Genomic DNA, 115343 nt, shown 5'->3' with positions numbered 1-115343 from the left:
AATCCGTCAGACACGGCCGCATCGAAACGGATGAGGAAACGTTCTTCATGTTCAGACACAGAGACGTCTTCTCCTAACTTATCGAAGATGACCGGAAGAACGCGCTCATCGACCGACAAGACGATTTGCTCATCCAAGCCGTTGTACATATTGAAGGACTTTTGGTAATAGTCATCTGGAAGATGGTGTTTCGGACGAATGGTGCCGTCTTCTACAATCTCGGAGTTTACGATTCGGTCGACCCGATAGTTCCGAACCTCTCCGATCGATTCATCGATGCCAATCAAGTAATACTGTTCGTGATTCCAATGCAAGTCGATTGGATTGATGACGTACCGCTCTCCATCACGACGGAGCGGGAACGTTCGCTTCGTCACGTCGAATCCGATGACATCCGTATATTGGAACGAGATGGCTTTCCGTTCATGAATCGCTCGCTGAATGCGGTCGATATGGTACGGAATCTGTCCGTGTTTTTTCTTCGGTGTCTTAATGATCGATTGTAACGTCTGCGCCTCAGGATTGCTCGTCAGCATTTGAAGCTTTTCAACGATTTCTTCGGTCACGTCTTCTGAGATGAATTTGGCTGCGACGATGGCATCGACCATCATTCGAAGTTCGTGAATCTCGAACAAACGAGCAGAGTGCCAATATTTTTTGGCGAGACCATTCTTCTCCAATTCATCCTGCACTTCAAACCCCGAATTATTCAGTGCTTGGATATCGTCTTTCACCGATTTTTTTGCTAACTTAGAAGTATCTCCAATTGTTGACAAGTATTCGAGCAAATCTTCTAGTGTTTTAGGATTTGCTTCGTCCGTGTAACGTTCGAAGAAACGTCGAACTTCAAGTAACCGCTCTCGGTTATTCACGGTTCTATCCCCTTTCATTTCTATATCTATAATATGTATAAACAGACATTATCATTTTATTTCCACGAAATAAAGGTATTTTCCATTACAAACTGTTTAAGGAGGCGCCATCTGAAGTGAAATATTACGCACACGTCGACGGCTCAAAAATTGAATATATAGACCGTGGTCACGGTCCTGTGATCGTACTGATTCATGGGACCCAGTCATCGAGTTTAGAACCATACCATGTGGACCAGCTCGTTTTGTCCGGGTTTCGGGTCATAGTCCCATCTAGACCCGGATATGGAGAAACACCGTACTCTTTTTCAGCATCTCCTCAACTCTTTGCATCCCGACTCACTCACTTGATGCAAATGCTAGAAATTGATCAATATCATGTTTACGGCATCTCTGCCGGAGGACCGACCGCGATTGAACTCGCGTCCCAAAACCATCGTGTCCGAAGCTTGACACTAGCTGCCGCCGTGACGAGTGTTGTCGATTTTCCGTATCGGGACACAGTCAGCAGAAATATTGTCCAACCTGCATTCATCGCGCTTCAATACATCATGAAACAATTCATTGCTCGTGCCATTCAAAAACATCCTTTCGAAGCGACAGCACGCATGATTCAATCGACGAGTGTGTTGGCACTCGAGACGATTCGGGAAGAGGTGTCTCCTTATGACATCTTCCTCCTCAAACGTGTCGCCAATCAAATGGCGTTTGGCCTTGGCGCACAGTTCGATTTGAAACAGCGTGTATCGAGCGAAGTCTTACTTGGTGTGTCGTGCCCGACCTATATCATTCACTCGAAAAATGACAAAGCCGTACCCGTTCGCCACGCCTATTATGCGAAGCGTTTGATCCCCCATGCTCAGCTAACAATCCTGAACAGCCCGGGTCACTTGATTTGGGTCGGACGGCAAGCTAGAAAATCAGAGCGACAAATCGAACGATTCATTCGATTCAACTCGTAAGCACCTCATAAAGAGGTGCTTTTTTTAAGTATTTAACCCGAGGACATCAATCAATCGATTCGTCGTCTGTTCTGGTAACTTCCAAATAACGTCCGTTCGTTCGAGTTTCGTGATCACACTTGGACGGTTCGGTTGACCGAGCCAAAGTTGATAACATTCATACTCCCCACCCTTGTACTGTACTGTGAGGTCGAAATCAGGAGCCACTTCAATCTCAATGCCTTCGATTTCTTCCGAACTTCGTAGCATTTCCGCGAAGACCCGCACCTGGCTCAATTCATGAAACTCTAACGCCACTTCTGAATTGAATATTCCGCGCTCTGATGACTCCGCCACGATCACGTGTTCGATTTCTTCATTCTCAATCTCTCCAATCGGATCACCAAATGGTGCGGTAATCGTACGAATTGCATCAACCCACTTCATCATTTTATCCATCATTTCACCCCTCTCGCCTAATATACGTCGCATCATTTAAATCGGTTTCAATATTTGGGAAAATAAAAAAGCCGAGCAAACGCTCAGCTTTTACACTCATTCATACTTCCAACCAACTAGACTTGCCTCCGCTCCGACGAAGCGAATCCGTTTCTCGTCATCACTTGGGAAAACGCGGAGTGTTGCCACGGCGTCACCGTCGTTGACGAAACATTCGACGCTTGACGAATCGACAAACAGATGAAGGGACGTGACATCGATCACTTTTGTCCGGGTCGTCCCGAACTCGGTCGCGAACGGTTCACCCGCGTTTGTCCGATCGATGGTCAATTCGCGTGTATCTTTCTCGTACCGAATCACAAGCGACTCTTCTTCTGTCTTCAATAGTTCAAGCTCGAAGTCTTCTCCGAACGTCGACAATTTCAATTCATAACGTTTGGGCGAAATCATTTCGATATGCGTACCTGATTCGTCTGCGAACTGATTAGTTCGGAGTTGCTTCATTTCAAGGACTGGTCGTTGTTTTAATACGCCATCTTCAAGCGAGAGTTCTCGAGGAAGCGTCAACGCATGAGCCCAACCGTAGCGATCTGTCGGATATTCAATCTCTGGTAAGCCCATCCAGCCGACTAGAATACGACGACCATCATGCTCCGTCGTTTGCGGAGCGTAAAAGTCGAAACCGAAGTCGAGCTCTTCAAATGACTCGTGCGTGAAGACGAGCGTTTCTAAATCAAGAGTACCTGTGACGTATCCGGATTGATAGATGTTGTGGTAGCGATGACCCTCAGGCTCAATCCCTTGAGGAGAAAAAATGAGGACATGTCTTCCATTCAGTTCAAACTCGTCAGGACATTCCCACATGTAACCGAACCGCTCGAGCTCGGTCTTCACTTCACCTAAAAACGTCCATTCATTCAAGTCGGTCGAACGATATAAGACGACACATCCTGTCTCATCCGTTCGCTGTGCGCCGACAATCGCATAATACGCTCCATCTTCTTCCCATACTTTTGGATCACGGAAATGTTCCGTGTAGCCTGCTGGAATATCCGGGATCGCCACGTTACGACGCTCAATTACCCCGTCACGTAAGACACCGATAATTTGCGAGGCGTGACGCGTCCAATCGTCGGTACGATGATTCCCGGTGTACATCACGTGAAGGGTGTCATCAACGACGAATCCACTTCCAGAATAGGCACCATGAGAATCTTCCTTCGTTTCAGGGACTAACGCCACCCCGCGGTCCGTCCAATGGACGAGATCGGGTGAACTGACATGGTACCAATGTTTGAGACCGTGAACTGGCCCGAGCGGGAACCACTGATAGAATAGATGGTACTCTCCATCGTAATATGCGAAGCCGTTCGGGTCATTGAGGAGGCCCGTAGGCGGCTGGATATGGTATCCAAACCGCCACGGGGATGCGGCCGTCTTTGTACGGAGCACCTCCATCTCGAGGGCGCTCACGTCACGGAGTGAACGATAACGTTCGGCCTTCGTCCAATTCATAGTGTCACTTCCTTTTTCATTACGCGGCTTGTTTGACCGCTTCTTTTTTTGCTTGTCGCTTCGCGAGGATGAATGTCAATCCAAATGTCACGGCGAATGCGATAGCCATACCGATGATATATGAGATGATCGAACCAGGTGCGATTGAGATAATTCCCGGTAATCCAGCAGCACCGAGCGCTACTGCCAATACGTCGTTTCCAACGATGAATGCAGAGGCGATAGCTGAACCGACGATGGCTGCGATGAACGGATAACGAAGCTTTAAGTTAACCCCGAACATGGCAGGCTCTGTGATTCCAAGTAATGCTGAGATCCCTGATGCTGATGCGACACCTTTCATCTTCTTATCAGCAGTCAAGAAGAAGACAGCGAGTGTAGCCGCCCCTTGTGCGACGTTCGACATCGCAGCGATTGGGAAGATGAACGATCCGCCAGTTTCGGCGATATCAACAAGAAGTTGTGTTTCAATCGCGATGAAGCTATGGTGCATACCTGTAATAACGATTGGGGCGTAGAGAAGACCCATGATCAAACCACCGACGAATCCGAGTGAATCATACGTCCATACCAACCCATCAATGATCAAGTTCCCTGCTTCACGTGTGATTGGACCCACGAATGCGAACGTGATGAACGCTGTGAAGAGGAGTGAGAGTAACGGCGTAAGCAAGATATCAAGTGACGCCGGCATGAACTTCCGAATATTGATTTCAAGCTTCGATAAAATATACGTCGAGACGAGGACTGGTAAGACTTGTCCTTGATATCCTAACTTCTCAATCTCAAGACCGAAAATGTTCCAAACCGGAATTTCTTCAACACTAGCCTGTGCATATGCGTTAATCAAGTCCGGGTGAACCATGATCATACCGAGCGCTGCACCAAGATACGGGTTACCCCCGAATCGCTTGGCTGCGGAGAAACCTATGAGTACAGGTAGGAAAACGAAGGCGGCATTTGCGAACGTATTGATCATTGCTGCGAGGTCTGCCATGCCTGGATACTGGTCAATCAATGAACGTCCTTCGAAGAACAAATCCGGTGCCGTCAATAAGTTGTTGATCCCCATCAAGAGACCGCCGGCGACGATGGCCGGGATGATTGGAACAAAAATATCCGATAACATTTTGACGAACTGTTGGAGCGGGTTCATCTTTTTCGCCCCGGCCGATTTCACATCTGTCGTCGACATGTCTCCAAGTCCTGTTAATAACGAGAACTCTGTATATACCTTGTTGACCGTACCTTGTCCGATGATGATTTGGTATTGTCCTCCCGTTGAGAACGTTCCTTTGACAACATCGAGTTGTTCGAGAGCTTTCTCATCAACCTTCGACTCATCGTTCAATACGAGACGAAGACGCGTCGCACAGTGAGCAGCTGCCGCCACGTTTTCTTTCCCACCAATCGCTTCTAATATCGATGCTGCTTCTTTTTTGTAATCCATTTTCATTTCCCTCCTAACGTTTCATTCACAAGTTGTCGTGATGGAATTGCTGGAATAGCGCCATAAGCTGTACATGTTAATGCACCCGTTACGTTTGCATATTCGATGTCGGAACGTAAGCGCTCCGGGTCAAATCCGAGTGACGCCAAACGATACAGATAAGCACCGACGAACGCATCTCCCGCTCCAGTAGAATCGACACTATCGATCGAGATTGAAGGAACGATTTCATGATGTGTGCTTGTTGCAATCAACGTCCCACGAGACCCTAATGTGATGGCAATCTGTTTTGCACCTAATTGAAGTAGTGCTTGAACAGCGTCTTCAAGTTGCTCTTCGCCGGTCAGTAAGTGTGCTTCTTCTTCACTCAATTTAATGAAGTCTGATTCTGCGATGAAATGTTTCGAATCTTGTTTGAACTGCTCAAGGTCCGTGATCAATGCATCTCGATAGTTCGGGTCAAATGAGATGAACAAGCCATCCCGTTTTGCAAATTGCAATAATTTGAAGTACGCATCTTTTAGTTTTCCATCTAGTAATGCTGTCGCAGAACCGAAATGAATGAGATCACCTTTTTGAATCAATGACAAATCAATGGATTCAAACGCATAATCTCCATCACTTCCGCGACGGAATGTGAAGTCCCGCTCTCCGTCCTCTTGAATCGACACAAAAGCGAATGTCGTATCTCCCGATTCAACAAGGTTGTCTGTGCTGACTCCGTTGTCGGTCAACGTCTGTTTCAAGAAAAGACCGAACGGGTCATTTCCGACTTGTCCGAGAAAACTCGACTGTCCACCATGCTTACTGACGACTGCCGCCACATTCGCAGGTGCGCCACCTGCTTTTTTGACGAACGTCGTTCCGTTAACGAGGTCGCTCGAGGCATCCTCGCATACCCAGTCAATCAACAATTCGCCGATACAATGTACGGTGTTCATATCGTCCACCTCCAAAAATCTTATAAGTTCTACATACAATTGGTACCGGTTCCAATTTAGAATAAAAAATGTTGCGGAACCGGTTCCGCAACACGAATGTAAACGATTTAATTCAGCTTGTCAACGCTTTCGCGCACTTTTAATTCAAAAATTGTGAACGTTTTCATCGGGACGTCATTTCCTTGTAAAAGTTGAAGCATCATATCTGCCGACTTGGCCCCAGTTCGCCGATACGGAAGATGGATGGTCGTAATCGATGGATGTAAGACTTCCGTAAAATCATAGCCACCAAAGCCACTGACAGAGATGTCATTTGGAACAGAAATCCCCTGATTCGCCAGTCCCTTCAATACACCAAGGGCAATATTGTCCGTTGCACAAATAATGAGTGAGGTCGAGCCAATCTCCTTGGCCAACCGTTCTCCAATCGGAATGGCATCTTCGATTTTAAAGGTTGTCTGAACGACTGTGACGCGTGCATCTGCCTCATGAAGCGCCTTTAAAAATCCATCACGCCGATCTTGTCCGACTGCGATATCTGCCTCCGAAACACCGACGTAGACGACGTCCCGATGACCCCATTTCGTGAACTCTCTACCGAGAGCATATGCGGCTTCATAGTCCGGGTAGACGAGACTGTGCACGTTGTCATGCTGTTGACCAATCAGCAACACCGGAATTTGAATCACCTCTATTGCTTCGAGGTGACGGTCGGTGACAGTCGTTCCTAGCCAAATGATGCCGGCGACCTTTTGTTTGGCGAGGTTGTATAATTGTTCAATCTCTCGTTCCGTCTGTTGTGCCGTGTTGACGACGAGCATCTGATAGCCTCGTTCTGTCAATCGTTCATCGATTCCCATCATCGTACGCGAGGCGGCGTAAGAATCGAGTCGCGGAACGATGACCCCAATCATCTTCGTCTGCTTTGACTTAAGACTTTGGGCGAATTGATTCGGTTCATAATTGGTTTCCCGGATGACCCGATCGAGTTTTTCTCTTGTCGCCTTCCCTACCGACCCACCGTTCAAATAGCGGGAGACTGTACTCTTTGCGACTCCTGCGAGCTCGGCGATATCTTTAATGGTGACCTGCTTCATCCTTACCCCTCCATATGAAAAAAGCTGACGTGCGAGACGCCGTCAGCTTAATGGTTTACTACATATCGTTTCTTGAAATTTAAATAATATAGACCGTTTCGCTTTTCAAATCCGTTTTGAACGAGCACTTGATGCATCTCTTGTTGATGTGGGCTCGTCGGTGGAATCCCGGCGCGAACTGTTTGTCCATCCATCAACTTTGAGTCCAATAAGGCGAGACGCAAACCTTCCGTAGCATATCCCTTATTTTTGTATGCATCGAACACCATTAGGTCAAGTTGGTAAACTCGGGCAAGCTTGAGCAACAAGACTTTACCGACAAGTTTGTCATCGACCATCAAGTCGTAATAAAAGTCTTCTCCGTAACTATGCTCTTCTGCATGATAAAGTTGCTCCGTCCCCATTTCTTCGAGGATCCCTTTCAATTCATCAGCAGAAACGCCATATGAGTTTTCTCCATATTTCTGAAAGTGTTCATATTCGATCTCATCAATTTGGCGAATAGGTTGACGCACGATGTTCATCCCGTGCCCTCCTTAACTAGTAGTTCAATATCTGTCTGCGCTTATTATAAACGAATCCAATCATGAAGCGCAAAAGATAACCGAACGTCAAATCGGTTCAATATGAATATGTACCGAATCGACCGCATGCTGTTCATCCAGTTTCCGTTCGATTTCGTCACATAATTCATGGGCCGCGTCTACGGTCAAATCTCCATCAACTGCAATCGTCACATCGAGCATCACGTGATTTCCTAGATGACGCCCTTTAATCTCCCGAACTTCTTTCACACGTTCAAATTGTTCAATCGTTTCCTCATAAGACTCGACGAGGTGTGGAGGGAATCCGTCAGAAAGCTGATGGGTTGCATCTAAAAAGATTTGGATCGCTGTCCGGATGATCATGCCGGCAATAACAATTGCCAAGACCGTGTCCATCCAAGGCAGTTGGAAATAAGCGAATAGCACACCAAGCGTAGCTCCAACTGAAATCATCGCATCGGCCAAGTTGTCTTTCGCCGCAGCCTTAAGTGCCAATGATTTTGTTTTCTTTGCGAGGTTCAAGTTGAAGCGATACACCCCGAACATGACGAGCGCACTGGCGAACGCGACGACCGCTGCTAACGGGTTCGGTTCTGCATATTCTCCCCCGATTAAATTCGACAGACTATTAAAGAAGACGAAAATACCGACCGCAATCATGATCAATGAAGCGATGAGTGCAGAGATTGTCTCCATCTTCGCGTGACCATATTTATGCTCGGCATCCCGAGGCAACGCCGCAACCCGAATTCCGATATAGACGGCGACCGATGCGATAATATCCGTCGTGTTGTTGAATCCATCGGCTAAAACCGCCTCAGACTCATATAAGTATCCGAAGAACACTTTTAATATAGATAAAATCAAATATGCCGTGATCGACACAATCGCTCCCTTGAGCGCTTTTGGTGGATGATTTGTGGTCTCCATCCGCCCACCTCCTTATTAGCTCAGTTAGTATAGCAGGTGAACTTCGTGTGGGGATAGAGAAACAATGTTTCTTACAGTCAAAATAAATGGAATATATTCCCGGTAGTTTCGTTTAACAAATTTTATGGTAAAGTAAACAGGAAGAGACCTTAGGGTTAAACCGCAAAAGAGGTGAAACAGATGTTTACTGAACGAGATGGAATCAAATTACGATTGGAACAAATTGACAGATTGCTAGTGGATTTAAATCGTGAAGCGAAACAATTGATGGCGCGCCTTCGCGAATTAGATGCCTCTGGAGAAAATCCGCATGAAGTATCCTTAAAACCTGAAGAACGTGACACGTTGAAATCGTCAATCGACGAGACACTCGAAGCACTTCAAAGCCGTTCAAAACGTCCGGTGAACGTGAACGACGAGAAGAAGAAAGAACTCGCTTCTCACAAAGCACTGATCGATGAACTGTCAGATTTACTCAGTAAGAAAAAATGAGACGCGACTGCGTCTCATTTTTTATGAAGGAGCCCGTCCCATGTATATCGTAACCACTTGTTTACGTCCGACAGACGAAGTATTATATCGGGCGCAAACGCATGCCACATCATATAATATGAAATTTGTCGAGCGACGCAAACATTCCATTGAGGAATTGAAAAAGCGGCATCGCCAAGATGTGCTTGTCTTTGACAAGCGACGCGTCGAGTTCACACCATTACAAAGTAAAGAGCCATTCTTTTTTCACCCTTCTAGCTCGGTCTTTCGCGTGAAGCAACTCAGTCGTGGCGGAACAGATCCACTCATTGACGCATTACAAGCAGTACCTGGTGATCGTATTTTAGACTGTACGCTCGGACTCGGATCGGACAGTATCGTCATGAGCCATGCCGTCGGTTCAACCGGAAAAGTAATCGGTCTTGAGAGCCAATTCATAACGGCACAGCTCGTCCGAGAAGGCATGTCCGTATGGGTCGAAAAAGATGAGCAGGTCAATGAGGCAATGCGTCGCATTGAGGTCGTTCATACGAATTCTCTCGAATATTTGAAAACATGTGCGGAAAATTCGTTCGACTGTATTTACTTTGATCCGATGTTCGAAAAGACGATTTCAGAATCGGTTCATCTGAACCCACTTCGTTCAATCGCCGACACCTCCCCACTCTCGGAAGAGTTGATGGTTGAAGCGAAACGAGTAGCTAAGAAACGAATTGTCTTAAAGGCGCATTTCGAGAGCGATGCCTTCAAACGCTATGATTTTACTCACATAAAGCGAAAAACATCGAAGTTCCATTATGGATATATCGACCTGGAGTCTAAGACTATTTAGTTCATATTGACTAAATAGGTCTTTAGACTCTTTTTCTGGTTATTATTTTCTGAATATTGACATTAATCAGACACAAACGGTACATTTACAACAAGCTCACACATTTTCCCATTATTTTTTTACAGGAGGTTCATACAAATGAAAAATCGTTCCATCCGTCGAACGACACTCGCGGCTCTCATGACATCTGCCATGACAGTCAGTATCGTTCCGGCTGCTGGTGCTGCACCGCTATCGGTTGCACCATCTGTACCGACAACGAGCGAGCTCGCTCCGTTCGACCATAACATCATCGATGAAGATCGTCTCGCAAAAGCACTCGAGAAGCGTGGCGTCATCAAAAAAGGATTGTCAGCATCTGAGCGCATGAAAGCGGTCGACGCGTACATCGCGAAAAAACAAGGTGAAGCGAAAGATCCACATAAGCACGACGACGAATTGAATGAGAAGGCTTCAAAAGCAAAAGAGAAGATACATACTCAATTCGAAAAAGAAACTGAACGAATTCTCGACAAAGCGAAAAAGGGACAAGCGAACTACCGTAAAGGAAAACCGAACGGTCAAGTGAAGGTTTCTCCGGCACAACAATCATCTTATAACGGTGCAGTGCGTGAAGATAAGGTCCTCGTCCTTCTCGTCGAGTATAGCGACTTCAAACACAATAACGTCGAACAAGATCCAGGCTATATGTATAGCGATAACTTCAGCAAAGAGCATTATGAAAAATACATGTTCGGTGATGAATCATTCGAACTCTTTAACGGTGAGAAAGTACAAACGTTTAAACAATACTATGAAGAACAGTCAGGTGGAAGTTACACGGTCGACGGTGAAGTTTCGGAATGGTTAACCGTACCAGGAACTGCGAAAGACTATGGTGCAGACAAAGGCGATGGCGGTCATGATAACGTCGGTCCTGGTCCACGTCAACTCGTTAAAGATGCGTTGAACGCTGCTGTCGCATCAGGAATCGATCTTGCCGAGCACGATCAATACGATCTTTACGACTTGGATGGCGACGGTGACTTCAATGAGCCAGACGGCCTCGTCGACCACTTGATGATCATCCATGCTGGTACTGGTCAAGAAGCTGGTGGTGGCGCACTTGGTGACGATGCAGTATGGTCACACCGTTGGGTCCTTAACGGCGTTTATCCGGTAGCCAACACAGAAGCTGCAGTTCCTTACTGGGGCGGTAAAATGGCGGCGTATGATTACACGATTCAACCAGAAGACGGCGCAGTCGGCGTCTTCGCACACGAATTTGGACATGACCTCGGTCTTCCAGATGAGTACGATACGCAGTACACAGGTCAAGGTGAGCCAGTACAATCATGGTCAATCATGAGTGGTGGTAGCTGGGCTGGTAAAGTCGCTGGTACAGAGCCAACAAGCTTCTCACCACAAAACAAAGAGTACTTCCAAAAAATCATGGGTGGAAACTGGGCGAACATCACAGAAGTCGACCTTGAAGATATCAACTCACAAGGTTTTGTCTCACAACTCGACCAATCTGTGACGAAGTCAAACAACCCAGGAATTATCAAAGTCAACCTTCCTGATAAGAAGATTAAAGGAATCGAACCAGCTTATGGCGAGCGCTACTACTACTCGACAAAAGGTGACGACATCCATACGGAAATGGCTACACCTAGCGTAAAACTTGGTGCGGACGGTGTCCTCACATTCGATTCATTCTATGAAGTCGAATCAGATTACGACTACTTGTATGTGAAAGCCGTCAGCGGCGGTAAAGAAGTTGTCCTCGATGTGTTCGGTGATGACGTCAACGGTGCAAACGAAGCTGGATACCCTGCTGAGACGACGAACGGTGCATGGGTTAACAAGTCTTATGACCTCTCACAATTCGCTGGACAAGATGTACAGATCGTATTCGAATACGTGACAGATGGCGGCGTCGCAATGAAAGGCTTCGCGGTCGACAACTTGTCAATCCAATCAGAATCAGCAACACTCTTCGCAGATGATGCGGAAGGTGCTGAAGCCGTCACACTTGATGGATTTGTCAACTCAGACGGATACGATTCAAAACCGCATTACTACTACCTCGAATGGCGTAACCATGCCGGGTCGGATATGGGTCTTCTCAACGGCCGTGGCGTGAAATACAACACTGGTCTTGTCGTATGGTACGGTGATGACTCGTACACAGACAACTGGGTCGGTGTCCACCCTGGTGAAGGCTTCCTCGGTGTCGTCGACTCTCACCCAGAGGCGCTCATCGGAAACTTGAAAGGGAAAGAGACAGTTGCAGGTAGCACGCGTTACCAAATCGCTGATGCTGCATTCAGTCTTGATAAGACACTCGCTTGGTACATCGATTCACCAAGTCGTGGTGTGTATGATTACAAAGCACAAGCTGGCGTGAAGCAGTTCAATGATGCGAATTCGTACATCAACTCACTCATCCCAGATGCAGGACGTAAACTTCCGCAATACGGACTCGTCATTGACGTTGTCGGTGAGGCGAAAGACAACTCTGCAGGTGCTGTTTGGATCCGCACAAAATAAGCTTGAACCATTTGACCTCCAGTCTTCTAACAAAGAAGATTGGGGGTCTTATTATTCTGAAAAAGCTTGAAAAATGGAATGAACGTGTGTAACATAGTTGGTGTAACGCCTCTGTAGGTTAGTGGCAGACCTCAGCAATGGTAATGCTGCAGCACGAGTTCGATTCTCGTCGGAGGCATCAAAAATACCGCTCAACGAAGCGGTTCAGAGCACTTCCTGTTTATGACAGGAGGTGCTTTCTTTTTGTCATTGCACAGAAATTGCACAGTTTTCATTTTCTCATGTCGTGAGCATTACTTTGTCAAACCGAAACTTTATTTGACAGATATGGGTATATGTAGATTGAATGATACGATATATACAAAAAATTAAGGAGTGTTAATCATGGACATTATAGGGAGTATTGGTGGTCTATTGTTCGCGATTTCATTTTTAATCTATATGGCAGCTCGAAAAGAAATTGAGCAAGACTATCAGCTACGCCACGAGAGTCCGCCTCGGATGTTGAAAATGAAACGTATTTCGGGTCAAATTCTAAGTCTTGGTGTGTTGTTGATACTTGTGTCATTCGCTTTTGGTAACGAAGATGAAGAAGCGCAAAATCCCAATGAAAGTACATTGAAAAGCGAAGAAGTAGTCGCTTCAGAAGAAAAAGTAGTTGTTGATACCAAACTAGTCATCATTGAAACCGATGAATTACCAGCTGGTATTCCAGCGGAGTATACGGATCGTTACACTGAAGTAAATGAAACTATCATGAGAACTGATGCATTACTCTCACTCATTAAGAAGAATTTTAGTGATTGTGATGGTTCGTGCGAAGAGAGACCGCTCTCAGAAATAGAAGATCGTTTCGACTCGATGGAAGAAATTATCGAAGCGTCACGTAACGAATTGCAGAAAGCGTCTGAAATCGTGAATGAAATAGCCTCGGACGACCCGCCCGCGCTTCATACACAAAAATTATTCGAGCTTGAACAAGAGTTACTCGCTACACGCTATTCTTTAGAAACAATGGTGATTGCCGACTCTTGGGAGTCGTGGTCTGAACCGGTTGAATACGCCGAAAGAACGAGAGCGAAACGGTTATACAAAGTGCGACTCGGAGACACTGTCCTCTAACAAAGTTATTATGTTGAGGGCAGCACTAAGGAGAATGCTGAACCTATCACAAATGAAGAATCTCCCGAAGCCCTACAAAGTACCGAAAATGTCATTGTTGGCTTTATTGCAATCGAAGATGAAATTAATGCTCTAACCAACTCGGTTTACGAGTCATTGGAGGCCGATTTCTTAGCTGCTGACACAGCGCTTCTTTTCTTAGAGTCCACACGTGAACAAGAAGTCATTGCAACAAATAGCTTTAATGATGTTGAGGCTTCTAAAGAATTATCAGGAGCAATCGGTAAACTAGACGATTTAAAAGAAAAGTTAAATAATTTCGAATCAGTCCTCGAAACATCTGAATGGAACGCGGATACTTATGATGATGTACTGTTAATAGTTGACTCATTCTACGAGGATTTAGAGTTTGATCCAGTTGCGGTCAAGCAATTTTTAGAAATCTACGGCTACTGATTTCGTGCACAGCATTGTGCACACTTACCGCCCATGCACTGGCGAATGAACAGTTATATACACCGATAACTTACAATGACTATTTTGGCAATAGTTCAATCACACCATACCTTTCATGAATCAACTCCCACAAAATCCTAGATTGGAAATGATAATGCTTCAGCACGAGTTTGATTCTCGTCGGAGGCATCAACTATATCCTTCAATCAAGCAGTTAAAAGCACCTATCGAACTTTTTCTTCGGTCGTCGAAACCTCAGATAAAGACAAACGGCCGCCAGATGACGATTGTTTGCGTCGCTCGTCCGTCGACGCCCCGACTCCTGCAGGAGAGCAATCCAACGGAGACCCAGCAGCGACCCAGGGCGCGATGCGGCTCCGGGATTGCCTGCGGAAAGCGTGGGCGTCGGAAAGGCGAGCGATATTATTCATGTTAATCAATAAACTGTACCTCCTGAATATTTCAGAAGGTACTTTTGGATTGCTGGTACACATCAACTAGAACTTCTTCATCTCCCTTCACCTTGACATCATTTCCGTTCCTCTATAAACTTGAAAAGTTGAAATCATCGAATAGTTAGAGGAAGGAGCATGATGCATGCTAAACGAATGGTTATGGATTCCTTCTGCCATCCTTACACTCGGTCTTCTCGTCCTCAGTTACAAATTGTTTGGACGGGTCGGATTATATGCTTGGATTGCGATGGCTTCGGTTGTCGCAAATATTCAAGTCACACAACAGATTGTAATTGGCGGATACATTTTTACGCTAGGTAACATCGTCTACGGTTCGCTTTATTTAGCGACTGATATTTTGAACGAAAAACACGGACGAGCTGCGGCTCGAAAAGGGGTATGGCTCGGGTTCTTCATTTTGATTGTTTCGACGATACTCATGCAGTATGCCCTCATGTATGAACCGTTCGAAGAAGCGCTCTTCATGCACGAAAGTTTTGAGGCACTCTTCTCGATGCTTCCATTGATCACACTTGGTAGCCTTGCCGCCTATCTCGTCTCTCAATTGTTTGACGTCTTCGTCTACTCGAAGATTCGCGCCAAAACGGGCGAGAAAAAACTCTGGCTCAGAACGACAGGTTCGACTGTTCTCTCACAATTAATTGATACGTTCACTTTCTGTATCATCGCTTTCTGGGGAATGGATTGGGACATCTGGTGGAACATCTTCATTACGACGTACGTTGCGAAATTTGTGATTGCCTGGATGGCAACACCGTTCATGTACTATGCAAAACGCACGAATCCACAAGATGAAACCAAACAAGACGCTGCATAAAATAAGCCGTAACTTCACCTTCGAAGTTACGGCTTTTCTTATGGTCGTTCAATCTGGATACGCACAGCATACGGACGGGCTTCTTCAATCGACGCCGACTCTCGACAGACGGTGATCGCCTTAAATGCATCAATGGCGACCGCTTCGATCGTTTGATCGTTCGTTTCGACTTCAAGAATGGTATAGGCAGGTAAACGCTCGAGTTTAACCCACTCCCCGTTACGTTTTTTTTCATAGATGACTGGTGTTTGAATCGAGTAACGTCGGAGTAAATCATGTACATTCATCTGATCTCCTCCCTATTTAAATCGTACACCCATTATAGAAAGCGTTTTCACATTTGTAAAGCGAGCTTATCTAAAAATTATACACATTTCCACTTCATTTCGAATTGTAAATGTCCGATATAGGGAGTAGAGAAATGGGGTGAATTGATGCGTTATCGCAGACAAGAAACTTTTCGCTATATTCTACCGAATCCCCGCACTATCCCATATCGACTCGTTTGGGAAGAGAAGGAACTTTATGATGGAGAAGGACTTCTATTGAATGTGAGTTCACATGGACTGAAATTGCGATCCGATTATCTTTTCCCACTATCCGATGATTTGCAGGTCCACTTCGTCCTCGATCTCGTTCCGACTCTTCAACCTATTGAGTTGATTGGACATGTCAGACATCGCAGTCAATTAGGTTCATTATACGATTATGGTATTTTGCTTGATGCCAAAATGGAAGAAACGCAACAACTTGTCACGATGATTAAAATGTATGCACGTGAAAATAAATGAGAACATGCGCCATCGCATCTTCTCATTTTTTCGTGTTTCCAAAAGAGGGTATACTACTATTATGACTATCATTGGGTGAGGTGTTCGTATGACGAGAAAATTTTTATTGATTCCATGGGGTATGGCCATTGCTTTTGCTATTTTTGGTCCAAACGTACCGTTTGACGGGCGATTCTTACTTGATTTTGTGACGTATAATACAGATGCTTACGAAGGCTACTCTCTTTCCTTATTCAGTATTCTAGGTGTATTTCCATTAGCCATGTTCCCGCTGCTTTGGTCAGAAGTGAACCAATTGAAGCCAAATCCGCTGTTTGCGGCAATTAGTAGTTTCTTCGTAGGAGGCTTCTTACTCGCTCCCTATTTGGCTTTCGCGAGACAATCCCCTTATCCAACTCCCGTTAAACCGCTTCCGACACGTATCCTTGGTGTCGTATTGTTGCTGGTGACAATCGGATTGTTTATCGCCGCCGCAAATACAGGGAATGTAGCAGAATATTGGTCGTATGTGGAGAACAATCAGTTCGTCCGAACGATGACCGTCGATTTCTTTTTATTGGCATTTATTCAGATCACGTTAATGAATCGTGATGCGAAGCGTTATAAGATGAGCCTTTGGCCTCTTCCATACATTCCCCTATTTGGCTTGATATTCTGGCTCATGATCCGGCATCAAAAACCGTTTAACGAGGCACCACCAAAACGTGAGCGGGCCGAGATGAAACATTGATATCCCGTTTTGACTCATGAACCGTTATACTAGTTAGTAGTTTTGTAATTAAAGGAGATTATCGCATGCGCTATTTTCAAGTCACCTCTTATGTGACTGTTAAGAATGAAGAACTTGTCTTGAATGAATATGTAAAAGTGCCAAATCCAAAAGTAGATCAATTTTTAAAAGAAACGCTAGAGCTTGATCTGTATGATGATCAAGTGACGTTGCGTGAATGTGTTGTCGCAAAAGGAAAGTGGGAATGCCCTGTCGGTGACTTCGTCATCACAGAACATATGGATGAAAAGAAGATTAATCGTCTACAAAACAGCCGTTCCTCAAAAACGAAAAAGTAACCTCGACACGAAAAACCTCCTTGTCTAATCGACGAGGAGGTTTTGTCTTACAAGTTAATCCCTTTATTCATCCGATTCTTCATCGGGATCTGGATCAGGGTGTTGGGTCGGAGCCGGTTTTTGTGCCGGGTTTGATTCATCATCCGGAATTGGATCTGGATGTACCCCTGGTTGTGATTCGTCTCGTTTCATCGTATCCCTCCTTCATCGTTACTCCATTTGTTTATCCGTTTTGTTTATAGATGAAACGTATCAGTGTATATTTTGATTCCCAATCACTCGTCTTGAGATGGCTTTCTCAATCTCTACGATGATAAATACGACGGCTCCAAATGCCACTGGATAAATCCAATCTTCCCACGTAAGTGGAGCGGTCCCGAATAGCGTATGCATGAACGGAACATACGTGATGAACAATTGTAGGGCGATGAGCAGTCCAGATACGAGGAACGCGATTTTATTGTCGAAGAAACGACGATTGAACGCCGGAACCAACTCAGTGCGACAGTTATATAAGTGGAACAACTGTGCCATGACAATCGCATTTAAAGTAATGGTCTGTAATTTCTCGGTCGAGTAATCGAAATCTCCGAGCATGTAGTTGATCCATAAACTACCTCCCCCGATTAATATCGACACGAACGTGACACGGAAGATGTAATAGCGACTGAGAAGTGGTACGTTCGCCGGTCGTGGAGGACGCTTCATCGTACTCTCTTCAAGTGGTTCAAAGGCAATCGCCAATGAAAGCGTAATCGCGACGACCATGTTGACCCATAAGATTTGAACTGGGCTGAGTGGAGCTGCTGCCCCGAGTAAAATACTCATCGCAACGAGTAACGCCTGTCCACCGTTCGTAGGGAGTAGGAAGAGAATCGTTTTCTTCAAGTTGTCATAGACACGTCGACCTTCACGGACGGCGTTATAGATGGTTTTGAAGTTATCATCGACAAGAACCATTTGAGAGGCTTCTTTTGCGACTTCCGTCCCTTTGATCCCCATTGCGACCCCTATATCGGCACGTTTTAAGGCTGGTGCATCGTTCACACCGTCTCCGGTCATCGAGGTGATCAATCCATTCTCTTGTAACCCTTTCACGAGACGAAGTTTATCGTTCGGACTCGTTCGGGCGAATACGTCATTATGAACCGACGCTTCTTTGATTTCTTCATCAGACATGTCTGTCAGCTCTCGACCCTCTAGCGCACCTTCCACTTCCATACCGAGTTCTTTTGCGATGGCGACAGCCGTATCCTTATGGTCACCCGTGATCATTTTAATTCGGATCCCAGCATCGCGACACGCGGCGACTGCGTCAATCGCCTCTTGACGTGGCGGATCGACGATACCAAACAAACCGAGGAAAGTCAGACCATCTTCAACGTCCTCATAATCAATCGATTGTTTTGAACTGTCGACACGTTTTAATCCAGCACCGAGGACACGCTGACCGCGGTCGGCAATCTCTTTTCGTTTTTCATCCCAATATTCTTGTTTGAATCCGTCTGTTGCCGCCATATCAAATAAGCGATCCGGAGCCCCTTTCACGAAGATCATGCGCTCGTCTTTATATTCAACGAGCGTCGCCATGTATTTGTACTCTGAATCAAATGGGATTTTAGAGATGACTTTAAGACGCTCAATCGGGCGCTCTGCTTTCTCAGCGACAGTTAATAAACAAGCTTCAGTCGGATCTCCGTTGATGACCCATTCTCCATCTTCTTTGTTCAACTGTGCATCGTTACACGTCTTCCCAACAGTTAATAGGTCAATCATTGACTCATCGTCATCCAAGTCAAACGGTTGACCGTTCAATTCTAAGTCTCCGTTCGGTGCATACCCGCTCCCTGACACCTCAATGTCATGTTTCGCCGTCACGATTTGTTTGACGGTCATCTCGTTTTTCGTCAACGTTCCGGTCTTATCGGTACAGATGACCGAGACTGCACCTAACGTCTCAACAGATGGCAAACTTCGAACAATTGCTTTTTGTTCAGCCATATTTCGGACCCCGAGCGCCAAGATAATCGAAATGACAGCTGGTAATCCTTCCGGAATGGCCGCGACTGCTAGACCAATCGTCGTTAACATGAGTTCGACTGGTTCATAATCTCGTAAGAAATAACCGAATGCATAAATAATGACAGAGATAATTAGGATAGCGATGGAGACCGTCTGTCCAAACTTTGTCGTCTGACGAATCAGTGGCGTCTTCACGGTTTGTACTTCTGAAATCGACGCATTGATTTGACCAAGTTCCGTACCTTCTCCGATTGCCGTCACAATGGCTTTCGCACTTCCCGTCGCCACACTCGTTCCTGAATAGACCATGTTCTTGCGATCTGCGAGCACGGCCTCTTCTTTAACGATGTCTGGTTTTTTCTCGACCGTTGTGGCCTCACCGGTCAATGCGGATTCTTCCACTTTAAATTTTTCCGCTTGAATGACCCTTGCGTCGGCTGGTACTTTGTCGCCGGCAGCAAGCACGAGAATATCTCCGACGACGAGATCACTTGAATCAATCTCGGATTGTTTACCATCGCGAATGACGGTCGCTTTCGTCTCAAGCAACTTTTTGATTCCTTCTAGTGCTTCTTCCGCTTTATTCTCTTGAAGATAACCGACAACTCCGATGACCGTCACAACCAAGACGATGACAATCGTATCGATGTATTCGCCAAGGAAACCGGTGACAACTGCCGCTCCTAAAAGAACATAAACGAGAATATCATTGAACTGTCTTAAAAATTTTATGATTTCAGGCGTCTTCTCCTTTTCAGGTAGGACGTTTTTTCCGAACTCCTCCTGACGATTAGTGACCGTTTGCTTCGAGAGACCTGATTCCACATCAGTCTCCACGTGGGACTGAACCTCGTCTACCTCGAGCGCATGCCATTCCCTGTTTTCGTTCTGCATGTTCCTTCCTCCTCGACCAATACTTTATGAAACATCTATCCCCTATCTGTTCCCAATCTGATGCGGCTCGACACGTCCAAACTTGTATAATTGATGTCATTTTTCAAAGAAAACGCTCCCATGATTTTTTGTTTCTTCATGTAAACGGTATCATGAATCAATTTTGATTTTTCTGATGAAAATGGCTTTACAGAAGCCTTTCAATCATTGAATATAGAAGAAATTATGAATGAATACAGATAGTTAGAAAGAAGGAAGAGTTTATGGTCATTATTCAAGGAATTGCACTTTTACTGCTCATCCTCGCCTTGTTCACACTTTTCAGTTACAAGGCGCCATTCGGAATGAAAGCGATGGGCGCATTGGCAGGTGCGGCAATCGCAAGCTTCCTCGTCGAAGCATTCAACGCTTATGCCATCGGCGGATTACTGCCACTCCCTTTATATGAAGAAGTCGGGCAGGCAGCCGGTTCATTATCTGGTCCTGCTGCCGCGGCACTCGTCGCCATCGCACTCGGAATCAATCCCGTTTATAGTTTAATGATCGGGTTATCCGTATCTGGTTTCGGGATTCTTCCTGGATTTTTCGCAGGATATATCTTGGCTCTGGCTGGCACACGAATCAATCGCTATCTTCCGACAGGTGTCGATATGATTTTCTACGTCATCGTGATGGCACCGCTCGCACGTCTTGTCGCTACTGGCGTGGACCCACTGGTTTCAAATACACTTGCACAAATCGGTGCAGTCATCGAACTCGCCGCGACGCAAAACCCGGTCGTCATGGGACTCGTTCTCGGTGGAATCGTTACTGTCGTGTCGACGTCACCTCTCAGCTCAATGGCTTTGACAGCGATGCTCGGATTGACAGGTGTGCCGATGGCGATTGCCGCTCTCGCGTTGACTGCATCCATTTCGATGAACTACCTGTTGTTCCGTCAACTGAAAATCGGTACGAAAAAAGACCAGCTTTCTGTAGCCATTGAACCGTTGACACAGGCCGACCTCATCTCGGCGAATCCAATCCCCATCTATAGTGTGAACTTTGTAGGGGGTGCAATCGCAGGATTGATTGTGGCGATGACCGGTATGATTAATGATGCCCCCGGGTCGGCTGCGGGTATTCCTGGTCTACTCGTCATGTATGGTTTTAACGACTGGCAGACCGTCACACTGACAGCTGTTGTTTTATTCATCCTTGGAATCGGATTCGGATTGATTGGAAGTCGACTCTTTAAAAACTTCTCGATTGTCCGACATACGGAAAAAGTTGAATCAACAGAAGAAGATGCCGCATAAAAAAATCGATGCACGCTTGAACAATTCGTTCGGCGGCATCGATTTTTTATTTTGTTTTAGTAAGTGTAGTTTCAATTCTCACTGGTGTTCTATAGATAGGGAAGTAATCAGACAGTCCGTGCTGTTGTATATGAATGGTATTCAATTGTTGATAAATCTCCTCGTTAAAAATACATTGACCAATGTAGTAAGGAAGTGGTTCATCTCCAGAAAAACTCAATTTAAATTTAAAGAGTGCGTCCTGTCCCGTTGCACCTCCACCAAGATGCAAATGCGTTTTTCCTTTTTCCCTTGCTCGACGAATCATTTCACTAAATAAGAAATGATTCGGACGAAGAGGTAAGTATTCTTTCAGAGAACCTCCCAGATGATAGTTTGCTCCATCGTCTCCGTACAGTACTAAAACTCCTGCAATCACAGTATTTTCAAATACAGCAAATAGAAACTCGGATTCGAATGATTCACTTGTCATCAAATTATTGAAATAAGAATCGGGATAATAATAGTCGTCAATCGCACTCCTGCGATTCATGGTCGCCTCATATAGATGCATGAACGTATGAATATCCGAGGCGTCACCACGCACGACAGTCAACTGTTCACGAATTGCTCGTTTCACATTTCGCTTCGTCATTTTATGGAATCGTTCGGTCAATTTTTCAAACGGTTCATTCAGTTGAACGTGCACCGTCTGTCGAACGGGGACCGCCTTCCCAAACGCTTTCATAATGGCATGATCCATCCTAAGTGGATGATAGCGAATCGTTTCAGTTACCGTTCTATCATTCTCCTCAAGCGCAACAAAATGTTGGCGGGCAATCATTACTTCATCGTCCGTGAACTCTCCTACTCGGAACGGACCACCATACCCGTAAGCTGTCACAAGATCATCGTAATTTTGATTAATACGTCGTCGAATGTAAGGATAAACCAACATTCCTTTCGATGTGGCAGCGACAAACATTTCTTGCCTATCGTTATATTCACAGTTCGCATTGATATAATCAAAATGATCATATACATCACAAGATATCAAATCTAACCATTTCTCCCATTCCAAACGGTCTTTAATGATTTTGAATTCCATCATTTCATCCCCTTTTAAGTAAGTGATTTCCATAACCACTTTTCCCATTTGAGGATTATTACACCAATGAAAAAATTAACTTTTTGTTGTTAACAATCAATGACTGTTAAATATCATTCACTAAATAAACATCGATAGTTCTCTTTTAATTTTCAGTGAACTACTCGCCACTTATTTGCTTCGCAAATTGAAGTGGGGGCTTCTTGGGAAGACCGTGCTCTTATTAGCCACGGTTGTTTACCAAGCTCGTCGGGCAGTCCCTGCCCTGAAGGATTGTCAGTCGGCCAACATCAATAGGTTGATACTCGCGTTGATGTCTCGGTCATGATGCGCGCCACAGACACACGTCCATTCACGGACATCCATCGCCTTCTTCTCGCCCTTTACTCCGCAAGTGGAGCAGATTTGAGTGGATGCGTACCAGGGGTCTGCCTTGATGAGTGTCCGTCCGTAGAAGTTTGATTTGTATTCGAGTTGACGGACGAACTCGTACCAACTGACATCGCCAACCGATTTGGCTAAGCGTCGGTTCTTCATTATGTTGCTCGATTTCAATGTCTCCACGACGATGACTTGGTTCTCGTCAACGATCCGTCTCGACAGTTTGTGAAGGAAGTCCTTGCGTTGGTTGGCAATCTTTTCATGTTTCTTGGCCACAAGTAATTTGGCTTTTTCACGATTCTTGCTCCCGATCTTCTTTCGTGACAGCGCCCGTTGCGCCTTCTTGACCTTCGCCTCGGACTTACGAAGGAAACGTGGGTTTTCGATTTTCTCCGATACCATCGCGTCGTTCGTCATGACGGCGAAATGTTCCAGGCCGAGGTCGATCCCGATTTTGTGCTCGGCTGGGATCCATGGTGCATCGTCCTGTTTGACGAGGATGGAGACAAAGAACTTGCCCGTCCTCGTCATCGAGACCGTCGCCGACCGGATGACGCCCTCGAACGGGCGATGTTGGGTGAAGCGCACGAACCCGACCTTCGGCAGACGGACCTTGCCCGCCTCGATGCGGATCGTGCCATGTTGATTGTTCGTCGTGTAGGAGGCGCGCGACCGCCGTCTCGATTTGAACACCGGGAAGCCGCCCGTCCCGGCGAAGAACTTCGCGAACGCGGTGTCGAGGTTCAGCTTCGCGTTCGCGAGCGCGAGGCTGTCCGCCTCGGCGAGGAACGGGAACAGGGGCTTGTAGGATGCGGGTGTCGCCGGTTTCCGTCTCGTTCCGCTCCCCGCCTTCGCCTCCTCGCGGATGGCGATCCGGTCCTCGAGCAGCTTGTTGTAGATGAAGCGTGTGCAGCCGATCGTCCGGACCAGGAAATCGGCCTGTGCCGGCGTCGGGTGGAGCCTGTATGTGTAGCCTTTCAGCATGTCCGTCCCTCCTTCCTCCAGAAGATTGTGATGTGTCTGCCTCATCCGATACCCGCGGAGGGGGAGGGAGAATCTGACGGAATCACGAACTTTTGTTCGTTATATCTGTCACAGGGAGAGAAGAGTTTTGGACCGGGCGATTCATCTCCCGCCTACGCTGGGCTACGCCCCGAGACGCTTAGAGGAGGGAGAATTCTCGCCTGATTTAGTTAAAAAAGAACAAACTCGCACTCAGGCGAATTCGTTCTTATAGAAATCTTATGGAAATCAATCTACTGACATCACTTGCCCCGTCTCAGACGATTGTCGAGCGAGTTCGATCATTTGCGTCGTGAGTGTCGCATCCTTTAATGAAACGACAGGTTGTCGTGTCTGATAGCTTTCGGCTAACTGATGATAATACATCAAATAGTCACCTTTCTCGACTTGAATCGTTTCGACCTCATCCGTCGACAAGATCCCAGTCTCTAACACGTCACTCGTAAACTGTCCTTGCTTCAGTGCCTCTTCCTGAGGGTCGAGTCCGAACTTCACGAAGCTACCTTTCGTTCCATGGACTTCGAACCGCGGAGTTTCGCCAGCGATGAATGGATTCGAGCGAAGATACACTCGCTTCTCTCCATAATAGAATGTCACATAGAATCCGTCGTCAGACTGTCCACCCTCTCGTTGAATCATCACATCCGCTTGAACCTTGTCAGGTTTCCCGAACAGGGCGAGGGTCTGATCGATGAGATGACTTCCTAAGTCAAACAAAATCCCTGATCCCGGGCCTGCATTTTCACGCCAACGATCCCGTACATTCGGTCGGAAACGATCAAATCGGGATTCAATCACTTTCCACTCCCCTAACACATTTGAGTCGAGCAATGACCGAATCGTTAGGAAATCACCGTCATAACGACGGTTTTGATAGACATTGACGATGCCTTCCGACGTCGCTTCAAGTTCCATCAACTCAAATCCTTCCTCAATTGTCAGGAAGGCTGGTTTTTCAACCAACACATCTTTCCCAGCTTTGAGGCAGGCAACAATCATCTCTTTATGTAAATGCGATGGTGTCGTGATGACATACAAAGAAGCATCTGTTTGAAGCGCCTCGTCTAATGTCGCATACACCTTGGCATCTGGTAATTCAGCCTTTACTTCATCCGGACGGGATGACACGACCCCGCTCACTTCAAAAGTGTCAATTGCCTTTAAAAACGGCAAATGGAATGTGTTCGCTGAAAAGCCGAACCCTACCAAAATGGTTTTAATCATGAAAACTCCTCCTTTTCGCTTTTATCATTGTATCAAAAAAAGGGTCCAAAGACCCTTATGCACTCATGCTCTCATCTAATCTGTATTCGAACGTATTGTACCCGTTTCGTGAATCGACAAAAACGAAACCAAAACGTGGATAATAACTATTTAGAAATTCATTGTCAGCGACACAATCTAGACGGATTGGTTCATCTTCATCGGCTTCCTCTAGCACGTGCTCCATGAGCTGCTGACCGACGCCACGACCTTTCAGCTTTTCGCTGACGACGATTCGATGGATATATTGTCCACGCTCACTGTCATCCCATAAGTTGTCATCCCAGTCATCCGGGGGCAACAAAGCGATTGAAGCTAAAATTTGTTGGTCATCTTCAAAGACATATACACTTCCTTCTGCAATGTCAGTGCGCACACGCTCTACGAGGTCCTGTTCCAAATATTCGGTCCATTGGTCGCTTCCTTGTTCATTTAGCGCTACGGCTCGTTGTTCGATTAGGTTCGCGATGTTGTTGGCATCGCGCTTCGTCGCGAGTCGAATCATAACGTCCTCCTTTAGTTATACAGTATTTGAAATACAAATATAACGGAGAACACATTGCCTTTCAACCATCTTGCTCACTGTTGAAGTTCGAACGGTGTGACCTCGCCATCGTTTAATTGATAGCTGTAGGATAAAGTCGCGTTGAGACTATGTGAAACAGAACAATAGCGTTCAACAGATAGTTCAATCGCACGTCGCACTCGCTCTTCTGACATGTCGCCTTTCAGAATATACAAGATGTGAATGGCTGTAAAGCGTTTCGGATGATCGATTGCCCGAACCCCATCAATCTTCATTTCGAACGATTCTAACGGTTGACGCATCTTATGCAGAATGGAGACGATATCGATCCCCGTGCAAGACGCGGTGGCGTGAATCAACATCTCCGTCGGACGAGGTCCCGTGTCGAGACCGCCCACGTCCTCGGACGCATCAAGTGTCACCGTGTGCCCCGATGGCGTATGCGTTTCAAACGCCATGCCTTGCTTCCATACGACTTCCATGTTCATTGTCTTCTCCCCCCATTTCATTTGATAGCAACCTATTCCCGCATTTGATGTATGATTAAGCTACAAATCGATTTTTAAGGGGTGTATGTTGTTGGATTGGTCCATTATTTTCAGTTGGGGGCTATATATCGTCCTCGGGTTAAACTTATTGTTCGCACTTGCCGTCATTTTTGCCGAAAGACGTGACGTTGGCGCGACCTGGGCCTGGTTGCTTGTCCTATTTTTCTTGCCGGTGCTCGGTTTTATCATTTACCTGTTCCTCGGACGACAACTCAAAAAGGATAACTTCTACAATTTGAGTGTGGAAGAACGCTCTTTTCATTCGCTACAAGTGGAAGCACAGCTCGAACAGATTCACACACGTCAGACGCAACTTGCGCAGCCACTGTTCGAAAAGTATGACCAACTGCTTCAAATGAATTTGCGCTCTTCAAAATCTTTGATTAGTGTACATAACCGTTCCCTCATCTTACATGACGGCGAACAAAAGTTTAAAGCGTTGATGGATGATATTCGCTCCGCTGAAACCGAAATCAATATTCAGTACTATATCATCCAGCGTGATGCTCTCGGACAAGCTCTTTTAAAGGAATTGATTGAACGAGCGAAAGCGGGTGTCAAAGTACGGCTTCTTTACGACGCGGTCGGTTCTCGTAGTCTTCGGAACTCAGACTTCAAAGAATTAATTGCGAACGATGGGGAAGTACGTGTCTTCTTCCCACCAACACTTGGGATGATCAATTTTAAGTTGAACAACCGCAATCACCGAAAAGTCGTCATCATCGATGGGAAAATCGGATATGTCGGTGGATTTAATGTCGGGACCGAATACCTCGGACTTGTTGAGAAGTTCGGTTATTGGCGCGATACCCATTTACGTGTCGAAGGAGACGTCGTCTACAATCTCCAACACCGCTTCATCCTAGACTGGAATTACTCAGGTCACCGCAAGCATGACCCGGAGAATACGTTCTGCTTTGCGAGACATGAGATTAAAGACAATTCGCCGATGCAAATCGTCACGAGCGGTCCGAACTCGGATACCGAACATTTAAAAAATATGATGATTAAAATGATCATGTCGGCGAAAAGACGGGTCGTCATCCAAACCCCTTATTTCATACCCGACACGAGTTTTATGGATGCATGTAAAATGGCACTCAACTCCGGCGTTCAGATGGACATCATGATTCCAGGAAAACCGGACCACCCGTTCGTCATGTGGGCATCGCTCTCCTTCCTTGGAGAGTTGCTCGATTATGGGGCAAACGTCTATCTGTATGATGAAGGTTTCCTCCACGCGAAGACGCTTGTCGTCGATGATGAGATTGCGACGGTCGGAACCACGAATTTGGATGCCCGAAGCTTCCGTCTCAACTTTGAAGTGAACGCAGTCATTTACGACGAACGCGTCGCTCTCGAACTCGTTTCCCTGTTTGAGACAGACACGGCGGTCAGTCGGACGTATACGATGGAAGACTATGAAAAGCGGAAATGGACAGTACGTGCTCGGGAGGGTGTCTCACGACTCCTCAGCCCGATTTTATAACGAAAGAAGCAGAGCTCGGCGCTCTGCTTCTATTTCATTTTATAGTTTGAATCGTGAGACGAGGTCTTGTAGTTCTTCTGCCATCGTCGCGAGCGCCTTCGCTGATTGTGACACTTCTTCAATCGATTTCAACTGGTCGTCTGTCGTCGCTGCGACTTGTTTGGAGACACTTGAGTTCTCGTCGGCGATGTCAGCAATTTGGGATGCGGTCGCCGCTACTTCTTGGACGTTTGCCGCAATCTCCTCGACTGTTGCCGTCACATCTTCGATTCGCGGTGTCATCGCGACCGTTCGCTCTTTGATTTTCTCAAATCGATCTGCCGTCATTTCTGAAGAAATGAGACCGGCTTTCGTATGAGTGGATACTTCTTGCATCAGATGGACGGATTGTTCCGTCTCCTGTTTGATGCGGTCAATCAATGCCGCAATTTGTTTCGTCGACTGTTGGGACTGTTCCGCAAGCTTTCGGACCTCACTCGCCACGACGGCGAACCCTTTCCCGTTCTCACCGGCACGTGCCGCTTCAATCGCTGCGTTCAAAGCGAGCAGGTTCGTCTGTTCTGCAATCCCGTTGATGACCGAGACGATTTCTCCAATCTCACTTGAACGATGTGCCAACGATTGGATGACACCTTCAAACGTGACGACCGATGCATCGATCGCCTGCATCTGTTTAACGTTCTCTCGCACGGTCGTTGACCCATCTTCTGCTTCATTTGACGTCTCACGTGATAGTTCAGACACGTCCATCGAGCTCTCTGAGATGCGCATGATTCCGGACGTGATGGCCTGGAGTGACGTCGCGTTGTCATCGAGCTGACGTTTTGAACCATCGGCACTGACCGCCATCTGGTCGACCGCACGAGCAATCTGTTCTGACGAAGCGGAATTATGTGCGGAGTTCGCCATCAATTCCTGCGAAGATGCCGCGACTTGACTAATTGAATCGTCGAGACGAAGTAAAAGCATCCGTAGTGAGGCACTCATCTCATTGAAACTCTCTGAGACGCGACCGATTTCATCGTTCGATAAGACAGGGATCGGTTCAGTCAAATCGCCGGACTTAATCCGTTCTGCCCCCTCGGTTAATAGACGTAACGGACGCAAAATCGACCGGAGAACGAAATATAGAAGAATAGCCGCCACACCGAACATACCGATAATGACGAACACGGTCGTCCAAAGGATGCCGACAGTCTCGTCTTGAATTTCACCATCGTATAGGGTCCCTGTGATTTTCCACCTTGTGAGCGGGTTCGTCACGAACGCTTTTTCGACACCCTCTCCATTCTCTTCAGCGGACAGGATTCCCTCATCTGTTGCAAAAACAGATTCCATCGATGACTCTTCTGATTTCTCTCCGACAGCAATCGATGGATGAATGACGACTTGTCTGGCCTCATCGAAGATAGCCACATATCCTTCTTCACCGATTTGAATATTCTTTGCGACTTCTGCAATATCATTCACGTCCACATCAACCGCCACGACCCCGCGACCATCTGCCGTCTTTTTAGAGACCGTGATCATCATTTTTTGAGAAGCGGCGTCTACGTATGGATTCGTGATGGCGACGTCTTGATCACTCGCTTCTGCCGCCTCATACCAAGGACGAGTCCGTGGATCGTATCCTTCCGGCAATTCTTGCTCAGGATAGATCGTCATCGTACCTTCCGCTGAGGCAAAATAAATATTTGTCACTTTAGGGTGTGTGTCTAAGTATTCCGTGAACTTTTCTGCTAACGCTTGATTGTCTTCACCTTCTTCATAGATGGATGCATCAATCCGATTGGAGAAGAATGAAATGTCCGTCTGAATCGGAGCAATCAAATTCGTCACTTCATTATTCATCCGGTCTACCCCCGAATTGGCAGACTGGATCATTTGTGACTCGATTTTTTGTTTCGCCTGCGTATAAGCGACGACCCCGATCAATGTTGCTGGAATGAGTAGTAATAGAACTGATAAGACAATTAATTTTTGTTTGATGCTGATGGTACGTTTCTGTCTCATAAAACATCTCCTTACCCCGAATAGAATGTTCAAGAAGCATCGGTATGGGGTACCGAATCCTCCTTGGGTTACTTACAATATCGGTTAGGAAAAATAGATGTTAATCATTGATTGAATTATTCGAAAATTATTTTTCGGAAGCTGAAATGGAGTTTCACTTTATTCAGAACATAACGGCAAATCATTTTATTCGTAATCCGAAATGTATTAAGTTAACATATCGGAAAAGGGGGTAAAAACATGAATACATTATTGGAAGAAATCAAAGCGTATAAAAATCAATTTAAGCAAAAAGCGCCAGCCGAAAAACAACGTTTGATGGCGCAGGCGACACAAGAATTGAAAGAATCAGGGGTGGCTACCGGTTTAGCAGTCGGGGATCAAGCTCCGCTGTTTGAATTGCCTCATGCGGATGGGACAGAAGTCGGTTTGAAAACACTTCTTGAAAAAGGACCTGTCATCGTCACGTTTTATCGCGGTGGATGGTGCCCATACTGTAACCTCGAACTCCGAGCGTATCAGCGAGAATTGGCACAAATTGAGGAAAAGGGTGCGACGCTCGTGGCAATCAGCCCGGAGACTCCGGATTACTCACTATCTACGAAAGAGAAAAATGAGCTTGATTTTTACGTGTTAAGCGACGTGGATAATCAAGTCGCACGCCAATTCGATCTCGTCTTTGATATGCCGGATTATTTGATTGAGATTTATGAGGCGTCTGGTCTTCACGTCGATGCACATAACGGCAATGAGGACTGGCAACTCCCGAAGCCAGCGACGTTCATCATTCAACCAAATGGTATGATTTCATTCAGTGATGTGCCCGCTGACTATACAGAACGAGTAGACCCGAAAACGGTCGTTGAACAATTATAAATAAATGAGGAGATGACGCGTGTCATCTCCTCATTTTAATTGAATGAATTTTTCTACTGTTCGAAGCAGTGATTCGAGTAACGTTAGTGACCCATATGTATCTCCTGTATACTCGAGACTATGATTCATCTGTTCGACAATCTCGAGTTCGGTCAAGTCCAGATGTTCAAGATGCTTCATTCTCTCATCTATATAATGTTGGTCCGCCGTTCCCATAAGCACGAGCTGTTTACCTTTATGGGACAGGATTGCTTCGTATATGTCGTCTTGTTTCAACAACGGTGTCAACCAAACCAGTTTGGCATCATGAAACACGTTTCGGGTAAGCTCACTTGCCATCGCCATCGTACCGAGCGATTTTCCGATGATTATGTATTCATTAATAGAATGGGATTGTAGCACTTGGTCGATGACGAGACGAACATCGTCAACAATCGCCACTGATACATCGACTGAATCATACCGCTCATCCCGATAATTGTAGTTGACTTCAAGAACATTCAATCCATTCTCTAAACATAACGCTGTCGTATAGCGAAACATCGGGGAATCATTTGTATATCCGTATCCGGGTAACAACATCACGAGCGTATCGGATGACGAATCAGGCTGCAGGAACGAATACGAGACAGGTATTCCGTTTGTCCCGACGACGTGACCATCTGTTACTTCATACATATCGTCCCCTCAATTCTGCAAAAGTTGCGTGTCATGGTGATGAATCATCGTTCCAATGATCTCTCCTTGGAGAATCCGATGAATGGCGTTCCGTTCTTTGAAGTCGAACAAGTGAATCGGCAAACCGTGGTCTCTTGCAAGAAGTAATGCCGATTGATCCATCACTTTCAAATCATGAGCGATGACGTCGTTATAGTGTAGGGTTTCGTATTGACGCGCCTCCGAGTCCAACCGAGGGTCTCGGTCAAATACGCCGGAGACACCGTTCTTGGCCACAAACAGGGCATCGCATCCCACTTCGATGGCACGCTGAACAGCCGGGTAGTCTGAAGAGACGAACGGTTGACCGTTACCGCCTGCGAAAATGACGACATACCCTTTTTTCAAGTGATTGATGGCCCGAAGTTGAATGTATGGCTCGGCAACGCTTGGCATTGGAATCGACGTCATGACGCGTACTTCTCGATTGGCATCACGTTTCAAGATGCCACGCAGCATCAATGAGTTCATGACTGTCCCGAGCGTCCCGATGCTGTCAGCTTCCACTCGATTGATCCCCCACGTTTCTGCTTGATTCCCTCGGAAGAGATTTCCCCCGCCGACCATGACACACACTTCAACCCCGCTATTTGCGAGTGACAATATTTCTTCTGCTATCAGGCTGAGGCTCATTTCGTCAAAATTATCCGTTCCATCACCAGCCAGAGCGGCTCCACTTATCTTGATACAGATATTCCTATGTTCCATCTTTCCCCAACCCTTCATTTGGAATTTTTGTTCAATTCAGTATAGAAGAGTTTATATTATGGAACAACACTATTTTTAATTGATTCATAAGGACATTTCTTTATATTCCTTGTAAAACTCATCTAACATATAAAGTCCACCGATTTCTTCATCGATAAACGTATATAAAGAAATTTCAAATTCTAGGGGCGATGCTTCATTGAAACACTCTTTTACTCTTAGCAAACCTTCTTTTACATACTGCTTTCCCTTTTCAATATTCTCGTTTGAGATATAGTAAAGTCCAAGATCAAGATAGTAACGAGGAAATTCTGGGTACTCCTCAATCGCTTTTAACAGGTACGGTTCATACTGATCTGGACGTTCGAATTGATGTAGATTAGCCATTGAATAGTAGAGGATCCCTTTTGATTTAGCATCCATTTTATTCAGCATAGACTTGATCTCTTCGATCTTTGTTTCGTCATATACTGGATAGACGAAAGTTGATTCAAGATATACGCCGAGGGCGAAGAAAATCGTATGCTCCGGAAACTTATCAAATGCTTCGAATAAGTGTTTGGAGGCACTTTCATAGTCTTCTTCCGGCGTATCCATTTCAGCACTAATGAGAGTCGTCCAGGCGATGAATTCGTCTGGGTACTCTCGAACTAATTCTCTGGCGGCACGGATTGCAAGGAACAGCTTCTTTGGCGATTGTGCCATAGTTTGTATCTTTTGAATTTCTTGCTCAAAATCTATCATTTTCTCTGCCCCCTTTAAAAATTTTCATCTATTAATCATTCTGATAGGATGATTTGAATACCGTTCGGATCAGTTGAACTGATCGCACTATCACTCATCAGGTTAACATGCGTTAACTGTGTGTGATCCGATTCAGTTACAACGATTTGCGGGACAGGACAATTGAATAATTGTTGCAATACATCTTCAAGACCTGCCGTTTTCGTTTCCATATTCAATCGATGAATACGATTCTCAGAACGTGATTGAACAGCATCTAAATGCTGTTGCAGCTCGATTCGAAATCCGTAAGGTGTATGGATGAACGTTCTTCGTTCATTTGATTGAACCGTCAATCCTATTTGTTCTGCTCGTTCTATCACATTCACTTTTTCCTCTTCTGATACTAAAAAACCAATATGATCAAACATCACTTTCTTCCCGTAACCAAATGTGATATTTGTCGCTCCTCGCTTCATTTCAATGATCCTAAAACGAATGGACTGCTCTCTAAAATCATCCCATTTGAGTGGTGGATCGAATGACTTAAATTCCCCATCCTTTTTACCGATTCGTTGGGTTACTTGAAATCCTAGACCCGCATAGAATTTCTCAGTTTCTTCGACGTGTGGTGTCCATACATGAAAATGAAATAACATATGTTCTCTCCTTTGTTCGAATCATTTATGTAGACTCGTTATTTCCCAATCCAATCTTTGTATGGAACTATGCTAGCCATTTCTTCTGCGTTCGTTCCAATAAACGTGATGAGTTCAATCGAATTTCCGTCCGGGTCCTCAAAGTAAATGGCCGCATGTTCAAATGGGACATTCGGAAGAACTAAAGGTTGCTGTTCCGGTGTCATCTTAAAGGCAGTGCGAATTTCAATTCCCCGATCTTCAAGCCACGCTTTGATCGATTTTAAATCTTGCTCCTCTATTCGAAAAGCGATGTGGCGGATTGATGGATGATACGGTAAATTGACTTGACCAGATTTCCATAGTCCAATCCAGCTCTCCCCTTTTATAATCCAAAAGAAGGCCAATTTCTCATTTTGTAATGCCAACTCTAAACCTAGTTTCTCATAAAATCGAATTGATTCAGTTAGATCACTCACCGGCAAGTGGGCCTCGTAAATTCCTTTAATCATTCTCCCTAACCTCACTTTTACATTTAAATTTATCCAGATTCGTCCTTACTAGACATAGATTTATTGACAATATATCAATGTAAAATTATTATATATACTTCCATTATAGTGCTAAAATTGTTTGATGGCTTTCTCGACGAATCGATACTAGGGAAAAGGAAGGGAGATCGCTATGAATAAACAAAGTCAAAAAACAAGCAGGCTTGGGAATATCGCGCCTATGAATTTTGGTGTAAACGAGACGGAACTCCATCTGAAAAATCAATCGAGATTTTGAAAGATCCTCGGGCCAGCTTGAAGAAACACAGCAAGTATTTTGATAACGTCGAAGGATTGAACATCGCAAACATCTGTGGTTCCAATGGAAGAAAAGCCGTACCGCTCTCTATCCTAGGGGCAGAGGTGACGATATTTGACCTATCAGAGGAAAATAAACGATATGCACTAGAACTAGCCGATTGTTCCAACACTGCGATTAAATATGTCGTTGGTGATATTCTTGATCTCGATATGAAAAAGTATCAACATCATTTCGACCTTCTCTATTTAGAGGGAGGAATCTTACATTACTTCGACGACCTCGCTCAATTGATGGATGTTTTGTATTCCATCTTAAAGGTTGGCAGAACTCATCTTAAGTGACAATCACCCGAGAAAAACATGCATCACTCCTGAATTCGTCTACATCCCTAAGTATTTTAACCGCGAACCTTTTCAAGACGACATTTCCTATAGGCAATTTTTTTCTCCAGATGAACAACATGACTTCCCATCTGTATGTTTAAGTCACCATACATTGAGTAACATCATCAATTCAGTGATTTCAGTCGGATTCACATTGCAACAGTTTGATGAGCATAGAGGGTGGAACGGTGAAAATATACCATGGGAGTTCACGATTGTTGCTAAAAAGTAGACTTCATCGTCCAAGAAAAAAGCTCCGATCGGCACAAAAAAAGACCGTAGAACATTCCTACAGTCACTAAGCTTAGGCACCCATAATCGAATCATGACGGGTCGTTTCCCAACCGTACGCCACTTCACGGAGTAACAATTCACCAAATTCCCGATCCTTTTGGTCGATGACCTGCCCTTGTTTCCGCTCATAAAATGTGCGGAATGGGTTCATCTCAAGCGCCCAAATCAAAAGTCCCGCCTCGCACATCGATTGGACGGCATGTTCAAGGAGAGCGGACCCGATTCCGTTCCCTTGATGATTTTCCAAAATATAAATGGCATACACTTCGTTCGTATGGTCTGGATACTCACCCGTACGCTCTTCTCCGTAAAGGACGAAGCCCACAATCTCATCATCCACAATCGCCACAAAGCCGGCGACTTCCTGCCGGCGAAGCGCTGTCCGCAATCGTTCTGCCCATTCGATGGAACCGGACGAAACTTTCAATAAATACTCAGTCGGTACGATCCCCCGATAGGTCGTACGCCATCCGTTCACACGCACTCTCGCAATCCCATACACATCATCTGGTTTGGCGACTCGAATGTCCAATGTGACCCCCTCCTAACCCGAAGCTTTACAAATAGTTTACCACAAATCTCCAACTTGCAATCCGAGATTATGTGAATTTTCATCGTTCTTCTACTACAAAAAAAGAGCCGCCACCTCTACTGAGGCAACGACTCTCTCGGGTTATGCGACTTCTTTTGATTGCACTGGTGTAGATGTCGTCAACGGCTTCTTCAAGAATGAAAGGAGCAATGCACCGACGAGGGCACCTGTCAAGATCGCAACAGCATAGAGTCCCATGCTCATCGCGACATTTCCAGCACCTTCAAGAAGTGGGAAGACGAAGATTCCACCGTGTGGGGCCGGTAATTGAATCGCGAAGAATGCTGACAATCCACCTGCGATTGCAGAACCGAGGATGGCAGATGGTAGGACGCGAATTGGGTCAGCAGCAGCGAACGGAATGGCCGCTTCGGTGATGAATGAAGCACCCATGATGTACGCAGTCTTACCAGCTTCACGCTCTTGTTTCGAGAATTTCTGGCGAGCAAATACGGTTGATGCAAGTGCGACAAGGATTGGTGGTACCATTCCACCCGCCATGACGGCTGCCATGACTTCTTGGTTTCCTGCTGTGAGAGCTGCCGTACCAAACACGTATGCTGTCTTGTTGATCGGACCACCCATATCGACTGCCATCATTCCTCCAACGATGACACCGAGAAGGATCGCATTCGCTCCACTCATGCTGTTCAACGTATCCATCAACCATGTCATAAGTGCTGCGATCGGTTCATTGACGACAAGCAACATAATCATACCTGAGATAAACGATCCGAGTAACGGATACAAAAGAACTGGCTTGATTCCTTCAAGCGAAGCAGGCAATTTCGCGAGTGCCTTTTTCAAGAAGAGGACAACGTAACCTGCCAAGAAACCGGCAATGAGACCACCGAGGAATCCAGCGTTCCCTTGACTTGCGAGTACCCCTGCGACGAGACCTGGTGCGAGACCTGGACGATCGGCAATCGACATCGCGATGAAACCTGCAAGAATCGGAACGAGGAAGCCGAATGCTGCTCCACCGATTGTCATCAACTGTGCTGCGAATTCATTGTAAGATGGATCATCCGGGTTAGCAGAGTTGATGCCCCAGAAGAAACTAATTGCGATCAAGAGACCACCTGCGACGACAAGTGGTAGCATCGCAGATACACCGCTCATCAAGTGCTTATAGACACCTGTACGTTGTTCTTTTGGTGCACCAGACGTTTTGGAAGCTTCATATACCGGTGCATCTTGATTGACGGCACGATTGATCAGTTCTTCCGGTTTCCGGATCCCTTGTGCGACCGGTACTTCGATGACACGTTTTCCGGCGAAACGCTCCATTTCCACGGCTTTGTCCGCTGCGACGATGATAGCTGTCGCACGGTCGATGTCTGCCCGTGTAAGCTCATTCTTCACTCCAGTAGAACCGTTCGTTTCGACTTTAATATCGACGCCCATCGCTTCCGCTTTTTGTTTCAAGCTGTCGGCTGCCATATACGTATGGGCGATTCCTGTCGGACAAGCCGTGACCGCTAAGATGAACGGAGCATCTTCGTTCGTCGGTTTGACGACTTCTGGCTTCTCTTCTGCCGCTTCCTTCTCTTCGATGGCACGGATGACATCGCTTTCAGAAGTCGCTGCATAGAGGCGCTCTTGGAATGCTGGGTCCATCAAGTAAACCGATAATTTAGAGAGCGTTTCAAGGTGTTCGTTATTCGCGTTCTCCCCTGCCGCAATCATGAAGAAAAGGCGGCTTGGTTGACCGTCCAACGCTTCGTAATCGACTCCTTCTGAGCGTCCGAAGGCGATTGCTGGTGTTTGGACAGCACTCGTTTTCGCGTGAGGGATGGCAATCCCTTCTCCGAGTCCAGTCGTGCTCTCGCTTTCACGTTTTAAGATGGCGTCACGATATCCATCGCGGTCAGATAGTTTGCCGGCACGGTCGAGGACATCGACGAGTTCTTCGATGACCTCACGCTTAGAGCTAGCACGAAGATTCAATTGAATCGTATCGCGTTGAAGCAAGTCCGTGATTTTCATGTTGTTTCCTCCATTCGTTTGAGTGGTGTGAGTTGTACTTGATCGATCAATCGATCAATATCTTCTTTTGAACAAAGACCAAATGTATATGCGGACGCACTACCTGTTGTGACAGCGTAGCGGAACGCCTCCTGCTCGCCTTTTTCTTTGACGTTTGCGACAAATCCGGCAACGAGTGAGTCTCCGGCACCGACTGAGTTGACGAGTTTCCCGACTGGTGTGTTTGCCGTGACCGCACCGTCCTTGTTGACGAGTAGTGCTCCATCTCCTGCAAACGAAATGATGACGTTTTTCGCGCCACGTTCGACGAGCTGCTCCGCATAAGGAAGAGCGTCCTCAAACGTCTCGATCTCTGTATCGAACAGTTCGCCTAACTCGTGATGGTTCGGTTTGATCATCAACGGTTCGAGCGAAAGGACTTCAAGCATGGCGTCTTTCGTCGTATCGACGACGAAGTCGGCACCTTTTTCGCGAATCGATTCAGCGATTCTCCGGTACAACGAGTCCGGTAAATTGCTTGGGATACTTCCTGCAAGAACGACGATGTCACCTTCATCGACTTGGTCGAACTTGGCTTTTAATTGTTCGAGTTCACCATCCGTGATGTTCGGTCCGCTCGCGTTCAATTCGGTCTCTTCTTTTGCACGAATCTTGACGTTGATTCGGGTATTTCCGTTCACTTCAACAAAATCCGTGTGCACGCCATGGTCGACGAGCGACTTTTTGATGAAATCACCTGTCGTTCCACCGATAAAGCCAAGCGCTTTCGTTTCTTTTTCATATTCTCGAAGTACGATTGAAACGTTGATCCCTTTTCCACCTGCTCGTTCGGTCGTTTCTTCGATTCTGTTTACTTCTCCTAAATTTACTTCTGGTAATGTCACATAGTAATCAATAGAAGGGTTGAGTGTTAACGTGTAAATCATTTCGCATTCACCACCTTTGTTATTGTTTGGATGGAACTCATTGATGCATCGCTTGATGTGATCAATTGCGCAGCGTCTAACGTGGCGACTCGGCTGAACGTTCGTTTCCCGATTTTCGATGCGTCCGCGAGCACGTATGACGTCTGTGCCAATTCAATTGCCGTCTTTTTGACAAGCGCTTCTTCTGGGTCCGGTGTCGTGTAGCCTGCGTCAAGGTCGATTCCGTTCATTCCGAGGAAAGCGAGGTCAACTCGATAATTCATCATGCTCTCGCGTGCATTGTATCCGACGAGCGCTTGAGTCGACCGTTTCAATTCTCCGCCTATCACAAACGTCTTAATATCAAGATCAAATAATTCATTCGCTATCGGTAGACTGTTCGTGACGACGACAATGTTCTTTCCTTCTAAAAACGGTACCATCGCTTGAGTCGTTGTCCCGGCATCTAAATAGATCGACATCCCATCTTCAATGAATGTTGCGGCCTTCCGTGCAATCGCAACTTTTTCATCGACGAAACGATCTCGTTTCTCTTCAAATGTCGGTTCTTCGTCAGGAGTCGCGATGAGTGTCGCTCCCCCGTGCACCCTTGCCAGATATCCTTCCGCTTCGAGATCCGTCAAATCACGACGAATCGTCGACTCGGATGAATCCGTCAAATCAACCAACTCTTTCAATTTGACGACTTTCTGCTCAGATAAGCGTTGTAATATCAACTGATGTCGTTGTTTCGTTAACATCTTGTTCCCTCCATACGTCTAATATAAAGCGTTTTCATTATAAAAACAACTAAAATCATTCAAAAACATTCATATTCAATCAATATGTCACAATTATAACATAAAAAACGGTCATTTAATGACCGTTTTGTATGTTTATGACTGTTTTCTTAACCATTCCACCACTTCTTGCACGAGTTTTGGATGAATTGGTTCATCGATCGCCTCGCGGTATTCTTTATGAAGCGTCAGAAGAGAATGCGGTGAATCTCGCTTCACGAGTAGGTGATTCATGTCATCGATGATAGAGGACGTAACCTCCCCTTTCGTCTGAATCATATGGACGTGCTCCGGTGGGACTTGTACGTCACGTCCCCCTGTAATCGCAAGGACTGGAACGGTGACAAGTTCTAACCGCTCCCGTACGTCATACGAGGCATGTTCGCGAATCCATTTTGCGTTCACGACTTGTCCTCTATATTTAAAAGCGGAGACGTTCGTGCGTAAAGATCGCTCGAGCAAGTCATCCTGCCGCTGTCTCACCTTTTTCGCCACCCCTGTCACCCGGTAAAACATGCCTTTTAATCCTTTGACACGTTCGACGTCCTTTGCTAAGGCGTCTGCCTGATATAAAAACATCTGTTTCGATGACTCATGGAACCCTGACAATAAAATGAGTCCATCGGATTTCGTCTCCAATTGTACAGCTGGCGCAAGGACTGCCCCTTCACTATGACCGAGTATATAAAGATGATTCACATCTGCGAGTTGTCGAATCGTCCGCACGACTAGAATCGCATCGTTAATCAAATCATGTAACCCGACCTTATTGAAGTCACCATCCGACTTCCCGATTCCTTGTTTGTCATACCGAAAGACGTTATAGCCATGATCGTATAGCGCCTCAGCTAACTTCCCGTACGTATTAAAGCCGACGCCACCCATATTTCCGTCACGGTCACTTGGCCCACTCCCACTCAACATGACAATAGTCGCCCGAGGCTCCTCATGCGAAAGAAAAGTTCCTGCAATTGTTCCATACGCTGTCGTAATCGTCATCTCTTGTTTCATCGTATCGCCTCCACTTCTATCATACCCGAAACGAACGACCAAAAAAATATGTCGGCGTCACATCGGACAGCGACATATGGTAGGTAATCAATCAGTTAACCAAGCGTGAAGCCAGTTGACAGCATCGGATAAACCGTCTTTCGTCAGACGCTCGAGTGTGTCCTTCTCCGTAAACACATGCCAACTTCCTTCTAATGAATCACTTAGCATAATATATGGAAGTCCAGCCTCATCGTAAGCATCACCCGGAGAACTTCCCAACGAACGAACTGTTAATTCATCGAAAGGAGACTGTTCAAGAATTGGATATGATTTCATCCCTTTCGTTCGAACATATAGTGGACCGTCACCAGTTCCAAGAATATCAAGCATGATGACCGTTTCCACTTTTTCTTTTTGTCCCGCTATCCGTTCAAGGAAATCGTCACTCGCCTCTCTTGAATTACCATTTCCGTTCAAGAAGACGTATCGAATCGTGTACTCAGGCAACTCATCATCCATCACCTGCATCAGGTGATATAAGACTGTTGACGGGCCGACGGTCGATAAATAATGTGCGCCGTGCCATGTAGAATCAAGTCGTGACATGATGATGATTTCCTGGTCTGACTTACCCGTTTGGATAAATTCGACATATGGGATCTCTTCGCGGTAAGGCTCAATCCTCACCTTTTGTCCATCTCTCAGCTGTTCTGCCGTTTCCGAGTCTATCCCTGTACCGTCTAGTGGCAAATATGATGACGTAATCAAGTAACCCACATCCAATGAGTCATCTTCATACGGTGTGATGATGTACCCAGCAGCCCCTTTTGAAGCAAGTGATGACAAATAAGCGTTCGCTTCTCGGTCATTTAACACCTCTCCAGTGTAATCGACCGTATAGGCATCTTCGCCGTTATCATAAGAAAACTCGGTCGTCGGTAACACAATCACTTTTCCTTTAACGTCGGGAATATCTTGTCCCCATCGCATATGTAAAATCGTCCCTTTAAACGGTTTTTCAAACAACATGTTTGAATACCCTTCAAACGCCTCACCTTCAATCTGGAGTTCTGACCAATATGTCGTCCGCTCTGTGTAGTGAACGGTTCGCTCCATTTCAACCTGCAAATCGCTTCCAAGCGTTTCAAAAAAGTCAGCACTTTCCCAGCTATCTGCACTCCGGTCGACTGACGAAAAATATTTCGCTGTCTCGAGCGGTGTCGGATGAATCGGATTAATAACAAGGAATATTGTCGCTACCGAACGTAGCAGACCGATCATGATTAACATTCATTATTCTCCACTCTGTAATGATATTGGCTATGTGTGCCAATTTTTATTATAAAATGCAATTTATGCAATGACTATCTTATTTTTATCAATAAAAATATATTTTCTAAAGAATTATTTATATCATTTTCAGCTCTCATATATCGCTAAGTACATCCAAATCATTCACTCTGTAAGAAGGTAAACTAGTCATGAAAAGTAAAAGTCTGAACTAATCATATTGGAGGTGGTCCTTTTGGAGAAAAAACTAAGAAAAGACATGTTGAAGGTCATTTCTATCTTTACAATCGGAATTATTTTAGTCTTGCTAGTTCCATACTTATTTTCTCTCTTTTAAAAAAGGCAAGATAAGTTAAGAACTTCGGTCTCGAAGTAATCATTTTTAAAATCGTAAAAAGTGCCCGCTCTCTCGAACGGGCACCAGAACAGATTCTATTGCTTATACGCCTTCGTATGCCGCGTACATGATCTCTTTCAATTCTTCAACGAGCGGCATTTTCGGGTTTGCCGTCGTACATTGGTCTTCAAATGCGTCGACTGCCATTTTGTCAATCTTCGCATCGAGTTCTGCTTTCTTGATGCCTTGTGCTTTGAACGAGAGTTTGATGTTCAAACGTTGACCGAGCTCGATAATCGCTTGGACGAGTGACTCGACACCTTCTGCTGTCGTACTTGCCGGGAGGCCGAGGTAACGTGCGATTTCTGCGTAACGCTCGTCTGCGATGAATGACTCATATTTCGGGAACGCCGCAAGTTTTGATGGGCGTGTCGCGTTGTACCGGATGACGTGTGGCATAAGGATTGCGTTCGTACGACCGTGTGGTACGTGGAACTCTCCACCGATTTTGTGAGCGATCGAGTGGTTGATTCCAAGGAACGCGTTCGCGAACGCCATACCAGCCATCGTTGAAGCGTTGTGCACTTTCTGACGTGCTTCCGCATCGCTACCGTTTTCATACGCTTTTGGTAGGTAGTCGAAAATCATCTTGATGGCGCGGAGGCAAAGGCCGTCCGTGTAATCATTCGCCATGACTGAAACGTATGCTTCGATCGCGTGCGTCATGACGTCCATTCCTGTGTCAGCCGTAATTGATGCTGGCACGGTCATGACGAACTCAGGGTCGACGATTGCAACGTCTGGTGTGATCGCATAGTCAGCAATCGGATATTTCACGTTACGTTTTTTGTCTGTAATGACGGTAAACGGTGTCACTTCAGAACCTGTACCAGAAGTTGTCGGGATGGCGATAAACATTGATTTGTTACCGAGCGTCGGGAACTTGTACGTCCGTTTGCGAATATCCATGAATTTCTGACGAAGGTTTGAGAACTTCTCTTCTGGACGTTCGTAGAAGAGCCACATTCCTTTCGCAGCATCCATTGGTGATCCACCACCAAGTGCGATAATCATGTCTGGTTGGAAGTGACGCATCGCTTCGGCACCGTTCATGACCGTTTCGACAGATGGGTCTGGCTCGACTTGGTCAAAGATGCGGTACTCGACACCTGCTGGCAAGTTCTTGATGACTTTGTCAGCGAATCCAAGTTTGACCATCATTTCATCCGTGACGATCATCGCCCGTTTTTTCGTTGTGAGCGATTGAAGGTATTGCACCGAGTTTTTCTCGAAGTAGATTTTTTCAGGTACTTTGAACCATTGCATATTCACGCGACGTCTCGCCACCTTTTTCACGTTGAGTAGATGTTTCGCCGTCACGTTTTCTGAGACGGAGTTTTTACCATATGACCCACAGCCGAGCGTGAGGGATGGTGTCATTTCGTTATAAAGGTCACCGATTCCACCGTGTGCTGAAGGTGAGTTGACGATGATACGGCAAGCTTTCATGCGAAGACCGAAGTCAAGGATCGCATCGTCATCTGTTGAGTGGATGACCGCTGTGTGACCGAGACCACCGATTTCGAGCATTTTTTCAGCGATGGCGAATCCTTCTTCACGTGACTGTACTTTATAAGCACCGAGAACCGGGCTCAACTTTTCATGAGAAAGAAGTTCAGTTGCGCCGACCGTTTCAAGTTCAGCGATCAAGATTTTCGTATCAGCCGGTACGTTGAGACCTGCTTTTTCAGCGATCCACGCTGCTGGCTTCCCGACGATTTCTGGGTTGACCGCACATGTGTCCGTGCGAATGACAAGTGTTTCGAGTTTCGCTTTTTCTTCAGGTGAGCAGAAGTAGCAACCGAGTGCCGTCATTTCTGCCTTCACTTCTTCGTAAACTTCTTGGTCGACGATGATTGCTTGTTCAGACGCACAAATCATACCGTTGTCGAACGTTTTTGAGAGGATGACGTCTGAGATGGCACGTTTCACTTTCGCAGTCTTATCGATGTAAGCCGGTACGTTACCAGGTCCGACACCGAGTGCTGGTTTACCAGTCGAGTAAGCTGATTTGACCATTGCTGCCCCACCAGTCGCAAGAACCATCGCCACACCTGGGTGATTCATGAGTGCTTTTGTTGCGTCGAGCGACGGGACTTCAACCCATTGAATCAAGTTTTCAGGAGCACCTGCCGCTACCGCTGCGTCACGAAGGACACGTGCCGCTTCACTTGAACACTGTTGAGCGGATGGATGGAACGCGAAGATGATTGGGTTACGTGTCTTGATCGCGATGATCGCTTTGAACATCGTTGTCGATGTTGGGTTTGTGACCGGTGTGACCCCAGCGACGACACCGACTGGTTCTGCGATGTATGTGATTCCGTTTTGAACGTCGTCTTCAAGAACGCCAACTGTTTTTTCTCCACGGAGTGAGTTGTAAATATATTCTGTCGCGAAGATATTTTTGATCATCTTGTCTTCAAAGACACCGCGACCTGTTTCTGTATGTGCTAGTTTCGCAAGTGCGACGTGTTGCTCAAGTCCAGCGAGCGCCATCGCTTGTACGATCTGATCGATTTTCTCTTGGTCGAACGTCATCAACGTATCGAGTGCGGCATGTGCACCCGCTACGAGCGTATCCACCATTTGTTCTGCCGTAGTTTCCACTTTTGCTTTCTCTTTGACTGCCATGTTAGGTTCCTCCTCATAATTGAGAGCTTTTAATGAACATATTGACTTGATGGAAGACACAATGTGATGACTGCTTTCAAGAGATTGTGCTTTCCTTCACATTCATAGAATACAATGTTTTTCAGAGTTTGTGGGTGACAACAATGTGAACTCTTTCACAATATTTTTTTGTCATTTGTTGATAGCCCTTGATTTTTAACTGTGTCCTCAGTAAAATCAAATACGTTTTCATGAAAACAAATAAATAATTTAATGTAAACGCTTACATTAATTGTGTCGGTTCTATTTCTATGATGATGTATCAATCATCACATCAACCCGTTTTTAGGTTCAACTGCACCTAACTCGTGTATAATGAAAATAGAACCTAACTAGGAAGTGAATCTACTATGCCGAAACAAGATGCTGCGGACCAGTTCGTCAAACTGATCCCTTTAATTCGTCGTAAACTGCTACGTCGATCTGATTTCCCACAAATTCCGAACTTGAATTTCTCTCATTTCCATCTGTTGATGTTGATTGAGGACGAGGGGGCTGTCACAAATGGACGAATTAGTGAAACACTCTCCATCGCGCCGCCCAATGTTACCCCGCTCATCACGAAACTGTTAAATGAAGGATATATTACACGCGTACCGGATGAACGGGACCGCCGTGTCATTTGGAACCAGTTGACAGAGAAAGGTGAGCGTATTTTACTCGAACGGAGAGACTCGTTCCGGAGGCTTTTTGAGGAGCGTCTCGCCTTTTTAAACGAAGATGAAACCGACCGCCTCATTGACAGTTTGAAGACGCTCACCGAGATTGTTGAAAAGATGGATAAGGGCGACGAGTAAAACTTTTCTCGTCAATTCACGCAACTTCTTATATAATCTGTAATGAATCTACGTACAAATGGAAAGAGAGATGACATGTAATGGGTCGTAAATGGAACAACATTAAAGAGAAGAAGGCGTCAAAAGACGCGAACACGAGTCGCGTCTATGCGAAGTTCGGTCGCGAGATTTATGTGGCCGCCCGCCAAGGGGAACCTGATCCTGAGTTGAACCAGTCATTAAAATTCGTTGTGGAGCGTGCGAAGACGTATAACGTGCCCCGTGCGATTATCGATCGCGCGATCGATAAAGCAAAAGGTGGCGACGAAGAAAACTTCGATGAGCTTCGCTATGAAGGATTCGGACCGAACGGTTCGATGGTCATCGTCGATACGTTGACGAATAACGTGAACCGTACAGCATCTGAAGTACGTGCGGCTTTCGGTAAAAACGGAGGAAACATGGGTGTCAGCGGTTCGGTCGCCTACATGTTTGATGCGACAGCCGTCATCGGTGTCAATCAAATGTCGGCAGATGATGTCCTTGAACTCATGATGGAACACGACCTTGACGTTCGTGACGTCATCGAAGAAGATGAGACGGTCATCGTCTATGCCGAGCCAGAAGCGTTCCATGCCGTTCAGACTGCATTCAAGTCTGCCGGGGTTGAAGAGTTCGCCGTCGCTGAGTTGACGATGCTTCCACAAAACGAAGTGTCGCTCGATGACGATTCGAAAGAACAGTTTGAAAAATTAATCGATGTGCTCGAAGACTTGGAAGATGTTCGCCAAGTGTATCACAACGTCGATCTGTAACACGTAAGCGATAACTTTCACGAGTTATCGCTTTTTTTCATAATCGATTTGACAAGGGTCACATCATATGTTAAATTTCAAAAAGTCTTTATCATATTAAAGTGATACCAAGAGAAAGAAATTGTGAAAGGTGTTGGATGGATATGAACGCAGTATTACTTGCAGTCATCGTCTTATTTGCACTCGCCATTAGTCGTGTGCATATTGTATTGTCCTTAATATTAGCTGCGCTTGTCGGAGGGCTTGTTGGAGGGCTCGGATTTAACGATACGTTGACCGCCTTCAGCGACGGTCTTGGCGGCGGAGCGAGCATCGCCCTTAGCTATGCGCTTCTCGGAGCATTCGCCGTCGGATTGTCGAAGACGGGTCTACCAGACGTCTTAGCTGAAAAGTTAATTGCGATGTCAGGTCGTGACGTGTCAGGCAAGCGCGTGATGTACGTCAAAGCGTTCTTATTGTCGCTTCTCTTATTGTTGTCAATCAGCTCACAAAACGTACTCCCGATTCACATCGCCTTTATCCCGATCGTGATTCCGCCGTTACTCGTCTTATTCAATGAGTTGAAGTTAGATCGCCGCCTCGTCGCAACCATCTTGACGTTCGGTCTCGTGACACCGTATATGTTGCTACCAGTCGGGTTCGGTGGCATTTACTTGAATGAGATTTTGATTGCAAACGTTGAAGCGAACGGCTTAGCTGTCGGAGACGTCAATATCATCTCGATTATGGGAATTCCGGCATTAGGGATGGTCGTCGGATTGATTGCCGCGTTCATTCACTACCGGAAACCACGAACGTACGAAACGATTGCACTCGGACCATCTGACTATGAAGTTCGTCAAATGAGTGGCTTCAAGATGATCATGACGCTTGCCGTCGTTCTCATCGTCCTCGTCGTCCAATTGCAGACGGAGTCGATGATTGCTTCAGCGGTGACAGGACTAATCATACTCTCGATTTTCCGCCTCATCCCTTGGTCAGAGGCCGATGACATCTTCACGAGCGGGATGCGCATGATGGCATTCATCGGTTTCGTCATGATTGCCGCTAGTGGATTCGCAGCCGTTATTCGTGAAACAGGTGCCATCGATCCGCTCGTCAACGGTGCGAGCGATTTGATGGGTGATTCTAAAATGATTGCAGCTCTTGTCATGTTACTTGTCGGACTCGTCATTACACTTGGCATCGGCTCGAGCTTCTCAACTGTTCCAATCATTGCGGCCATCTTCGTACCGCTTTGTGTACAGTATGGCTTCTCTGTCGAGGCGACGATTGCCATCATCGGGACTGCAGGTGCTCTTGGTGACGCCGGGAGTCCTGCGAGTGACTCGACCCTCGGACCTACGAGTGGATTGAATGCTGACGGTCAACACGATCACCTTCGTGAAACGGTTTGGCCAACGTTCTTACACTACAACATTCCACTCATCATCTTCGGGGTGATTGCCGCGATGGTGCTTTGATCATTTTTTCCGTCGTGAATAAATGGTTCCTAATAAAATCAGGATGAGAATAAACCAGATTCCCGTATACATGAGGATTTCGGTGAACATAAAACTCCTCCTAAACAAAAGATAAGGAGCGACAGTTGTCGCTCCTTTTTATGATGAGGTTTTTAAAACGGTCTTGCAAGTATCGAGATACGCATCGACCACTTCTGCCACCTCTCGTCCTTCTCGAATTGCCCATACAATCAGGCTTTGCCCCCGCTTCGCATCCCCAGCGACAAAGACGTTATCCGTTTCCGTATGGAAATCTTTCGTCTTCTCGACGCCGATTTTCCGCAACTCGTGCTCTGGTCGTTCAAATCCAATGGCGACGAGGATGAGGTCCGCCGGGTACGTCTCCATCGAATCTTCCTCTACGAAGAAAGTCGCTTGACCATCCGGGTTGACGACTTTCGTCATCCGTTCCGTTTCAATCCCTGTGACACGTCCTTCTTTCGTGACGATTTGGTTGGAGCGAATCAAATATGTTCTCGGGTCTTTCTCATAGACCGCGAGTGATTCCGCATACGCATAATCGGTCGTAAGCGTGTCAGGTTGAAGTGGCCAAGGTTTCTCTGGTGCACGGAGCAACCCTTTTGACGGGTGCTTCCCAAATTGAACGACTGATTTTGCACCTTGACGAATTGCCGTCGCCACGCAGTCCGCTCCTGTATCTCCTCCTCCAATGACGATGACATCTTTGTCCTTGGCGTCATAACCAGAGGCAAGGGGAGCCCCTTTACGTTCATGCATAGATGCCGTCAAATAATCCATCGCCATTTCAACGCCAGCGGCATCATCTCCGTCAATCCCGAGCGTGCGCTGTTTTTGAGCTCCGGTCGCCAAGATGACCGCATCGTATTCGTTCCGAAGCGATTCGACCGTTACATCTGTACTAACCTCGACGTTCGTCCGGATGACAATACCCTCTTGTTCGAGTAACCGAACGCGACGTCTTACGACATCTTTATCGAGTTTCATGTTTGGGATTCCATACATGAGCAGTCCTCCCGCTTCATCCGACTTCTCGATGATGGTGACCGAATGACCCAATTGATTCAATTGATCAGCGGCGGCCAGACCAGCAGGACCACTTCCGATGATGGCGACCGACATCCCAGTTCTTCGATGAACTAGTCTCGGTTTCACCCATCCTTCTTCAAATGCCCGGTCGATGATCGTTCGCTCGATGGATTTGATGGCGACTGGATCTTCACTGATCCCGAGTGTACACGATCCTTCACACGGTGCCGGACAAACCCTTCCCGTGAACTCCGGGAAGTTGTTCGTCTCCATCAATCGATGGTATGCACCCATCCAGTCCGCTTTCGTGACGAGCTTGTTCCATTCAGGAATATAGTTGTGAATCGGGCATCCAATCGTCTCCTGACCAATCAAATCACCGACATGACAGAACGGTGTGCCGCAGTCCATACAACGCGCGGCTTGTTGTTGAACGGATTGATCATCCATACGAGACGCATATTCATCATAATCCCTCACCCGCTCTTCGACGTGACGTTCTGGCAGCGTCGTTCGCGCGATGTTCAAAAAGTTATGTTTCATACGGTACCTCCTTCAGTCACGACACGGAACAATTCTAGTGCTCGGTCTGCCTCACTCAATTCAGGACGATTTGCCTCAATTTGACGCATCACGTCTAAGACGTTCGCATAGTCTCTTGGAACGACTTTCACAAAGTGTGAACGTACTTGTTCAAAGGACTCTAAAATCGTCCGTGCTTTGACGCTATCTGTGTGGAATTGGTGCGCTTCAAGAAGCGCATAAATTTGTTCGATATCTTCATCGTCCAACTCCCGTACGACGGAAACAAGCTCCTCATTGACGAGTTGTTCATAGGCTTGCGCTCCGTAAATATAAGCTGTACCACCGGACATACCGGCCGCAAAATTTCGTCCAATCTGTCCGAGTACAAGAACAGTGCCACCGGTCATATATTCACACCCGTGATCCCCGACTCCTTCGACGACTGCCGTCGCACCAGAGTTACGAACGGCGAACCGCTCACCGACATGTCCGTTGAAAAACGCCTGACCGCTCGTCGCTCCGTATAAGCAGACGTTACCGGCAATCATTTGTTCACTTTCATCAAACGGCGCATGCTTTTCAGCAATCAATGCCAGTTTCCCTCCGCTCAGGCCTTTGCCGATATAATCGTTCGCATCGCCAATGACTGAGATGGTAATGCCACTCGGTAAAAATGCACCCAGACTTTGTCCGGCAGATCCACTAAGGCGAAGCGAAATCGTATCGTCCGGTAAACCAACCTGACCATGAACTTTCGTCACTTCAAAACCTAACTGTGTCCCGACCGCTCGATCGGTGTTTCGGATGCGACCTACGAAGAACGTTGGTTGGGCAGAAGTAATGGAACGTGATACGGCCGGTATGAGCTTACGATGATCGTATGAACGGTATGCCGGATGAGCGAGTTCTTCTCGTTCCGATAGCGGTGTCGGCATCGAAAGCATTGGAGACAAATCTAGACGTCCCGCTTTCGGATGATTCGTCTTCCACACGCTTTCTTCGAGTAGATCCGTTCGACCAACTACTTCATCGAGTGATGTCACACCGAGTGACGCCAAGATTTCCCGCACTTCTTCAGCCAAGAACGTCATCAAGTTGACGACATGCTCTGGTTTCCCCATAAATTTCTGACGAAGTACCGGGTCTTGTGTCGCCACACCGACCGGACAAGTGTCTAAGTGACAAGCGCGCATCATGATACATCCGAGGACGACGAGTGGTGCTGTCGCAAACGCAAACTCTTCTGCCCCAAAGATGGCCGCCATGACGATATCGCGACCCGTCATAAGCTTCCCGTCCGTCTCGAGCGTGACTCTTCCCCGGAGGCCGTTCAATGTGAGCGTTTGATGTGACTCTAAGAGACCGAGTTCCCAAGGGAGACCTGTATGCTTAATCGATGTCTTCGGAGATGCACCAGTCCCACCGTCATATCCGCTAATGACAATCGTATCCGCGTTCGCTTTCGCCACGCCTGCTGCAATCGTCCCAACCCCTGATTTTGAAACGAGTTTGACACTGATTTTTGCATTCGGGTTCACATGTTTTAAGTCAAAAATGAGTTGTGCTAAATCCTCAATCGAATAAATATCGTGATGCGGAGGCGGCGAGATAAGTCCAACGCCAGGAACCGATCCCCGGACTTCGGCGACCCATGGGTACACCTTGTTCCCTGGAAGTTGTCCACCTTCCCCTGGTTTTGCCCCTTGTGCCATCTTGATTTGAATCTCATCGGCATGATATAGATATTCCGCCGTCACGCCGAAACGGCCACTCGCCACTTGTTTGATGCGACTGATGCGCTCGTTTCCGAATTCATCCGGGACGAAGCGGGTCCGGTCTTCCCCACCTTCACCGGAGTTACTTTTCGCACCGATTTGGTTCATTGCAATAGCAAGCGTCTCGTGTGCTTCTTTCGACAAGGATCCGAATGACATCGCTCCCGTCTTAAAACGACGTACTATTGACGTGATCGGTTCCACATCATCAATCGGTACCGGACGTTGTTCCTTAAACGAGAACAACTGACGGATAAATTGTCCCGACGACTCATGTAACTTCACGTAGGCATCGTAATATTTTCGTTCATTCTCACGGCAGGCGTGTTGCAACAAGTGAATCGTCTTCGGATTGAACGCATGTTCCTCTCCGTCTGCACGCCATTGGAAATTACTTCCTGCTTCAAGCGGGCGATTTGTCTCATATGCGTCTTTGTGGAGCGTTTTTGCCTCGTCTTCTAATTCAACGAATCCGATTCCTGATAGCTGAGACGTCGTTCCCCGGAAATGCGTTTCAATCAATTCATGGTCTAATCCGACCGCTTCGAAAATTTGAGCCCCACGATAACTTTGAATCGTCGAGATTCCCATTTTCGACATGATTTTGACGATGCCTTCAACGACAGCTTTTTGATAGGAGCGAATTGCCTCTTCAAATGAATGAGCGATTTGTTCATGTTCGACTAAGTGTTGAATCGTTGCATAGGCAACGTAAGGGTATATCGCATCGGCCCCATAACCGATCAAAGTGGCAGCCTGATGCACTTCTCGCACTTCGCCACTTTCACAAATCACGCTACAGTTCGATCGCAAGTTCTCACGAATCAAATGTTGATGAACGGCACTGAGCACGAGGAGCGCCGGCATCGCAGCCCGATCACGTGACATATAACGGTCAGATAGGACAATGACGTTCGCACCATTTCGTACAATTTCGCTGACGTGTTGCAAAAGGGCTTCAAGCGACGCCTCTAAATCATTTGTAAACGTCGTATCGACGCGAGCGAGTTTGAGTCGCTCACCAATTTGATCGAGTGTCGAACCATCGATGATTGGATGATCCAGCCACACACGTTTCGCATGACCGCGCCCGGTATGGACCGGATCACCTTGCGGACCAATCCAAGTGAACGTCGCTGTGACAATTTTCTCCCGTAAAGCATCAATCGGCGGGTTCGTCACTTGCGCGAAGTGTTGTTTAAAGTAATGGAAGAGCGACCGAGGACGGGTAGAGAGAACTGCGATTGGTTGATCATGTCCCATCGACCCAATCGGATCTTTCTCGTCGTTGATCAACGGAATCATATACTGTTCGATATCCTCTTTTGTATACCCGAACGCGCGTTGCACACGATCGAGTTCTGAGAGGTCTTGTTCCTGAACACCTCTATCTTCCACTTTCATCATTTGTTTGAGCCATTTGTGATACGGTTCCGACTTTGCAATCGTCTCCTTGATTTCCTGATCGGGAATCATCCGCTTCTCAATCAAGTCGATCAAGAGCAACTGTCCAGGTCGTAGGCGCTGTTTTGATTTGACGTTCTCTGCGTCGACAGGGATGACGCCTGTCTCTGATGACAGGATCAATTCTCCGTCCAATGTCTCGACGTAACGCATCGGACGTAACCCGTTCCGGTCTAAAATTGCACCAATCTGTCGCCCATCGGTAAAGACGACGCCCGTTGGACCATCCCACGGCTCCATGATGGATGAGTGATATTGATAGAAGTCACGTTTGAACGGTTCCATCTTGCCTTCAACAAACGGTTCGGGAATTAACATCATCGCCGTATGCGCAATCGATCGACCGGTGCGTGTGAAGAACTCGAAGGCATTATCGAGCATCGACGAGTCACTGCCGTCCTCTTGGAGAACTGGGAACAAATGATTCACATCCTCAAACAGATCGGTCGATGTGACCCCTTCGCGAGCGCGCATCGCATCGATATTGCCTCGTAACGTGTTGATTTCCCCATTATGGACAATCATCCGGTTTGGGTGTGCACGTTCCCATGAAGGGAACGTATTTGTTGAGAAGCGAGAGTGAACGATTCCGAACGTGCTCTTATAATGCGGTGATTGCAAGTCCAAATAGAAGGCATCAATTTGAACTGGCGTCAGCATTCCTTTATATACAATCGTTCTCGTCGACAGGCTCGCAATATATAAGTTTAGTGATTCAACTTTTTCAATCTTTCGTCGGAGCTCATAGAACACACGTTCATTCGCATCTTCATCAAGAAACGGACAAGAGATGAACCACTGATAAATGACCGGTTGCGTCACGCGTGCATGTTCCCCGATTTGCGTTGCGTCCACGGGTACTTCGCGCCATTCGATGGTCGAACAGTCTAATTCATCTGCCATGCGTTCCATCCGTTTTATTTTTTCCTGTAGCCGATCGTCTGATGGCTGAAAAAAAACCATTCCGACAGCGTAACGACCAGGTGACGGAAGGTTCATCGTTTGCGTGAAAAGTTCATGTGGGATTTCAGTCATAATACCCGCACCATCACCGGCATCGATAACACCTTGCCCTCCTCGGTGCTCTAATTTACATAGCATCGAAAGTGATTTACGGACAATCTCATGTTTTTTTAGTCCGTTTAAATTGACGTATAATCCAATCCCGCACGCGTCTTTCTCAAATCTTGAGTCATACAGTCCAACTCGACTCATATCATCGACCCCTTTCACTCACAGTTTCATAATTAACATTTTGTTCTAAATATTCTGAAAAATCAAGTGGACTGTATGTATTTTTGCATAATAGGAATTGAATCTATTTTGATTGAAAGCGTATACATATCTGATATCAATAGATTCCACTGTTTTAGTTATGTTAAATAAAGAATAAATATCCATGAATATTATTTATTTATAGGTTCTCAAGAACGCAAAAAAGGATATCTGTTGAGATATCCTTTTCTAACTTAATGTTCTACTGTTTTACGTGGATGATGTAGAAACGATTTCGGACGCTTCCACAAGATCAAACCGATATATCCAATCGCGAGCAGTGCGAGCGCACTGACGATGACGACATACAGTGTCCCTTCTTCAATTCTTGCGAAAATACCGATATATGCCCAAACGAATACGAGTGGATAGATGAAATCGTGATGCCACCACATGAAGAGTAGAGCTAATAAAACACCGACCATCAGCATGAGCGATGTCCATGCAAGTTCATCAAGACCTAATAAAGAAGTGATCTGTTCTGTCTTCATCACGACGAACGTATTGACAATCGTTGCGACCGACACCCAACCGATATAGATTGAGAACGGGAAACGATCGAGCCAACTTGTAGATGTGCGGAATGCAATATAGTATAGCCAGCATAGAGACGCTAAGAATGACACCATGATTACGAGCGAGAGTACGAACCACTCATTCGTAAATGCGAGAAGCCACAATCCGTTCAACACACATGAAATCAGGAATCCTGCTTTCATACGTTTGGCCTGTCGGTTGGCCGTCGTCCCTTTTTTCAATTGTAAGACTAACCAGACAAGTAATGCGACATAGATGACGCCCCAAATGGAGAAGGCGTAACCCGCCGGTTTAAAGTAGATGTCAATCCGGTCTGAAACCGCGGCATTATCCCCGCTCGCGAAATAATTGATGACGACGGTCGCTAGAAAAGCGACCCAGTTGACAATTGGCCATTTTGATAAGTCCATAAGCACGATCTTCTGAATGAAGATCCAACACCTCCTTTTAGCAACATAATAATCATTACCCGCATACATGTGACTCTACACGTAGAAAGGGGCTCGCAAATGCGAGCCCCTTGTTATTAAAAGTCGATTTCGTCCGGATCTGGTCCAAGACGTTCACCTGTCGCCACCTGGTCGATTTTCGCCAAATCGTCCGCGTCGAGTGAAAAATCGAATACATCGAAGTTTTCACGGATGCGGTGCGGTGTCACCGACTTCGGCAATGCGACATGACCTGACTCGAGGTGCCAACGAAGCACGACTTGTGCAGGCGTTTTTCCATGCTTCTCCGCAATTTCTGAGAAGGCATCGATCTCTAAAAACTTCCCTTGCATAAGAGGACTCCACGCCTCAATTTGAATGCCTTCATCCTGGCAATAGTCCAACAAATCCGGTTGTGGAAGCTGTGGATGAAGTTCTACTTGGTTGATGAGCGGTGCCATCAGTCCTTCTTCTTTTAACGTCTCAAGATGATGTTCTTTAAAGTTGGATACGCCGATTGCTTTAATCTTTCCGGCTTCATATAATTCGATCAGGTCTTTCCAAGCATCGACGAAACCATCAACTGGCCAGTGAAGCAGACAAAGGTCTAAATAGTCTGTCTCGAGGCGTTTCAATGAGTCTTCAAACGCTTCTTTCGTCTTCCCTTCACGAATATCATCATTCCAAATTTTCGATGTGATGAATAGGTCTGAACGGTCGACTCCCGAGACTTTAATCCCTTTTGCGACGCCTTCTTCATTTTTATAAATGGCAGCCGTGTCGATATGTCGATAGCCAGTCTTGAGTGCCTCGACGACAGCGGCAGGTGCCTCCGTCTCATTGTCGACTTGCCAAACCCCAAACCCAATCATCGGAATCTCTACTTTGTTTCGTAACGTAGCATATAGCATTTCATTCATCCCCTTTTCTTTCTAACGAGCTGATTGTATCATACCCGACAATTTATTTCGGAAAACTAAATCGTTAAATCTTTTCGGGTAAAGCGGATGAATAAGAGTGCTGAAAAGACGATTAACAAGCCGATTAACCAAATAAAGTGAACACCACCGAACTGTTCACGCATGATGGCCGGAGCATCGAAGAGAGAAAAGAAAGAGATGTTCCCTAACCATTCGAACTGCTCGCTTACTCCGTTGATGATATTCACCATCAATAAGAACGTGAAGATTCCGCCGGTCACCATATAAGATTTACTACTGTCATCAAACAGACTAGCCAGCATATAGGCAACGACCCCTAATACGAGAAGCATGAGCGCTCCGTTCAATTGAAGCATCCATAAAACTGCATAGTCGATTTGTAAATCGAATAATACATCTGCCGCCATGAGACTGAAGCCATTTAACCCGACAAACAAGCCAACTGCAATGATCAGGATGACGAACGTAGACCATACATATGTGACACGAGAAATCGGAGCTGCCATATACAGCATGATTTCACCTGAATCGATCGGTTTAGCAAGAAGTTTCGAGGCAAACGTCAACGCAAACAACACGGCAAGTACATAAAAAATCAATCCATAGTAATTACTCGACAATAAATTGAGCAGATTATCCATCGCCATCGTCGCATCAATTTGAAACACTTCGAGCAACTCAGGTGGAAGTGACTCTAATTTCGCCTCAATCAGTCCCGTTTCCTGAATGGATGGGAATATAGCGGCCAAAAAGAAGAGATAGACACTTGTCCCGACCGAATAACCGAGAATCCAACTGCGATTCTGTTTAAACATTGAGCGTATTAACATTTATGTCGCCTCCCCGTAATACTGCATAAACAAGTGTTCGAGTTCGTCAGCGCCACTCTCCAATGAAAGAATCTCATAGTCGGCAAGCGTTCGAATCAAGTTGTTCAAGTCTTCTGGCGACGTGATGGCGACTTCTACGTGTATTCCATCTCGTGTTCCAGTAGTTTTGATGAATCGGATTGCCTCTGCCTCGGAAGAAAACTCAATCTGATATCGTTTCACACTGTGCTGTCTAAGTTCTTCCATGTCTTCCTCAATGATGATGCGCCCGTCTTTAATCAATGCGGCTCGATCACACGTCCGCTCCATCTCAGGAAAATGGTGAGAGCTCATCAGAATCGCCTTACCTGCTTCTTTTTCTTCGATTAGCCAGTCAATCAAACGTTCTTGCATGAGCGGGTCGAGTCCACTCGTCGGCTCATCCAAAATATAGACGGGTGCCTCTTTCATGAAGCACGTGATGATGGCGAGCTTTTGTTTCATCCCTTTAGACATCTTCCGAACTTTCGTCGACTCATCGAATGCGAATCGCTCGCGAAGTCGTCGCTCTCGGGCAGAATCCGTTTTATGCAAATGACGCGTCAACCGAATGATTTCTTCTCCGGTCATATGTTGTGGATAATTGATTTCCCCAGGCAAATAACCGACATTTCGTTTGACCTGCTCAGTTTCGCTCCAGCAGTCGAACCCTTTAATGGTCGCCTTCCCTTCGCTCGGTTTCAATAGTCCCATTAAATGACGAATCGTCGTCGATTTTCCTGCACCGTTCGGTCCGATGAATCCGAAAATTGTTCCGGGTAACACATCGAGTGACACATCAAAAATACCGTGGGTTGCATCGAATCGTTTTGTCAATCGTTCAATCCGAATCATCACAAACCCTCCTTTTTTTGAAATATAAGATTAATATGATTACAAAACTAGTATATCACGTTCTTTTTTGAAATGGAAATGGTATATTTATTACAAAACTACAGAAAGGAGCGCTCCGACCAATGGATGGATTTGCAAAACGCACCGAAGAAAAAAGACAGGCCATCTTACGTGCCGCATATGACTTGATGACAGAGAAACAATCTCGGTTTACCGTGAGTGAACTCGCCAAGCAAGCTCAAGTCTCACCCGTCTCGATCTATAATTACTTCGGCTCGAAAGAACAAGTCATCATTGAAGTGTTACAACAAATGACGGAGGAACAAATGAGTTGGATTGATGAACAAATCGCGTCGAACGCTCCGTTCGAGACGTTACTCGTCGATATATTGAAACGAAAAATCAAAACGGCCGTTCTTTTTGATGAGACCATCACCACGATGATTCAACGAGATCCGAACTGGGGGCAGTTGGCGTCCCGTGGTTATGCATCTTTCGCCCGTTTGATTGAATACGGCAAACAAAAAGGGACGATCGATGCCACATTATCGACCACATCTTATTTACACTATGTTCAATTGATGCAGCAGGCCATCCTGTCCGACCCGCATTTTTCAATCGGCGACATGAAAGAGACAATGGAAGACTATTTTCATTTCTTTTTGAACGGGATCATCAAACGCTAAAAAGGTGACTGTCTATAAAGAGACAGCCACCTTTTCTTATGCTTTGAATATAAAGTCTTCAATCGGATAGAGTGAAAGGTCCACTTCACATTCACCCGTCAGGACGAGGTCACTTAACACTTTTCCGATAAACGGACCTACCGTCAAACCGGATGACCCTAGTCCGTTTGCCACAAGCAATTGATTCGCCCCCGGTACTTTCCCGAGTACAGGAATCGAGTTCGGTGTGACCGGACGGAAACCGACTTTCGTCTCGATGAGTTCTGCTTCCGCAAGTCCTGGTGCTGATTCAAGCCCTTTCGTCAGCACTTCGTGGACACCGATCGCAGTCGGGCGAACATCGAACGCTTTACCTTTCTCGTGGGTCGAGCCGATAACGACCTTCCCGTCTTCAAATCCAAGTAGATAACGTCGCCTTGGCGGCATGACGACCGGCCAATCCGACGCATCGGTATCTTTTAACTGGACGTGAACGAGTTGCGCCTTCTCTCCGTCGACGCGAACCGTATATCCGAGAGGTTGTAACAGCTCCGGGAGCCACGCCCCAGTCGCAAGGATGATTTCATCCGCTTCATATCGAACTCCGTCACACTCCACGCCAATCGCGTCCCCATCGGTCAAACGTGCCGAACCGTATACAAATTTAACACCACGTTTCATAGCGACTCGTTCAAGTGCTGCACGGAATTTCGCACCATCCACACGTGCGCCACCTTTGACTAGAAGCGCATTATATTCATCTGATAGTGGCGGGAAAAGACGTTGTGCCTCTTCTGCTGTTAATCGTTCTAAATCACCAATCTCTGGCGCTTCTTCGCGACGAACCATCGTCCGCTCCATCATTTGCTCAAGTTTGGACTCTTCATGGAGGGCAAGTGTCCCGACACGTTTATATCCGGTGTCTGTCTCCCCTTCAGCTTCTAACTCTCTCACGACATGCGGATAATAGTGTGCACCACTTTTAGCGAGTGCGTACCATGCTTTGTTACGCCGCTGCGCAATCCAAGGACAGACAATTCCCGCTGCCGCATCTGTCGCCCGTCCTTCTTCCTTACGGTCGATGACCGTCACGTCAGCTTTTCCTGCTAAATGATAGGCTGTGGAGACACCAACGATGCCCGATCCAATAATTACAATTTTCTTCATCATGTACCTGCCCTTTCAGACAGATGAACACATCCTTTCGTGAAAAAATCATCGACCCCATGGATCGATGATTGATTATTATTCTCTCATCGCTAGACGATATAATAAGTCCAGCAATTCAATATACAACCAGACGAGCGTGACGATTAAGCCAAACGCCGCAACCCATTCCAATTGTTTTGGTGCCCGCTCTTCGACTTGACGTGCGATGAAATCAAAGTCTAAGACGAGTGCGAGTGAAGCGACGATGACAATGACAAATTGAACACCGATGGCAAGCGGGCTAGAACCTGTCATAAACGCCAATCCTGAACCGAATAGGCTCATGACGAGTTGGACAAGGTACAATAACATGACCGTAAACATCGCAGCCATGACCCCTGCTCTGAATTTTTGCGTCACTTTGACAAGACCTGTCGTATAAACAAACCACATCGCAAAAGCAACGACGAACGTCGTCATGACGGCACGACCGACAATACCAGGGACCATCGCTTCAAAGAAGTATGAGATTGAACCGACGAAGACACCCTCGACAATTCCGTATAACGGCGCAACGACTGGTGCCGTATTCGGCTTGAACGTGATGAGTAATGCAAAGATGAAACCGAGGATGAGTGACCCGATCATGAGCGGGAACAAAAGCCCTTCCCCGATTGTAGGAACGACGAGCCATGTCGTTCCGGCTGCCGCTGTGACGAGAAGAAGCAAGGTGAACACTTTTGACCATGTTCCTGCTTTCGTCATCGGCTCGGCACTGTAAGCTGTAGACTGCATTGATTTACGAAGTAGTGGATTCGATTTTAAGTTCAACGTTGTATAGCTCCTTTATGATTCAATTACTGTTTTGCGAACACGTCGATAAACGCACGCATGTAGTCTGGTAGATCCGGTGGTCGACGACTTGAGACGATATGTCCATCGACGACAACAGGTTCGTCATGCCAAATGGCACCTGCGTTTTCCATGTCGTCCTTGATTCCTGGAGTACTCGTGACGTTCACCCCGTCCAAAATATTCGCTGAAATCAAGACCCATCCAGCATGGCAAATTTGACCGATTGGTCGTTTTTGTTCATCCATATAACGAACGAAGCCTTTCACCGAATCAAAACGGCGCAACAAGTCAGGTGACCAGCCTCCCGGTACGAGGATCGCATCAAACGATGTGATATCCACATCATCGAATGATACGTCCGACTTCGCTGGCACACCATACTTCCCGATGTAGGCATGGTCTGCTTTTTCCCCGGCTAAAATGACATGCGCTCCTTCTTCACGAAGACGGTGTACAGGGTACCAAAGCTCTAAATCCTCGAAGTCATTACTGACAAGTTGAAGGACTTTCTTTCCTTGTAGTTTCATCAAATCCCTCCTTTTGTTCATTCCCCATTATACCCGAAACAGAGGTTCGCGAAAACGAAGAATCAAGGTTGTTTTTTCATTATATGGATGGAATACGCTCCTAGATACTATATCTTGTGTTATGTTATGATACCTTTAGTCAATGGAGATTGAGAAGGAGGTTTATCACCTTATGAAGCAATATCATGATTTATGTCGACATATCCTCGAAAACGGAGTAGTGAAAGAAGACCGTACCGGCACAGGGACGACCAGCGTTTTCGGCTATCAAATGCGATTCAATTTACAAGAAGGCTTCCCCCTCATCACGACGAAAAAGTTACATACTCGTTCGATTATCCATGAACTTCTTTGGTTCATCTCGGGGGAGACGAACATTCGTTATCTACAAGAGAACGGAGTGCGGATTTGGAACGAATGGGCAGATGAAGAAGGAAACCTCGGCCCGGTATACGGCTCACAGTGGCGCTCTTTCCCACGCCCGGACGGCTCGTCCGTCGATCAACTGGCTCAAGTGATTGAACAAATCAAAACGAATCCTGATTCAAGACGATTGATTGTTTCCGCATGGAACCCTGGACAACTCGATGAGATGGCCCTTCCACCGTGTCATTTACTTTTCCAATTCTATGTCGCTGACGGGAAGCTCTCTTGCCAGTTATATCAACGAAGTGCCGACACCTTCTTAGGCGTTCCGTTCAACATCGCATCGTATGCGCTTTTGACGCACATGGTCGCTCATGTGACCGGTCTAGAAGTTGGCGATTTCGTCCACACCCTCGGAGATGCTCATATTTATCATAACCATCTCGAACAAGTGGAACTTCAACTGTCGCGTGACCCTCGTCCGTTACCACAACTCAAGATTGTCCGTGACGTATCATCAATTGAATCATTCCGTTTTGAGGACTTTGAGATTCTCGGATATGACCCGCATCCACATATTAAAGGAGAAGTGAGCGTATGATTTCACACGTTGTCGCATACGGACTCAATCGGGAAATCGGGAAAGACAATGATTTATTGTGGCGATTGCCGGATGATTTGAAACACTTCAAATCTGTCACGTCTGGTGGCACCGTCGTCATGGGAAGAAAAACGTTCGAATCAATCGGGAAGGCATTGCCGAACCGACGGAATATCGTCGTGACGTCCGATTCAACTTTTAAAGCAGAACACATTGAAGTGTGGCATGATTTAGAACGGCTCGTCGAAGAAAGTCAAAACGAGGAATGGTTTGTCATTGGCGGCGCGACGCTTTATGAACAGACCATGTCGATGACGAGTCGAATTTATGCCACCGAAGTAAAATCCACGTTCGAGGCAGACACGTATTACCCTGAACGGAGCGGTTCATGGACGATTCAAAGTCAGACAGATCATCCGCAAGACGAAAGACATGCATATGACTTTTCGTTCATACAATATGACAAAGCAGACATCGATTATTAATCGATGTCTGCTTTTTTAGTCAGGTAGTTTTTCTAACCACTGTTCAATTTTTTTCGTGATGACTTCATCTTGATTATCATCAGCGTAGTCGTCATAAATCGCTTCTAGTTCGGAGGCTGTACGCTTCGAAACCGCGAGGATGTGACTATATTTACCACGCTGTTCTTTCACGGCAGAGAGTGTCCCTCTCGCTTCATGGACTCGGGTATCGTCTAAGACGAACATTTCGATGTTATCGTTACAAGAATATGCTTCATACGGACGATACACGACCTCATAGCGACGATGCTCTTTGGGCAAGCGGTTCGCAAGCGAAGTGTACGTGTTCTCGGACATCGTCACGTAAGCAATCCGCTTTTCCTCACGAACCGCCGACGTGTATCGGACAACTCGATTTCGACCATCACGTTTTGCCTTATAGAGCGCCTCATCTGCGTATGCACACCATTCCCCAAGCGTATATCCTGTCTGGCAGACACGGGTATATCCGATTGATACGGTCACTTGATGCTCGTACGGGAATTCCATCTCTTCAATCCGGGTACGGACGCGCTCTAACACCGATTCGACAATCGCTCGGTCAGATACGTTCAAGAGAATTAAAAACTCTTCTCCTCCATAACGGATGAGTTCATCACTCGATCGAATCGCGTGTCGGATTTCTTCCGAGACCCGATGAAGAACGTCATCCCCATAAGAGTGACCGAACGTGTCGTTCAATTGTTTAAAATGATCGATATCAAGTAGGGCAACAGCAAAGCTCTCACCTGAGCGCTCTAACCTTGAGATGAAGCGAGAAAACGTCGCTTTTAAATATTTTCGGTTGAAGGCACCCGTCAGCTCATCGACAAGTAATGCCTTTGAAACTAAACGAGACTTTTCAATATGTAGACCAAGACGGACTAACCGCTCCTCCATCGGTACCCATGATTCCCAATAATCATCGAATCCGTAGGAATAGGCAGCGAGACGATAATGCTCATTCGTTCCGATAACGATGAGCGGGACGTAAAGTTTTCTCATCTTGCTCACAAACGATTGTATGTCACGTTCTTTAAACTGTGGCCATAGTTCAACGTCCATGATGATGGCTTTTGGGACGTCCTCATAGTCATACTCGACCGCTTCTTCGAGTGTTTGCAAGAATACAGGACGTGCTCCAAGCTTCTCAACACGCGATTTAAACCGACTAAATGTCGAAAAACTCGCAGAAAGAATCAAAACGAGGTCCTCATCTTCTTGTTCGATTCCTAGAACGGTATGGATGTATCGTTTCACCGGTGAGATCAAGGTCATTGCCTCTGCTTGGGTAAGGACGCTAGGCAACTCCTTCGCATCAGACTCGACACGACTAAATATTTCTAACAAATGCATAAAGCGTCGCTGTCTAACCTCTTTCTTCACCCAATCAATTAGAAACTCGATATCGGATTTGGGAATTTGTCTAGACTCTGATATTTTTTTTAAAATCATATGTATACGCTCAGTGAGTTGACCTTGCTCCATCTTCGTCCCCCCTACGTTCGTACTCCCCGAATTCTCTTATGTATCGATTATGCGACTTCTACAGATAAAATACAACTATTTCCTTATTTATTTTCTATTGTTTTACATATACATAGGTCTTACGCCCTAAAATAGACATAGGAAAAGCGGTCTTCCGACCGCTTCATGTTATTTTTTCACTTTTAGGTTTGGTGATGTCATCTCTTCAGGACAAATCCATTGATCAAATTGCTCTTCTGTCAATAGTCCCGTTTCCAATGCCGCCTCTTTTAAAGAAGTACCATTTTTATGTGCCAGTTTTGCGATTTTCGCAGCATTTTCATATCCGATATGTGGGTTGAGTGCTGTGACGAGCATGAGCGACTGTTCGACGTTACGAGAAATCACATCATGATTCGGCTCGATCCCGATCGCACAGTGATCGTTGAATGAGTGTAGGCTGTCCGTCAAGAGACGACAAGTCTGCAAGAAGTTATACATGATGACCGGTTTGAAGACGTTTAGTTCAAAGTTCCCTTGGCTCGCCCCGAAACCAATCGTCGCGTCGTTACCAAGAACTTGAGCGGCAACCATCGTGAGCGCTTCACTTTGTGTCGGGTTGACTTTCCCTGGCATGATTGAACTTCCTGGCTCATTTTCAGGAATCGTAATTTCGCCGATCCCCGCACGTGGACCCGATGCCAACCACCGCACATCGTTCGCAATCTTCATTGCATCCATCGCTAACGCTTTTAAAGCACCATGTGTAAAGACGAGTTGGTCGTGACTCGTAAGAGCGTGGAATTTGTTTACGGCCGTGACAAACGGTTTACCTGTCTCTTCAGAAATCTTTTTCGCCACGACTTCCCCAAATTCAGGATGGGCGTTGATTCCGGTACCGACAGCTGTTCCACCGAGAGCAAGCTCTGTCAATGGTTCAATCGTCCGCTCAATCATTTGTTTTGAGAGTTCGAGCATCCGCACCCAGCCGCTGATTTCCTGACCGAGCGTGACCGGTGTCGCATCTTGAAGATGTGTGCGTCCGATTTTGACGATATCTATATACGCTTCCGCTTTTTGCGAAAGAGTTTGGTGAAGGGCATCGATTGCCGGCAAGACGTCATCTTGCACGGAAAGGATGGCCGCAATGTGCATCGCTGTCGGATACGTGTCATTCGAGCTCTGCGATTTGTTGACATCATCATTCGGATGAATCCAAATCGATTGCTCACGCGCATGCAATTTGATATTCGCAATATTCGCGATCACTTCGTTGACGTTCATGTTTGATTGGGTACCCGATCCCGTTTGCCAGACGACGAGTGGAAATTCAGCGTCGTACTTTCCTTCTAAAATCTCATCGGCTACTTCCGCAATGATTTCAGCTTTCTCTTCTTCAAGTACACCAAGTTCAGCGTTGGCGAGAGCCGCCCCTTTTTTCAAGATTGCGAAGGCACGTATAATCTCAAGCGGCATCTTTTCTGCACCGATTTTAAAGTTCTCAAGACTACGTTGCGTTTGTGCTCCCCATTTTGCATCAGCCGGGACTTTAATTTCCCCCATCGTGTCCCGTTCGATTCGATAATCCTTCATGCTCAATTCCCCCTCTATAGTTGACTACGCTTTCATTTTAGCGAAAAACCATCTAAAAAGAAACGACTCAATCCAAAAAGCGACCAAGAATGATCTTAGTCGCTTACTTCGTTCCGTTTAATGCTTCACGTGCAATGACATCTGCACGATTTTCTGCACGAGGAATCCATTTGATAAAGACGTTCGGTAAATCATCATACGCAATCAACGCTTTAAGAAAGAGAGGTTTGGCCGAGGAATCTTTCATAAATCGTTGCTCTAACGCACGAACAATCACTTCCGCATCGGAGTGGAGCATGAATGACGTCTCTCCTTGCATCGTATGCGCCATTTCAAGTGCATAGGCACAAGCCGCTAATTCTGCATGGACGCTGGACAAACCTTGCGTTTGACGCTTGAACGTCGAGACCGTACCGTCTGATGACTTAATCCAGACACCAAGCCCGTTCTCTTCGGTTGTCTGATTTGTTGCTGCGTCAAAATAAATGTGAACCAAATCGATACGCCTCCCAGTCCGTATTAATAGGCGCATGGATATCAATTTGTGACAGACGTTTAGATAAGAGCGCAATCTCTTCATGCCCGTCTAATTTTTTTGCAAACTTCTGATGTGGTGCCTCGAGGGTTGCATTTTGAACGTGCGTGTAGAGCGTTTCGACCGTATCGTAATGTTGAATCAAGATGGTTGCCGTTTTTGGCCCGATGCCACGAACGCCAGGGATATTATCCGAAGAATCACCTTGTAATGCTTTCACGTCGACAAACTGATATGGTTTCACCCCATACATCGCTTCAAACGAACTCTCATTGACGAGTTGTTCTTCACCTTTTTTCGGCATGATTTGAAACACGTTTGGTGACAATAATTGTAGTAAGTCACGATCAGAGGAATAAAGATATGATTCTCCTGGGAACGCTGTCGCCACAGCTCCCATCAAGTCGTCCGCCTCATAACCGGTCAATTCTGATTGTAGAATCCCTCGCTCGTCCAAAGCCGCTCTCAATTTGACATAGTCTTCGAAAAGCGGTTCCGGCAATCCGTTACGCGTCGCTTTATATTCAGGATAAAGGGCATAACGATGCGTCGTTTCTCTCGTCCCGTCCCAAAAGAAAGCGATGTGTGAAAAGTCCGTCGTCCAGGCATCGACTTTTCGAAGCAACCCTTTCACCGTCACATCCGGGTCGAGTGCTCTTCTCCGCTCCGTTGCAAAATAATAACGTGATAATAAGTTAAATCCATCAACGAGAATGAGTTTCATCCTGCTCCACCTCACATGCTTTTAATCCTCGTGCCAATGCATCGGCATCTAGTTCTTTTCCAATCCAGACGAATACCGAACGGTTTCCTTCATGTACCTCGTTCGCAAACGTCGCTCCCATGAGTTGATTCGTTGCTTGAATGACGAATTTTCGATTCTCATCCTTTAGACGAACAATTGCCTTCATCCGATAGATTGAATCCTCATAATGCATCAATACCTCACGAACATATCGCGTCACGCGTTCACGAGAGAGCGGACGATCTGCATTCAACGTGACGGCCCGAAGCGAAGAGACAGATTCGGTCGCTTCTGTAAGTCGACTCAATTGTTCTTCATCGACTCGCGACAGTTGGAACGTGTTTTCAAGAAGGTCAAATTCCCCTTCAGTCTGGAACGTTTCTACCACACGAACGGTCGGATTGATTTGATTGATACGTGCTCGGGCATGTTTCAATTCCTCGCTCGAGACTAAATCTGTCTTGTTTAATAAGATCATGTCCGCATACGCGATTTGATGAATGCCTTCTTTGAATAAGTCGCGATCCATTTGACTGGCATCGACGACAGTCAAGATGGCGTTCATTTTAAAATGTTGACGTAAGTACTCGTCGTAATAAATCGTCTGGATGATTGGGGCTGGGTCGGCAACACCAGTCGTCTCGATGATGATTCGGTCAAACGTCTCCTTTTTCGCCACGAGTTGATAAAATGTCTTACTCAAATCATTTTGAATCGAACAACAAATACAGCCATTCGATAGTTCGATTTGCTCCTGGTCCATTTTTACAATCAACTGTTCATCAATATTGACCGCCCCGAGTTCATTGACAATCAAACAAATCTTCTCTTCTGTCGCAGCAAGTAGACGGTTCATATACGTCGTCTTTCCTGCTCCTAAAAATCCGGTCACTAACTGAACGGGAATCATAGTACCACCCTTTTCTTACAAATCTTCGTGCGCACGAGCCCATTTCTCATAGCGTGCGTCTAATAAATCAATCAAGTGAAGCATCCACGCTTCTGTCGTCATCGGTAATACACTCGAACCCCACTCACGTTTCCCATGATGCGATAAGATCATATGCCAAATACGGTGATGGACATCAATCGGCAGACGGACGTCTGCACGACGCAGCGTTTCTTCGAATAGAAGTCCACCATACGGCATATGCCCGATTAACATTCCTAGCGGATTGATGGAGATCCCTGTCGTCTCACTCGTTCCTTCGACAGGCGACAGTTTTTCAAAACGGTTCGGGCTCGATAAAAGGTGACTGTATTCATATATTTTTCCGATGTCATGGAAGAGGATTCCTAGCGCAAGCTCATCCCAATTGAGTGGTTCCTTCCGCTCTGCCATCGCTTCACATGCCTCATATAATGATTCGAACGTACCTTTATAGGCTTGTTCGATTTTAACACCGTTCATCGTATTCCAAAGGTCGACTTTATGCAACTGCTCGGCTTCTTTGATCACACGAAACACCATTGCCAAATAGTCGTCCTGCTCCTGAATCCGGTATCCGAGACGCAACATGCAGGCGGTATGCTTCAGCAATCCTCCTGCGTAATTGTGATGGTGATAAAGAGCTGCAGGCGAAAGTACAAAGTCATCCCAGACGAAATCGAGGAGTCCGTAGGCAATCTGTTGATAGGTCGGTGATAACGTATCGATTAAACTGAACAACTCATCTGCAAACTGTTCCATCGTCTCATCACCCGGTAACCCTGGGAGTAAAGAAATCGCCTCATCTTTTGAAATCGGTTGGACACGATCGATTGTAATCGACTTAGCACCGTCCGGTTTCGGATAGACATCGATTTTCCCGAACAATTCGATGACACCCGATTCATAGATTGGAAGTAGTTCACTCTCATTTCCACGTAGCCAATGCTTCGCACGCATCATCCCGCTCGCCGTCGTGACACTTAACTGTAGCCATTTCGCCCCGCTTTTCCCTTCTCTCACTTCGACCGTACTAACGAGCGCTTTCGTCTGAACAGGAGCCCCGTCTGGCAACTGATCTAACCGCTCTTTCGTTTTTTCAATATGTGGTATCTGAAATCTTTCACGGTTCGTCGATAAACCTGTGACCGAATCAATTTGTTGATAATAATTCATGAACATTCCCTCCTCGCATCTTCTGACATTGTATCGCGTTTCTACACATTAGGCGAACATACTTTCTAGTAGGGTCATGATTTCACATTCATTATATTGAAAGCGCTTACGATTATTGGTACGATAAAGATAGTTCTACAAAGGGGGAAACGATAATGATTTCATTAATCGATACGTATGAGCGTTTCATCGCCTCGGGGGAAGCGACACGTTATGCACAAGAGCAACAATCCATTGAACATATTCTACAAGCATCTAGTTGCCCGGTAGAAATGAAGGACTTAGAACAGTCACTCACTCATCTTTCCGGTAATCCATATACAAAAGATGAATCACTCGATAAAATCGTCGAACACGAGATGAAAGGCGCCATGGCCGCTCTCGAGCTATCTGGTTACCCACTTCAAACACCACTCGCGAAAGCGGTCATTCTATCTGCTTTCACACGGACAAACCGTCTTAATATTGATAAGTTGAAAGAACTGAGCCATGCCGACCTGTTAGTCCGGATTCAATCGGCAGAACGCGCATGGAAACGAACATATACATTGTTACACCGTTCGACGCCGACACAAATTTGTGACCAAATGGATTCGCTCCTCGGTGGCTGCGCCGTCCAGCGCGTCCTAGAGGCAATCAAACAGCCCGGTACGTCAAAAACAGCATAAGAAAAGGAGCGGTCCCCGGGCCGCTCCTTTTCTTATGCTTATCCTTCTGTTACTTCGACTGCATCTGGCTCGTATAACGTGACGTTACGTGCCGGTGAGAATGTTGAGATCGCATGCTTATAGATCAATTGTTGACGACCTTCTGATTCGACGATGACAGTGAAGTTATCGAATGATTTGATGACACCTCGAATTTGAAACCCGCTCACTAAAAAGACGGTCGTTGGAACCATTTCTTTTCGGAGTTGATTCAAAAAATGGTCTTGGATGTTGTAGCTCGCTTTCATGCTGGATTCCCCCTAGTCTTTATCTCTTTAAAATAATCGGAATTTTCGAAAAAACCCCTCTACATCATCATAAATATTTTTATATGATAGTTCAAATGATTTTCGCCCCATATCCACCCAAATTCCATCAAATTGATGACGGAACCACGTCAATTGTCGCTTTGCAAACTGTCTCGTATGTTGTTTCAACAAGTCTGTCGCACGGTCTTTCGAAATTTTTCCCTCAACATACGGAATGATTTCCTTATACCCGATGGCTCGCATCGCCTGAGTATCTCGATATCCTTTCGCCATCAAGCTCTCTACTTCCTCTACAAGTCCTGCTTCCATCATCGCATCGACCCGTTGATTGATTCGGTCATAAAGAAGTTCCCGGTCAGCGTGGAGGACGAATAATCGGTAATCATAATGTTCAGACGGCGCGCTATCTGTCGTCTGCGTATCACCTTGCATCGCTACTTCGAGCGCTCGCACGACGCGACGGACGTTATTCGGGTGAATCGTAGCCGCACGTTCCGGATCAAGTTGAACTAATCTTTGATGTAACGCCTCACGTCCTTCGACTTCTGCCAACCGTTCGAGGTCAGCCCGCAACGCCTCGTCCACAGGTCGCTTCACAAATTCATAGTCATATAAAATCGAACGAATGTATAAACCTGTTCCTCCGACAATAATCGGTAATTTGCCACGGGCATAAATATCATCAATGGCTGCACGAGCCAACTGTTGAAAAGCTGCGACACTCATTGCATCATCCGGGTCACAAATATCAATCAAATGATGCGGGATTCCTTCGGCTTCTTCTTTTGTTACTTTTGCCGAACCGATGTCCATGCCCCGGTAAACTTGAACCGAGTCACCTGAGACAATCTCGCCGTCGAACGCTTTCGCGAGTTCGATACCCGTCTTTGTTTTCCCAACAGCAGTTGGTCCTACGATGACGACGACAGGTGTTTTTTTCATACTTCTCACTCCTCAATTAAAAACCCGTCTCCTCATGAGACGGGCCATCAAATTCTTCTTTTTATTCTATCATCAAATACGACGGCAAACAGCATCCAACCACATAAAAGTAATCCTAGTAATAACACGAGTCCATCACTCATCTGCTTTCGCCTCCTTTAGCATCCTCATTCCCACTTTTCACATTTTAGACACAAAATAAATGAGAAAAAAGCACACTCGTGAAGAGTGTGCCAACTAAGATATATGAGCAACCTACTAATTTAACTTTATCTTCTGAACCAATCCCAAAAATGGGCACCTTGTGCGACAATCAAATAGTCGAACCAACGTGTATAATCCATTGGAAGTTTTTCAATGTCATCTTGATAAGTCAAAAATTCTCCGACCCAAATGTAGTTTTCATGTTCGTTGACGACCTCATAAACAATCCATTCTCCATCCATACCAGCGCCGACGGGGATTAACTGCTCAGGACATTCCCATACCTCTCGATACTCGTTAATTTCTTCCACACTAAACAGTTGAATCCCTCCACCGTATGTCGGATGGACGAATAGCTGTGCGCCGTTATGCATGTTCAAAAAGTGAATCATGTCTTCAGGTGTTCTTTTTGGCAATCGTTTGATTTCAAGTTCTGTCGCAGGCTGATTGAAGGAAAATCGTAACGTGTCCACATCCCCTTCTTCCCTTTGTACTTTCAATTGATTGTCTGCAAGTCGACTTTTCAATGCTTCTAAGGCAATCAATCCACGGTCCCCTTTCTACACAACGTGTTCTGTTGAATGTAGTATATACCAAACCATTTCATGTTATACAAAAAAGTCATCCGATGCGATAATACCTCACCAGATGACCTCATATGTGGTTCTATATACTCAAGCCACTTCTACGGCCTGTTTCGTTCGTTTGACGGAGACGATAAAATACAGAATAGCTGTCCCGCTCGCTGCCCACCAGATCATGTCATACAATCCGTTCATGAGTCCTGCCATACCAACCATCGCCGGAACGATCAAGGTCAACCACGACAGTACGAGAGCGACACGCGCTGTGATCGCCTCGTTCGGTCTCCCGAGTCCCATTCCAAAAAAGAAGAGACCCCATAATAGTGACCAGAAGAACCATGTCAACGCACCCATTGGATCGGCTACAGCGATTGCCATCAACCCGTAAAAGGCGGCTGCAATCGACACGAATAACGAGAACCAGCCGACGCCACGTCCGTCTAAATTCAAAATGAACGTCACACCGACATATAAATATGTGAACGCAAACAAGTAAATGCTCGCGAGGCCGAACTGATCTTCAGGACTTGCCCCAATCAGTAACCACGTTGCGATAAATGTTTGCAGGATTCCGGTGAACAAACTGAATACACCGGCACTCTTCATATCGACCTTCCCGAGAAGGACAAGACTATTTAAAAATAGCGCGACGCCACCAAATAATAAACTTACGTTACCCACACTCATTACCCCTTTGTACAGATGTCTGACCTCTATTCTACTGTATCACTTTAGCTTGAATTCGCTTTCAGTGCAAGGGAATTTTTAATTGTTCACGAGAACGTCATCCGTTATTCATTTTCAAGTATTTGAATCGCCTCCTCGATGCGTTCTTGCTCTTTATCCGAAAACGTCGGATATTGCGGGTCGATTCGCTCGAGGACATCAATCATGACGGATGAGACGATATAGCGACTGTACCATTCGTCATCTGCCGGCAAAATATACCACGGTGAAACGTCAGTTGATGTGTGTGTGATCATCTCTTCAAAGATTTTTTGATAATCATCCCAATATTGTCGTTCTTCCACATCGCTGAACGAGAACTTCCAATTCTTCTTCGGGTCTTTCAATCGTTCTACACTGTCCGGAATCAGTTCATCCGTCAAAGTCGAATCATCAGGTTTATTTTTTACATGGGTATAGAAATCACTTAACTGAATTTGCTTGTTCGGTGCAGCCATATATTCTTTTAGATTCATGTTATTTCTCCTTTTCAGTCATCATTCCAATTTGATTTACCCCATATCGACACAAAAAATCCCTTCCGAAATATCTCGGAAGGGATTTCTCGATTAGACTCTTAGTAGATTCCGACAGCGTCAAACGATTTCGCAGCTGATACTGCTTGTGGGCTAGTCGCACCGTAAAGATCTTTCGCGGATTGAATAACAGCTTGACGAAGGCTTGAGAAGTTAGACGTTGGCGTCAAGTAAACATTGAGCGCGCGGTAGTAGATATCTCCCATCTCCATAACACCGACTCCTTGGACAGATACACCGTAGTGTGATCCGCCGTTACCCAAGAGGTATGCCGCTTTGTTGACGATACCAGAGTTGATGTGAACACCTCCGTTATCTTGCGTACCTGTGTAACGTTTTGAGTAGTGGTCCGGGTCGCCATATGCAGCAGGGTTTGCCATCGAACGAAGACCATCACCTGCAACTCCAGGCGTGTAGATGTCTTCCCCTACCAACCAGTCGAAGTTTGTTCCGACACTGTACTCAGCAACTGTACCTAAGATATCCGATACCGCTTCGTTGATTGCTCCAGACTCATTCTGATAGATCAATCCTGCCGTGTACTCTGTGACTGCGTGCGTCAATTCGTGGGCAACAACATCAAGTGCCCCAGAGAGGTATGTGAATGTCTGACCATCTCCGTCACCATATACCATCTTGCTACCATCCCAGAACGCGTTGTTGTAGCTACGGCTATAGTGAACCGTCGAGTTAAGGGCTGCACCCGCGTTATCATAGCTGTTACGTCCATACGTGTTCTTATAGAAGTCATACGTTTTCGTTGCGTTGACGTGTGCCGAAACTGCAGCACGATCGTATGTCGTGTTCAAAACGTTATCGACATCAGCCCAAAGCGAACCTGGAAGGCGTGTACGGTTTGCTGCATCGTACGTATAGATTCCTTTTCCACGTGTCGAGTCTTGTAAGTAGTAGTATGAACCACTCTTCGTTGTCTTGAACGTCTGACTATATCCAAGAACATCGATCCCTGTTCCTGTATATGTAGTTCCTGTCACACCGTTCGTCGGTTTTGCGTGTGCCAACTGATCGAATTTGTTAAGAACTTCTCCTGTGCCAGCATCAATGAAGTACGTCCAACGTGAAGGCTCCTCGGCATCTAAAATCGTTCCGGTCACTTGATATGCGTAGACCGACTTGTCTCCATTTGGATAGACGATCAATTCCGCTTCAGGTTCGAGTTCGTATGCACCTTTATGTCCGACAAGCGCCTTGTAGCTTGCAATGGCTTTCTTCTCGCTCAATTTGATTGACTTATGTAGATTCTTTACTGATTTTGCATCATCTACGACCGTTTTCAATTGTCCGTCTTCATCAACGACACCGACAACGACACCACCGAATACCGGGACACCGTCTACCGTCTGTTGTAACTTGACGACTTTACCAAGTTTGTCTGATTTCGACTCGATTGTTTTGAATTCACCTTTTGCTTTCACGAACTCTTTGACGATTGTCGTCGGTGCACTTTCAGACGGTTTCGTCAACGTGCCTGACTTCAATTCTGCGGCCCCGACCAATTGTGGTACGAGTAGGACACCTGCGATTAATGATGTAGATACAACTTTTTTCATGTGTTTGCCTCCTTTGTGATGACTCTTACTTTACACAGTTTCCCACAAACAATGTATCCAACTTTTTAATTATTTTGACAATTCTAAATATTAAGTATTTAGAACTAATTATTTCTCTTTCATAATCATTTAGCCACTAAAAAAAGTGCCACCCAGGAGGGTAGCATTATAAACAATTAATATACATCTTTTTGCGTAAAGTGATAAAACGAGTACGCGAGAGCAGCCATTGACCAAATGAGAATGACGACTAGAGAAAACGGTAGAGTCATCCCTTCAATCGGTGGAGCTTGTCCTTCCAAGTAGGTATGAAGACCGAAGTTGACGTTCACCAAGTACTTCGAGCTATCCCAATTTGATCCAAGCGACGTCAAAAGCGGTCCTGAAATGAGGACGGCCATCATGATTCCGATTCCGGTCGCCGTGTTTTTCACTAGCACCGAGATCATAAGTGAGATTGTACCGACGGCAGCAACGACGAGCCATGAGAGTCCCATCGACATGAGCAAGTATTCCCACATCGGCAAGGTATGAACAAAATCGGTTGAGAAAGTTCCCGTCGGTGAAGCTTGGAAGCCTGTCAGGATTGGAGCTGTCCAACCGTCCCACCCGAGAACGATTCCGGATATGGCGTAACTGACGACGGCGGTCACAAATATTAAGATTGACGTATACAAAAGTGTCGTCAACCATTTGGCAAGCAAAATTTTATAACGCCTTACCGGTCGGGACAGTAGCGTCTTGATTGTCCCGTCGTTATGCTCCCCACTGACGATATCTGCCATCAAGACGATAATAAAGAGTGGCAGTACGAGCGTCGTCCCTTGCGAGAAGAAGACACGCATAAACGTCGGAGCGCCTGGATAGTTCGGGTTGATGTCATTGTCTAAATAGTATTGGTTCTGTTGGACACGGAATTCTAAAATCTGACGAAACTCGTCTTGGACGTTGGCGGAAGCGAGCCGGTTTTGTGTATCGATGATTTCTTGCTGAAGATCAACACGCCAATCAATCGTCCCTTGCTCTTCACGTTGCTTCTCGATTTGCCGATAGTTCGCGTATGTGAACATCGAGACGAGTACAATCAGGATGATCGAGACGACCATCAACCTACGCTTCCGATGAATTTTTAATACTTCATTACGTATGAGTCCGAGTAGAGATGGATTAGGCAATGTGATCACCGCCCGTCAATGTAATGAAGAGATCCTCTAACGTCTGCACACGACGCTCGAGTCCGAACACGTCGACATCTCGTTCCATTAAGTATCGATTCAACTTTGCCGTCTCCTCGACGTTCATCGAGATTCGAATCGTTCGCTCATCGATCACGTCCGCTTGATCGATCCCTTCATAACCTTGAACGATTGGTAACACTTCAAAACTATTGGCGACATGCAAGTCGACCGTCGATGCGAGTTCTTCAATCAAAGCATCGACCGTCCCGACTTTGACAATCTTCCCGCGCGACATGATGGCGACGCGATCCGCCAACAATTCAATCTCGGCCAAGATATGACTCGACACGAGAACACTCAGTCCCGTTTCTTCGACAAGTCGACGAATGAACAGTCGTAAGTCGCGAATCCCCATCGGATCAAGTCCGTTCGTCGGTTCGTCTAAAATAAGAACGCGTGGATTGTTCAATAATGCCTGTGCGATACCGAGCCGCTGACGCATCCCGAGCGAGTATGTCTTCACTTTATCATCGATGCGAGCGGTCAGATCGACGAGGTCGATCACTTCTTGAATTCGTTTATCGTCCACATCAGGCAACATGCGGGCGAAGGCTTCTAAGTTCTCACGTCCAGACAAAAATTTATACAGCTCTGGATTCTCGACGATGGCTCCGATCTGATTCATCGCTTGAACGAACTGTTTATCGACACGATAGCCACAAATGGATACATTACCTTTCGTCGGTTTAATCAATCCGACAATCATCCGAATCGTCGTCGTCTTCCCGGCACCGTTCGGTCCTAAAAATCCGAACACCTCACCTGGGTTGACTTCTAACGAAATATTATCGATGATCGTCTTTTTCCCTATCACCTTTGTCAGTTGATGTAGCTTTAAAGTCGGTTCCATTGTCTCACCTCTTTCTTTATTCTATCGGACAAAATCAAATCTGTCCTATTCGAACATTCACATAGGGCACATCGTCACATTTTTGATATGATGTCTGTATAGAAAGCGAGGTCAGCCCATGAAACATTCGAAATGGTATGCATTTTTAAGTGGCGCCGTACTTTTGACCGGAATCGCCATATATGGTCTTTGGATTGGTTATCAAGATATCGTCAATCCGCCAGAACGAACACTTTCTGTCTCTGAAGACGAACGTCCTGAGCCAGAAGGTGACATCTATGTCGCCCTCGGCGATTCCTTGACTCGCGGTGTCGGCTCGACGTCAGGCGCGGGATATGTACAACCCGTCAGCGAAGGTTTGGAAGATGAGTCACTCCGTACACAAAACCTGGCCGTTTCCGGGGCACGTACTGAAGATCTACTTGCTCAACTCGAGCAACCCGAAGTACGTCGGACAATCGAAAACGCACGATATATCACGTTGACCATCGGTGGAAACGATTTGTTCAACCGCGGGGAAAACGTCGACAACTTTGAATCTGTCGATATTCAACAAGTGGTCACGGATGCAAAGACAAATCTTGAAACGATTTTTTCTGAGATTCGCGCGCTGAACGACTCAGCTACGATTGTCTACATCGGCCTATACAACCCGTTTCAAAATGATGAGAATGGACAAGCGTTCAATCAGCTCATCCTCGATTGGAACGCCTCTGCGAAACAATTAGCGAATGCTCAAAATATCGATGTGATCGACCCGTTCGCCTACATCTCTGATTTATCACGTGATCTCGCGACCGACCAATTCCATCCAAGTGACCGCACGTATGAAAAATTCGCGAATGATGTACTTTTCGTTCTCGAATAAACAAAATCCTCGTCAGCTTGACGAGGATTTATTACTTCTCATATCGAACAATCCACTGTTCTCCTTGTTTCATAAGACCAGTCCCGAACCAACCAGCTTGGAGTAACTTAACTTGTCTCGCCCGTTCTTCCATCGGAACATCCACCACTTCTGATGTGGGTTGCCATGACCGATGAAGCTCCTTATAAAAGATATAGCGGAGTTTCCCGCCATACTTTTCTTTCAATGCGCCGATTCGGAGTCCAAGCGTGAACTTGTCTTTCATACTTGGAATATTGAACGGTGCGACCGTCGCACAGACGACATCAAATCGGTTATCCGATTCAACTTGTGACATCAACAGTTTGCCCAAGTGCGTCTGCAACCCATATCCCCGAAAATCTGGATGGACGTTCGTCACTTCCTGATAAAGGACACGTTCAAGCGAATCCTCCGGGCAGCCGATATCTCGTCCTAAATGTTCATCGTCAATCGGCGGAATCAACATGGCACGAAATGCGATCAGTCGCCCTTCAGCCGTTGCCCCAATCAACGTCTGATCCGTCAAAAGTTTCGTGAATTCTTCAATCGATAATGATTGATAGTGCTCCGGTTCAGCCAACGCTTGAATCACCGTTTCTTGAATCGACAACAACTCAGGGAAGTCTGACAACGTCAGAACTCGCACTTGAAGCGGCAGACCTTTGATCTCACCTTGCCACATGTGAGTCTTCTCCAATCACGTATGAATCGATCGTCAGTTCACTCAATAAGTCCTCATCGACTTCGATGCCGAGACCAGGACGGTCGTTCAACGAGATGATTGGCAAATCATATGTTAAGTTCCCGACATCCTTTCCGAAGCGGAGCGGTCCTGTCAATTCTACCGTTTTTACAATCTTACTAGAAAAGGCGACATGGAATCCCGCACTCGATGCGATCGAAGATTCGACCATCGAGCCGATTTGGCATTCAATCCCTGACATCTCCGCCATATGGACCAACTTCTTCGCCGGATAAATGCCACCACATTTCATCAGCTTGATGTTCGCTTTATGGGCTGCTTGCATCATCGTCAACCGTCTCATATCGTGAATGTCTTTCAGACCTTCATCAATCATAAGTGGCACCGAGATTTTTTGTTTCACTTCGAGCATCCCTTCAAAATCATCCGCCTTGACCGGTTGTTCGACCCAATCGATTCCGTACGGTTCGAGTAGACGCATAGCTTGGACCGTGTTAGCCGCATTGACCCACCCTTGATTGACGTCGACCCGAATCGGGACATTTGGTCCTACGGCTTCTCGCACGGCTTTGACACGTGCCACGTCCGTTAGTACGTCGACCCCGACTTTCATCTTCACGGCCGTATAGCCCTGATTGATTTGATCAAGAGCCTCTTGTGCCATGTGATCCGGTTCTCCGATACTCAAGACGTGTGTGACCGGGAACGATTCATGGTACCGACCACCAATCCATTCGTAAATCGGTTGATTCAGTTTCTTTCCAATCAAATCGTGACAGGCGATATCGAGTGCTGCTTTTGCTGCAGGAACACCTTTTATCGCACGGTCCATCTCATCATGAATCCTCTCCAAATGCATCGGATTTTTCCCGATTAATAAAGGTGCCAATAGATGACGGAGGACACTCACCGTACTTTCAGCTGACTCTCCCGTCACGTGCTCATCCGCTACCGCTTCCCCATAACCAATCAGTCCGCAAGACGTGGTCATTTTGACGATGACAGATGGCATATCGTCATAACGATGATAACTCACGATAAATGGAACTTTTAGTGGGAATCGAACTGAGAAAATTTCAATGCTTTGAATGTTCAAGTTCATCACTCCTTTACTTCGTCTACGCTTTCCTCTATATTGTCGTTATATAGTCGTTAAATTGCAAGGGGGATTTTGTGATGTCCATCCATATCGCCGTCGTCGGCTCACCAGCGTTTATTCAACATATTGTAAATGGTTCTACCTTACCCGATGTCCGGATTGAAGGGTTTCCTTATGATGACCCGCGCGAAGCGAGAGACATCGCCCATCAACTACACTTTTTTGACGGTGTTTTCTTCTCCGGGTCATTTCCGTATACGTACGCGATGGAGAAGGCGAACCTCCCGTATGCTCATCATGTCGTTCAAGACGATGTCGTTTTATTGACTTCACTCTTATATATGACGTTGACGCAACACGTCGAGCTCGAACATCTATCGATTGACCTCGTCGACTCATCACGACTTGCATCGGTGTTAGAGCCATTTCCCACTCGTATCTCGCAATCGCAAGTGAAACAGCTTCATCCAGACATGAATTTCGAGGACTTGATTGCCTTTCATAAACAACTTCAAGAAAATGGGACGACACGATTCGCTTTGACGAGTGTCGAGCAAGTCCATCGCCGGTTAAGAACCGACGGCTATCGGAGTCAACTCATGATTGAACCGAAAGAGAGGATTCTTCACCATTTTAATGATTTTCTTCAACAGATTCGATTGCAAAAATCAGATCAGTCTCAGTTTGCCATTCTTCAGTATTCGAATTCGAGTGAAGAGACGTTAGCACACGTGTCGGACCAACAATTCTTCGGTGGCAAGTTGCTACAATCGAATGAAGAGGGAGTCACAATCTTATCGAATAAAGGCAAAATTGAGACAGCTATTTCAAACGGTATTGTTTTACCGAATCCCTCGTCTGTTCATGTTGGCATCGGATATGGCTCAGACTATCAGCGCGCTCTCGACCATGCACGACTCGCTCTTTATGCAGAAAGTGAACGACAGATGCGCATCGTCGATGATTCGAAGCGACTAATGTTCTCTGATCAACCATCACCCATTCATTTTCGCGTCACGCAAACACGTGTCTACGACATGATGAAACAGACCGGTATGAGTCCGACCAATATCGAAAAACTCATCCACTTCTCACGCGATCAACTTGAGTTCACGGCTAAAGAGTTGACCGATTACTTACAAGTCACCCGTCGCACGACAGAGCGACTCATCAAAAAATTGGTTGATGCAAAACTCGTCCATCCGATTGGCGAAGAGATGAGCTACAGCCAAGGTCGTCCGCGCACCGTCTATAAATTTCAATTCCCGGTCGATTGACGACCGGGAATTGTTTTATTGTGCTGCTTGCTTCACAACTGACTCTTCTTGCTGAATGACAGCCATGCGTTCGATTGTGAATCCCGTAAAAGCATACAGAATCGAAATGACCGGTACGATAAAGTTTAAGACGGCGTACGGCGCATATTCGAATGCCCCGACCCCGAGCGTACCAAGAATGAATACCCCACACGTATTCCACGGGATGAACACCGATGTCAATGTTCCACCGTCCTCGAGTGCGCGTGATAAATTTTTCGATTGTAATCCCATTTTTTCATAGGCGCCTGCAAACATACGTGACGGGACGACAATCGAGATATACTGCTCCGAACAGGTCGCATTTGTCGCAATCCCAGCCAAAATCGTTGAAGCAATCAACGAGCCTGCTGTTTTCGCCAACTTCAAGATTTGATTCATGATCGATTGAAGCATACCTGAATATTCTAAAATTCCACCGAACGTCATCGCGACAATCGTCATCGAGACCGTGTACATCATCGCATCAAGACCGCCTCGGCTGAAGAGGTTATCGACCAATTCATTACCTGTATCAATGACATAGCCACTTTGAAGAGCACCTACGCTGTCTGAAAGTGACCCGCCTTGGATGAACACTTGAGTCAAGAAGCCCAGTGCAATCCCGACGACGAGTGCTGGAATCGCTGGTACTTTTTTTGCGACGAGCAAAATGACAGCGAGCGGCACGACGAGTAACCATGGAGAGATGACAAAACTATCTTCAAGAATATTAAGCGTCTGTGTGATCTCTGACGAGTCCGTCGTCGAATCTGCGAACCGTCTACCAAGCCAAGCGTATACCCCTAGCGCGATGACAAGTCCCGGAATGGTCGTATATAGCATGTGTCGGATATGTACGAATAGATTCGTATGAGTCAGTCCTGCCGCCAAGTTTGTCGTATCTGACAATGGTGACATCTTGTCCCCGAAATAAGCACCTGAGATGACGGCCCCCGCAACCATCGGAGCTGGTATCCCCATACTCAGTCCGATTCCCATCCCTGCTACACCGATTGTACCCATCGTCGACCACGAACTCCCAATCGAGAGCGCGACGACCGCACAGATGAGGCAAATCGTTAACAAAAAGTATGCCGGCGAGATGATCTTCAGTCCGAAATAGATCATCGTGGCAACGATTCCCCCACCAATCCAAGCACCGATTGTCAATCCGACCAAAATGATGATGACGACTGCCGGTAAAGCGAGACGAATCCCTTTATACATCATCTCTTCAATCTCTTTCCACTTGAACCCATGACGCCAGGCGACGAGCGAAGCGACCGCCGTCCCGACGATGAGCGGGATGTGTGGTCCTTGTCCGAGCTTGACGATTGAGATGAGCATGACAACAATCATCACACCAAGTGGTAAGAGCGCCCACCCTAGCTTCATGTCTTGCTTGTTCCCCGTTGTTTCCATCTAACTTCCTCCCCTATAGCGAAAATTCAGAATTGTCGTTATATTGTCGCTAATAACGTTATGATAGCGCTTACAATCATCTGATGCAATAAAAAAATGAGTGGACAGACATCTGTCTATCACACTCATCCTGAATTATGTTGCTGCAATTCGGAGTGCATCCGCAAGCAGGCGTGCCCCGTCTTCTAACGCATCACGGTCAAACGTCATATGCGGATGATGAAGTCCTGGACCTAAATCTGCACCAATTCCAATCATCGTCGCATCAAGCGTCGGTTTCTCGACGGTATAGAAATGAAAATCATCGCTACCTGACGTGACAATCCTCTCGACGAGAGCCGACTGACCGAAGCGTTGCTCGATCGCCTGCTTCGCAATCTGACTTGACTGTTCCCCAACGACCGCTCCCGGTGTGAAGTCTTGCCACTCCCACTCCAATGTCACACGATGAAGCTGACCGACATGGAGTAACATGTCTTCGACACGATTTCGCAGTTCGAGCAATTCCTCATTTTGTTGAGCGCGGACATCAATCGAGAACGTCGCATTTCCCGGAATGATGTTCATGTTGTCACTCCCGGCGTGTACTTTCGTCAACTTGACGGAGTGTGGCTCAAACGGTGATAAGTAAATGCTTTTGAGCATGTGTTGAATCGTGAAGATGACATCGAGTGCGTTTTGCCCTTGATGCGGTCTTGCGCCGTGCGCGTCATCCCCAATGACCTCTCCCTTTAAGAAGAAGGCAGCACCATGCTGAATCGCCGCCGCGTATTGACCTTTCTTCAACTCTTCTTGTGGACGCAAATGAATCCCGAAGAGTTGCGTCACGTCTTTTAACGCTCCACGCTCAATCATGGCGAGCGACCCGTTCCCTTGCTCTTCGGCAGGTTGGAAGATGAAACGGATCCGCTTCTGTAACGCCTCGTCCTTCAATTGTTCGAGTGCACCGAGTACCATGCTGATGTTCGCGTCGTGCCCGCATGAATGGTTCGCACGAAACGTACCGTCAACTTGTTGCCATAACGCATCGATATCGGCGCGGACTGCAATCACGTCTTCCCCCGATCCAATCTCCGCGATCACTCCGGTCACATCCTCAAACGTCCGATGCGGAATCGACCAGTCTGATAAAATCGAAGCAATCGTTCGGGTCGTCTCGACTTCTTTCCAACTGATTTCTGGATGTGCATGAAAATATTCGAACCATTTCAATACGTTTGTCATATGTATCTCCACACCTTTATATTTTTTTGACACCTTTGATCAAAACCCATTGAAGCGGGAGTCGTCCCCATGTGATCCATTTCGGAATGACTTTCCCACCGATTCTAGAAGGTTTGACGGCCATGTTGATATTGGCCGGGAAGACGGCGATAAAGAATGCCGGTAATGTCCGCTTTACGAACGTCGTCCCTTTGTTTAGTAAGAGCATTGCCCCGAAGACGACTTCCACGACTCCGCTCAGTTGCACCATCAAGCGGCGGAACGGCCAAGATTTCGGAATAATCGACATGAATGCCTTCTCTCTGACAAAATGTAAAATTCCTGCCCCGAATAGTAACACCCCATATAAATTTCGTACCATATCTCATCCTCCTTTTGTATAAGCATAGCAAAAAAGGCGGGCTTATTGCCCACCTTTTACAATGCAGAACCGTTTGCGTTTTGAATCTCGACTTGAACCGTTTCCGTTTTTCCGTCACGGACATATTCGATGTCGACCGTTCCGTCCGTATCTCGAATCAATTCACTACGGAGGTCGATGAACGAGCTAACGTCTTTGTCATTGATTTTCACGATGACGTCACGCGCCTCAAGACCCGCTTTTGCGGCTGAACTATTTTGTTGAACTTCTACGATAATCGTTCCCGCCGTTACCGATTCAGGTAAGTTGATTTGTTCCGTCAAGTAACCTGGAGGGAACTCTGACACGTCACGTAGCGACACGCCGAGCGAAGGATGATTGACTTCTCCCGTCTGTTCGATTTGATTGATCAGCGGAAGGGCGATGTCGACCGGAATCGAGAATCCGACTCCCTCGACTTCTGCCGTCGCAATCTTCATCGAGTTGATCCCGACGAGTTGTCCTTCTTCGTTGATTAACGCACCACCCGAGTTACCTGGGTTGATGGCCGCATCCGTTTGAATGACCTCAGCATTGAAGTCGGCCTGTCCGTTCTCATCCGTATCTACCGGTACGAGACGTGACGTCGATGAGACGACACCGCGTGTCACGGAGTTCTCGAATTGTCCAAGCGGATTCCCGATGGCGATGACCGTTTGTCCCGGTTTTAACTCACTCGATTTGCCGATTGAGATGACGGCCGGTACTTTGTCAGCGTCCACTTTCAAGACGGCCAAGTCATACGTCGCGTCACTTCCCATGAGCGTCGCTTCCGCTGTCGTTCCGTCATTAAACGTGACCGTCAGCTTGTCTGCCCCGTTGACAACGTGATGGTTCGTCGCGATAAATGCCGAGTCACCTTCTTTTTTGTAGATGACGCCCGATCCAACGCCAGCCTCGACAGCTTCACTCGAGAAGCCAGTTTGGGCGAAGTTGTTCACGGTGACGACTGCAGGTTGAGCGGTTGCGACGGCATTCGTGACTGAAGAGTCAGACACGTTTGATGACGTCTGGACCGGAGTCCCTTGCGAGGTCACGTTCGTATCACTCACATTCGTTGCGGGTTGGTCGATAAACGGATAAGCGATTGCGCCCGTCAACAATGCCCCGATGACCCCACCGACAAGTCCTGGGAACATGCGGCTGACGAATGAAGGTTTTGACTGTGTTCGTACTTTTGTTTCTTCTCGGTTGGATGAACCGAGTTCTGTATCTAACCAATCTTTTTGCTGTTCTGATTCATGTAATTGATCGTGTTCATTTGATTGATCGTGACGATCCATAATGATTCATCTCCTCTGTGTTATCTTCTACCCTTACTATAACGAAGAGGAACACTCATTTATAAAATGATAAATGAATTACAAGATTCTTCACATTTTGCGTCATTTCATTCAGACAATCACATTTCGTAGCGTGCCGAGACCTTCAATCGTCACTTCGACGGTGTCCCCAGTTTGAAGATAGGTCGGTGGTGTCATCCCGTGCCCGACTCCGGCTGGCGTTCCGGTCGCGATAATGTCACCCGCTTCAAGCGTCATGCCTTTCGATAACGTACGAATGAGCTCGTCAATCGGGCGAATCATATCGGCAGTCGTTCCGTCTTGGCGCGTCTCCCCGTTGACATTCGTTTGGATTCGGAGAGGGAACTGAAGCTCGTCCGGCGTCACGATGAACGGTCCCATCGGACAGAACGTATCGAGTGACTTACCACGGAAGAATTGGACATGTTCTTTTTGCACGTCTCGTGCCGTTACATCGTTTAGAATCGTGTATCCGAAAATGTGTTCTTCGACTGTTTCGATGTCTCGTCCCGACTTTCCGATGATGACGGCGAGTTCACCTTCATAGTCAAGTTTGTCCGTCAATTCCGGATGGCGCTCGATGACAGCGTCCGGGCCGACGACTGAGGTTGGTGCTTTCGTGAAGATGACGAGTTTCCCCGCTCCCGCTGTATCCATCTCTTTCACGTGTTCTTCATAGTTCTTCCCGATACAAATCACATTTTTCAACGGTCGATACGGGGCAAGCAATTTCACGTCCGTCACTCGGTATGAAGGTGCCACGTCTAAATCAATATCCGGTTCGAACTCACGCGCAATCACTTCTAATAAGTTAGTCGTATGTACTTGATTGCTGACATCGTAGACGAAATCGCCCTCGATGATTCCCACTCGTTGCTCTTCTTGCATGTCAAAACTACACCATTTCATCTAAAATCCCCCTTTTTTAATCATTATACAAAAAATCGAGACATCTCTGCCTCGATTACACATTATTCAAAAAGATGATTCGTTGATTACGCGATCCCCGAAAGCGGAGTCCCATGTCTCGTAGCGACTGCTCAAAGCGACCATCAACGAGCACATCGGCGTAGTCTAACACCGTTTGAACGGCTCCGTCGTGCATCGCTACCAACTGTTCGATCGTATAACCCGTATACACCCACACATTTTTACCGAGCGACTTACATGCCTTGACAAGTTTTGCTAACTCTGAAGATTGAAGAAACGGTTCACCACCTGAGATGGTCACGCCGTCCCAACCACTGAGCTCGATGCGACGGACGATCTCATCCACTTCGATTTCCTCACCGCCAGCTGGATTCCACGAGGAAGGATTGTGACAACCTTTACAGTGGTGAGGACAGCCCGCAGTAAAGATGACCGTTCGAATCCCCGGTCCATCGACGACGGATTCTTCAACGACGGATAGAATGCGCATCGTGTTTCACCCTCGCCCGTTCTTCTTCTCGCTTCGCCGTATTCCAGCGGTCCATCGTCCCGACCAAATAGCCAGTGATACGACGGATCCGTTCGATTATCTCATCTTCTCCACAAGTCGGACAAGCCGCATCAATCAAGCCTTCAAGCCCGCAATTCCCGCAGCGGTCGACGGGATGATTGATTGAACCGTAGCCGATATCATGCAGGCGCATCAAGCGAACAATCGATTCTACCGCTTCCGCGTTATGGGCAAGGGAGCCATCGACTTCGACATAGGAGATGTGTCCCGCGTCACACAACGCGTGATATGGTGCCTCGATTCGGATTTTTTCACGGATGGACACGGTTTGATATACCGGTACGTGGAAGGAATTCGTATAAAACGCCCGATTGGTTACCCCGTCAATCATCCCGAACGCTTCCTGGTCTCGCGTCACAAATTTACCTGACAATCCTTCCGCCGGTGTCGCAAGCAACGAGAAATTCAAATCGTATGATTCGGCCGCCGCTCGCATCCGATCAGCTAAGTGCGTGACGATATCGAGACCAAGTCGTTCCGCTTCACGCGACTCGGCATGTGTACTGCCCGTCAACACCTTCAACGTTTCAGCGAGTCCGATGAATCCGAGGGAAAGCGTTCCTTGTTTCAGCACATCTCGGACCTCATCATGTACATGTAACTGCTCACTTCCACGCCAGACCCCTTGTGTGTAAAGAAAACGAAATTCTTCAGCGCGACGCGTGCATTGATACTCGAAGCGCTCGACCAACTGTTCGATGCCGACATCGATATATCGGTTAAGAATACGGTAAAAGTCAGTTAATGATTCAGAGACAAGTGCCATCTTCACCAAGTTGAGTGTGGAGAAGGAAAGATTGCCACGACCGACTGACGTCTCTTCTCCGTGTCGATTTCCCATTACCCTGGTGCGGCAACCCATGTACGCCACTTCAGATTCATGCGATCCATCATAGTAAGCGGCATTGAACGGGGCATCGATGAAGGAGAAGTTCGGGAAGAGCCGTTTGCCTGTGACGCGACACGCTTCACGAAAGAGATCAACGTTTGGGTCATCTTCATGAAAGTTGATGCCTTCTTTTACTTTAAAGATTTGAATGGGAAAAATCGGGGTCTCCCCATTCCCTAATCCCCGTTCCGTGGCACGAAGTAGCTCCCGAATGAGAATGCGTCCCCACTTTGAGGTATCCGTCCCGTAATTGATCGAGACGAACGGGACTTGCCCGCCACCTCGTGAATGCATCGAGTTCGCATTATGAATGAACGCCTCACACGCCTGATATGTCGCCGAGATCGTCTCTTCTTCTGCGAGTTGTTCCAATTGTGTCTTGTCCCATTCAACAGGTAGTGATTGGAGTCGGTTCAATTGGCGCACATAGGTCTTCTCGACATACGGTGCCAAGTCGACGTCAAACATCGGGAACGCTTGACCCCCATGCTGCATATTTTGATTCGCTTGAAGGATGATGGACGCGAGCGCCATGGCGGAGCGAATGTCCTTTGGCGAACGGATTGTTCCATGCCCCGTATGGAATCCATCTTTTAATAATTGACCGAGTGGTATTTGACAACATGTCGTCGATCCTGTGATGTAATAGTCGGCGTCGTGCACGTATAAGTAGTTATCAGTGACGGCCTGTTTTGAGCGCTCCGACATCAAATATGTCTGCGACAATTCTTTCGACACTTCTGAAGAGAGTCGTGCTAGTTTCCCAAGTGGGGACTTTCCGTCCACATTCGCATTTTCTTGTACCAAGTCTTGGTCTGGTAAGACGCAGACATTCTCATACAACTGCAGTAATTTCAAAACCCATCACCTCACTATATATGGATCAAAAACATTAACAAACGTTTTAAAAAATCCTATATATAGATTATGACACGTATTTTTCTTGATGGTCACGAGTCGATATTGTGACAGTTTGCTTGTGAGCATACGACAAAAAGAGCCTCGTCTTCGGTAAGACAAGGCCCAACGTTATTTGTGACAAACGTCATTTATTTAGCAGCTTTCACGACTTTTAATTCTACTTCTTCCTCTAATTCTTGCGCCTCACGGAGACCTTTTGAGTTGAGCCATGTATAGATCGCTCCCATGAAGAGGGCACCGCCGATAATGTTACCGAACGTCGCAGGAATCAAGTTGTGGATTGCACCTGCCATACTGATCGTCTCAGGGTGTGGGACGACGAGCGTCAAGGCGAACAAGACGAAGTTGGCGATGACGTGGTCAAATCCTGAAGCGAAGAAGACGGCGACAAGGAAAATCATCGAGAAGATTTGAGCGAATTCATTTTTCATTTGTTTCGGTAAGAAAATAGCGAGACAGACCATCCAGTTACAGAAGATGGCACGGAAGAAAATTTCGACCGTCGTGTGATGCATTTTCCCCTCGACGACTGAGAACAGCCAGTTGTTCATCCCTAGTTCTTGGATGACACCAGTCGGTGCAAGTAGTAACGCGAATAGGATTCCCCCGAGTGCATTCCCGACGAAACATAATAACCAAACGAGCATCGTGTCGCTGAGCGTTGTATAGCCGCGAAGTGTCGACGTTGTGAAATACATCGTATTCCCCGTGAACAACTCCGCTCCCCCATAGATGATCATAACGAGCGCAATCCCGAACGAGAAGCCCCCAATGAGTGTCGTGAACGGAGATTCCGCTAAATACATACCGTTGACGACTTTCAAAGTGAAGATTGAAGCAAAGCCGATAAAGATCCCAGCTAACATTGCCCGTAAAAAATATTCCATTGGACGATAATGAATCATTTGCGAGGAAGCCTGTGCTTTTTTCCGTAATGATTCGAGTGCATGGATTTCCATTGATGCCATGTCACAAACCCTTCTTTCTGAATAATTAAATAGGAAAGTATCAGTTCTAATATGTGAAATCATTAACAATATAAACTGTACAGTCTCTGTTGGCAATCACCTCTAGAAGGAATTGACAGAGTGTTCACATCGTAATCGTTTACATATGGCGGATTTGTGACAAAGAAAAATTCTCCCGAATTTCGGGAGAATAATAAGACAAAGTTTATGAAACCAATCGTTCAAATAAGGGATTAATCCTTTTTCATGAATTCATCAAATGTTAAATTTAATCTTTCCTCTACATGAAGCGTTTCATGATTAACAATCAAAAGTTGTCCACTCTTTATGTCCACTCCTACAAAATCTCCTAGCACATCTTCATAACCTACAACTGCAAAGCTCTGCTTTTTAAACTCTTCTATGTCTCCAAACTGACTTTCTAACTCACCGTTCGGTAGAATACAAAGATATCTATTCAATCCTTCGACCTGATCCAGCAGGATTGCCTTTTCTTTAACAGGTAAAAGCGATTGTATCGATTTATATGACATATTATACACCTCACTCAATTTTATGAATTGCATTGTAATGTTCTTCTGTAATCACTACATTTTATGATAGTTCAATAAATATTTATTAACTGTCTCTTGGTCGACTATTGCAATTCAGACATTGTAAAATTTATCAGTGATACTCCTTTCCGATTCTTATCTTAGTGAAATGAATTTCAGCGCTTGCTGGAGGGAACAACAGATTACATACAAATACCTCTGTTTCTTCAAGTACATAACTTGTAATACTAACATCCTGCATGAAATAGGGGAGCTGTAATCTGCTTAATTCTCTTACAGGCACTATTCGATCGTCGAGTGGGGCAGATATGTCTACTTTTATACAACCTAAAAATTCAATCTGATGGTGATAATTTTCATTTTCTTCTTCGATTATAAGTAAAACTTCATCTCCAAAATAACGGCAATCGAATCCTAAAACGCGCGCATCCCAGTAGTGTATTTTTTCGATTTCTCTTAATATTTCCTGAGCTTTCATTTTTTCACCTTCTGTATGGAATATGTGCTGCTTAACTACGTGGCTTCACAAGTTTTAAATGGTTTTAATAATTTTGATCGTATAAATAAACATCATGATACAAAGCTATATGATCTTGCTAAATTTACTCTTATTCCAACTCTACAGACTGCATTTCTCACATTGATAAACCCGCTATTATGAGTTTACATACTTCTAACAAAGAGTCATCATGAGTAAACCCCCAAACCTCATCATATATATCATTTTTTCTTAGCATCTATGTAGCTCGACTATGCGCTAAAACATGCTCAAACTGAGGCCCTCATAATTCATTTTTCGTTTAAATAATCTATGTAAAATTTTTGAGGTGAATTCTTTGTTAATTCTTCAATAGATTCATATTTTTTTCATTAGAAAACAAAATAAACCCAAGTCCATCTCCATCTATTTTAATAAAAGAAGTTGGTGTACTCATATCAATTAAAGGTACAAATTGAGTTCTAGAGAACAGCCACTTACCATATTTTTTTAAAGTGAAATTCAATTTATCTTTAAAGATAATGTTATAAAACCCATTTTGAGCAGACATCCAGTACGTTTCGTTAATCAAAAACCTTAAATCTTTTTCGTTTTCTATTTTTGCATTGCAGTAATAAATAGAATTCTCATCCTCAGAGCAATAGTTCATAGAATATTTAAATTTCCTTGAATCCATTTTTTCAACCATCTCATTATCCTGACTTATATTTTTAGATAATATAAATGTTATGACTATTGGATATACATTTTGGTAAACCAAAAAATCAATTAAAGCTTTTTGGTTATTGTTAATAGTTAAATCATCATAACTAGTGATCTCATATACCTTTTTGATTTCATCTATAATGAAATAATTATCTAAATTATCTTCAAGATGCTCTAATAGACGTTTCCTTTCAATAATTGTAAGCTCTTGCATAGCGATCACCTTTGATTTTTCAGTTTAAAGACCTTGTAATTTAAATCATCTGTTTTTCTATTAATTCTTATGATGGTCGGGGGACTATAAAAGTTATATTGAAAAATTAGTGATTGTAAAATGGTTACTCTCTTATAGACTTGCTTTATATATTAGTAAGCAAATTAGATTACAAGAAAACAAAATGACAATGTGAAACATAATGTTCTTCGTTATACTCTTCTAAACACATTTTTAAACACTTAGCATCCTCACTTAATTTCGTTTCAAGCAAAGAATATCCTATGAAAGTGATTTGATCAGGAAAAGTTATATAATCCACATCAGTAATGACATCCCAAAAGGCATCCCAATTTTCGCCGTAATGATCAGGTAAGTGCAGATATTTTTTTAGTATCTGATGAAGTTCTGACGCAGAATTAATCTCACTTAAGTCGATATATAACTGTGACATATATTGTCTCATCTCCAGCATTTATCTTATTAATCGTCTAAGATTCATTAAGTTATGAAAAAATTCATTTAATAAGATCCAATGAGTTTTTCGTGTCTAATATTTATGCCAATACTTATTATCACTCAACATTCTCAGTCATAAATCAATTAAACACACTCATCGCAATACGAACATTGTGATGTATAAGTCTCCATTATCTCGAATCAATTGGACTTGGAAAGGAATATTATTATACCTCTCTTTCAAGCTAATTTTCCATTGCTGACAAAGAGTCTCTGCAAAAGCTTCAATTTGATTATTTTTACTATAACTATCGACATCATTTTTCTCATTAATAATGAAGAAATCTTTAGGCTCGTACAAATTTACCATCTTTTCAATGGAAGACAAATCTGCTCCAAATTCTTCTTTCCAACCTTTATATGAACTAAGAGATAAACTGTCTTTAAAAAAATAACAGTTCTCATGACAGATTATTTCTGGATTGAAAAATTTTAAAAAAGAGAGAGCGTCTTCAATGCTATATTTGTAATTTACGAAACTCCACCAAGTAAACTCTTCTCCATTAAATTCTTGAAATTCTATAAATTCTTTAATTAAATCGTTAGAAAACATTATAATCCCCTTTCTTAAGTTCAACTATTCTATCTGTCTTTTCCGATTGATTCTGTCTAAATCCCTACTCGTCGAGAAGAAATCTAACAACAAAGTCATACCGCCGATAGCAGACATAAATCGAAATAAGGTACGAAAGAACTCATATAGAACCGTGGCGCCTCTTTTAGTAACTAGACCAGAATCAACTGAATAGCCTTTAATATACCTGAGATGATTATAATCGAGTCTGTATATACCTCAATTTATTTTTCTCTCAAATTATCACAAATTCCTTCACCTAACATTATGAGTCCATTCGATTCAACTTATCTAAGTTTTAAGTGCCTTGTTTATTCCATGTATAAGAAATAGGTAACCATAACATTCTCACCATTTTTATAAACTTTTCTATATTGCAACATTTCTAAAAATGTTCGTAAAAAAATGTTGATTAATAAACAGAGGAGCATCGGCCCGTGTAGGGACGATGCTCCTCTGTTTTAATCGAATTGCTTATTCTTTATCCTCAGTCGATTCTTCTGTTTCTTCAGAAGATCCTTCTGAAGCTTCTTCTTCAGTTGAACCTTCTTCCGACTCTTCCTCTTCAACTTCTGCAACCGGCTCATTCACAGAGGCGATGTGCATATCTGGTTCAGAGACAATCGTATACGATTTGTTTTCTGGAAGATCCGCTACCGTCACCGAGTCACCGATTTCGAGGTCTGACACGTCGAGTTCGATGCGTTCTGGGATGTTGGCAGGTGTCGCAGAAACCGTCACTTTATAGAGCGACTGAGCGAGATATCCGCCTTCTTTGACGCCTTTCGCGTCGCCGACGAGGGCAATATCCGCTTCGACTTCTGTCTCTTCATCCATCTTCACAGCCATAAATTCGACGTGCTGATAGAAGTTTGTGAACGGATCTGTTTCTGATCCGTGCACGAGCGTGTTGATCTTGTTTCCATCGAAATGGAGTTCAATCAATGCGTTGTCACCATGGTCTCGAAGAATTTTACGAAGGTCCATCTCGTCAAACACGATTGGTGTGCTGTCTACTTTGTAACCATAAACAACTCCTAACGCTTTTCCTTCGTTACGCAACTTCGTGCGTAGTGATCGTGGGCGTAATTCTCGTTTTGAAACTTGAAGTTTGTTCGTCATTTTCTTTTCCTCCTACATGGATATACATTTCATGTCGACATCTTGAGGGTGAGGCAGTGAAAAAGCCACCTCTCAACCTCGATGCGTTGAGTGACATGTGTATAGTTTTCCCATGAGGACTCGTAAATAAACGTTACATCGTATTAAAACAAGGTAACAAGACGATTACATGACGCGTTTGAACAACTTCTCGAGTTCGTACGTGCTCCACTTCACGAGAATCGGACGACCGTGCGGACAAGTGAAAGGAGAAGTCGTTCGACTAAGATCTTCAATCAATTGTCGCATCATGTCCATATTGAGTGGATGATTCGCTTTGATCGACCGTTTACACGCCATGAGGATTGATGCCTCCTCACGATATTTCGCAATGTCAATCGAGCGTTGTTGAATCGCCATCTCCACTAGATCACGAATTGTACCCTCTAAGTCATGTTGCGGATACCATGTCGGAATCTCGCGCACGAGGAACGTGTTTCCCCCAAACGGTTCTAACGTAATGCCAGCTTCCGCTAGAAGCGGGAGCACTTCTTCGATGGCGAGCGTTTCTTCCTGTGTAAACTCTAACGTCAACGGAATCAACAGGAGTTGATACTCTTTTTCCGGACGTCCTAACTGCTCATAAAACAATTCATACTTGATGCGTTCCTGGGCAGCATGTTGATCCATCACGTACATCCCGTCTTCCGCTCCACAGATGATATAACTCGAATGCAGTTGTCCGATGACGTCTAATGCTGGAAGACGTTCGGACTGAAGAACGGGTTCCTCGACCTGTTCTGCCTGGAGCATCTCTGGCTCTGGTTCATGAACGAGCGGCGCCGGGTTCCACTGGGAAGGAGACGTGAGCGACTCTTTTCGCTCGCGAGGAATCGGATAATTCCACTCGACCGTGTCTACTTGTTTAGGTTGCGGTTCCATCGAGAAATCGAGTTTCGACTGTTCGGACGGTGTTTCTCGTTTTGGTTTTGGCTCTTGTTTCACAGACGGAATGAGACGTTGCTCACGGAGCGTCAATTGAACGGTCTCTCGAATGAGCTGGCACAATTCTTTTTCTTTCGACAAGCGCACTTCACGTTTTGTCGGATGGACGTTCACGTCAATCAACATCGGGTCCATCTTCACTTCGAGCACGGCAATCGGATAGCGACCAATCGGTAAGAGCGTATGGTAGCCTTCGAGCACGCTTTGTGTCAGTGCAAAGTTCTTGATGCTTCTGCCGTTTAAGATGAGGGTCACGTATTGTTTGTTCGAACGAGTCACTTCCGGGCGCACGAAATGCGCGCTCAGCGTATAGTCGTTCGTTTTACTCGATGCCGTGACGATTTGCGCGGCGACTTGGCGACCATAGATGGCGAGCATGACTTGTTTCAAGTCCCCATTCCCGTTCGTTCGCAACAGTTCTTTCTCTTCATGAAAGACGGTGAAGCGAATCTCTGGATGGGACAGTGCCAAACGGTTCAACGTGTCGGTAATGCTCGCGAGTTCTGTCGCCGCTGTCTTCAAATATTTCAGCCGTGCCGGTGTGTTGAAGAAGAGCTGACTGACCGCAATTTCGGTCCCGACGTTCGTCGCCGCCGGATTCGTCTCCTTGATGACACCGCCTTCAAGCGTCATCTCAAAACCGTCTTCATCTGCTCGTTTAGACTTCAACGAGACGTGACTGACCGACGCAATCGAGGCGAGTGCTTCCCCACGGAAACCGAGCGTCCGAATGCGAAACAAGTCGTGCTCGTCCCGAATCTTACTCGTCGCATGTCGTAAGAAGGCTCGGGCTGCGTCTTCCTCATGGAACCCGTGTCCGTTGTCACGCACTTTGATGAGACGGATACCCGCCTCTTGTAAGTCCACGTCCACTTTCGTCGCTCCCGCATCAATCGCATTCTCGACTAATTCTTTGACGACGGAAGCCGGTCGTTCGACGACCTCCCCAGCTGCGATTCGGTTCGCGAGTTGTTCCGGTAACTCTCGAATGATTCCCATCGACTCACCCTTTCTTTGCGGTCTGTTGCAGTTCGTAGAGCGCCTGCATCGCTTCGATTGGATTCATTGCCAATAGATCGAGTTTTAGCAGCTGTTCTCGAACAGCGTCATTTGACTCGAACAATGACAACTGACTGACTTCTTCCACTTTAGGTGGAGCAGATTGCTCGTATAAGACAGGTTTCGTCGTTTCGGATTCGAGTTCTGACAGGATGGTCCGCGCCCGGTCAATCAATGAATCCGGAAGTTCAGCCAATTCTGCCACGTGAATCCCATACGATTTATCCGCACGTCCTGGATGCACTTCATGGAGGAAGACGACTCGTCCATCCCGCTCAATCGCCCGGACATGAACATTTTCAAGTGTCGGAATCGAGTCCTCGAGCACTGTTAATTCATGATAGTGCGTCGAGAAGAGTGTCTTCGCTCCGATTGTCGAGGCAATATACTCGACAATCGCCTGTGCAAGTGCCATCCCGTCATACGTCGACGTCCCGCGACCAATCTCATCCAATAGAATCAGACTATGGTTCGTCGCCTCGGTGACGGCTTGTCGCGTCTCGGTCATCTCGACCATGAACGTCGACTGTCCGCTCACCAAATCGTCCGCCGCACCGATCCGTGTAAAGATGCGGTCAAAGAGCGGGAGTTCCGCTGCTTCTGCCGGGACGAATGAACCGATTTGATGAAGGATCGCAATCAACGCAAACTGACGCATATACGTCGATTTACCGGACATGTTCGGTCCGGTGATGAGTAACATTTGACGTGTGTCGTCAAGCGTCAAGTCATTAGCGACATACTCACCTCGCGGCAAGACCGTTTCAATGACAGGGTGACGGCCGCGTTCGATTTGTACGTGCGATGTAGTTTTCGGGCGTACATATTCTCGTCTTTCCGCTACAACGGCAAGGGCGAGGAGCACATCCAACTCACTGAGTGAACGGGCCAATTGCTGAAGAGCCTTCGTGTACGTCTTCACTTCTTCTCGAAGTGCGACAAACAAGTCATATTCGAGCGTACAGCTCTTCTCTTCCGCTCCCAAGATGAGGGCTTCCTTCTCTTTTAGCTCAGGCGTAATGTATCGTTCCGCATTCGTCAATGTCTGCTTACGCTCATAGCGCCCTTCTTCGAGCAACTTCGCATTCGCCTTCGTCACTTCCAAGTAGTAACCGAATACGCGGTTATACCCGACCTTTAACGACTTGATGCCGGTCGCGATACGTTCCTGTTGTTCGAGGTTGGCAATCCACGATTTCCCGTTCGCTTTCGCTTCTAGCAGTTCATCGAGCTCTTCTGAATACCCGTGACGAATCATCCCGCCTTCTTTCGTCGAAATCGGGGGTGAGTCGACGAGTGCAGTCCGGAGCTGTTCACTCAACGTCTCGAACGAGTCGAGATTCTGTTCGATTTGCTGCAAGCGATCCGCTTTCACTGTTTGTAAGAGTGACCGGACAGAAGGCATCCGCTCGAGCGTGTCGCGAAGTTGGACGAGATCTCGCGCATTCGCTGTCCCGTACCCAACTTTCGCGACAAGGCGTTCGATGTCATAGACTCGCTTCAACTCTTCCTGTAGTTGATCGCGCAACATGAAGTCGTCCACTAAGTTCTCGACGGCGTCCTGTCGCTCTTTGATGCCTTGTTCTGTATAGAGCGGCTGTTCAAGCCAGCGTTTCAACAAACGACCACCCATTGCCGTCGTCGTCTCATCAAGGAGTGAGAGGAGTGACCCTTTCCGTTCTCCCGAACGAGCGGAACGAAACAGTTCAAGGTTTCTGGCCGTATTGGCGTCGAGCTGCATATGCTGTTCGACCTCATAGGCGACAGCCGGTTGCAAGTGATCGAGCGAACGCTTCTGTGTTTTCGTGAGATAGGCGAACAGCAACTCAAATGCCGAGCGCTGCGCCTCGTCTTTCGCACCTTGTGCGAGTGGACTATCCCGCTTGTCCACTTGAATCGAGAGAGGAATGCCGGTCTGTCGTAACAAGTCAGCGAGTCGTTCGTCTTCGACGATGACCTCGTTCGGAAGCAATCCTTCGATTTCCCGTAAGACAGCCTCTTCTGACGAGAGCGTCGTCAACCACGATTCCCCCGTCGTCACGTCACCTCTAGCAATCCCAAAACGTCCCGCGACGTCCGAGATGGCGACGAGATAACGGTTCTCTTTTTCGCTGAGTGATGCCATGTATGTACCTGGCGTGATCACTTGAATGACTTCCCGCTTCACAAGTCCTTTTGTCGCTTTCGGATCTTCTGTCTGTTCACAGATGGCGACGTTGAATCCTTTTTCGATCAGTTGTTCGATGTAGATTGCCGCCGAATGGTGTGGGACGCCGCACATTGGAATCGGATGCTCAGCCTGCTTCCCATTTTTAGAAGTGAGCGTGAGCTCTAGTTCCTTGGCGACAATTTGCGCATCTTCAAAAAACAACTCGTAAAAGTCGCCGAGTCGATAGAATAAAAAGGCGCCCGGATAGTCTGCCTTGATGGAGAAATATTGTTTCATCATTGGTGTCTGATGGACTTCTTGCATGTTAATTCACCTCTAGAAAGTACAACAGCTGACCATCGGCCAGCTGTGTCGTTTTAGTATCCGCAGCCGCCGCGTGCTTGTTCAGCCGCCATGCCGCTCCCTGTCTTCCCTGCAAGGACGTCTCCGTCCGTCGATTCGATGATGCGATCCGTCACGGAGTTCGCGAGCGTGACCGTCACGTATTGAAGCAAATCGTTCACTTCGACTTGTGTCTCCTGGAACGCTTGAACGACCGGAATTGAATCGAGTTCTTCCATCGCCTTATCAATCTTTTGCTCGACCTTTGCAAGTGCTTCCGTCTTGCCGTAGTGCTTACAGTTGACGGCTTCTTTTTGTAAGAACTTGATTCGTTTTATCAACGTCTGTACGCGGTCACTTCCGTTCACTTTCGCTTCCGCTTCTTTGAAACGCGCCACTTCTGGTGTTTGTGCTAATACGTCTGCCAATTCTCTTGCTTTTGCAATTACTTGTTGATCGGTCACCTTTTTAAACCCCTTTATGTCTATGATGTAATCGTGCTCAAAGGCACGTGAATGTTCTTTCTCATTCTAACATGAACGATTCGGAAACGGTACTAGCGGGATTCGTTGATTCTCGTAACATATCGACGTGTGGAATACTATCTTCTTGATACACATCACTTGTCCGTTTGAAGCCAAACGAGGCATAAAAAGGTTCCACATACGTCTGAGCTTGCAGATATAATGTCTCATGACCAAAATCCTTAATTGCAGCTTCCATCAGCTTACGAGAATGACCTTTCCCTCGATGCGTCGCTTTCGTGACGACACGTCCGATGGCGACTGGAGAGGCTTCCGTCAAAACACGAAGCGCAGAGACAATCTCTCCATCTTCTTCGATCCAATAATGGATGGCTTGTTCATCTTTTCCATCGATTTCTTGATACGGACAGTTCTGTTCGACCACGAAAATCTCAGTCCGTAGCGCCAGTAAGCGATACAATTCCAATGTTGTCAGTTCATCAAATGTTTTTTTCTTCATCAATATCCCCCTAATCAATCGTCACCCCGAGTGCTCGGGCAACATGTAACCCGCTCGTCATTGCGCCAATCGTCCCCGCCCCTGGAAATACGGTATCCCCGCATACATAAAAGTTAGGCAAGTCTGTGCGATAACTCGCGGCACGGAACAACGCCTGGCTTGGCGTCTGGGCATACCCCCCGACTGCCCCATGCGGTCGCTTCGTATACTTCACCCATGCACCTGGTCCACCAGGAAGGAGAAGTGACGATTCACGGTCCCATGCAGGGAACGCAGTGGCGACGACGTCGACGAGACGATTGGTCCAATCTTGTTCTAGTTTCTCATATGCCGCCCGGTCTTTCCAATGTTGCCATTCTGATAAATCGATATGTGTGGATACCGTAATGGTCCGTTCCGGTTTTTCTGTTCGCAACACGTCATCCGGCGCCGACATGGATATGAACGCATGCCCACTCGGTAATCGCTCGTGATAGATTTGTTGAAATAGTGGTTGCTGTTGACAGACATCCTCAGGCAAGACGATGTAAAGGCTGAACGTGCCCCATTGCGACTGCTTCAACTGTCTTCGATATTGCCGTTTAAACTTTCGCTGTTCCTGTCCCCGTAAAATCTCGCTCGTCCGCTCAATCGGGATGGCGGAAACAATCACATCGACCAGTTCAAGTCGTCCTCTTCGATCGGTGATGAACCATCCATCCGTCACTCGTTCGATGGACTGGACGTCTCTCCCTAATTTCGTCTCGCCACCAAACGTTCGGACGGCGCGCTCTAACGCATGAGCCAATTGATACAGCCCACCTTCCACATAGTACGCTCCTTCGTGATAGACCGACAGCGCCACTGCACCGAGTAAATGACTCGCTTCTTTCGCACCGGTCTGCAAACTATCGAGCAGGACTCCATCGATAAATCGCTCGAACATCGTACCGTTTAGTCCATGACGAGCTAACGTGACACCGAGTGGCCGCTGGAGTTTTAGGAGCGCCGTAAGTTGGTTCGGTCGGAACCCCTTCATTGCGTATACCATATCCGATGTCGTGCGAAACGGAAGTGCCGGCAACTCTTGAAACAACGGTCGGATCTTCTCAAAGTCACCCCACACTTCACGATAAAACGCATGGATTGCCTTGTGGTTCTCTGGGAACGCATGACTGAGCTCATCAAGCAGACGTTCTCGGTCGCGATAGTAAGTGACGGTGACGTCAGGCAGATGAATGTCCATCACCTCATCCAACAAAGTGACCTCGACCGATTCGTCCAATTTCTCAAGGACACGCTGATGGACTCCACCTTTTTCAAATCCCATTCCGAGCGTCGCGCCTGCCGGGAACAAGTAGTCACCCCGTTGAAATTTACCTGCACATCCGCCCCATTCACGCGATGCTTCAAAGACGGTTACGTCATGTCCTTTTTGTTGCGCGAGCGCAGCGGCCGTTAAACCCGCGACACCTCCACCTATGACCCCGATTTTCATGTACATCCCTCCTCTCTATATCATACCTGCTCATTCAAAAACTTGAAGAAATGAATCGGTTTTTAAGATTCCAATGTTCTTTTGAAGGGAACTGATTCTCCTATGCAGAAATAGTTTACATCTGAAAAGGTAAGGTGATGAAAATGCGTAGTCGTGTCATGGTTTATTTATTGATTCCCATCCTCATCTTTATTGGTATACTGATTACCCCACCTTCCGAGGAATCGCTCAAGCTCGCGACGATGACCGTCGTCAGCATCCAGGAGATGATTCCTTACGAAAAAGAGTATACGGCACAAAAAGTGCTAGAAGAACAAACTATGGATGATAAATCAGCCATCATCGAAGAATGGCGTCTCGAGCAAGGAGCAAGAACGTCTTACAGTTATGTGCTCAGACTGAGAGGATTTGAACATGTGACACAGATTGATGCAGGGGCTGCCAACACGAGGTCGGATGGGTATTACGCGATGCAGGCGCATAGCCCTATTTTCGAGACGGACAAACCCGTGTCAACGAACTATCCGATAGTCATGTTCAGTTCGGAACAACGACTCGTCATCGGACAGATGGATGTCCGCGTCATTTATGAAGAGGATGAGCAGTTGAAGAAATGGATTGTATTGGAGGATAAACAAGATTAGATGAGCAACTTACGACTTAATCGCAATACAAACATGAAACGAATCATGATCATCGGTTCAGGCGGTGCAGGGAAATCCACACTTGCCCGTCAACTCGGTGAACGATTACACCTCGATGTCTATCATTTGGATGCTCTCATGTGGAGACCGGGATGGGTGATGGCGCCAAGTGAGGAACGAATCGACATTCAGCAACAACTCTTGAAGAAAGATCAATGGATCATCGATGGAAACTTCGGGAACACGCTTGATTTACGTTTACAGGCAGCAGATACCGTCATTTTGATCGACCTTCCGCGAATCATTTGTGTATACCGCGTCCTCAAACGAGTTGCCCGTTACCGTGGTACGACGCGACCGGATATGGGCGCATCCTGTGAGGAAAAGCTCGATTTCGCATTTCTGAAATGGGTTTGGAATTTTCCTGACGTTCAACGGCCACAACTGTTACGACAAATTCAACAACATCCGACACAACCTAATTTGATACATTTGAAATCGTCACGAGCAGTCAGAAACTACTTGAAATCAATTTAAAACGCTTTCATTTCAAAAGTGTTTCTCTTTTTAATATTTTTTGTATTTTTATGCTTTACAATTAATAATCATACATATACACTTAGTTTCATCTACAACAGGGAGGCATTATACACATATGAAAAAATGGTTATTAGCAGGTACACTTATGTTGAGCGCGGCTTTACTCGGTGCATGTAGTCAAGAAACAGAAGGTGAAGCGACACAACAAAAAACGCTCGTCATGGGGACGAGCGCCGATTACTTCCCATATGAATTTGTCGATACGGCAAACGGGGATGCAATTGTCGGATTTGATATTGAAATTGCGGAGACGATTACAGAACGTCTCGGTTACGAATTGAAGATTGAAGATATGGACTTCGGTAGCTTACTCGGAGCCTTGAATAGCGGACGTGTCGACTTCGTCATGGCAGGGATGACGCCTACAGAAGAGCGGAAAGAAAACGCCGACTTCTCAGACATCTATCTTTCCGCGACAAACTTGATCATGACAAAAGATGAGTCACTTCAGGCAATCGAAGATTTGTCTGGTAAGAAAATCGGTGTCCAAACGGCTTCGATACAAGAAAACATCGCAAAAGAACAAGCGCCAAAAGCTGAACTTGTATCGTTGAACAAGATCCCTGAAATCGTTCAAGAGTTGAATACAGGTCGAATCGATGCAATGGTCATCGAAGACACGGTCGCGCAAAAGTATCTAGATCAAGATGACAGCTTCTATACATTCGCTTTAAAAGAGGATGGCGAAAAAGGTTCAGCTGCTGCATTTAAGTTAGATGATGAGTTACGCGATCAGTTCAACGAAGAATTGAACAAGATGATGGAGTCTGGCGAAATCGATGAATTGGTGAAAAAATGGTTCTCGATGGAGCCGACTGAATGAGACAAGTCGAGCTGCCGATCTATCCCGTCGTTTATCCGACGGGACATCGGTTAAATCAAAATGAAAGTCAGTTCCCGTTACCTGAACGAATCAAGAGCCAGCTTGATTCGTTGACGTATCATGACTTACACGAATATCCGGTCGAACCGATCAATGAATTGTTCGAACGCTACGCTGCGTACGTCGGTGTGACACCTGAGCAACTGCTCGTTGGTTGTGGGAGTGATGAGATGATTCATGTCGTGACGCAAGCATTACTCGCACCAAATGATATCGTCTTGTCCCCGACACCTGACTTTTCGATGTATCCCATCTTCACGACCATCGCCCACGGGCAACATGTTCAAGCCGTTGATTTATCATATGAGGGAATTGTAGAAGCAATCGAGACGCATCATCCGAAGCTTCTTCTACTCTCGAACCCGAACAATCCAACCGGGAAACTATGGACCGTGAAAGAATTGACGCATCTCGCCTCAATCGTTCCGTACCTTGTGGTGGACGAGGCATATATGGACTTCACACCGGGTGACAGCATGATTCCGTTCATTGCGAACCATCCGAATCTCATCGTCCTTCGCACGATGTCAAAAGCATTCGGACTGGCAAACGTACGAATCGGATTCATGGTGACAAACAACGAACTCGCACACTATTTCCGTCAATTTATCCCACCGTTCAACATTAGCGGGGTGAGTGCAAAGATTTGCAACATCTTCTTAAAAGATGCAACTTATCTTCAAGAAACAATCGAATGGCATGACGAGATGCGGCAAAAGTGGGTATCCGCTTTTGAATCAATTGGTCACGTCCTCCCTGCCTCGACAAACTTTTTGTATATCGAGCTCGAGCAACCCGAAGCAGTATGGGCACAATTGACCGCATTGAACGTACACACTTCGAAACAACCGACGGGCATTCGAGTGACCATCGGTGACGAAGCGGCACTTCATCTCGCACATACAGCTATTCAGCAATACAAGGAAACAAGTCACGTAAAAAACTCCTGAACCTCATGTTCAGGAGTTTTTGTCAGTCGATCGTTTTGATCACGCGCGCCGGATTTCCTCCGACAACCGTCCGTGGTGGCACATCTTTTGTGACGACCGCACCAGATGCGATGACTGCCTCATCTCCAATCGTCACACCCGGATTGATGATGGCCCCTCCACCGATCCATACCCGGTCTCCAATCGTCACGGGTTTCCCGAACTCATACCCAGAGATGCGCTCAATCGGATCAATCGGATGTGTCGCCGTATAGATATGTACACCTGGTGCAAGCATACAGTCATCCCCGAAAGTGATGGGACAAATGTCTAAAAAGACACAGTCAAAATTCGCATAGAATCGTTCACCCAAGTGAATATTGTACCCGTAATCACATTTGAAGTTCGGTTCGATGTAATACGACTCTTTCGTCGAACCGAGTAACGCACTAAGAATTTCTTTCCGTTCAGTCAAATCATCAATCCCGGAACGATTGAATCGCTCGGTCAATCGCCGGGCATGCTTCCGATCTTTAACGAGCGTCTCATCACCAGCTAAATACAGTTCACCACGAATCATCTTCTCTTTTTCCGTCATCATGATCCCTCCTTACACTCAGTATAGAGGATTTTCAAATCATTTAGGGAATAGAGACAAGGATGAGCAGAAGGAGGAAGATGTGATGAAACGTATTTTAGAGTGTCGGGCAAGTGATTTTATCACGTTTAATCGTCACGACTTAGTCGGATCGATTCGAAAAGCAGAAGGACGAACGGTCATGGCCGAGGTCATCCCGACGGTTCAACCGCTCTACCCAGAAGTCACGAATGCTGAACTGGCAAGAGCGTTCGGCGCCGACTTGATTTTATTGAACATGTTAGATGTGTTCCATCCTTACATTAAAGGACTTGAAAGTCATGCGCTGTTCGGCGACATGCCAGGTGATGAGATGAGTGACCATCCGATTCTGGAGCTAAAGAGACTGATTGGGTTACCGATTGGAATCAATTTAGAACCTGTCGACTTTTCAGAGAAATCTTCTGAGATGAACGAAGTGAAACGAGGTAGACTCGCTTCAGTCGAAGCGTTCCAAAAAGCGTCTGAACTCGGGATCGATTTCGTTTGTCTGACAGGCAACCCGAATACCGGGGTTACGAATGAAGCAATCGAACAAGCGATTATCCGAGGGCGTCGTGAATTCGCTGGCGTCATCATTGCCGGAAAGATGCATCAGGCCGGTGTCGGCAGCGTGTTAGATCGAGACGCATACATTCGCTTCGTTGAAGCAGGGGCAGACATCATTCTTCTGCCAGCTCCAGGAACCGTTCCGGGTGTCCGTGAAGAGGCATTCCACGAACTCGTACAAGAACTGCAAGCACTCGGAGCACTCACGTTAGCCGCAATCGGGACATCACAAGAAGGGGCCGACGTGGCGACCGTTCGCGAGATCGCACTCTCTTCAAAGCGCGGGGGCGCAGATATCGTTCATATCGGTGACGCCGGATTGTCTGGGATTGCCGTACCAGAGAACATTCAGGCACTTTCAATTGCCATTCGCGGGCGACGTCATACATACATTCGCATGGCTGCCTCGGTCAATCGTTGACACAAAAAAGGAAGGAGACGCGCTCCTTCCTTTTGCTTTACCATTCCGTGACGTCGCGACGAGGTTTCGCCGGTGTTGTCGCACCGTGACGTTTGGCGAGTAACGCTTCCACATCTTCTAAGCGCACACCTTTGGCTGCTAACAAGACGAGTAAGTGATACAGAAGGTCTGCTGACTCTTCAACCAAGTCTTCATCCGTCATGGCAGCAATGACGACCTCGAACGATTCTTCTCCAAACTTCTTCGCAATTTTTTCAACGCCCTGTTCAAACAAGTAGGTCGTATACGAACCTTCCTTCGGTTCATTCTTTCTGGATTGAATCAATTGCTCCAATTCATGAATCATGCGTTCACCTCCGTAAAGAAACAACTTCGATTTCCGGTATGACAAGTCGGACCATTCGCATGGACACGAACGAGAAGCGCATCCTGATCACAGTCGACGTGGATACTGACGACGTCAAGTGTGTTGCCGCTCGTCTCCCCTTTCATCCATAGCCTACCTTTTGAACGAGACCAGAACGTCACGACCCGTTCACGTAGCGTTTGACGGATGGCCTCATCGTTCATATATCCGAGCATGAGGACGGCCTCATCCTCTTCTGAGACGATGATGGCGGGAATTAATCCATTTTCGTCGAAACGAACCGCATCGGCAAGTTGTGACTCGTGCATACGTGCTTCACCTCTTCTACTGTCGTTTTTCGGTCATGTAAGATGGATGCAAGTAGTGCAGCGTCGACTTTTTCAAGCGCTTCGACTACGTGCTCGGCATTCCCTGCCCCACCTGAGGCGATAATCGGAATGTCGACGACTTCGCGAAGTTGTTCTAAAATCGCTAGGTCATATCCGCTTTGCTTTCCGTCTTGGTTCATAGACGTGACAAGAAGCTCACCCGCCCCGAGTGCGGCTACTTGTTTCGCCCATTCGACCGCTAACAGTTCTGTCTTCTGTTTACCGCCATATGTGTAGACATAGTACTCCCCGTCTTCAAATTTTACGTCGATCGCAACGACGATACATTGTGATCCGAAACGATCGGCCGCTTCTCGAATGAGACTTGGGGATTCGACAGCGAGCGTGTTCAACGATACTTTATCCGCTCCTGCTTTTAACAATGACGAAATGTCATCAAGTGAACGAATCCCTCCGCCGACCGTCAACGGGATGAATACTTTCCGTGCCACTGCACTGACGACATCGAGCATCGTCTGGCGGCGTTCCGTACTTGCCGTGATGTCGAGAAAGACGAGTTCATCGGCTCCGGACTCATCATAATATTTTGCGATTTCGACCGGATCACCGATGTCTCGTAGTTGAACGAATTCGATCCCTTTGACGACACGGCCTTCCTTCACATCGAGACATGGAATAATTCTGCGTTTAAGCATAACGCGCCTCCCATTCAATCAGTTCATCGATACTTACTTTACCAGACAGAAGTGCTTTCCCGACGACGGCCTCATCAATCTTAGCCATCTTTAGTTCCTTCACGTCCTCTTCAGTCGTCACACCGCCTGAAGCAATCAGTGTGACGTTGACGATTTGGCGTAGCGCCTTCATGCGCGCGACATTCGGTCCGTTCAGTTTTCCGTCAGATCCGATGTCCGTATATAGAATCGTCTCAATCCCTCGCTTGACGAGATCTTGAGCGACCGAGATGTCATCGAGCTTCGTCGCTTCTTGCCATCCGTTAATGGCGACCTTTCCGTCATATGCATCGAGTGCCACAGCAACTCGTTTGCCATACTTTTCAATCGCCTTGTCTAAAAAGTCAGGATCCGTAAACGCCTTTGTTCCTAAGAGGACACGGTCCGCACCTGTGTCCATGACCGCATCGAGTGAGGCTTCTGAACGAATCCCACCACCTGTCTGTACGAGAAAACCGAGAGACTTCGCATAGCGGACGACATCTAGGTGACGCGGCTCGCCTGCCTTTGCCCCTTCTAAGTCGATTAAATGAATCATCGGGACTTTTCCTTGCCACGCTTTTAATAATTCATACGGGTCACCGTATTGTTCTTCGGTTGAAAAATCGCCTTCTGATAAACGGACGATCTTGCCTCCAATTAAATCAATGGCGGGTAGTAATTTCACGCTCGACCGCCTCCTTCCATTCTTGAAGTAAACTGAGACCGAACGCCCCACTTTTTTCCGGGTGAAACTGCATGCCCGTGACGAGTCCTTTTTGAACAATCGCAGGAACACGCTCTCCCATATAATCCGCTTCCGCCACGATATTAGCATCGTCCGTCACGGCGTGATAAGAGTGAACAAAGTAGACGTCCTCATCGCGAAGAATCGAGTTCCATCCAACGTGTGGAAGACGCTTCGCGCGCATTCGCTCAACCGTTCCCGGAATCAACCCGAGACCTTTCGTCGGCATGCCTTCCGTACTTGAATCAAACAAGAGCTGCATCCCAAGACATATCCCTAAAAACGGCTTTTTTGTCGCCATCTTTTGTAATAGCGGGATGAGCCCCGTCTGTTCGAGTGATTGCATCGCTTGCGGGAAAGCACCGACCCCAGGAAGTAAAATGGCGTCCGCTTCTTCAATTTGGCTTGCATCATTCGTAATCACGACGTAGCAACCGATTGCCTGCAACGCACGTTCGACGTTGAATACGTTACCCATTCCATAATCGATGACCGCTACTTTCATCCTTCAATCCATCCTTTCGTAGAAGGGAGACGATCGGTTCCATCGCTCGAGACCGCCTCAGCGAGTGCTCGTCCGAACGCTTTGAACAACCCTTCAATCATGTGGTGTGAGTTCGATCCATACAGGACCGCGAGGTGAAGCGTGAGTCGACCGTTCATGGCAACCGCTCGGAAGAATTCCTCAGCGAGCTCGGTATCAAAATCCCCAAGCTTCGGATTGCGAATATCCGCTTGATAGACAAGGAAGGGACGTCCTGACACATCGACGACCGCTCGCGCTAACGTCTCGTCCATCGGCATGTAACTCGCTCCATAGCGGCGAATCCCAACTTTGTCTCCGAGAGATTTGGCGATGAGTTGACCGAGCGCAATCCCCACATCTTCCACTGTATGGTGGGCATCGACCCATGTATCTCCTTCGACTTTCACCTCTAAGTCCATCTGACTGTGAAAGGCAAGTAACGTCAACATGTGGTCAAAAAAACCGACTCCTGTTTGGATGGTGCTTTCTCCTGTTCCATCTAGATTGACTCGAATCTCAATTTTTGTCTCTTTCGTCTCACGCTTTAGTTCAGCTGTTCTCAACAGAATTCACCTCTTCAATCGTTTGTCGGATAAAGGCATACGCCTCATCTGTCCCTGCACTGACACGTAATCCATCCGGAAACGCACGTACATGGACGCCTTTTTCAAGGAAGCGGGATGCCCACCCTTCACTGTCATCGGTTTTGACATAGATAAAGTTGGCACGACTCGGTAAAATCTCACCAATCGGTCGTAACAACTCAGTTAATTTCTCACGTTGCGCCGTATGGAACTGAATCGACTCTTGGATATACGTCTCATCACGCAATACAACGTTGGCGACCGTGGCACTGAGTCCACTCACGTTGAACGGCGAACGGAACCGGTCGATCTGTTCGATGATTTCTTCTGACGCAATCATGAATCCAATTCGAAGGTTCGCAAGACCGAACGCTTTTGATAACGTCCGTAAAATGATGACGTTCGGATGCTCGTTCAAGCGAGACACAAATGAATCCTCCATCGTGAAATCGATATAGGCTTCATCAACAACGAGATAAGGGACACGTGTCGCAATGTCCGACAATTCTTCAAGTGTCCACATCTTACCGGTTGGGTTATTTGGATTCGAAATCAGAACGAGCTTCGGCTCATTCGTTTGAATGAGTTCGGTTAGCGCATCGTAACTCAATCCATGCTTCTCCGGTTGCATGAAGTGCCCTCTCGCAATCTGTGTGTATATGCCATACATCGAGAAGTCTGGGGCCGGTGCGACCACACGGTCTTCCGTATCTAAAATGGCCTGACTTAAGATGGCTAACAGCTCGTCGCTTCCACTTCCGACCATCAGTTGCGTCGTCTCGACTCCCGCATAGTTCGCATAACTCGCTTTTAAGGCAAGCAATTCTTCGACCGGATAACGGCTGAGCGCCTCGAGTGAAACGTCTCGAATAGCTCGTTCAAGCCGCTCTGGTAACGGATATTGACTTTCATTTTGATTGAGCGCGTACCCTGATACGGCATGGGGCACATATCGCGGGATGTTCTGATAATTTCGTCTCATACGTCCTCCATCCGAACAGCCATCGCACGGGCATGTCCTTCTAATTGTTCTTGTTTTGCGATTCGAATCGCAGCCTTTGTGATTGTCTCATCAAGTTCTGTCATCTCAAGGAACGTCTGACGGCGATAAAAATCATCGACGGACAATCCGCTCGAGAATCGCGCCGTCCCACTTGTCGGAAGGACATGGTTCGGTCCAGCGATATAATCCCCGAACGCTTCCGCCGCCTCGTGACCGAGGAAGAACGACCCGCCGTGACGTATCGCACGCATCAACGTTTCAGGATCTTTGACGGCCAACTGGACGTGCTCCGCAGCCATCGTGTTCGCATACGCGATGGCATCTTCTAGTGATCGAACGATGACTCCGCCACGTTTCAATGATTCCCTGGCGATCTCTTGTCGTGGTAAGAGCGAAAGTTGACGCTCAAGTTCTTGTTCGACTTCATCACGAAGCATTTCTGTCGTGACGAGTGCGATTGCCGTCGCTTCTACGTCATGTTCTGCTTGTGCGAGAAGATCCGCCGCTACCCACTTCGGATTTGCCGTTTCATCGGCAATGATCAGCACTTCGGACGGTCCCGCTACAGAGTCGATCCCGACGATGTGCGAGACGAGCGCCTTCGCCGTCGCGACATACGCATTTCCGGGTCCGACAATCTTATCGACCGGACGAATCGTTTCTGTCCCATATGCGAGTGCGGCAACGGCTTGCGCACCTCCGACCAGAAAACACTCATCTGCCCCTGCGATTTTTGCTGCAATCAAGAGGGAAATGTCGATCCCATCTGCTTTTGGTGGGGTGACCATGACGACTCGTTTGACACCGGCCACTTTCGCCGGAATGATATTCATCAGGACGCTCGACGGATAGACGGCTGTCCCACCCGGTACGTAGACACCGACCGAATCGAGCGGCATATAACGTCTTCCGAGTCGGAACATCGTATCTTCGAACACATCATCTTGACGTACTTGATGCGCGTGGAAGGCGCGAATCCGTTCTGCCGCTAAGGTCAACGCTTCCGTCAGTTCAGCATACGCTGCCGGCGGGATAAAGCGAGACAAATCGACAGACTCGATTTGGTCGACCCCATCGAATTGACGCGTCCATTCAAGGAGTGCTTCATCTCCGCGTGCCTCAACCGCTTCTACGATTGGTTTGACCGCTTCCGCCCAAGCTTCTCGCCGTGATCGATTCGTTTCTGTACTCATGCATTCTCCTCCTGACTCAGCTTTCGAATCCATGCCTTTAATTCGTCAGGCTGCTCTGCCAAAGCCGTTTCGCTCGTGATGAATTTTGCATTGATTGAAAAAATCGTTTCATATTCCTCTAAGTCATTCGCTGCTAACGTCGCACCTGTCTCGACGATGTCGACGATGCAATCCGCTAGTCCTGTTAACGGAGCGAGCTCCACAGACCCATTCAACGCGATGACTTCTACGTTTTGTCGCTTTGACGCGAAGTGTGAGATGGCGATGTTCGGATATTTACTCGCCACTTTTAATTTCTTTGTGCCATTACGTCGAACTTTCGGACCACATACGGCCATCCGACAGCGTCCGAACGGTAAGTCGACGACTTCGAGTACACCTGGCGTTTTCTCTCGTAAAATATCGCCACCAACAATTCCGACATCAGCTGCTCCGTGCATCACATATTTATAGACGTCGTCCCCTTTGACGAAAATAAATTCATGATCTCCTGCTTTTACTGTGAGTTCACGTCCCCGCTTCTCTGGCCAAACGGGTAAATCACGTTCGACAAAAAATTGACGAGCTGCTTTTTCGATCCGTCCTTTCGCGACCGCTACCTTCATTTGATCACCTCATCTAACTGTTCTAAATCGAGTGACATGCCGAACGCTCGTCTCGAGTGTCCGAAATGACCATATAGTGAATCGTATCGTCCCCCTGAAAGGACACGCTTTCCTTCTACACTTCCCGTCACGGTCAAACCTGAATAGTAATCAAAATCTCCCGTTTGACCGAAATCATATGATACGTCTAAGCCAATTGCACGCAAATGTTGTACGGCCTCATCGACTTCATCGATGGCATCGTTTAGAGACTCTGGTGCCTCACACCGTAATTCTTCGAGCGCTGAATTCCCAATTAAAAATGGTAGTTTTGCAATCAATGGATAGCGATACGTTTCGGCTAACTCACGTAGCGATTCTAAATTTCGAAGTGCTAAGATTTTTCGGAATGTCCGTTCTTGAATGCCTGTCTCTTTCGCAATGAGCGAGATGACAGCGGCTGATCCGATTTTGATTGTCAAACGCTCAGTAGGCAGGACTCCTTCCGTCATATCGAGAAATGATTCGATAAGATGACTGTCCTTCATTTCCCCGTCGACCCACTCGAGTCCAAGCTGTTGTCGTTCATGTGGTTGACCGGAATGTTTGATTGTCCGACGGTAGACGGCTCCGGCGTACGCGACACGCATCGGTTCATGACCGTCTGCTAGCTTTCTTGCGATTTGCAATGTATAGTCAGGGCGCATGACGAGAAGTTCCCCGTCATTCCCGAATAAACGATAATAGGCCGACTCATCAAAGAGCGCCAAATTTTGATAGTGCGAATAGTATTCGAGTAACGGCGGGTCGATGACGGCATAACCGCTCGCCTCTGCCTTTTCTAAAAATGACAGCATCCACCGCTTTGGTCGAATGACATCTCCTGATTGTAGTTCATACCATCCTTCTGGAATTGAACCTTTCGAATTTGACCAAATCATGATAACCACCCTTTATCTTATTATCACTTTACCAAACTAAAGTAGTGTGTTAAATTTATCAAACAGAGAAACACCTGTCAACCAATTGAACTGAAAAGGACGTGTAACGGATGTTTAACTTTACCCATGATGGCCATGTGCATACCCCATTTTGTCCACACGGCACAAAAGACCCGATTGAACAGTATATTCAAGTCGGGATTGAAAAAAACCTGCAAACGATGACGTTCACAGAACATGCACCGTTCCCACAGGCATTTATCGATCCGGTGCCGAATCAAGACTCCGCGATGTCGATCGACCTCCTTCCTGACTACCTTAATACGTTGCATCAGATGAAAAGTCAGTATCAAGAGGTCATTGACATTAATGTAGGACTAGAAGTCGACTTGTTACCACATCTAGAAGAAGAGACGATTGCTTTGTTAAAACCATATGCTCCCCTTCTTGATGAAGTCATCTTGTCCCAACACTTCTTATTGATAGATGGTGTATATATGCCAGTAGATTATTCTGCTGAAACGTTTGATGACCTCGTTCAAGCGCTCGGTTCATTTGAAAACGTGATGAAAGCTTATTATGACTCGATTGAACGTAGTCTTGGCTTTCCATGGGAAACGATTCAAGTCGCTCGGATTGGACACATCGACTTACCAATCAAATATCAAAAAAATTATGATTGGGATCGTTCAACAATCAGACAAGAGGAAGAACGTCTCTTGCGAGCGATTGCCGATCGAGGATTCGGCCTCGATTTTAATACCGCCGGACTTAGAAAACCTGAATGTGGTGAGCCATACGTCGCAGGACTCGCCAAAGATGCGAGCCAATTGAACATCCCTTTCACGTTAGGATCAGATGCTCACCTCGCTAAAGATGTAGCCGCTGGATTCGACATCATTGCACAAAAAAAAGCCACGTTCCTATGAACGTGGCTTTTTGACAGCGATCTAGCTATCTAGATCCCCATGCTTATGGTTGACAACGATATGGCATTCCATTTCTTCATCTGTAAACATCATACCATAACGAAGAATAGATGCAACAAAAAATTGGGTGAAATGGTTCACCCAATTGAAGTTACATCGCTGCGTATAAAGTTTTTAAGTCGTTCGTCGCTGCCTCATCCATTTGGAGGGCTACAAGTTCAACATATTGAAGGGCAGGATCTTGATCTTTTGATAAAGCAACGATTTCAGCGGCTGCCTTATCGAGTGCTAACAAAATGCCTGACACCCCGAGTGTCGGATAGTAACGAAGAAGTGCACGGACATGCTTAATCTCAGAAACTTCATTTCCATTGATGGTCAACGATTTGACTGCCAATTCCTGATGCATGCCAATCGCAAATTTATCTTCCCATACTTCTTCAAGTGTGATTAACGCTTCTACTTCATATGCACCATCTGTAAAGCGAACGTGTTTTTCCATGAACAAATTCCCCTCTCCTGAATCTACTTTTATTATATAAGAGATTTTAGAGAGTATATTGTGAAATATTGAACATTATGTGTAAAGTTTGTCTCACTTCATTTTGAACAACAAAAAAGGCCCCTCCGAAGAGGGGCGAATAATGGAAGAGTAAAACACCATTGGCAGTACATTAATAATATATCATCTAATGAAAACGTTTACAATGTATTTTTGTACATTTTTTTAAGTGGCATATGTAACACTTCGATCCCACTCTCACGCATTAATTCTAATCCATCACCATGCTCATATCCGACCGCATAAACGACGCGGGCGACGCGCGCTGCAATCAGAGCAAGAGAGCAAGCATGACACGGTGAATGGGTGACATAGGCCGTTGCACCGAACGCATTCGTTGAATCGGCAGCCAATTTTCCGATCGCATTAATTTCAGCATGAATCTCATGTTGCTTCGACCAGTGATGATGATCATACGGGTCTGTACATTTGATATATGTCACACCGTCCCGGATGAGCCGAGCGGGCTCATTGATCATATCGAGATTCGTCGATGAAACATAGTCAGCATGCTTATAGAACCCGTCTTCTTGCTTGATATAAATCTCATTACAATTCGTATGACCAGAAGGTGTACCATTCAGACCAATTGAAATCGGCTTTTCGTCTTTTACGATGACACAAGCAACACTTTTCGATGCACACTTCGAATGTCGTTCTGCCATCATATCGGCGAATAATAACCACGTCTCGTCCCACAATCGTTGTTTCTCCATATAAGCCCCTCCTCGTAGAAAAGGAAAGTCTGATTGCTCAGACTTCCCTTCTTAATATCCTGTATCTTTTGGCAGTTCTTTATTTTTTGAGGCAATCTCAATGACTTTCTCTTTGAGCTCATGCTCCATCCGGTCGAGTTCACGTTCGGCGTCACGACGCTTTTGTTTTCCTTCTTGTTGAATGCGTAACGTTTCATCGAGTGTCGAGAGTAAATTCTCGTGGGCGACTTTAAGGGATTCCACAGAGACAATCCCTTTTTCATTTTCTTGAGCGATTTCAATCGAAGAGTCTTTGAGCATCTTCGAGTTCTGCTCAAGCAACTGATTGGTCGTCTTCGTCACGTCCTGTTGCATGCGAAGTGCTGTCTTCTGACGTGTCAAACTAAGCGCGAGAACGACTTGGTTTTTCCAAAGCGGAATCGTATTGACGACCGCTGACTCGATTTTCTCAGCGAGGATTTGGTTGTTCTGTTGGATGACTCGGATTTGTGGCGCCATCTGCAAGCTGATGGTGCGACTCAATTTCAAATCATGTAGCTTCTTCTCAAACCGATCTGCCAATTGAATCATATCGTTCAACTGTTGAAGTTTAGACTGATCTTTTGAAATTTCGACTTCTTGACGAAGTGGCGCGATTTCATGTTCACGTACATGGTCAAGTTTCGTTTCGCCCGCAGCGATATAGACGTTCAACTCTTCGAAATACCGCTTATTCTTATCATACATTTGATCGAGCATCGTAATGTCTTTCATCAGACCGAACTTCGCACGATCGAGGTTATGGATGACCTCTTCCAAGTAGACGTTCATTTTTTCGAATTGAAGTTTATAGTTTTCGGCTTTCTTTTTCGCACGACCGATGAGCGGGATGTTGTCCATAAAACTCTTCTTCTCTGGTTGAAGCATGTCCGGGTCCATCTTTCGGACGTTCTGCATTAAGTCAGACAAGAGTTTCCCCGCATCCCCACCATCTTTCATTCGAACTTCCGTCAGAATTTGGTCAGAGAATTGTGAAAGTTCACGTTGAACGTTCGAGCCAAACAACATGACCGAATCTGTCTTTTTAATATCAATCGACTCCGCCAATCGCGTAATTCGCTCACGGTGCTCTTGAGGCACGTCTGGTTTGGCTTGGATGGCAGGTACTTCGTGAGGTTGTGAAACAGATGACCATTCCACAGATGGGTCGCTAAACCCCTCTGTTTCTGTTTTCGTTTTCGTATCAGATGTCAGCTCTTCTTCCGGCCATGACTGCCAGTTCGTTTCATTCGATGAAGTCATGTTTCTTTCTCCCTTCCGGCTGATCAGATAAGACTCGCTCCATCATGATCAGTTCGCGTTCAAAGTCTACGGCGTCATCTTCAAGGAGACGTCCGCGTTGTTCTTTAAATTTATCGACAATTAGTCGCATATTCGTGATTAATTGCTCTCGAGTCTCTTCTTGAATGACGACTCGTTTTCCTTCAAGTTCTTTAAATTTCAAGACGACCGAGACGAGGGAATCTAAGTAGAATGTGAACAAGTCTCG

The 115343-nt window shown here is 46.3% G+C and carries 115 protein-coding genes, 1 tRNA gene and 1 pseudogene (2 of these 117 running past the window's edge); 30 read left to right on the top strand and 87 right to left on the bottom strand.

What is annotated here, in order from left to right; genetic code table 11:
- Nucleotides 1–872, bottom strand: the 5' portion of a protein-coding gene (locus KNO86_RS01775) for a helix-turn-helix transcriptional regulator (protein WP_214692229.1). It extends 136 nt beyond the left edge of the window; 872 of the gene's 1008 nt are visible here — the first part of the coding sequence; its start codon is at nt 870–872; the stop codon falls past the left edge of the window.
- 116 nt (nt 873–988) lie between these two features.
- Between KNO86_RS01775 and KNO86_RS01770 the strand changes: the two genes are divergently transcribed.
- Nucleotides 989–1834: an alpha/beta fold hydrolase gene (locus tag KNO86_RS01770; RefSeq protein WP_214692227.1), complete on the top strand. Its 846-nt coding sequence runs from the start codon at nt 989–991 to the stop codon at nt 1832–1834.
- A gap of 24 nt (nt 1835–1858) precedes the next feature.
- Here KNO86_RS01770 and KNO86_RS01765 read toward each other — a convergent pair whose 3' ends face one another.
- From KNO86_RS01765 to KNO86_RS01735, 7 genes are all read right to left on the bottom strand, one after another.
- A complete protein-coding gene (locus KNO86_RS01765; RefSeq protein ID WP_214692225.1) occupies nt 1859–2272 on the bottom strand; it encodes a YhfM domain-containing protein in 414 nt (137 codons plus the stop codon).
- A gap of 96 nt (nt 2273–2368) precedes the next feature.
- On the bottom strand, nt 2369–3787 hold the full coding sequence (locus KNO86_RS01760) for a glycoside hydrolase family 32 protein (RefSeq protein WP_214692223.1): 1419 nt from the start codon (nt 3785–3787) through the stop codon (nt 2369–2371).
- Nucleotides 3788–3806: 19 nt separating this feature from the next.
- The gene (locus KNO86_RS01755) at nt 3807–5237 is read right to left on the bottom strand and encodes a sucrose-specific PTS transporter subunit IIBC (protein ID WP_214692221.1); all 1431 of its coding nucleotides are present in this window, start codon (nt 5235–5237) and stop codon (nt 3807–3809) included.
- A gap of 2 nt (nt 5238–5239) precedes the next feature.
- On the bottom strand, nt 5240–6178 hold the full coding sequence (locus KNO86_RS01750) for a carbohydrate kinase family protein (RefSeq protein ID WP_214692213.1): 939 nt from the start codon (nt 6176–6178) through the stop codon (nt 5240–5242).
- A 107-nt stretch (nt 6179–6285) separates the two neighbouring features.
- On the bottom strand, nt 6286–7275 hold the full coding sequence (locus KNO86_RS01745; RefSeq protein WP_214692211.1) for a LacI family DNA-binding transcriptional regulator: 990 nt from the start codon (nt 7273–7275) through the stop codon (nt 6286–6288).
- A 47-nt stretch (nt 7276–7322) separates the two neighbouring features.
- Nucleotides 7323–7799: an N-acetyltransferase gene (locus KNO86_RS01740; protein ID WP_214692209.1), complete on the bottom strand. Its 477-nt coding sequence runs from the start codon at nt 7797–7799 to the stop codon at nt 7323–7325.
- 87 nt (nt 7800–7886) lie between these two features.
- Complete coding sequence (locus tag KNO86_RS01735; RefSeq protein WP_214692206.1) at nt 7887–8750, bottom strand: cation diffusion facilitator family transporter; 864 nt, start codon at nt 8748–8750, stop codon at nt 7887–7889.
- 180 nt (nt 8751–8930) lie between these two features.
- On the opposite strand from KNO86_RS01735, the gene KNO86_RS01730 reads away from it, so the two are divergent.
- From KNO86_RS01730 to KNO86_RS01700, 7 genes are all read left to right on the top strand, one after another.
- Nucleotides 8931–9242, top strand: a complete 312-nt coding sequence (locus KNO86_RS01730) for a hypothetical protein (RefSeq protein WP_026826028.1) — start codon at nt 8931–8933, stop codon at nt 9240–9242.
- A gap of 40 nt (nt 9243–9282) precedes the next feature.
- Nucleotides 9283–10074 carry a class I SAM-dependent methyltransferase gene (locus KNO86_RS01725; protein WP_214692204.1) on the top strand — a complete coding sequence of 264 codons (792 nt, stop codon included), beginning with the start codon at nt 9283–9285 and terminating at the stop codon, nt 10072–10074.
- A 138-nt stretch (nt 10075–10212) separates the two neighbouring features.
- Complete coding sequence (locus KNO86_RS01720; RefSeq protein ID WP_214692202.1) at nt 10213–12606, top strand: immune inhibitor A domain-containing protein; 2394 nt, start codon at nt 10213–10215, stop codon at nt 12604–12606.
- A gap of 107 nt (nt 12607–12713) precedes the next feature.
- A tRNA-Thr gene (locus KNO86_RS01715) sits at nt 12714–12784 on the top strand.
- 206 nt (nt 12785–12990) lie between these two features.
- Nucleotides 12991–13728, top strand: a complete 738-nt coding sequence (locus tag KNO86_RS01710) for a hypothetical protein (RefSeq protein WP_214692200.1) — start codon at nt 12991–12993, stop codon at nt 13726–13728.
- Between the two features lie 156 nt (nt 13729–13884).
- Entirely contained in the window at nt 13885–14184 is a 300-nt protein-coding gene (locus KNO86_RS01705) for a hypothetical protein (RefSeq protein WP_214692198.1), read from the top strand.
- Nucleotides 14185–14781: 597 nt separating this feature from the next.
- The gene (locus tag KNO86_RS01700) at nt 14782–15477 is read left to right on the top strand and encodes a queuosine precursor transporter (protein ID WP_214692197.1); all 696 of its coding nucleotides are present in this window, start codon (nt 14782–14784) and stop codon (nt 15475–15477) included.
- Between the two features lie 38 nt (nt 15478–15515).
- Here the strand turns inward: KNO86_RS01700 and KNO86_RS01695 are convergent, their stop codons facing one another.
- Nucleotides 15516–15764, bottom strand: coding sequence for a hypothetical protein (locus KNO86_RS01695; RefSeq protein ID WP_214692196.1), 249 nt, complete (start codon nt 15762–15764; stop codon nt 15516–15518).
- A 147-nt stretch (nt 15765–15911) separates the two neighbouring features.
- Here KNO86_RS01695 and KNO86_RS01690 point away from each other — a divergent pair, with 147 nt between their 5' ends.
- From KNO86_RS01690 to KNO86_RS01680, 3 genes are all read left to right on the top strand, one after another.
- Nucleotides 15912–16268 carry a PilZ domain-containing protein gene (locus tag KNO86_RS01690; RefSeq protein WP_214692194.1) on the top strand — a complete coding sequence of 119 codons (357 nt, stop codon included), beginning with the start codon at nt 15912–15914 and terminating at the stop codon, nt 16266–16268.
- 88 nt (nt 16269–16356) lie between these two features.
- Complete coding sequence (locus KNO86_RS01685; protein WP_214692192.1) at nt 16357–16998, top strand: hypothetical protein; 642 nt, start codon at nt 16357–16359, stop codon at nt 16996–16998.
- A 65-nt stretch (nt 16999–17063) separates the two neighbouring features.
- A complete protein-coding gene (locus KNO86_RS01680) occupies nt 17064–17336 on the top strand; it encodes a hypothetical protein (protein ID WP_214692190.1) in 273 nt (90 codons plus the stop codon).
- 63 nt (nt 17337–17399) lie between these two features.
- On the opposite strand, the gene KNO86_RS14730 is transcribed toward KNO86_RS01680, so the two are convergent.
- Nucleotides 17400–17528, bottom strand: coding sequence for a hypothetical protein (locus KNO86_RS14730; protein WP_256441151.1), 129 nt, complete (start codon nt 17526–17528; stop codon nt 17400–17402).
- Nucleotides 17529–17588: 60 nt separating this feature from the next.
- Nucleotides 17589–20252 (bottom strand): cation-transporting P-type ATPase, encoded by a 2664-nt coding sequence (locus KNO86_RS01675; protein WP_214692188.1) that lies wholly within the window; start codon nt 20250–20252, stop codon nt 17589–17591.
- Nucleotides 20253–20515: 263 nt separating this feature from the next.
- On the opposite strand from KNO86_RS01675, the gene KNO86_RS01670 reads away from it, so the two are divergent.
- Entirely contained in the window at nt 20516–21550 is a 1035-nt protein-coding gene (locus tag KNO86_RS01670; protein WP_214692186.1) for a PTS sugar transporter subunit IIC, read from the top strand.
- A 46-nt stretch (nt 21551–21596) separates the two neighbouring features.
- Here the strand turns inward: KNO86_RS01670 and KNO86_RS01665 are convergent, their stop codons facing one another.
- The 5 genes from KNO86_RS01665 to KNO86_RS01645 form a co-directional block, all read right to left on the bottom strand.
- Nucleotides 21597–22637, bottom strand: coding sequence for a lipid II:glycine glycyltransferase FemX (locus KNO86_RS01665; RefSeq protein ID WP_214692185.1), 1041 nt, complete (start codon nt 22635–22637; stop codon nt 21597–21599).
- Between the two features lie 276 nt (nt 22638–22913).
- The gene (tnpB, locus tag KNO86_RS01660) at nt 22914–24002 is read right to left on the bottom strand and encodes an IS200/IS605 family element RNA-guided endonuclease TnpB (RefSeq protein WP_214692183.1); all 1089 of its coding nucleotides are present in this window, start codon (nt 24000–24002) and stop codon (nt 22914–22916) included.
- A 267-nt stretch (nt 24003–24269) separates the two neighbouring features.
- Entirely contained in the window at nt 24270–25265 is a 996-nt protein-coding gene (locus KNO86_RS01655; protein WP_214692181.1) for a Gfo/Idh/MocA family oxidoreductase, read from the bottom strand.
- A gap of 55 nt (nt 25266–25320) precedes the next feature.
- Nucleotides 25321–25809, bottom strand: a complete 489-nt coding sequence (locus KNO86_RS01650) for a GNAT family N-acetyltransferase (protein WP_074034518.1) — start codon at nt 25807–25809, stop codon at nt 25321–25323.
- Between the two features lie 74 nt (nt 25810–25883).
- Nucleotides 25884–26318, bottom strand: coding sequence for an OsmC family protein (locus KNO86_RS01645; RefSeq protein WP_214692179.1), 435 nt, complete (start codon nt 26316–26318; stop codon nt 25884–25886).
- Between the two features lie 85 nt (nt 26319–26403).
- On the opposite strand from KNO86_RS01645, the gene cls reads away from it, so the two are divergent.
- Nucleotides 26404–27867: a cardiolipin synthase gene (gene cls / locus KNO86_RS01640; protein ID WP_483297460.1), complete on the top strand. Its 1464-nt coding sequence runs from the start codon at nt 26404–26406 to the stop codon at nt 27865–27867.
- Between the two features lie 39 nt (nt 27868–27906).
- On the opposite strand, the gene KNO86_RS01635 is transcribed toward cls, so the two are convergent.
- Nucleotides 27907–29880: a methyl-accepting chemotaxis protein gene (locus tag KNO86_RS01635; protein ID WP_214692175.1), complete on the bottom strand. Its 1974-nt coding sequence runs from the start codon at nt 29878–29880 to the stop codon at nt 27907–27909.
- A 240-nt stretch (nt 29881–30120) separates the two neighbouring features.
- On the opposite strand from KNO86_RS01635, the gene KNO86_RS01630 reads away from it, so the two are divergent.
- Entirely contained in the window at nt 30121–30756 is a 636-nt protein-coding gene (locus KNO86_RS01630; RefSeq protein WP_214692173.1) for a peroxiredoxin-like family protein, read from the top strand.
- Between the two features lie 30 nt (nt 30757–30786).
- Here the strand turns inward: KNO86_RS01630 and KNO86_RS01625 are convergent, their stop codons facing one another.
- From KNO86_RS01625 to KNO86_RS01605, 5 genes are all read right to left on the bottom strand, one after another.
- A complete protein-coding gene (locus KNO86_RS01625; RefSeq protein ID WP_214692171.1) occupies nt 30787–31434 on the bottom strand; it encodes an alpha/beta family hydrolase in 648 nt (215 codons plus the stop codon).
- Between the two features lie 9 nt (nt 31435–31443).
- Entirely contained in the window at nt 31444–32181 is a 738-nt protein-coding gene (pyrH, locus tag KNO86_RS01620) for a UMP kinase (RefSeq protein ID WP_214692169.1), read from the bottom strand.
- 84 nt (nt 32182–32265) lie between these two features.
- Nucleotides 32266–32925, bottom strand: a complete 660-nt coding sequence (locus KNO86_RS01615; protein WP_214692160.1) for a tetratricopeptide repeat protein — start codon at nt 32923–32925, stop codon at nt 32266–32268.
- Between the two features lie 35 nt (nt 32926–32960).
- Nucleotides 32961–33563 (bottom strand): VOC family protein, encoded by a 603-nt coding sequence (locus KNO86_RS01610; protein WP_214692158.1) that lies wholly within the window; start codon nt 33561–33563, stop codon nt 32961–32963.
- 38 nt (nt 33564–33601) lie between these two features.
- Entirely contained in the window at nt 33602–34054 is a 453-nt protein-coding gene (locus KNO86_RS01605; RefSeq protein WP_214692156.1) for a VOC family protein, read from the bottom strand.
- Between the two features lie 402 nt (nt 34055–34456).
- On the opposite strand from KNO86_RS01605, the gene KNO86_RS14660 reads away from it, so the two are divergent.
- Nucleotides 34457–34696: a class I SAM-dependent methyltransferase gene (locus KNO86_RS14660; RefSeq protein WP_353047409.1), complete on the top strand. Its 240-nt coding sequence runs from the start codon at nt 34457–34459 to the stop codon at nt 34694–34696.
- A gap of 346 nt (nt 34697–35042) precedes the next feature.
- Here the strand turns inward: KNO86_RS14660 and KNO86_RS01595 are convergent, their stop codons facing one another.
- From KNO86_RS01595 to adhE, 7 genes are all read right to left on the bottom strand, one after another.
- Nucleotides 35043–35564: a GNAT family N-acetyltransferase gene (locus tag KNO86_RS01595; RefSeq protein ID WP_214692154.1), complete on the bottom strand. Its 522-nt coding sequence runs from the start codon at nt 35562–35564 to the stop codon at nt 35043–35045.
- Nucleotides 35565–35705: 141 nt separating this feature from the next.
- Nucleotides 35706–37613, bottom strand: a complete 1908-nt coding sequence (locus tag KNO86_RS01590; RefSeq protein WP_214692152.1) for a PTS fructose transporter subunit IIABC — start codon at nt 37611–37613, stop codon at nt 35706–35708.
- Complete coding sequence (gene pfkB / locus KNO86_RS01585; RefSeq protein WP_214692151.1) at nt 37610–38539, bottom strand: 1-phosphofructokinase; 930 nt, start codon at nt 38537–38539, stop codon at nt 37610–37612. Before pfkB ends, KNO86_RS01590 begins: the two co-directional genes overlap by 4 nt.
- The gene (locus KNO86_RS01580) at nt 38536–39279 is read right to left on the bottom strand and encodes a DeoR/GlpR family DNA-binding transcription regulator (protein ID WP_214692149.1); all 744 of its coding nucleotides are present in this window, start codon (nt 39277–39279) and stop codon (nt 38536–38538) included. Before KNO86_RS01580 ends, pfkB begins: the two co-directional genes overlap by 4 nt.
- A 135-nt stretch (nt 39280–39414) precedes the next feature.
- The gene (locus tag KNO86_RS01575; protein WP_214692141.1) at nt 39415–40329 is read right to left on the bottom strand and encodes an alpha/beta hydrolase; all 915 of its coding nucleotides are present in this window, start codon (nt 40327–40329) and stop codon (nt 39415–39417) included.
- Nucleotides 40330–40416: 87 nt separating this feature from the next.
- Nucleotides 40417–41601 carry a zinc-binding metallopeptidase family protein gene (locus tag KNO86_RS01570; protein ID WP_214692138.1) on the bottom strand — a complete coding sequence of 395 codons (1185 nt, stop codon included), beginning with the start codon at nt 41599–41601 and terminating at the stop codon, nt 40417–40419.
- A gap of 439 nt (nt 41602–42040) precedes the next feature.
- Nucleotides 42041–44632 carry a bifunctional acetaldehyde-CoA/alcohol dehydrogenase gene (gene adhE, locus KNO86_RS01565; RefSeq protein WP_214692136.1) on the bottom strand — a complete coding sequence of 864 codons (2592 nt, stop codon included), beginning with the start codon at nt 44630–44632 and terminating at the stop codon, nt 42041–42043.
- 389 nt (nt 44633–45021) lie between these two features.
- On the opposite strand from adhE, the gene KNO86_RS01560 reads away from it, so the two are divergent.
- The 3 genes from KNO86_RS01560 to KNO86_RS01550 all read left to right on the top strand — a co-directional run bounded on the left by KNO86_RS01560 (nt 45022) and on the right by KNO86_RS01550 (nt 47725).
- Nucleotides 45022–45468, top strand: a complete 447-nt coding sequence (locus KNO86_RS01560; RefSeq protein WP_031423822.1) for a MarR family winged helix-turn-helix transcriptional regulator — start codon at nt 45022–45024, stop codon at nt 45466–45468.
- An 80-nt stretch (nt 45469–45548) separates the two neighbouring features.
- Nucleotides 45549–46262 (top strand): YebC/PmpR family DNA-binding transcriptional regulator, encoded by a 714-nt coding sequence (locus tag KNO86_RS01555; RefSeq protein WP_074034528.1) that lies wholly within the window; start codon nt 45549–45551, stop codon nt 46260–46262.
- Nucleotides 46263–46405: 143 nt separating this feature from the next.
- The gene (locus KNO86_RS01550) at nt 46406–47725 is read left to right on the top strand and encodes a Na+/H+ antiporter family protein (protein WP_214692134.1); all 1320 of its coding nucleotides are present in this window, start codon (nt 46406–46408) and stop codon (nt 47723–47725) included.
- 138 nt (nt 47726–47863) lie between these two features.
- On the opposite strand, the gene KNO86_RS01545 is transcribed toward KNO86_RS01550, so the two are convergent.
- The 6 genes from KNO86_RS01545 to KNO86_RS01520 all read right to left on the bottom strand — a co-directional run bounded on the left by KNO86_RS01545 (nt 47864) and on the right by KNO86_RS01520 (nt 57420).
- Nucleotides 47864–49315 carry a glutamate synthase subunit beta gene (locus KNO86_RS01545; protein ID WP_214692125.1) on the bottom strand — a complete coding sequence of 484 codons (1452 nt, stop codon included), beginning with the start codon at nt 49313–49315 and terminating at the stop codon, nt 47864–47866.
- On the bottom strand, nt 49312–53751 hold the full coding sequence (gene gltB / locus KNO86_RS01540) for a glutamate synthase large subunit (protein ID WP_214692123.1): 4440 nt from the start codon (nt 53749–53751) through the stop codon (nt 49312–49314). The genes KNO86_RS01545 and gltB overlap by 4 nt, the downstream gene beginning before the upstream one ends.
- Nucleotides 53752–54005: 254 nt before the next feature.
- Nucleotides 54006–54758 (bottom strand): tryptophan-rich sensory protein, encoded by a 753-nt coding sequence (locus KNO86_RS01535; protein WP_214692121.1) that lies wholly within the window; start codon nt 54756–54758, stop codon nt 54006–54008.
- A 116-nt stretch (nt 54759–54874) separates the two neighbouring features.
- Nucleotides 54875–55687 (bottom strand): aldo/keto reductase, encoded by an 813-nt coding sequence (locus tag KNO86_RS01530; RefSeq protein ID WP_214692119.1) that lies wholly within the window; start codon nt 55685–55687, stop codon nt 54875–54877.
- 65 nt (nt 55688–55752) lie between these two features.
- Nucleotides 55753–56547, bottom strand: a complete 795-nt coding sequence (locus KNO86_RS01525; RefSeq protein WP_214692117.1) for an ABC transporter permease subunit — start codon at nt 56545–56547, stop codon at nt 55753–55755.
- Nucleotides 56548–57420 carry an ABC transporter ATP-binding protein gene (locus KNO86_RS01520; protein WP_214692115.1) on the bottom strand — a complete coding sequence of 291 codons (873 nt, stop codon included), beginning with the start codon at nt 57418–57420 and terminating at the stop codon, nt 56548–56550. It lies immediately after the preceding gene.
- Nucleotides 57421–57542: 122 nt separating this feature from the next.
- Between KNO86_RS01520 and KNO86_RS01515 the strand changes: the two genes are divergently transcribed.
- On the top strand, nt 57543–58106 hold the full coding sequence (locus KNO86_RS01515; protein ID WP_214692113.1) for a TetR/AcrR family transcriptional regulator: 564 nt from the start codon (nt 57543–57545) through the stop codon (nt 58104–58106).
- A gap of 36 nt (nt 58107–58142) precedes the next feature.
- Here KNO86_RS01515 and KNO86_RS01510 read toward each other — a convergent pair whose 3' ends face one another.
- From KNO86_RS01510 to KNO86_RS01500, 3 genes are all read right to left on the bottom strand, one after another.
- A complete protein-coding gene (locus KNO86_RS01510) occupies nt 58143–59252 on the bottom strand; it encodes an NAD(P)/FAD-dependent oxidoreductase (RefSeq protein WP_214692111.1) in 1110 nt (369 codons plus the stop codon).
- A gap of 78 nt (nt 59253–59330) precedes the next feature.
- Nucleotides 59331–60065 (bottom strand): Bax inhibitor-1/YccA family protein, encoded by a 735-nt coding sequence (locus KNO86_RS01505; protein WP_214692109.1) that lies wholly within the window; start codon nt 60063–60065, stop codon nt 59331–59333.
- A 26-nt stretch (nt 60066–60091) separates the two neighbouring features.
- Nucleotides 60092–60616 (bottom strand): type 1 glutamine amidotransferase domain-containing protein, encoded by a 525-nt coding sequence (locus KNO86_RS01500; protein ID WP_026826070.1) that lies wholly within the window; start codon nt 60614–60616, stop codon nt 60092–60094.
- Nucleotides 60617–60788: 172 nt separating this feature from the next.
- On the opposite strand from KNO86_RS01500, the gene KNO86_RS01495 reads away from it, so the two are divergent.
- Together KNO86_RS01495 and KNO86_RS01490 are read left to right on the top strand one after the other, a co-directional pair.
- A complete protein-coding gene (locus KNO86_RS01495) occupies nt 60789–61583 on the top strand; it encodes a thymidylate synthase (RefSeq protein WP_214692107.1) in 795 nt (264 codons plus the stop codon).
- Nucleotides 61580–62068, top strand: coding sequence for a dihydrofolate reductase (locus tag KNO86_RS01490; protein ID WP_214692105.1), 489 nt, complete (start codon nt 61580–61582; stop codon nt 62066–62068). The genes KNO86_RS01495 and KNO86_RS01490 overlap by 4 nt, the downstream gene beginning before the upstream one ends.
- A 15-nt stretch (nt 62069–62083) precedes the next feature.
- On the opposite strand, the gene KNO86_RS01485 is transcribed toward KNO86_RS01490, so the two are convergent.
- The 6 genes from KNO86_RS01485 to KNO86_RS01460 all read right to left on the bottom strand — a co-directional run bounded on the left by KNO86_RS01485 (nt 62084) and on the right by KNO86_RS01460 (nt 68530).
- Nucleotides 62084–63574, bottom strand: coding sequence for a GGDEF domain-containing protein (locus KNO86_RS01485; protein WP_214692103.1), 1491 nt, complete (start codon nt 63572–63574; stop codon nt 62084–62086).
- 168 nt (nt 63575–63742) lie between these two features.
- Nucleotides 63743–65146: a class II fumarate hydratase gene (gene fumC / locus KNO86_RS01480; RefSeq protein WP_214692101.1), complete on the bottom strand. Its 1404-nt coding sequence runs from the start codon at nt 65144–65146 to the stop codon at nt 63743–63745.
- Between the two features lie 103 nt (nt 65147–65249).
- Nucleotides 65250–65642 (bottom strand): reverse transcriptase-like protein, encoded by a 393-nt coding sequence (locus KNO86_RS01475; protein WP_214692099.1) that lies wholly within the window; start codon nt 65640–65642, stop codon nt 65250–65252.
- Nucleotides 65623–66405, bottom strand: coding sequence for a 5'-3' exonuclease (locus KNO86_RS01470; protein WP_214692097.1), 783 nt, complete (start codon nt 66403–66405; stop codon nt 65623–65625). The genes KNO86_RS01475 and KNO86_RS01470 overlap by 20 nt, the downstream gene beginning before the upstream one ends.
- On the bottom strand, nt 66386–67336 hold the full coding sequence (locus tag KNO86_RS01465) for a CobW family GTP-binding protein (protein ID WP_214692095.1): 951 nt from the start codon (nt 67334–67336) through the stop codon (nt 66386–66388). The genes KNO86_RS01470 and KNO86_RS01465 overlap by 20 nt, the downstream gene beginning before the upstream one ends.
- A 15-nt stretch (nt 67337–67351) precedes the next feature.
- The gene (locus tag KNO86_RS01460) at nt 67352–68530 is read right to left on the bottom strand and encodes an HD domain-containing protein (protein WP_214692088.1); all 1179 of its coding nucleotides are present in this window, start codon (nt 68528–68530) and stop codon (nt 67352–67354) included.
- A gap of 155 nt (nt 68531–68685) precedes the next feature.
- On the opposite strand from KNO86_RS01460, the gene KNO86_RS01455 reads away from it, so the two are divergent.
- Nucleotides 68686–69198 (top strand): hypothetical protein, encoded by a 513-nt coding sequence (locus KNO86_RS01455; protein WP_214692086.1) that lies wholly within the window; start codon nt 68686–68688, stop codon nt 69196–69198.
- Between the two features lie 38 nt (nt 69199–69236).
- Here KNO86_RS01455 and hfq read toward each other — a convergent pair whose 3' ends face one another.
- The 8 genes from hfq to KNO86_RS01415 all read right to left on the bottom strand — a co-directional run bounded on the left by hfq (nt 69237) and on the right by KNO86_RS01415 (nt 76157).
- Nucleotides 69237–69485, bottom strand: a complete 249-nt coding sequence (gene hfq / locus KNO86_RS01450; protein WP_012726185.1) for an RNA chaperone Hfq — start codon at nt 69483–69485, stop codon at nt 69237–69239.
- Nucleotides 69486–69512: 27 nt separating this feature from the next.
- Nucleotides 69513–70448: a tRNA (adenosine(37)-N6)-dimethylallyltransferase MiaA gene (gene miaA / locus KNO86_RS01445; protein ID WP_214692084.1), complete on the bottom strand. Its 936-nt coding sequence runs from the start codon at nt 70446–70448 to the stop codon at nt 69513–69515.
- A 269-nt stretch (nt 70449–70717) separates the two neighbouring features.
- Entirely contained in the window at nt 70718–71197 is a 480-nt protein-coding gene (locus KNO86_RS01440; RefSeq protein ID WP_214692082.1) for an SMI1/KNR4 family protein, read from the bottom strand.
- Nucleotides 71198–71326: 129 nt separating this feature from the next.
- A complete protein-coding gene (locus KNO86_RS01435; RefSeq protein WP_251126861.1) occupies nt 71327–71923 on the bottom strand; it encodes an AmiS/UreI family transporter in 597 nt (198 codons plus the stop codon).
- 104 nt (nt 71924–72027) lie between these two features.
- Nucleotides 72028–72438, bottom strand: a complete 411-nt coding sequence (locus KNO86_RS01430; protein ID WP_251126860.1) for a polyphosphate kinase 2 family protein — start codon at nt 72436–72438, stop codon at nt 72028–72030.
- 101 nt (nt 72439–72539) lie between these two features.
- Nucleotides 72540–74069, bottom strand: a complete 1530-nt coding sequence (locus tag KNO86_RS01425; protein ID WP_214692078.1) for a M4 family metallopeptidase — start codon at nt 74067–74069, stop codon at nt 72540–72542.
- A gap of 176 nt (nt 74070–74245) precedes the next feature.
- The gene (locus KNO86_RS01420) at nt 74246–75244 is read right to left on the bottom strand and encodes an ABC transporter permease (RefSeq protein WP_214692076.1); all 999 of its coding nucleotides are present in this window, start codon (nt 75242–75244) and stop codon (nt 74246–74248) included.
- The gene (locus KNO86_RS01415; protein WP_214692074.1) at nt 75237–76157 is read right to left on the bottom strand and encodes an ABC transporter ATP-binding protein; all 921 of its coding nucleotides are present in this window, start codon (nt 76155–76157) and stop codon (nt 75237–75239) included. Before KNO86_RS01415 ends, KNO86_RS01420 begins: the two co-directional genes overlap by 8 nt.
- A 118-nt stretch (nt 76158–76275) precedes the next feature.
- Between KNO86_RS01415 and KNO86_RS01410 the strand changes: the two genes are divergently transcribed.
- Nucleotides 76276–77025, top strand: a complete 750-nt coding sequence (locus KNO86_RS01410; protein WP_214692072.1) for a GDSL-type esterase/lipase family protein — start codon at nt 76276–76278, stop codon at nt 77023–77025.
- 31 nt (nt 77026–77056) lie between these two features.
- On the opposite strand, the gene KNO86_RS01405 is transcribed toward KNO86_RS01410, so the two are convergent.
- Nucleotides 77057–77728 carry a GNAT family N-acetyltransferase gene (locus tag KNO86_RS01405; RefSeq protein WP_214692070.1) on the bottom strand — a complete coding sequence of 224 codons (672 nt, stop codon included), beginning with the start codon at nt 77726–77728 and terminating at the stop codon, nt 77057–77059.
- Nucleotides 77715–78845: a mandelate racemase/muconate lactonizing enzyme family protein gene (locus KNO86_RS01400; protein WP_214692069.1), complete on the bottom strand. Its 1131-nt coding sequence runs from the start codon at nt 78843–78845 to the stop codon at nt 77715–77717. The genes KNO86_RS01405 and KNO86_RS01400 overlap by 14 nt, the downstream gene beginning before the upstream one ends.
- A gap of 80 nt (nt 78846–78925) precedes the next feature.
- Here KNO86_RS01400 and KNO86_RS01395 point away from each other — a divergent pair, with 80 nt between their 5' ends.
- Complete coding sequence (locus KNO86_RS01395; protein ID WP_214692067.1) at nt 78926–80125, top strand: hypothetical protein; 1200 nt, start codon at nt 78926–78928, stop codon at nt 80123–80125.
- A gap of 15 nt (nt 80126–80140) precedes the next feature.
- Here the strand turns inward: KNO86_RS01395 and nhaC are convergent, their stop codons facing one another.
- The 19 genes from nhaC to KNO86_RS01300 form a co-directional block, all read right to left on the bottom strand.
- Nucleotides 80141–81568: a Na+/H+ antiporter NhaC gene (nhaC, locus tag KNO86_RS01390; RefSeq protein WP_214692065.1), complete on the bottom strand. Its 1428-nt coding sequence runs from the start codon at nt 81566–81568 to the stop codon at nt 80141–80143.
- Between the two features lie 135 nt (nt 81569–81703).
- Nucleotides 81704–82792, bottom strand: coding sequence for an amidohydrolase (locus tag KNO86_RS01385; RefSeq protein ID WP_214692063.1), 1089 nt, complete (start codon nt 82790–82792; stop codon nt 81704–81706).
- Between the two features lie 16 nt (nt 82793–82808).
- A complete protein-coding gene (locus tag KNO86_RS01380; RefSeq protein WP_074034557.1) occupies nt 82809–83153 on the bottom strand; it encodes a DoxX family protein in 345 nt (114 codons plus the stop codon).
- 56 nt (nt 83154–83209) lie between these two features.
- Nucleotides 83210–84475: a S1C family serine protease gene (locus tag KNO86_RS01375; protein ID WP_214692061.1), complete on the bottom strand. Its 1266-nt coding sequence runs from the start codon at nt 84473–84475 to the stop codon at nt 83210–83212.
- 111 nt (nt 84476–84586) lie between these two features.
- Nucleotides 84587–85405, bottom strand: coding sequence for a fumarylacetoacetate hydrolase family protein (locus tag KNO86_RS01370; RefSeq protein ID WP_214692059.1), 819 nt, complete (start codon nt 85403–85405; stop codon nt 84587–84589).
- 55 nt (nt 85406–85460) lie between these two features.
- Nucleotides 85461–85916, bottom strand: a complete 456-nt coding sequence (nrdG, locus tag KNO86_RS01365; RefSeq protein ID WP_214692051.1) for an anaerobic ribonucleoside-triphosphate reductase activating protein — start codon at nt 85914–85916, stop codon at nt 85461–85463.
- The gene (locus KNO86_RS01360) at nt 85894–87744 is read right to left on the bottom strand and encodes an anaerobic ribonucleoside triphosphate reductase (RefSeq protein WP_214692049.1); all 1851 of its coding nucleotides are present in this window, start codon (nt 87742–87744) and stop codon (nt 85894–85896) included. Before KNO86_RS01360 ends, nrdG begins: the two co-directional genes overlap by 23 nt.
- Nucleotides 87745–87935: 191 nt before the next feature.
- Nucleotides 87936–88766 carry a formate/nitrite transporter family protein gene (locus KNO86_RS01355; protein ID WP_074035310.1) on the bottom strand — a complete coding sequence of 277 codons (831 nt, stop codon included), beginning with the start codon at nt 88764–88766 and terminating at the stop codon, nt 87936–87938.
- A gap of 242 nt (nt 88767–89008) precedes the next feature.
- The gene (locus KNO86_RS01350; RefSeq protein WP_214692048.1) at nt 89009–89308 is read right to left on the bottom strand and encodes a hypothetical protein; all 300 of its coding nucleotides are present in this window, start codon (nt 89306–89308) and stop codon (nt 89009–89011) included.
- 133 nt (nt 89309–89441) lie between these two features.
- A complete protein-coding gene (locus KNO86_RS01345; protein ID WP_214692046.1) occupies nt 89442–89807 on the bottom strand; it encodes a hypothetical protein in 366 nt (121 codons plus the stop codon).
- Between the two features lie 361 nt (nt 89808–90168).
- The gene (locus KNO86_RS01340; protein WP_214692044.1) at nt 90169–90747 is read right to left on the bottom strand and encodes a hypothetical protein; all 579 of its coding nucleotides are present in this window, start codon (nt 90745–90747) and stop codon (nt 90169–90171) included.
- Nucleotides 90748–90916: 169 nt separating this feature from the next.
- Nucleotides 90917–91201 (bottom strand): barstar family protein, encoded by a 285-nt coding sequence (locus KNO86_RS01335; protein WP_214692042.1) that lies wholly within the window; start codon nt 91199–91201, stop codon nt 90917–90919.
- A gap of 159 nt (nt 91202–91360) precedes the next feature.
- Nucleotides 91361–91819, bottom strand: coding sequence for a hypothetical protein (locus KNO86_RS01330; protein WP_214692035.1), 459 nt, complete (start codon nt 91817–91819; stop codon nt 91361–91363).
- A gap of 495 nt (nt 91820–92314) precedes the next feature.
- The gene (locus KNO86_RS01325) at nt 92315–92962 is read right to left on the bottom strand and encodes a 50S ribosomal protein L25/general stress protein Ctc (protein ID WP_214692033.1); all 648 of its coding nucleotides are present in this window, start codon (nt 92960–92962) and stop codon (nt 92315–92317) included.
- Nucleotides 92963–93127: 165 nt separating this feature from the next.
- Nucleotides 93128–94945 (bottom strand): DNA mismatch repair endonuclease MutL, encoded by a 1818-nt coding sequence (gene mutL, locus KNO86_RS01320; protein WP_214692031.1) that lies wholly within the window; start codon nt 94943–94945, stop codon nt 93128–93130.
- 4 nt (nt 94946–94949) lie between these two features.
- Nucleotides 94950–97478, bottom strand: coding sequence for a DNA mismatch repair protein MutS (mutS, locus tag KNO86_RS01315; RefSeq protein WP_214692029.1), 2529 nt, complete (start codon nt 97476–97478; stop codon nt 94950–94952).
- A 53-nt stretch (nt 97479–97531) separates the two neighbouring features.
- A complete protein-coding gene (locus KNO86_RS01310) occupies nt 97532–97960 on the bottom strand; it encodes a YlbF/YmcA family competence regulator (RefSeq protein WP_214692027.1) in 429 nt (142 codons plus the stop codon).
- Nucleotides 97961–98021: 61 nt separating this feature from the next.
- Nucleotides 98022–98480: a GNAT family N-acetyltransferase gene (locus KNO86_RS01305; protein ID WP_214692020.1), complete on the bottom strand. Its 459-nt coding sequence runs from the start codon at nt 98478–98480 to the stop codon at nt 98022–98024.
- A gap of 10 nt (nt 98481–98490) precedes the next feature.
- On the bottom strand, nt 98491–99957 hold the full coding sequence (locus KNO86_RS01300) for a phytoene desaturase family protein (RefSeq protein WP_214692018.1): 1467 nt from the start codon (nt 99955–99957) through the stop codon (nt 98491–98493).
- A 137-nt stretch (nt 99958–100094) separates the two neighbouring features.
- Here KNO86_RS01300 and KNO86_RS01295 point away from each other — a divergent pair, with 137 nt between their 5' ends.
- The 4 genes from KNO86_RS01295 to KNO86_RS01280 all read left to right on the top strand — a co-directional run bounded on the left by KNO86_RS01295 (nt 100095) and on the right by KNO86_RS01280 (nt 103034).
- A complete protein-coding gene (locus tag KNO86_RS01295; protein ID WP_214692016.1) occupies nt 100095–100601 on the top strand; it encodes a hypothetical protein in 507 nt (168 codons plus the stop codon).
- Nucleotides 100602–100634: 33 nt separating this feature from the next.
- Complete coding sequence (locus KNO86_RS01290; protein ID WP_214693967.1) at nt 100635–101138, top strand: DNA topology modulation protein; 504 nt, start codon at nt 100635–100637, stop codon at nt 101136–101138.
- Nucleotides 101139–101256: 118 nt separating this feature from the next.
- Nucleotides 101257–102024: a transporter substrate-binding domain-containing protein gene (locus tag KNO86_RS01285; RefSeq protein WP_214692014.1), complete on the top strand. Its 768-nt coding sequence runs from the start codon at nt 101257–101259 to the stop codon at nt 102022–102024.
- Complete coding sequence (locus KNO86_RS01280) at nt 102021–103034, top strand: pyridoxal phosphate-dependent aminotransferase (RefSeq protein WP_214692012.1); 1014 nt, start codon at nt 102021–102023, stop codon at nt 103032–103034. Before KNO86_RS01285 ends, KNO86_RS01280 begins: the two co-directional genes overlap by 4 nt.
- Before the next feature lie 22 nt (nt 103035–103056).
- On the opposite strand, the gene KNO86_RS01275 is transcribed toward KNO86_RS01280, so the two are convergent.
- The gene (locus tag KNO86_RS01275; protein ID WP_285800662.1) at nt 103057–103611 is read right to left on the bottom strand and encodes a maltose acetyltransferase domain-containing protein; all 555 of its coding nucleotides are present in this window, start codon (nt 103609–103611) and stop codon (nt 103057–103059) included.
- 85 nt (nt 103612–103696) lie between these two features.
- Between KNO86_RS01275 and KNO86_RS01270 the strand changes: the two genes are divergently transcribed.
- The gene (locus KNO86_RS01270; RefSeq protein ID WP_214692008.1) at nt 103697–104620 is read left to right on the top strand and encodes a DUF7916 family protein; all 924 of its coding nucleotides are present in this window, start codon (nt 103697–103699) and stop codon (nt 104618–104620) included.
- Between the two features lie 37 nt (nt 104621–104657).
- Here the strand turns inward: KNO86_RS01270 and hisIE are convergent.
- The 9 genes and pseudogenes from hisIE to KNO86_RS01220 all read right to left on the bottom strand — a co-directional run bounded on the left by hisIE (nt 104658) and on the right by KNO86_RS01220 (nt 111608).
- Nucleotides 104658–105295, bottom strand: a pseudogene (hisIE, locus tag KNO86_RS14800) (bifunctional phosphoribosyl-AMP cyclohydrolase/phosphoribosyl-ATP diphosphatase HisIE).
- A complete protein-coding gene (gene hisF / locus KNO86_RS01255) occupies nt 105244–106011 on the bottom strand; it encodes an imidazole glycerol phosphate synthase subunit HisF (protein WP_214692002.1) in 768 nt (255 codons plus the stop codon). Before hisF ends, hisIE begins: the two are co-directional and overlap by 52 nt.
- Entirely contained in the window at nt 106004–106717 is a 714-nt protein-coding gene (locus KNO86_RS01250) for a 1-(5-phosphoribosyl)-5-[(5-phosphoribosylamino)methylideneamino]imidazole-4-carboxamide isomerase (protein ID WP_214691994.1), read from the bottom strand. Before KNO86_RS01250 ends, hisF begins: the two co-directional genes overlap by 8 nt.
- The gene (gene hisH, locus KNO86_RS01245; protein ID WP_214691992.1) at nt 106695–107282 is read right to left on the bottom strand and encodes an imidazole glycerol phosphate synthase subunit HisH; all 588 of its coding nucleotides are present in this window, start codon (nt 107280–107282) and stop codon (nt 106695–106697) included. Before hisH ends, KNO86_RS01250 begins: the two co-directional genes overlap by 23 nt.
- A complete protein-coding gene (hisB, locus tag KNO86_RS01240) occupies nt 107279–107866 on the bottom strand; it encodes an imidazoleglycerol-phosphate dehydratase HisB (protein ID WP_214691986.1) in 588 nt (195 codons plus the stop codon). Before hisB ends, hisH begins: the two co-directional genes overlap by 4 nt.
- Nucleotides 107853–108869, bottom strand: a complete 1017-nt coding sequence (locus KNO86_RS01235) for a pyridoxal phosphate-dependent aminotransferase (RefSeq protein ID WP_214691984.1) — start codon at nt 108867–108869, stop codon at nt 107853–107855. Before KNO86_RS01235 ends, hisB begins: the two co-directional genes overlap by 14 nt.
- Complete coding sequence (hisD, locus tag KNO86_RS01230; RefSeq protein WP_214691982.1) at nt 108866–110083, bottom strand: histidinol dehydrogenase; 1218 nt, start codon at nt 110081–110083, stop codon at nt 108866–108868. Before hisD ends, KNO86_RS01235 begins: the two co-directional genes overlap by 4 nt.
- A complete protein-coding gene (gene hisG, locus KNO86_RS01225) occupies nt 110080–110688 on the bottom strand; it encodes an ATP phosphoribosyltransferase (protein WP_214691980.1) in 609 nt (202 codons plus the stop codon). The genes hisD and hisG overlap by 4 nt, the downstream gene beginning before the upstream one ends.
- Nucleotides 110685–111608, bottom strand: coding sequence for an ATP phosphoribosyltransferase regulatory subunit (locus KNO86_RS01220; RefSeq protein WP_214691972.1), 924 nt, complete (start codon nt 111606–111608; stop codon nt 110685–110687). Before KNO86_RS01220 ends, hisG begins: the two co-directional genes overlap by 4 nt.
- A 110-nt stretch (nt 111609–111718) precedes the next feature.
- Here KNO86_RS01220 and hisJ point away from each other — a divergent pair, with 110 nt between their 5' ends.
- Complete coding sequence (gene hisJ, locus KNO86_RS01215) at nt 111719–112537, top strand: histidinol-phosphatase HisJ (RefSeq protein WP_214691970.1); 819 nt, start codon at nt 111719–111721, stop codon at nt 112535–112537.
- A 151-nt stretch (nt 112538–112688) separates the two neighbouring features.
- Here hisJ and KNO86_RS01210 read toward each other — a convergent pair whose 3' ends face one another.
- The 4 genes from KNO86_RS01210 to KNO86_RS01195 all read right to left on the bottom strand — a co-directional run.
- Nucleotides 112689–113039, bottom strand: coding sequence for a hypothetical protein (locus KNO86_RS01210; RefSeq protein ID WP_074034584.1), 351 nt, complete (start codon nt 113037–113039; stop codon nt 112689–112691).
- Nucleotides 113040–113239: 200 nt separating this feature from the next.
- Nucleotides 113240–113815 carry a deoxycytidylate deaminase gene (locus KNO86_RS01205; protein ID WP_214691963.1) on the bottom strand — a complete coding sequence of 192 codons (576 nt, stop codon included), beginning with the start codon at nt 113813–113815 and terminating at the stop codon, nt 113240–113242.
- 51 nt (nt 113816–113866) lie between these two features.
- Nucleotides 113867–115096, bottom strand: coding sequence for a toxic anion resistance protein (locus KNO86_RS01200; RefSeq protein WP_074034586.1), 1230 nt, complete (start codon nt 115094–115096; stop codon nt 113867–113869).
- Nucleotides 115080–115343 carry the final stretch of a 5-bromo-4-chloroindolyl phosphate hydrolysis family protein gene (locus KNO86_RS01195; RefSeq protein ID WP_214691961.1) on the bottom strand. 459 nt of this gene lie beyond the right edge of the window, so the window shows 264 of its 723 coding nt (coding positions 460–723); the start codon falls outside the window, past its right edge — the gene reads right to left on this strand; the stop codon is at nt 115080–115082. The genes KNO86_RS01200 and KNO86_RS01195 overlap by 17 nt, the downstream gene beginning before the upstream one ends.

It is taken from the genome of Exiguobacterium sp. s160, assembly GCF_018617575.1.
Classification (GTDB): Bacteria; Bacillota; Bacilli; order Exiguobacteriales; family Exiguobacteriaceae; genus Exiguobacterium; species Exiguobacterium aestuarii_A.
Note: the sequence above shows the minus strand (reverse complement) of the source record. Positions and strands in the feature narration are given on the sequence as shown.

What these genes read in the sequence shown, in the direction of transcription:
- KNO86_RS01290 (WP_214693967.1), top strand. Translation starts at nt 100,635, where the DNA reads ATGAAACGAATCATGATCATCGGTTCAGGCGGTGCAGGGAAATCCACA.
- KNO86_RS01590 (WP_214692152.1), bottom strand. Translation starts at nt 37,613, where the DNA reads ATGAAAATCACGGACTTGCTTCAACGCGATACGATTCAATTGAATCTT.
- KNO86_RS01750 (WP_214692213.1), bottom strand. Translation starts at nt 6,178, where the DNA reads ATGAACACCGTACATTGTATCGGCGAATTGTTGATTGACTGGGTATGC.
- gltB (WP_214692123.1), bottom strand. Translation starts at nt 53,751, where the DNA reads ATGAGTCGAGTTGGACTGTATGACTCAAGATTTGAGAAAGACGCGTGC.
- hisH (WP_214691992.1), bottom strand. Translation starts at nt 107,282, where the DNA reads ATGAAAGTAGCGGTCATCGATTATGGAATGGGTAACGTATTCAACGTC.
- nrdG (WP_214692051.1), bottom strand. Translation starts at nt 85,916, where the DNA reads ATGCGCATTCTATCCGTCGTTGAAGAATCCGTCGTCGATGGACCGGGG.
- KNO86_RS01500 (WP_026826070.1), bottom strand. Translation starts at nt 60,616, where the DNA reads ATGAAACTACAAGGAAAGAAAGTCCTTCAACTTGTCAGTAATGACTTC.
- fumC (WP_214692101.1), bottom strand. Translation starts at nt 65,146, where the DNA reads ATGAAGGATTATCGAATCGAACGGGACACGATGGGGGAAATTAAAGTC.
- tnpB (WP_214692183.1), bottom strand. Translation starts at nt 24,002, where the DNA reads ATGCTGAAAGGCTACACATACAGGCTCCACCCGACGCCGGCACAGGCC.
- KNO86_RS01285 (WP_214692014.1), top strand. Translation starts at nt 101,257, where the DNA reads ATGAAAAAATGGTTATTAGCAGGTACACTTATGTTGAGCGCGGCTTTA.
- KNO86_RS01205 (WP_214691963.1), bottom strand. Translation starts at nt 113,815, where the DNA reads ATGGAGAAACAACGATTGTGGGACGAGACGTGGTTATTATTCGCCGAT.
- KNO86_RS01455 (WP_214692086.1), top strand. Translation starts at nt 68,686, where the DNA reads ATGATTTCATTAATCGATACGTATGAGCGTTTCATCGCCTCGGGGGAA.
- KNO86_RS01510 (WP_214692111.1), bottom strand. Translation starts at nt 59,252, where the DNA reads ATGAAGAAAATTGTAATTATTGGATCGGGCATCGTTGGTGTCTCCACA.
- KNO86_RS01350 (WP_214692048.1), bottom strand. Translation starts at nt 89,308, where the DNA reads ATGTCATATAAATCGATACAATCGCTTTTACCTGTTAAAGAAAAGGCA.
- KNO86_RS01580 (WP_214692149.1), bottom strand. Translation starts at nt 39,279, where the DNA reads ATGTTAACGAAACAACGACATCAGTTGATATTACAACGCTTATCTGAG.
- KNO86_RS01745 (WP_214692211.1), bottom strand. Translation starts at nt 7,275, where the DNA reads ATGAAGCAGGTCACCATTAAAGATATCGCCGAGCTCGCAGGAGTCGCA.
- KNO86_RS01575 (WP_214692141.1), bottom strand. Translation starts at nt 40,329, where the DNA reads ATGAAACAAGAGATGACGATTACGACAGCGTATGGAACAATTGCAGGA.
- KNO86_RS01375 (WP_214692061.1), bottom strand. Translation starts at nt 84,475, where the DNA reads ATGGATCGTCACGATCAATCAAATGAACACGATCAATTACATGAATCA.
- KNO86_RS01345 (WP_214692046.1), bottom strand. Translation starts at nt 89,807, where the DNA reads ATGAAAGCTCAGGAAATATTAAGAGAAATCGAAAAAATACACTACTGG.
- KNO86_RS01555 (WP_074034528.1), top strand. Translation starts at nt 45,549, where the DNA reads ATGGGTCGTAAATGGAACAACATTAAAGAGAAGAAGGCGTCAAAAGAC.
- KNO86_RS01665 (WP_214692185.1), bottom strand. Translation starts at nt 22,637, where the DNA reads ATGGAATTCAAAATCATTAAAGACCGTTTGGAATGGGAGAAATGGTTA.
- KNO86_RS01435 (WP_251126861.1), bottom strand. Translation starts at nt 71,923, where the DNA reads ATGAGTGTGGGTAACGTAAGTTTATTATTTGGTGGCGTCGCGCTATTT.
- hfq (WP_012726185.1), bottom strand. Translation starts at nt 69,485, where the DNA reads ATGAAAGCGAGCTACAACATCCAAGACCATTTTTTGAATCAACTCCGA.
- KNO86_RS01305 (WP_214692020.1), bottom strand. Translation starts at nt 98,480, where the DNA reads ATGAAGAAAAAAACATTTGATGAACTGACAACATTGGAATTGTATCGC.
- KNO86_RS01645 (WP_214692179.1), bottom strand. Translation starts at nt 26,318, where the DNA reads ATGAACATGGAAGTCGTATGGAAGCAAGGCATGGCGTTTGAAACGCAT.
- KNO86_RS01720 (WP_214692202.1), top strand. Translation starts at nt 10,213, where the DNA reads ATGAAAAATCGTTCCATCCGTCGAACGACACTCGCGGCTCTCATGACA.
- KNO86_RS01525 (WP_214692117.1), bottom strand. Translation starts at nt 56,547, where the DNA reads ATGTTAATACGCTCAATGTTTAAACAGAATCGCAGTTGGATTCTCGGT.
- KNO86_RS01425 (WP_214692078.1), bottom strand. Translation starts at nt 74,069, where the DNA reads ATGAAAAAAGTTGTATCTACATCATTAATCGCAGGTGTCCTACTCGTA.
- KNO86_RS01675 (WP_214692188.1), bottom strand. Translation starts at nt 20,252, where the DNA reads ATGCAGAACGAAAACAGGGAATGGCATGCGCTCGAGGTAGACGAGGTT.
- KNO86_RS01635 (WP_214692175.1), bottom strand. Translation starts at nt 29,880, where the DNA reads ATGAGACAGAAACGTACCATCAGCATCAAACAAAAATTAATTGTCTTA.
- KNO86_RS01380 (WP_074034557.1), bottom strand. Translation starts at nt 83,153, where the DNA reads ATGGTACGAAATTTATATGGGGTGTTACTATTCGGGGCAGGAATTTTA.
- KNO86_RS01755 (WP_214692221.1), bottom strand. Translation starts at nt 5,237, where the DNA reads ATGGATTACAAAAAAGAAGCAGCATCGATATTAGAAGCGATTGGTGGG.
- hisG (WP_214691980.1), bottom strand. Translation starts at nt 110,688, where the DNA reads ATGAAGGTAGCGGTCGCGAAAGGACGGATCGAAAAAGCAGCTCGTCAA.
- mutS (WP_214692029.1), bottom strand. Translation starts at nt 97,478, where the DNA reads ATGCAAGAAGTCCATCAGACACCAATGATGAAACAATATTTCTCCATC.
- KNO86_RS01630 (WP_214692173.1), top strand. Translation starts at nt 30,121, where the DNA reads ATGAATACATTATTGGAAGAAATCAAAGCGTATAAAAATCAATTTAAG.
- KNO86_RS01685 (WP_214692192.1), top strand. Translation starts at nt 16,357, where the DNA reads ATGACGAGAAAATTTTTATTGATTCCATGGGGTATGGCCATTGCTTTT.
- KNO86_RS01200 (WP_074034586.1), bottom strand. Translation starts at nt 115,096, where the DNA reads ATGACTTCATCGAATGAAACGAACTGGCAGTCATGGCCGGAAGAAGAG.
- KNO86_RS01355 (WP_074035310.1), bottom strand. Translation starts at nt 88,766, where the DNA reads ATGGAAATCCATGCACTCGAATCATTACGGAAAAAAGCACAGGCTTCC.
- hisF (WP_214692002.1), bottom strand. Translation starts at nt 106,011, where the DNA reads ATGCTTAAACGCAGAATTATTCCATGTCTCGATGTGAAGGAAGGCCGT.
- KNO86_RS01735 (WP_214692206.1), bottom strand. Translation starts at nt 8,750, where the DNA reads ATGGAGACCACAAATCATCCACCAAAAGCGCTCAAGGGAGCGATTGTG.
- KNO86_RS01690 (WP_214692194.1), top strand. Translation starts at nt 15,912, where the DNA reads ATGCGTTATCGCAGACAAGAAACTTTTCGCTATATTCTACCGAATCCC.
- KNO86_RS01295 (WP_214692016.1), top strand. Translation starts at nt 100,095, where the DNA reads ATGAAAATGCGTAGTCGTGTCATGGTTTATTTATTGATTCCCATCCTC.
- KNO86_RS01275 (WP_285800662.1), bottom strand. Translation starts at nt 103,611, where the DNA reads ATGACGGAAAAAGAGAAGATGATTCGTGGTGAACTGTATTTAGCTGGT.
- KNO86_RS01625 (WP_214692171.1), bottom strand. Translation starts at nt 31,434, where the DNA reads ATGTATGAAGTAACAGATGGTCACGTCGTCGGGACAAACGGAATACCT.
- KNO86_RS01605 (WP_214692156.1), bottom strand. Translation starts at nt 34,054, where the DNA reads ATGATTAAAGGAATTTACGAGGCCCACTTGCCGGTGAGTGATCTAACT.
- hisJ (WP_214691970.1), top strand. Translation starts at nt 111,719, where the DNA reads ATGTTTAACTTTACCCATGATGGCCATGTGCATACCCCATTTTGTCCA.
- KNO86_RS01300 (WP_214692018.1), bottom strand. Translation starts at nt 99,957, where the DNA reads ATGAAAATCGGGGTCATAGGTGGAGGTGTCGCGGGTTTAACGGCCGCT.
- KNO86_RS01695 (WP_214692196.1), bottom strand. Translation starts at nt 15,764, where the DNA reads ATGAATGTACATGATTTACTCCGACGTTACTCGATTCAAACACCAGTC.
- KNO86_RS01535 (WP_214692121.1), bottom strand. Translation starts at nt 54,758, where the DNA reads ATGGACTTATCAAAATGGCCAATTGTCAACTGGGTCGCTTTTCTAGCG.
- pfkB (WP_214692151.1), bottom strand. Translation starts at nt 38,539, where the DNA reads ATGATTTACACGTTAACACTCAACCCTTCTATTGATTACTATGTGACA.
- KNO86_RS01370 (WP_214692059.1), bottom strand. Translation starts at nt 85,405, where the DNA reads ATGAAATGGTGTAGTTTTGACATGCAAGAAGAGCAACGAGTGGGAATC.
- KNO86_RS01650 (WP_074034518.1), bottom strand. Translation starts at nt 25,809, where the DNA reads ATGATTCGACTCGCGACGAAGCGCGATGCCAACAACATCGCGAACCTA.
- KNO86_RS01485 (WP_214692103.1), bottom strand. Translation starts at nt 63,574, where the DNA reads ATGGAGCAAGGTCAACTCACTGAGCGTATACATATGATTTTAAAAAAA.
- KNO86_RS01415 (WP_214692074.1), bottom strand. Translation starts at nt 76,157, where the DNA reads ATGGAACCGACTTTAAAGCTACATCAACTGACAAAGGTGATAGGGAAA.
- cls (WP_483297460.1), top strand. Translation starts at nt 26,404, where the DNA reads ATGTTGTTGGATTGGTCCATTATTTTCAGTTGGGGGCTATATATCGTC.
- KNO86_RS01235 (WP_214691984.1), bottom strand. Translation starts at nt 108,869, where the DNA reads ATGAGACGAAATTATCAGAACATCCCGCGATATGTGCCCCATGCCGTA.
- KNO86_RS01410 (WP_214692072.1), top strand. Translation starts at nt 76,276, where the DNA reads ATGAAACATTCGAAATGGTATGCATTTTTAAGTGGCGCCGTACTTTTG.
- pyrH (WP_214692169.1), bottom strand. Translation starts at nt 32,181, where the DNA reads ATGGAACATAGGAATATCTGTATCAAGATAAGTGGAGCCGCTCTGGCT.
- KNO86_RS01340 (WP_214692044.1), bottom strand. Translation starts at nt 90,747, where the DNA reads ATGCAAGAGCTTACAATTATTGAAAGGAAACGTCTATTAGAGCATCTT.
- KNO86_RS01270 (WP_214692008.1), top strand. Translation starts at nt 103,697, where the DNA reads ATGAAACGTATTTTAGAGTGTCGGGCAAGTGATTTTATCACGTTTAAT.
- KNO86_RS01325 (WP_214692033.1), bottom strand. Translation starts at nt 92,962, where the DNA reads ATGACGAACAAACTTCAAGTTTCAAAACGAGAATTACGCCCACGATCA.
- KNO86_RS01530 (WP_214692119.1), bottom strand. Translation starts at nt 55,687, where the DNA reads ATGCTATATGCTACGTTACGAAACAAAGTAGAGATTCCGATGATTGGG.
- KNO86_RS01335 (WP_214692042.1), bottom strand. Translation starts at nt 91,201, where the DNA reads ATGTCACAGTTATATATCGACTTAAGTGAGATTAATTCTGCGTCAGAA.
- KNO86_RS01760 (WP_214692223.1), bottom strand. Translation starts at nt 3,787, where the DNA reads ATGAATTGGACGAAGGCCGAACGTTATCGTTCACTCCGTGACGTGAGC.
- KNO86_RS14730 (WP_256441151.1), bottom strand. Translation starts at nt 17,528, where the DNA reads ATGAAACGAGACGAATCACAACCAGGGGTACATCCAGATCCAATTCCG.
- KNO86_RS01740 (WP_214692209.1), bottom strand. Translation starts at nt 7,799, where the DNA reads ATGAACATCGTGCGTCAACCTATTCGCCAAATTGATGAGATCGAATAT.
- KNO86_RS01560 (WP_031423822.1), top strand. Translation starts at nt 45,022, where the DNA reads ATGCCGAAACAAGATGCTGCGGACCAGTTCGTCAAACTGATCCCTTTA.
- KNO86_RS01330 (WP_214692035.1), bottom strand. Translation starts at nt 91,819, where the DNA reads ATGTTTTCTAACGATTTAATTAAAGAATTTATAGAATTTCAAGAATTT.
- KNO86_RS01730 (WP_026826028.1), top strand. Translation starts at nt 8,931, where the DNA reads ATGTTTACTGAACGAGATGGAATCAAATTACGATTGGAACAAATTGAC.
- KNO86_RS01515 (WP_214692113.1), top strand. Translation starts at nt 57,543, where the DNA reads ATGGATGGATTTGCAAAACGCACCGAAGAAAAAAGACAGGCCATCTTA.
- mutL (WP_214692031.1), bottom strand. Translation starts at nt 94,945, where the DNA reads ATGGGAATCATTCGAGAGTTACCGGAACAACTCGCGAACCGAATCGCA.
- KNO86_RS01465 (WP_214692095.1), bottom strand. Translation starts at nt 67,336, where the DNA reads ATGATTCCCGTTCAGTTAGTGACCGGATTTTTAGGAGCAGGAAAGACG.
- KNO86_RS01725 (WP_214692204.1), top strand. Translation starts at nt 9,283, where the DNA reads ATGTATATCGTAACCACTTGTTTACGTCCGACAGACGAAGTATTATAT.
- KNO86_RS01210 (WP_074034584.1), bottom strand. Translation starts at nt 113,039, where the DNA reads ATGGAAAAACACGTTCGCTTTACAGATGGTGCATATGAAGTAGAAGCG.
- adhE (WP_214692136.1), bottom strand. Translation starts at nt 44,632, where the DNA reads ATGGCAGTCAAAGAGAAAGCAAAAGTGGAAACTACGGCAGAACAAATG.
- KNO86_RS01570 (WP_214692138.1), bottom strand. Translation starts at nt 41,601, where the DNA reads ATGTTAATCATGATCGGTCTGCTACGTTCGGTAGCGACAATATTCCTT.
- KNO86_RS01610 (WP_214692158.1), bottom strand. Translation starts at nt 33,563, where the DNA reads ATGTTATTTCATTTTCATGTATGGACACCACACGTCGAAGAAACTGAG.
- KNO86_RS01680 (WP_214692190.1), top strand. Translation starts at nt 17,064, where the DNA reads ATGCGCTATTTTCAAGTCACCTCTTATGTGACTGTTAAGAATGAAGAA.
- KNO86_RS01670 (WP_214692186.1), top strand. Translation starts at nt 20,516, where the DNA reads ATGGTCATTATTCAAGGAATTGCACTTTTACTGCTCATCCTCGCCTTG.
- hisD (WP_214691982.1), bottom strand. Translation starts at nt 110,083, where the DNA reads ATGAGTACAGAAACGAATCGATCACGGCGAGAAGCTTGGGCGGAAGCG.
- KNO86_RS01495 (WP_214692107.1), top strand. Translation starts at nt 60,789, where the DNA reads ATGAAGCAATATCATGATTTATGTCGACATATCCTCGAAAACGGAGTA.
- KNO86_RS01545 (WP_214692125.1), bottom strand. Translation starts at nt 49,315, where the DNA reads ATGAAACATAACTTTTTGAACATCGCGCGAACGACGCTGCCAGAACGT.
- KNO86_RS01490 (WP_214692105.1), top strand. Translation starts at nt 61,580, where the DNA reads ATGATTTCACACGTTGTCGCATACGGACTCAATCGGGAAATCGGGAAA.
- nhaC (WP_214692065.1), bottom strand. Translation starts at nt 81,568, where the DNA reads ATGGAAACAACGGGGAACAAGCAAGACATGAAGCTAGGGTGGGCGCTC.
- KNO86_RS01520 (WP_214692115.1), bottom strand. Translation starts at nt 57,420, where the DNA reads ATGATTCGGATTGAACGATTGACAAAACGATTCGATGCAACCCACGGT.
- KNO86_RS01470 (WP_214692097.1), bottom strand. Translation starts at nt 66,405, where the DNA reads ATGAAACTCATTCTCGTTGATGGATTTAACTTATTATCACGTTATTAT.
- KNO86_RS01385 (WP_214692063.1), bottom strand. Translation starts at nt 82,792, where the DNA reads ATGACAAACGTATTGAAATGGTTCGAATATTTTCATGCACATCCAGAA.
- KNO86_RS01710 (WP_214692200.1), top strand. Translation starts at nt 12,991, where the DNA reads ATGGACATTATAGGGAGTATTGGTGGTCTATTGTTCGCGATTTCATTT.
- KNO86_RS01550 (WP_214692134.1), top strand. Translation starts at nt 46,406, where the DNA reads ATGAACGCAGTATTACTTGCAGTCATCGTCTTATTTGCACTCGCCATT.
- KNO86_RS01405 (WP_214692070.1), bottom strand. Translation starts at nt 77,728, where the DNA reads ATGTGGCAAGGTGAGATCAAAGGTCTGCCGCTTCAAGTGCGAGTTCTG.
- KNO86_RS01765 (WP_214692225.1), bottom strand. Translation starts at nt 2,272, where the DNA reads ATGGATAAAATGATGAAGTGGGTTGATGCAATTCGTACGATTACCGCA.
- KNO86_RS01430 (WP_251126860.1), bottom strand. Translation starts at nt 72,438, where the DNA reads ATGAATCTAAAAGAATATATGGCTGCACCGAACAAGCAAATTCAGTTA.
- KNO86_RS01655 (WP_214692181.1), bottom strand. Translation starts at nt 25,265, where the DNA reads ATGATTAAAACCATTTTGGTAGGGTTCGGCTTTTCAGCGAACACATTC.
- KNO86_RS01700 (WP_214692197.1), top strand. Translation starts at nt 14,782, where the DNA reads ATGCTAAACGAATGGTTATGGATTCCTTCTGCCATCCTTACACTCGGT.
- KNO86_RS01615 (WP_214692160.1), bottom strand. Translation starts at nt 32,925, where the DNA reads ATGATAGATTTTGAGCAAGAAATTCAAAAGATACAAACTATGGCACAA.
- KNO86_RS01220 (WP_214691972.1), bottom strand. Translation starts at nt 111,608, where the DNA reads ATGATTTGGTCAAATTCGAAAGGTTCAATTCCAGAAGGATGGTATGAA.
- KNO86_RS01460 (WP_214692088.1), bottom strand. Translation starts at nt 68,530, where the DNA reads ATGAATTATTATCAACAAATTGATTCGGTCACAGGTTTATCGACGAAC.
- miaA (WP_214692084.1), bottom strand. Translation starts at nt 70,448, where the DNA reads ATGAAAAAAACACCTGTCGTCGTCATCGTAGGACCAACTGCTGTTGGG.
- KNO86_RS01395 (WP_214692067.1), top strand. Translation starts at nt 78,926, where the DNA reads ATGTCCATCCATATCGCCGTCGTCGGCTCACCAGCGTTTATTCAACAT.
- KNO86_RS01280 (WP_214692012.1), top strand. Translation starts at nt 102,021, where the DNA reads ATGAGACAAGTCGAGCTGCCGATCTATCCCGTCGTTTATCCGACGGGA.